The organism is Pseudarthrobacter oxydans (assembly GCF_030812335.1).
GTDB classification, from domain to species: domain Bacteria; phylum Actinomycetota; class Actinomycetes; order Actinomycetales; family Micrococcaceae; genus Arthrobacter; species Arthrobacter oxydans_B.
The window spans coordinates 1-114334 of record NZ_JAUSSN010000009.1 but is presented as its reverse complement, the minus strand read 5'-3'; the positions used below and the strand labels follow the sequence as shown (position 1 = coordinate 114334).

Annotated in this window: 103 protein-coding genes and 2 pseudogenes (1 of these 105 cut by a window edge); 60 read left to right on the top strand and 45 right to left on the bottom strand. The window is 68.2% G+C overall.

From position 1 onward, the window contains the following. From hrpB to J2W14_RS15535, 3 genes are all read left to right on the top strand, one after another. Positions 1–2371, top strand: partial view of an ATP-dependent helicase HrpB gene (gene hrpB / locus J2W14_RS15545; protein WP_307464149.1) — the 3' portion only. The gene continues 305 nt to the left of window position 1, outside the view; only the last 2371 of its 2676 coding nucleotides appear in the window; the start codon falls outside the window, past its left edge; the stop codon is at positions 2369–2371. 104 nt (positions 2372–2475) lie between these two features. Further along, entirely contained in the window at positions 2476–2748 is a 273-nt protein-coding gene (locus J2W14_RS15540) for a hypothetical protein (RefSeq protein WP_307464146.1), read from the top strand. Beyond that, positions 2745–3044, top strand: a complete 300-nt coding sequence (locus J2W14_RS15535) for a hypothetical protein (RefSeq protein WP_307464144.1) — start codon at positions 2745–2747, stop codon at positions 3042–3044. The genes J2W14_RS15540 and J2W14_RS15535 overlap by 4 nt, the downstream gene beginning before the upstream one ends. Positions 3045–3053: 9 nt before the next feature. Here J2W14_RS15535 and J2W14_RS15530 read toward each other — a convergent pair whose 3' ends face one another. After that, complete coding sequence (locus tag J2W14_RS15530) at positions 3054–4376, bottom strand: nicotinate phosphoribosyltransferase (protein WP_307464142.1); 1323 nt, start codon at positions 4374–4376, stop codon at positions 3054–3056. Positions 4377–4443: 67 nt separating this feature from the next. Continuing rightward, a complete protein-coding gene (trxB, locus tag J2W14_RS15525) occupies positions 4444–5436 on the bottom strand; it encodes a thioredoxin-disulfide reductase (RefSeq protein ID WP_307464141.1) in 993 nt (330 codons plus the stop codon). Between the two features lie 206 nt (positions 5437–5642). Between trxB and ligD the strand changes: the two genes are divergently transcribed. Continuing rightward, on the top strand, positions 5643–6665 hold the full coding sequence (gene ligD, locus J2W14_RS15520) for a non-homologous end-joining DNA ligase (RefSeq protein ID WP_307464139.1): 1023 nt from the start codon (positions 5643–5645) through the stop codon (positions 6663–6665). Between the two features lie 6 nt (positions 6666–6671). Here ligD and J2W14_RS15515 read toward each other — a convergent pair whose 3' ends face one another. Next, positions 6672–7592: an amidohydrolase family protein gene (locus tag J2W14_RS15515; RefSeq protein WP_307464136.1), complete on the bottom strand. Its 921-nt coding sequence runs from the start codon at positions 7590–7592 to the stop codon at positions 6672–6674. 82 nt (positions 7593–7674) lie between these two features. Continuing rightward, positions 7675–7947, bottom strand: coding sequence for a hypothetical protein (locus J2W14_RS15510; protein WP_307464134.1), 273 nt, complete (start codon positions 7945–7947; stop codon positions 7675–7677). 220 nt (positions 7948–8167) lie between these two features. On the opposite strand from J2W14_RS15510, the gene J2W14_RS15505 reads away from it, so the two are divergent. Further along, a complete protein-coding gene (locus tag J2W14_RS15505; RefSeq protein ID WP_307464132.1) occupies positions 8168–8884 on the top strand; it encodes a TetR/AcrR family transcriptional regulator C-terminal domain-containing protein in 717 nt (238 codons plus the stop codon). A gap of 157 nt (positions 8885–9041) precedes the next feature. On the opposite strand, the gene J2W14_RS15500 is transcribed toward J2W14_RS15505, so the two are convergent. After that, positions 9042–9407: a hypothetical protein gene (locus tag J2W14_RS15500; protein WP_307464130.1), complete on the bottom strand. Its 366-nt coding sequence runs from the start codon at positions 9405–9407 to the stop codon at positions 9042–9044. Positions 9408–9555: 148 nt separating this feature from the next. Here J2W14_RS15500 and J2W14_RS15495 point away from each other — a divergent pair, with 148 nt between their 5' ends. Further along, positions 9556–10839, top strand: coding sequence for a class I SAM-dependent methyltransferase (locus tag J2W14_RS15495; protein ID WP_307464128.1), 1284 nt, complete (start codon positions 9556–9558; stop codon positions 10837–10839). A gap of 19 nt (positions 10840–10858) precedes the next feature. Here J2W14_RS15495 and J2W14_RS15490 read toward each other — a convergent pair whose 3' ends face one another. Beyond that, positions 10859–11530, bottom strand: a complete 672-nt coding sequence (locus tag J2W14_RS15490) for an alpha/beta hydrolase family protein (protein ID WP_307464126.1) — start codon at positions 11528–11530, stop codon at positions 10859–10861. Between the two features lie 61 nt (positions 11531–11591). Here J2W14_RS15490 and J2W14_RS15485 point away from each other — a divergent pair, with 61 nt between their 5' ends. The 3 genes and pseudogenes from J2W14_RS15485 (at position 11592) to J2W14_RS15475 (ending at position 15013) form a co-directional block, all read left to right on the top strand. Further along, entirely contained in the window at positions 11592–12590 is a 999-nt protein-coding gene (locus J2W14_RS15485) for a pirin family protein (RefSeq protein ID WP_307464124.1), read from the top strand. A 64-nt stretch (positions 12591–12654) separates the two neighbouring features. Beyond that, positions 12655–13005 (top strand): annotated as a pseudogene (locus J2W14_RS15480) (GNAT family N-acetyltransferase); the annotation flags it as partial. 142 nt (positions 13006–13147) lie between these two features. After that, entirely contained in the window at positions 13148–15013 is a 1866-nt protein-coding gene (locus tag J2W14_RS15475; protein WP_307464123.1) for a glycoside hydrolase family 15 protein, read from the top strand. 9 nt (positions 15014–15022) lie between these two features. Here the strand turns inward: J2W14_RS15475 and J2W14_RS15470 are convergent, their stop codons facing one another. The 3 genes from J2W14_RS15470 to J2W14_RS15460 all read right to left on the bottom strand — a co-directional run bounded on the left by J2W14_RS15470 (position 15023) and on the right by J2W14_RS15460 (position 17686). Beyond that, on the bottom strand, positions 15023–15970 hold the full coding sequence (locus tag J2W14_RS15470; RefSeq protein ID WP_307464121.1) for a putative bifunctional diguanylate cyclase/phosphodiesterase: 948 nt from the start codon (positions 15968–15970) through the stop codon (positions 15023–15025). Between the two features lie 2 nt (positions 15971–15972). Beyond that, positions 15973–17079 (bottom strand): diguanylate cyclase domain-containing protein, encoded by a 1107-nt coding sequence (locus J2W14_RS15465; RefSeq protein WP_307464118.1) that lies wholly within the window; start codon positions 17077–17079, stop codon positions 15973–15975. Between the two features lie 304 nt (positions 17080–17383). Beyond that, positions 17384–17686, bottom strand: a complete 303-nt coding sequence (locus J2W14_RS15460; RefSeq protein WP_024367177.1) for a DUF4193 domain-containing protein — start codon at positions 17684–17686, stop codon at positions 17384–17386. Positions 17687–17946: 260 nt separating this feature from the next. On the opposite strand from J2W14_RS15460, the gene J2W14_RS15455 reads away from it, so the two are divergent. Further along, positions 17947–18213, top strand: coding sequence for a hypothetical protein (locus tag J2W14_RS15455; RefSeq protein ID WP_307464115.1), 267 nt, complete (start codon positions 17947–17949; stop codon positions 18211–18213). A gap of 26 nt (positions 18214–18239) precedes the next feature. Here the strand turns inward: J2W14_RS15455 and J2W14_RS15450 are convergent, their stop codons facing one another. After that, the gene (locus tag J2W14_RS15450; RefSeq protein WP_307464114.1) at positions 18240–18743 is read right to left on the bottom strand and encodes an HtaA domain-containing protein; all 504 of its coding nucleotides are present in this window, start codon (positions 18741–18743) and stop codon (positions 18240–18242) included. 181 nt (positions 18744–18924) lie between these two features. Here J2W14_RS15450 and J2W14_RS15445 point away from each other — a divergent pair, with 181 nt between their 5' ends. Both J2W14_RS15445 and J2W14_RS15440 read left to right on the top strand, forming a co-directional pair. Then, entirely contained in the window at positions 18925–19905 is a 981-nt protein-coding gene (locus tag J2W14_RS15445) for a S1C family serine protease (protein WP_307464112.1), read from the top strand. 350 nt (positions 19906–20255) lie between these two features. Continuing rightward, positions 20256–21200, top strand: coding sequence for an AfsR/SARP family transcriptional regulator (locus tag J2W14_RS15440; RefSeq protein ID WP_307464110.1), 945 nt, complete (start codon positions 20256–20258; stop codon positions 21198–21200). A 40-nt stretch (positions 21201–21240) separates the two neighbouring features. Here J2W14_RS15440 and J2W14_RS15435 read toward each other — a convergent pair whose 3' ends face one another. Together J2W14_RS15435 and J2W14_RS15430 are read right to left on the bottom strand one after the other, a co-directional pair. Then, positions 21241–22533, bottom strand: a complete 1293-nt coding sequence (locus tag J2W14_RS15435) for a Y-family DNA polymerase (RefSeq protein WP_307464108.1) — start codon at positions 22531–22533, stop codon at positions 21241–21243. Continuing rightward, positions 22526–22957: a LexA family protein gene (locus tag J2W14_RS15430; protein WP_307464106.1), complete on the bottom strand. Its 432-nt coding sequence runs from the start codon at positions 22955–22957 to the stop codon at positions 22526–22528. Before J2W14_RS15430 ends, J2W14_RS15435 begins: the two co-directional genes overlap by 8 nt. A gap of 224 nt (positions 22958–23181) precedes the next feature. On the opposite strand from J2W14_RS15430, the gene J2W14_RS15425 reads away from it, so the two are divergent. After that, positions 23182–23760: a suppressor of fused domain protein gene (locus J2W14_RS15425; protein ID WP_307464104.1), complete on the top strand. Its 579-nt coding sequence runs from the start codon at positions 23182–23184 to the stop codon at positions 23758–23760. Positions 23761–23885: 125 nt separating this feature from the next. After that, positions 23886–24386 carry a hypothetical protein gene (locus tag J2W14_RS15420; RefSeq protein WP_307464103.1) on the top strand — a complete coding sequence of 167 codons (501 nt, stop codon included), beginning with the start codon at positions 23886–23888 and terminating at the stop codon, positions 24384–24386. Here the strand turns inward: J2W14_RS15420 and J2W14_RS21250 are convergent. The 4 genes and pseudogenes from J2W14_RS21250 to J2W14_RS15405 form a co-directional block, all read right to left on the bottom strand. Beyond that, a pseudogene (locus J2W14_RS21250) lies at positions 24359–24442 on the bottom strand (hypothetical protein); the annotation flags it as partial. The gene J2W14_RS15420 and the pseudogene J2W14_RS21250 sit on opposite strands and share 28 nt — an antisense overlap. Before the next feature lie 331 nt (positions 24443–24773). Continuing rightward, positions 24774–25364: a dihydrofolate reductase family protein gene (locus tag J2W14_RS15415; RefSeq protein WP_307464101.1), complete on the bottom strand. Its 591-nt coding sequence runs from the start codon at positions 25362–25364 to the stop codon at positions 24774–24776. 68 nt (positions 25365–25432) lie between these two features. After that, positions 25433–26134, bottom strand: coding sequence for a class I SAM-dependent methyltransferase (locus tag J2W14_RS15410; RefSeq protein WP_307464099.1), 702 nt, complete (start codon positions 26132–26134; stop codon positions 25433–25435). Positions 26135–26139: 5 nt separating this feature from the next. Further along, the gene (locus J2W14_RS15405) at positions 26140–27204 is read right to left on the bottom strand and encodes an NAD(P)/FAD-dependent oxidoreductase (RefSeq protein ID WP_307464097.1); all 1065 of its coding nucleotides are present in this window, start codon (positions 27202–27204) and stop codon (positions 26140–26142) included. A 121-nt stretch (positions 27205–27325) separates the two neighbouring features. Between J2W14_RS15405 and J2W14_RS15400 the strand changes: the two genes are divergently transcribed. The 3 genes from J2W14_RS15400 to J2W14_RS15390 all read left to right on the top strand — a co-directional run bounded on the left by J2W14_RS15400 (position 27326) and on the right by J2W14_RS15390 (position 29608). Continuing rightward, complete coding sequence (locus J2W14_RS15400) at positions 27326–27910, top strand: helix-turn-helix domain-containing protein (protein ID WP_307464370.1); 585 nt, start codon at positions 27326–27328, stop codon at positions 27908–27910. 119 nt (positions 27911–28029) lie between these two features. After that, the gene (locus tag J2W14_RS15395) at positions 28030–28866 is read left to right on the top strand and encodes a hypothetical protein (RefSeq protein ID WP_307464095.1); all 837 of its coding nucleotides are present in this window, start codon (positions 28030–28032) and stop codon (positions 28864–28866) included. Between the two features lie 448 nt (positions 28867–29314). Beyond that, positions 29315–29608: a hypothetical protein gene (locus J2W14_RS15390; protein ID WP_307464093.1), complete on the top strand. Its 294-nt coding sequence runs from the start codon at positions 29315–29317 to the stop codon at positions 29606–29608. A gap of 14 nt (positions 29609–29622) precedes the next feature. Here J2W14_RS15390 and J2W14_RS15385 read toward each other — a convergent pair whose 3' ends face one another. The 11 genes from J2W14_RS15385 to J2W14_RS15335 all read right to left on the bottom strand — a co-directional run bounded on the left by J2W14_RS15385 (position 29623) and on the right by J2W14_RS15335 (position 40742). Next, complete coding sequence (locus J2W14_RS15385) at positions 29623–30243, bottom strand: L-threonylcarbamoyladenylate synthase (RefSeq protein ID WP_307464092.1); 621 nt, start codon at positions 30241–30243, stop codon at positions 29623–29625. Between the two features lie 88 nt (positions 30244–30331). Then, on the bottom strand, positions 30332–31039 hold the full coding sequence (locus J2W14_RS15380) for a DUF5134 domain-containing protein (protein ID WP_307464091.1): 708 nt from the start codon (positions 31037–31039) through the stop codon (positions 30332–30334). 9 nt (positions 31040–31048) lie between these two features. Beyond that, positions 31049–32176: an XdhC family protein gene (locus J2W14_RS15375; protein ID WP_307464088.1), complete on the bottom strand. Its 1128-nt coding sequence runs from the start codon at positions 32174–32176 to the stop codon at positions 31049–31051. Further along, the gene (locus J2W14_RS15370; protein WP_307464086.1) at positions 32169–33029 is read right to left on the bottom strand and encodes an SRPBCC family protein; all 861 of its coding nucleotides are present in this window, start codon (positions 33027–33029) and stop codon (positions 32169–32171) included. The genes J2W14_RS15375 and J2W14_RS15370 overlap by 8 nt, the downstream gene beginning before the upstream one ends. Next, positions 33029–34342: a vWA domain-containing protein gene (locus tag J2W14_RS15365; RefSeq protein ID WP_307464085.1), complete on the bottom strand. Its 1314-nt coding sequence runs from the start codon at positions 34340–34342 to the stop codon at positions 33029–33031. Before J2W14_RS15365 ends, J2W14_RS15370 begins: the two co-directional genes overlap by 1 nt. A gap of 5 nt (positions 34343–34347) precedes the next feature. Further along, on the bottom strand, positions 34348–35271 hold the full coding sequence (locus J2W14_RS15360) for an AAA family ATPase (RefSeq protein ID WP_307464083.1): 924 nt from the start codon (positions 35269–35271) through the stop codon (positions 34348–34350). After that, positions 35268–35918, bottom strand: coding sequence for a nucleotidyltransferase family protein (locus J2W14_RS15355; RefSeq protein WP_307464081.1), 651 nt, complete (start codon positions 35916–35918; stop codon positions 35268–35270). Before J2W14_RS15355 ends, J2W14_RS15360 begins: the two co-directional genes overlap by 4 nt. Next, positions 35902–36897 (bottom strand): XdhC family protein, encoded by a 996-nt coding sequence (locus J2W14_RS15350; protein ID WP_307464079.1) that lies wholly within the window; start codon positions 36895–36897, stop codon positions 35902–35904. Before J2W14_RS15350 ends, J2W14_RS15355 begins: the two co-directional genes overlap by 17 nt. 1 nt (position 36898) lies before the next feature. After that, positions 36899–39292: an aerobic carbon-monoxide dehydrogenase large subunit gene (locus J2W14_RS15345; RefSeq protein WP_307464077.1), complete on the bottom strand. Its 2394-nt coding sequence runs from the start codon at positions 39290–39292 to the stop codon at positions 36899–36901. Next, positions 39289–39858, bottom strand: coding sequence for a (2Fe-2S)-binding protein (locus J2W14_RS15340; RefSeq protein ID WP_307464075.1), 570 nt, complete (start codon positions 39856–39858; stop codon positions 39289–39291). The genes J2W14_RS15345 and J2W14_RS15340 overlap by 4 nt, the downstream gene beginning before the upstream one ends. A gap of 5 nt (positions 39859–39863) precedes the next feature. Continuing rightward, positions 39864–40742, bottom strand: coding sequence for an FAD binding domain-containing protein (locus tag J2W14_RS15335; protein WP_307464073.1), 879 nt, complete (start codon positions 40740–40742; stop codon positions 39864–39866). Between the two features lie 120 nt (positions 40743–40862). On the opposite strand from J2W14_RS15335, the gene J2W14_RS15330 reads away from it, so the two are divergent. Together J2W14_RS15330 and J2W14_RS15325 are read left to right on the top strand one after the other, a co-directional pair. Continuing rightward, positions 40863–41843 carry a LysR family transcriptional regulator gene (locus tag J2W14_RS15330; RefSeq protein ID WP_307464368.1) on the top strand — a complete coding sequence of 327 codons (981 nt, stop codon included), beginning with the start codon at positions 40863–40865 and terminating at the stop codon, positions 41841–41843. A gap of 140 nt (positions 41844–41983) precedes the next feature. Beyond that, positions 41984–42301, top strand: a complete 318-nt coding sequence (locus J2W14_RS15325; protein ID WP_307464072.1) for a DUF6457 domain-containing protein — start codon at positions 41984–41986, stop codon at positions 42299–42301. A gap of 323 nt (positions 42302–42624) precedes the next feature. Here the strand turns inward: J2W14_RS15325 and J2W14_RS15320 are convergent, their stop codons facing one another. After that, complete coding sequence (locus J2W14_RS15320; protein WP_307464071.1) at positions 42625–44976, bottom strand: FdhF/YdeP family oxidoreductase; 2352 nt, start codon at positions 44974–44976, stop codon at positions 42625–42627. Positions 44977–45188: 212 nt separating this feature from the next. Between J2W14_RS15320 and J2W14_RS15315 the strand changes: the two genes are divergently transcribed. After that, positions 45189–46034, top strand: a complete 846-nt coding sequence (locus J2W14_RS15315) for a dienelactone hydrolase family protein (protein ID WP_307464069.1) — start codon at positions 45189–45191, stop codon at positions 46032–46034. Further along, entirely contained in the window at positions 46031–46276 is a 246-nt protein-coding gene (locus tag J2W14_RS15310) for a tryptophan-rich sensory protein (RefSeq protein WP_307464067.1), read from the top strand. Before J2W14_RS15315 ends, J2W14_RS15310 begins: the two co-directional genes overlap by 4 nt. A 30-nt stretch (positions 46277–46306) precedes the next feature. Here J2W14_RS15310 and J2W14_RS15305 read toward each other — a convergent pair whose 3' ends face one another. After that, complete coding sequence (locus J2W14_RS15305) at positions 46307–48112, bottom strand: long-chain-fatty-acid--CoA ligase (RefSeq protein ID WP_307464066.1); 1806 nt, start codon at positions 48110–48112, stop codon at positions 46307–46309. Between the two features lie 290 nt (positions 48113–48402). Here J2W14_RS15305 and J2W14_RS15300 point away from each other — a divergent pair, with 290 nt between their 5' ends. Together J2W14_RS15300 and J2W14_RS15295 are read left to right on the top strand one after the other, a co-directional pair. Further along, positions 48403–49785: an MBL fold metallo-hydrolase RNA specificity domain-containing protein gene (locus J2W14_RS15300; protein ID WP_307464064.1), complete on the top strand. Its 1383-nt coding sequence runs from the start codon at positions 48403–48405 to the stop codon at positions 49783–49785. Further along, the gene (locus J2W14_RS15295) at positions 49782–51095 is read left to right on the top strand and encodes an erythromycin esterase family protein (protein ID WP_307464062.1); all 1314 of its coding nucleotides are present in this window, start codon (positions 49782–49784) and stop codon (positions 51093–51095) included. Before J2W14_RS15300 ends, J2W14_RS15295 begins: the two co-directional genes overlap by 4 nt. Here J2W14_RS15295 and J2W14_RS15290 read toward each other — a convergent pair. Then, positions 51092–52039: a hypothetical protein gene (locus J2W14_RS15290; protein ID WP_307464060.1), complete on the bottom strand. Its 948-nt coding sequence runs from the start codon at positions 52037–52039 to the stop codon at positions 51092–51094. The genes J2W14_RS15295 and J2W14_RS15290 overlap by 4 nt on opposite strands. A gap of 161 nt (positions 52040–52200) precedes the next feature. On the opposite strand from J2W14_RS15290, the gene J2W14_RS15285 reads away from it, so the two are divergent. The 5 genes from J2W14_RS15285 to J2W14_RS15265 all read left to right on the top strand — a co-directional run bounded on the left by J2W14_RS15285 (position 52201) and on the right by J2W14_RS15265 (position 56103). Next, positions 52201–53067 (top strand): universal stress protein, encoded by an 867-nt coding sequence (locus J2W14_RS15285; protein ID WP_307464058.1) that lies wholly within the window; start codon positions 52201–52203, stop codon positions 53065–53067. A 103-nt stretch (positions 53068–53170) separates the two neighbouring features. Next, on the top strand, positions 53171–53854 hold the full coding sequence (locus tag J2W14_RS15280) for a hypothetical protein (protein WP_307464056.1): 684 nt from the start codon (positions 53171–53173) through the stop codon (positions 53852–53854). A gap of 199 nt (positions 53855–54053) precedes the next feature. Beyond that, complete coding sequence (locus J2W14_RS15275) at positions 54054–55262, top strand: inorganic phosphate transporter (protein WP_307464055.1); 1209 nt, start codon at positions 54054–54056, stop codon at positions 55260–55262. Then, entirely contained in the window at positions 55262–55483 is a 222-nt protein-coding gene (locus J2W14_RS15270) for a hypothetical protein (RefSeq protein ID WP_307464053.1), read from the top strand. The genes J2W14_RS15275 and J2W14_RS15270 overlap by 1 nt, the downstream gene beginning before the upstream one ends. A 68-nt stretch (positions 55484–55551) precedes the next feature. Then, entirely contained in the window at positions 55552–56103 is a 552-nt protein-coding gene (locus tag J2W14_RS15265) for a dihydrofolate reductase family protein (RefSeq protein WP_307464051.1), read from the top strand. 34 nt (positions 56104–56137) lie between these two features. Here J2W14_RS15265 and J2W14_RS15260 read toward each other — a convergent pair whose 3' ends face one another. Then, positions 56138–56602 (bottom strand): hotdog fold thioesterase, encoded by a 465-nt coding sequence (locus J2W14_RS15260; protein WP_307464049.1) that lies wholly within the window; start codon positions 56600–56602, stop codon positions 56138–56140. Between the two features lie 223 nt (positions 56603–56825). On the opposite strand from J2W14_RS15260, the gene polA reads away from it, so the two are divergent. The 4 genes from polA to J2W14_RS15240 all read left to right on the top strand — a co-directional run bounded on the left by polA (position 56826) and on the right by J2W14_RS15240 (position 63534). Continuing rightward, positions 56826–59462, top strand: a complete 2637-nt coding sequence (gene polA / locus J2W14_RS15255) for a DNA polymerase I (RefSeq protein WP_370871326.1) — start codon at positions 56826–56828, stop codon at positions 59460–59462. Positions 59463–59536: 74 nt separating this feature from the next. Next, on the top strand, positions 59537–60826 hold the full coding sequence (locus J2W14_RS15250) for a GNAT family N-acetyltransferase (RefSeq protein ID WP_307464044.1): 1290 nt from the start codon (positions 59537–59539) through the stop codon (positions 60824–60826). A 199-nt stretch (positions 60827–61025) separates the two neighbouring features. Further along, positions 61026–62507, top strand: a complete 1482-nt coding sequence (gene rpsA / locus J2W14_RS15245; protein ID WP_282379167.1) for a 30S ribosomal protein S1 — start codon at positions 61026–61028, stop codon at positions 62505–62507. 277 nt (positions 62508–62784) lie between these two features. Beyond that, positions 62785–63534 carry a nucleotidyltransferase domain-containing protein gene (locus J2W14_RS15240; RefSeq protein WP_307464041.1) on the top strand — a complete coding sequence of 250 codons (750 nt, stop codon included), beginning with the start codon at positions 62785–62787 and terminating at the stop codon, positions 63532–63534. A 768-nt stretch (positions 63535–64302) separates the two neighbouring features. On the opposite strand, the gene J2W14_RS15235 is transcribed toward J2W14_RS15240, so the two are convergent. Together J2W14_RS15235 and J2W14_RS15230 are read right to left on the bottom strand one after the other, a co-directional pair. Continuing rightward, positions 64303–64827 carry a GNAT family N-acetyltransferase gene (locus tag J2W14_RS15235; RefSeq protein ID WP_307464040.1) on the bottom strand — a complete coding sequence of 175 codons (525 nt, stop codon included), beginning with the start codon at positions 64825–64827 and terminating at the stop codon, positions 64303–64305. Then, positions 64811–65512, bottom strand: coding sequence for an IMPACT family protein (locus tag J2W14_RS15230; protein WP_307464038.1), 702 nt, complete (start codon positions 65510–65512; stop codon positions 64811–64813). Before J2W14_RS15230 ends, J2W14_RS15235 begins: the two co-directional genes overlap by 17 nt. Positions 65513–65534: 22 nt before the next feature. Between J2W14_RS15230 and coaE the strand changes: the two genes are divergently transcribed. The 4 genes from coaE (at position 65535) to J2W14_RS15210 (ending at position 71546) form a co-directional block, all read left to right on the top strand. Continuing rightward, the gene (gene coaE, locus J2W14_RS15225) at positions 65535–66806 is read left to right on the top strand and encodes a dephospho-CoA kinase (RefSeq protein ID WP_307464036.1); all 1272 of its coding nucleotides are present in this window, start codon (positions 65535–65537) and stop codon (positions 66804–66806) included. A 40-nt stretch (positions 66807–66846) separates the two neighbouring features. After that, on the top strand, positions 66847–68928 hold the full coding sequence (uvrB, locus tag J2W14_RS15220; RefSeq protein ID WP_307464034.1) for an excinuclease ABC subunit UvrB: 2082 nt from the start codon (positions 66847–66849) through the stop codon (positions 68926–68928). Between the two features lie 173 nt (positions 68929–69101). After that, positions 69102–70130 (top strand): TerC family protein, encoded by a 1029-nt coding sequence (locus J2W14_RS15215; RefSeq protein WP_307464033.1) that lies wholly within the window; start codon positions 69102–69104, stop codon positions 70128–70130. 27 nt (positions 70131–70157) lie between these two features. Next, positions 70158–71546 carry an MFS transporter gene (locus tag J2W14_RS15210; RefSeq protein ID WP_307464031.1) on the top strand — a complete coding sequence of 463 codons (1389 nt, stop codon included), beginning with the start codon at positions 70158–70160 and terminating at the stop codon, positions 71544–71546. Positions 71547–71615: 69 nt separating this feature from the next. Here J2W14_RS15210 and J2W14_RS15205 read toward each other — a convergent pair whose 3' ends face one another. The 3 genes from J2W14_RS15205 to J2W14_RS15195 form a co-directional block, all read right to left on the bottom strand. Next, positions 71616–72890 (bottom strand): alpha/beta fold hydrolase, encoded by a 1275-nt coding sequence (locus J2W14_RS15205; protein WP_307464367.1) that lies wholly within the window; start codon positions 72888–72890, stop codon positions 71616–71618. A 139-nt stretch (positions 72891–73029) separates the two neighbouring features. Continuing rightward, on the bottom strand, positions 73030–73530 hold the full coding sequence (locus tag J2W14_RS15200) for a GNAT family N-acetyltransferase (protein ID WP_307464029.1): 501 nt from the start codon (positions 73528–73530) through the stop codon (positions 73030–73032). 52 nt (positions 73531–73582) lie between these two features. Beyond that, complete coding sequence (locus J2W14_RS15195) at positions 73583–76129, bottom strand: DEAD/DEAH box helicase (RefSeq protein WP_307464028.1); 2547 nt, start codon at positions 76127–76129, stop codon at positions 73583–73585. Positions 76130–76240: 111 nt separating this feature from the next. Between J2W14_RS15195 and J2W14_RS15190 the strand changes: the two genes are divergently transcribed. From J2W14_RS15190 to J2W14_RS15110, 17 genes are all read left to right on the top strand, one after another. Then, positions 76241–77020, top strand: coding sequence for a trans-aconitate 2-methyltransferase (locus tag J2W14_RS15190; RefSeq protein WP_307464026.1), 780 nt, complete (start codon positions 76241–76243; stop codon positions 77018–77020). Between the two features lie 147 nt (positions 77021–77167). Continuing rightward, complete coding sequence (locus tag J2W14_RS15185; protein ID WP_307464024.1) at positions 77168–78895, top strand: ABC transporter ATP-binding protein; 1728 nt, start codon at positions 77168–77170, stop codon at positions 78893–78895. Between the two features lie 230 nt (positions 78896–79125). Then, positions 79126–80913 (top strand): ABC transporter ATP-binding protein, encoded by a 1788-nt coding sequence (locus J2W14_RS15180; protein ID WP_307464365.1) that lies wholly within the window; start codon positions 79126–79128, stop codon positions 80911–80913. After that, a complete protein-coding gene (locus tag J2W14_RS15175; RefSeq protein WP_307464022.1) occupies positions 80910–81302 on the top strand; it encodes a GntR family transcriptional regulator in 393 nt (130 codons plus the stop codon). Before J2W14_RS15180 ends, J2W14_RS15175 begins: the two co-directional genes overlap by 4 nt. Positions 81303–81391: 89 nt before the next feature. Next, positions 81392–84379: an excinuclease ABC subunit UvrA gene (uvrA, locus tag J2W14_RS15170; protein WP_370871315.1), complete on the top strand. Its 2988-nt coding sequence runs from the start codon at positions 81392–81394 to the stop codon at positions 84377–84379. A 122-nt stretch (positions 84380–84501) separates the two neighbouring features. Beyond that, complete coding sequence (locus J2W14_RS15165; protein ID WP_307464020.1) at positions 84502–85278, top strand: HAD hydrolase-like protein; 777 nt, start codon at positions 84502–84504, stop codon at positions 85276–85278. Then, positions 85265–85933 (top strand): lysophospholipid acyltransferase family protein, encoded by a 669-nt coding sequence (locus J2W14_RS15160; RefSeq protein WP_307464018.1) that lies wholly within the window; start codon positions 85265–85267, stop codon positions 85931–85933. The genes J2W14_RS15165 and J2W14_RS15160 overlap by 14 nt, the downstream gene beginning before the upstream one ends. Positions 85934–86004: 71 nt before the next feature. Then, the gene (uvrC, locus tag J2W14_RS15155) at positions 86005–88035 is read left to right on the top strand and encodes an excinuclease ABC subunit UvrC (RefSeq protein WP_307464016.1); all 2031 of its coding nucleotides are present in this window, start codon (positions 86005–86007) and stop codon (positions 88033–88035) included. 121 nt (positions 88036–88156) lie between these two features. Then, on the top strand, positions 88157–89080 hold the full coding sequence (gene rapZ / locus J2W14_RS15150) for an RNase adapter RapZ (protein ID WP_307464015.1): 924 nt from the start codon (positions 88157–88159) through the stop codon (positions 89078–89080). After that, positions 89080–90099, top strand: a complete 1020-nt coding sequence (locus J2W14_RS15145) for a gluconeogenesis factor YvcK family protein (protein WP_307464013.1) — start codon at positions 89080–89082, stop codon at positions 90097–90099. Before rapZ ends, J2W14_RS15145 begins: the two co-directional genes overlap by 1 nt. Positions 90100–90109: 10 nt before the next feature. Beyond that, positions 90110–91090 (top strand): DNA-binding protein WhiA, encoded by a 981-nt coding sequence (gene whiA, locus J2W14_RS15140; RefSeq protein WP_066438143.1) that lies wholly within the window; start codon positions 90110–90112, stop codon positions 91088–91090. Between the two features lie 172 nt (positions 91091–91262). Then, on the top strand, positions 91263–91886 hold the full coding sequence (locus J2W14_RS15135; RefSeq protein ID WP_307464009.1) for a superoxide dismutase: 624 nt from the start codon (positions 91263–91265) through the stop codon (positions 91884–91886). A 282-nt stretch (positions 91887–92168) separates the two neighbouring features. Next, positions 92169–93179, top strand: coding sequence for a type I glyceraldehyde-3-phosphate dehydrogenase (gap, locus tag J2W14_RS15130; protein WP_307464007.1), 1011 nt, complete (start codon positions 92169–92171; stop codon positions 93177–93179). Between the two features lie 10 nt (positions 93180–93189). After that, positions 93190–94416, top strand: coding sequence for a phosphoglycerate kinase (locus J2W14_RS15125; RefSeq protein WP_307464006.1), 1227 nt, complete (start codon positions 93190–93192; stop codon positions 94414–94416). 81 nt (positions 94417–94497) lie between these two features. After that, entirely contained in the window at positions 94498–95313 is an 816-nt protein-coding gene (gene tpiA, locus J2W14_RS15120) for a triose-phosphate isomerase (protein ID WP_307464004.1), read from the top strand. 49 nt (positions 95314–95362) lie between these two features. Further along, a complete protein-coding gene (secG, locus tag J2W14_RS15115) occupies positions 95363–95617 on the top strand; it encodes a preprotein translocase subunit SecG (protein WP_307464003.1) in 255 nt (84 codons plus the stop codon). A gap of 117 nt (positions 95618–95734) precedes the next feature. Next, positions 95735–96115, top strand: coding sequence for an RNA polymerase-binding protein RbpA (locus tag J2W14_RS15110; protein WP_307464002.1), 381 nt, complete (start codon positions 95735–95737; stop codon positions 96113–96115). 62 nt (positions 96116–96177) lie between these two features. Here the strand turns inward: J2W14_RS15110 and pgl are convergent, their stop codons facing one another. The 6 genes from pgl to tkt all read right to left on the bottom strand — a co-directional run bounded on the left by pgl (position 96178) and on the right by tkt (position 104458). Continuing rightward, positions 96178–96984, bottom strand: coding sequence for a 6-phosphogluconolactonase (pgl, locus tag J2W14_RS15105; RefSeq protein WP_307464000.1), 807 nt, complete (start codon positions 96982–96984; stop codon positions 96178–96180). After that, positions 96974–97915, bottom strand: a complete 942-nt coding sequence (locus J2W14_RS15100) for a glucose-6-phosphate dehydrogenase assembly protein OpcA (protein ID WP_307463999.1) — start codon at positions 97913–97915, stop codon at positions 96974–96976. The genes pgl and J2W14_RS15100 overlap by 11 nt, the downstream gene beginning before the upstream one ends. Then, a complete protein-coding gene (gene zwf / locus J2W14_RS15095; protein WP_307463997.1) occupies positions 97912–99486 on the bottom strand; it encodes a glucose-6-phosphate dehydrogenase in 1575 nt (524 codons plus the stop codon). Before zwf ends, J2W14_RS15100 begins: the two co-directional genes overlap by 4 nt. Positions 99487–99501: 15 nt before the next feature. Further along, entirely contained in the window at positions 99502–101136 is a 1635-nt protein-coding gene (locus tag J2W14_RS15090) for a glucose-6-phosphate isomerase (RefSeq protein ID WP_307463995.1), read from the bottom strand. A 4-nt stretch (positions 101137–101140) separates the two neighbouring features. Beyond that, the gene (gene tal / locus J2W14_RS15085; protein WP_307463993.1) at positions 101141–102271 is read right to left on the bottom strand and encodes a transaldolase; all 1131 of its coding nucleotides are present in this window, start codon (positions 102269–102271) and stop codon (positions 101141–101143) included. Between the two features lie 69 nt (positions 102272–102340). Beyond that, positions 102341–104458: a transketolase gene (tkt, locus tag J2W14_RS15080; RefSeq protein WP_307464363.1), complete on the bottom strand. Its 2118-nt coding sequence runs from the start codon at positions 104456–104458 to the stop codon at positions 102341–102343. A gap of 516 nt (positions 104459–104974) precedes the next feature. Here tkt and J2W14_RS15075 point away from each other — a divergent pair. Further along, entirely contained in the window at positions 104975–105937 is a 963-nt protein-coding gene (locus J2W14_RS15075; RefSeq protein WP_307463991.1) for a heme o synthase, read from the top strand. Positions 105938–106046: 109 nt separating this feature from the next. Here the strand turns inward: J2W14_RS15075 and J2W14_RS15070 are convergent, their stop codons facing one another. Genes J2W14_RS15070 through J2W14_RS15060 form a run of 3 tightly spaced genes read right to left on the bottom strand, consistent with a single transcriptional unit; the run spans position 106047 to position 108788 of the window. Next, on the bottom strand, positions 106047–106991 hold the full coding sequence (locus J2W14_RS15070) for a COX15/CtaA family protein (RefSeq protein WP_307463990.1): 945 nt from the start codon (positions 106989–106991) through the stop codon (positions 106047–106049). A 7-nt stretch (positions 106992–106998) separates the two neighbouring features. Next, positions 106999–107823 carry an ABC transporter permease gene (locus J2W14_RS15065; protein ID WP_307463988.1) on the bottom strand — a complete coding sequence of 275 codons (825 nt, stop codon included), beginning with the start codon at positions 107821–107823 and terminating at the stop codon, positions 106999–107001. Further along, on the bottom strand, positions 107820–108788 hold the full coding sequence (locus J2W14_RS15060) for an ABC transporter ATP-binding protein (RefSeq protein ID WP_307463986.1): 969 nt from the start codon (positions 108786–108788) through the stop codon (positions 107820–107822). The genes J2W14_RS15065 and J2W14_RS15060 overlap by 4 nt, the downstream gene beginning before the upstream one ends. Positions 108789–108949: 161 nt before the next feature. Between J2W14_RS15060 and J2W14_RS15055 the strand changes: the two genes are divergently transcribed. The 6 genes from J2W14_RS15055 to J2W14_RS15030 all read left to right on the top strand — a co-directional run bounded on the left by J2W14_RS15055 (position 108950) and on the right by J2W14_RS15030 (position 114204). Then, a complete protein-coding gene (locus tag J2W14_RS15055) occupies positions 108950–109831 on the top strand; it encodes a helix-turn-helix transcriptional regulator (RefSeq protein ID WP_307463983.1) in 882 nt (293 codons plus the stop codon). Then, positions 109831–111294, top strand: a complete 1464-nt coding sequence (gene sufB / locus J2W14_RS15050; protein ID WP_282379218.1) for a Fe-S cluster assembly protein SufB — start codon at positions 109831–109833, stop codon at positions 111292–111294. The genes J2W14_RS15055 and sufB overlap by 1 nt, the downstream gene beginning before the upstream one ends. Further along, entirely contained in the window at positions 111294–112580 is a 1287-nt protein-coding gene (gene sufD / locus J2W14_RS15045; RefSeq protein ID WP_307463978.1) for a Fe-S cluster assembly protein SufD, read from the top strand. The genes sufB and sufD overlap by 1 nt, the downstream gene beginning before the upstream one ends. A 32-nt stretch (positions 112581–112612) precedes the next feature. Then, positions 112613–112972, top strand: a complete 360-nt coding sequence (locus J2W14_RS15040; protein ID WP_224046469.1) for a non-heme iron oxygenase ferredoxin subunit — start codon at positions 112613–112615, stop codon at positions 112970–112972. Between the two features lie 89 nt (positions 112973–113061). Then, positions 113062–113859 (top strand): Fe-S cluster assembly ATPase SufC, encoded by a 798-nt coding sequence (gene sufC / locus J2W14_RS15035; protein ID WP_307463976.1) that lies wholly within the window; start codon positions 113062–113064, stop codon positions 113857–113859. A 12-nt stretch (positions 113860–113871) separates the two neighbouring features. Beyond that, positions 113872–114204, top strand: coding sequence for a metal-sulfur cluster assembly factor (locus J2W14_RS15030; RefSeq protein WP_056434018.1), 333 nt, complete (start codon positions 113872–113874; stop codon positions 114202–114204). Positions 114205–114334 lie beyond the last annotated feature (130 nt).

Genomic DNA, 114334 nt, shown 5'->3' with positions numbered 1-114334 from the left:
CGGCAGCCGGCTGGGGGAGCGGGTCGGGTACACGGTCCGCGGCGAACGCCAGGCCGGACCGGGCATGCTGATCGAATTTGTCACCCCGGGCATCCTGCTGAACCGCCTGCTCGCGGATCCGGGACTGGAAACCGCCAGCGCCGTCATCCTCGATGAAGTCCACGAACGCGGCCTCGAAACGGACCTGCTGCTGGGCATGCTCACCGAGGTCCGCCAGCTCCGGGGCGACCTCGCACTCGTCGCCATGTCCGCGACCTTGGACGCGCCGCGCTTCGCCGCCCTCATCGGCGCGGGCGGCGACGCGGAGGACCACGAGGCGACGGACCACAGCGCCGGCCGCCCGGCGCCCGTCGTCGACTGCCCGTCTGCCCTGCACCCCTTGGCGGTGGACTGGGTACCGGCCGCGGTGCCGCGGCTGGATGAGCGCGGAGTGACCCGGGCCTTCCTGGACCATGTGGCAGACACGGCCGCCGCGTCGCATGCTGAAGCGCTCGCATCGGGCCTGGACATTGACGCCCTCGTGTTTGTCCCGGGGGCGTGGGAAGTGTCCTACGTCGCGGCCCGGCTGCGCAGCCGCACGAGCGCGGAGGTCCTGGAGCTGCACGGTCAGATCGGCCCGGCAGAGCAGGACCGCGCCGTGTCCGGACGGGAACCCGGCGGCAGCCCGCGGATCATCGTGTCGACGTCGCTCGCCGAGTCCTCTCTGACAGTTCCGGGCGTCCGGCTGGTCATCGACTCCGGGCTCTCCCGGGAGCCGCGGCGGGACGCGGGCCGCGGCATGTCCGGGCTGGTGAACGTGTCCTGCTCCCGTGCATCGGCCGAGCAGCGCGCGGGGCGGGCAGCCCGTCAGGGACCGGGACGGGTGGTCCGCTGCTACGACCAAAAAACTTACGGCGCCGCCCCGGCCCACCCGACGCCGGAGATCGCCGTCGCGGACCTCACCGGCGCCGCCCTGGTCCTGGCGTGCTGGGGCTCGCCCGGCGGCCGCGGACTGTCACTGCCGGACGCCCCGCCGCAGTCCGCGATGGATGACGCCGTGGAGGTGCTGCGGGAACTCGGCGCGGTGGCACCGGACGGCCTGGCCACGGATCTCGGCAAGACGCTGGCCAGGGTCCCCGCCGATCCCCGGCTGGCCCGGGCCCTGCTGGACGGGGCGGCCGCCGTGGGAAACCGCACCGCCGCGGAAGCCGTCGCGCTGGTAGCCGGGGATCAGCGTGCCCCCGGCGCCGATCTCCCGCGCCTCCTGGCGGGCCTGCGCACGGGCAAGGATCCGGCGTCCCGGCGCTGGGCGGACGACGTCCGGCGGATGGAATCCATCGCACGCCAGGAGCGCTCCGGCGTCGTGTCCCCACCCATCACGCCCGCGGTCACCCCCCGGGAGGCTGTCGGGTTCGTCGTCGCCCTCGCCTTCCCGGACCGCGTGGCGCGCCGGGTCCCCGGAGAAGGCCCGGAACGCTACCTGCTCAGCTCCGGGACCCGCGCCGGGCTCCCGGCCGGAAGCTCCCTGTCCGGGCACGATTGGCTTGCCGTCGCCGAAGTCTCCCGGGCCCAGGGGCGCGACGCGGCCGGCACGGGAGCTGTCATCCGTTCGGCAGCACCGCTGACGGCGGACACGGCCGAGGCCGCCGCCCGGCACCTCCTGAGCGACACAGTGGAGGCCGGGTTCAGCCAGGGCCGGGTCACGGCCCGGAAGGTGCGCCGGCTGGGCGCGATCGTCCTTTCCTCCACGCCGGTGCGTCCCTCCGCCGCGGAAGGCCGTGCGGCGGTCGCCCGGGCGCTGGAAAAGGAAGGGCTGGGAACGCTTGGATGGTCGACGGCGGCCGACGCCCTGCGCCGCCGGCTTGCCCTGCTGCACCGGGAACTCGGGGATCCGTGGCCGGATGTGTCCGAGCCGGCATTGCTGGCCCGCCTCGGTGAGTGGCTCGCACCGGAACTGGAGGCACTAGCCGGCGGCGCTGCCACAAGCGGGATTGACCTGACCGATCCCCTGCGGCGCCTGCTGCCCTGGCCCGACGCCGCCCGGCTCGGGGAACTGGTCCCGGAACGGCTGGAGGTGCCGAGCGGTTCCTGGGTCAAAATCGACTACCCCGACGTCGGCGACGACGGCGCCCGCCCGGTGGTCGCCGTCAAGCTCCAGGAGTGCTTCGGCTGGGACCAAACGCCGCGCCTTGTCAGCGGCAGGGTGCCGGTACTGTTCCATCTGCTGTCGCCGGCCCGTCGGCCCCTGGCCGTGACGGACGACCTGGCCTCGTTCTGGTCCGGGCCCTATGCCCAGGTCCGTGCCGAGATGCGGGGCCGGTACCCCAGACACCCCTGGCCGGAGGATCCGTGGTCGGCGCCGGCGACCGCCCGGACCAAGAAACGGAGCTGAAGCACGGTCGGCTGTTACGTGATTGTGACGCGGCTCACGGAGTGTCGGGTATCCTAGAGGTGGTCATGCAGTCGGCCGTACATGCTTCACAGGGGAATTTTTACATGACTAGCAAACTCGGCATCACTGTCGCTGTCGACCTCAGTTCGGAATCAGCACTCGTTTCACCGGTGGGCCAGCTCACCGTCAGGAACGTCGCAAGTCTTATCGCAGTGGCCCGCCGCGCAGATTCATTTGGCTCCGGTCTCCACACCGTCGTGGACCTGGGGAAGCTCACCGCCGCCGACCCGGACGCCATCGCGATGATCCGCGATTCGGGATGGCGGGGAAGCCGTCTGCTCGGAGCCGGAACCGCCGGCCGGAAGCACGCAGCATGAGGCCGGAACTGGCCGGCGGATACGGTCGGCTCGCCCACGCCCACGGCGCAGAACTGATGTTCGATTCTTTCCGCCGCTGGCCCCTGGTGCCCTCCGCGCAGCTGGTGCGTCTCCGCTCGGCGCTGCTTCAATGCATCGAGTTGGCCTCCCCGGACAAGGGCAGGGATCTCTCGGAGTCGGCCGGAAAGCTGTTGCGGCTCGTCACCGATGAGCTGGACCGCCGCAACGGCCACCCGGCCGGTCCCGCGGAACCGCCGGCAGGATACCGCCGCGCACGGCGCCGCGCTCACGCCTAGGCGCCGCCCTCACGCATAGATGGTCGGTATGGCCGGTTCGCCCCGCTGGAGCCGGTTCACGACGGCGGGCAGTTCGGCCATGGTGTCGGCGTGCCGGCCCCGGGCCCGCACCACGGCCTGCGGCCCGGTCCATCCGGGAAGGAGCTCTCCGGCCCGGATGAACTGCTGCAGCAATGGCCTGCCGTGGGGTTCCTCCGCCGGCGGGTGGCCGACCCCGAGGACCTCATGAGTGGCTGTGCCGGAACCGTCGAGCCGGCGGACCGCATGCTTGCGGCCGCCGACGTTGATTTTGTTCTTGGAGCTCTTGGCGACCGCGATGAACTCCCCGGCGTCGTTGGTGCGGCTGACCAGCTTGTAGACCATGCCGGCGGTGGGGGCGCCGGAACCCGTGACCAGCGCCGTGCCGATGCCGTACGAGTCAGCCGGCGCGGCCTGGAGCGCCGCGACGGAATATTCGTCGAGATCGGACGTGACGACGATTTTCGTGTGCACGTTGCCCAGGCTGTCCAGCAGCTCACGGACGCACCGGGCCTGCGCCAGCAGGTCCCCGGAATCGAGCCGCACCGCCCCCAGCTTGTCGCCGGCGAGGTCGACGGCGGTCCGGACGGCCGCTTCGACGTCATAGGTGTCCACCAGCAGTGTGGTCCCGGGGCCGAGCGAGTCCAGCTGCGCCCGGAACGCGTCGCGTTCGGTGTCGTGCAGGAGGGTGAAGGAATGCGCTGCCGTGCCCACCGTCCGGAGGCCGAAGCGCCGGCCGGCCTCCAGGTTCGACGTCGCGGCGAAGCCCGCGATGACGGCCGCCCGGGCAGCCGCGGCGGCGGCCTCCTCCTGGGCCCGGCGCGAACCCATTTCGATGCAGGGACGTCCGCCCGCCGCGCTGACCATCCGGGACGCCGCCGAGGCGATGGCACTGTCATGGTTGAGGACGGACAGCACGAACGTCTCCAGGATGCACGCTTCGGCGAAGGTGGATTCGACGATCAGGACGGGGGAGTAAGGGAAGTAGGCCTCGCCCTCGGGGTAGCCCCAGATGTCGCCGGAGAACCGGAAGTCCGCGAGCCTGGCCAGGGTGTCGGCATTGACGACACCGGTCCGGCCCAGGAACTCCAGCTCCGCCGGGCCGAAACGGAAACCGGCGAGTCCCTCCAGCAGCCGCCCGGTGCCGGCCACGATCCCGTACCGGCGCCCCTCCGGCAGTCCGCGTGCGAACGCCTCGAACACGGTCCGTCGCTCCGCGGCCCCGGAGTGGAGGGCCGCCTGCAGCATTGTCAGTTCGTAGTGGTCGGTATAGAGGGACGAAATGGGGCGGTTCCACGCCGGCGAGGTGTCCATGATTCACCCTAGTCCTCCCGGCGCTGAGGGTCAGCCCGGAGCGTCCGCCGCCGGCTTCCTGCCGTTCTCAGGCGTGGGTGGGTTCCTCGACGAGAGCAGTGGCGATGCTGTCCGCGTCGTCCAGGGCGGCGAGGTAGCGTTCGGCGTCCAGGGCGGCCGCGCAGCCGGTGCCGGCGGCCGTGATGGCCTGGCGGTAGCGATGGTCCACTGCGTCGCCGCACGCGAAGACGCCGGAGAGGTTGGTGACTGTGGTGGGGGAGCCCACCTTGATGTAGCCCTCGGCGTCGAGGTCCACCTGGCCGGTGAGCAACTCGGTGCGCGGGACATGGCCAATCGCGACGAAGATGCCGGTGGCGTGCAGTTCGCGGGTTTCGCCGGTGCGGGTGTCCGTCAGGGTGACGCCGGTGACCTTGGCGTCCCCGTGGATGGCGGTGACGGCCGAGTTCCAGGCGAAGCTGATCTTGGGGTTGTCCTTGGCGCGCTGCGCCATGATCCGGGAGGCGCGGAGCTCGCCCTTGCGGACCACGACGGTGACGGACTTCCCGAAGCGGGTCAGGAAAGTGGCTTCCTCCATGGCCGAATCTCCGCCGCCGACGACAATGATGTCCTGGTCGCGGAAGAAGAACCCGTCGCAGGTGGCGCACCAGGAGAGTCCGTGCCCGCTGAATTTCTTCTCCTCCGGCAGGCCGAGTTCCTTGTAGGCGGAGCCCGTGGCGAGGATGACGGCGGGGGCCTCGTGCGTCTCCCCGGCCGCCGTGACCACACGCTTGAGGTGGCCGGCGAGCCGGACCTCGGTAACGTCGTCGAACACGACCTGCGCGCCGAATTTCTCGGCCTGCTGCTGGAGGCCGTCCATCAGTTCGGGGCCCTGGATGCCGCCGGGGAAGCCGGGAAAGTTTTCTACCTCCGTGGTGTTCATCAGGGCTCCGCCCGCGGTGACCGCCCCGGCGATGACGAGGGGCTTCAGGCCGGCCCGGGCGGCGTAGATCGCCGCGGTGTAGCCGGCGGGGCCGGACCCGATGATGATCAGCTGTTCAGCGGTGGCAGTTTCGGCGGTCATTCGGGTCTCCTGGGTGTGAGGGGTGAAAGTTTAGCGCAAGGCGGGGGTGGAATCGCGTGGGCGGGCCACATAGACCAGTGCAACAAGAACGGGAACGGGGATCAAGGGGCCAACGCCGCCGGCCAGCGTCTGGCCGACGGTGACGCAAAACGCGGTCTCGCTCCCTGGCTCTTCAGTTGTCCCTGGTCTTCGAGTACCTTGTCCCCATGGCCAAGGACGAAGCCACCATCACGGTTGACAGCCCCAGCGGACAGCGGAACCTGCGGATCTCCAGCCCCGGCAGGGTCCTGTGGCCGCAGGTTGGTCTCACGAAACTGGACCTCGCCCGGTACATTGTCGACGTCGGGGACGCCTTCCTGGCGGCGAACGGCAACCGGCCCGTGACGCTCCAGCGGTTCGGCGGCACGATCGAGGGCGAGCAGTTCTTCTCGAAGAATCCGCCGCGGGGCGCCCCGGACTTTGTGCGCTCGGTGATGGTCGTCTATCCCAGCGGACGCTCGCATCCGCAGCTCGTGATCGACGAGATTGCCGCCGCGGTCTGGGCGGTGCAGATGAACACGGTGGTGTTCCATCCCTGGGCCTCGCGGGCCGGCAACCCGGACAATCCGGACCAGCTACGGATCGACCTCGACCCGCAGCCGGGCACCGGATTCGACGACGCCGTGCCTGCCGCGCTGGAACTGCGCTCCGTGCTGTCCGAGGCCGGGCTGGAGTCCTTCATCAAGACCTCCGGCAATCGGGGACTGCATGTGTTCGCCCCGATCGAACCCAGCCATGAGTTCCTCGAGGTGCGGCACGCCGTGATCGCCGCCGCCCGGGAACTGGAGCGGCGGATGCCGGACAAGGTCACCACGGCCTGGTGGAAGGAAGAGCGGGGCACCAGGATCTTCGTCGACTTCAACCAGGCGAACCGCGACCGCACCATGGCCGGGGCCTACAGCCCGCGCGCCCTGCCCGGTGCCACCGTTTCCTGCCCGATCGGCTGGGATGAGCTGGAGCACGTCACCACCAAGGACTTCACCATCACCACGGTGCCGCAGCGGCTCAAGGCCACCGGGGACCCGTGGGCGGAGATGCACGCGAAGCCGGGGACCATCGGGGTTCTGCTGAAGTGGTGGGAGCGCGATGTCTCGGACGGGCTGGGGGAACTTCCTTTCCCGCCGGATTTCCCGAAAATGCCGGGCGAGCCGATGCGGGTGCAGCCCAGCCGGGCCAGGAACAAGGAATAGGCAGGGTCAGACGCCCAGCAGGCGCTGGCCGTTGAACCAGCAGACCGTGCGCAGCCAGTCGTCGTCGAGCCCGGGCTCCTTGTCGCGGAGCCGTTCCAGCGCCTCCAGCTGATGGGCGTAGGCGTACGGGATGTTCGGGAAGTCGCTGCCGAGCACAATCCGCTCCGGCATCGCGGCCAGCCGCGGCAGGAGCTCGGGCGGAAAGGGTGCGGCGGCTTCGAAGAAGTCCGTGAAGACCATGGTGGTGTCCAGATGAATGCGGGGGTACGTCTCGGCCAGGTCCAGGAACTCGCCATACTCGGGGGCCCCCAGATGGGCGACGACGGCGGTCAGCTGGGGATGGCGGCGCATGACCCCCTCAAGCTTGTCCGGGCCGGTGAAGCCGGGACGGGGAACCGGGCCGCTGCCGACGTGCACAACGACCGGAACACCCGTCTCGGCGAGCAGCCCCCAGACCGGGTCGAGGACCGGCTCGCGCAGATCGAATCCGCCCACCTGGGCGTGGATCTTGAAGACCCGGGCGCCGCGTTCCAAGGCCGACCGCACCTGATCCAGGACACCGTCCTCGGGGAAGAAGGTGGCGCTCGGGACGCAGTCGGGCTCTGCAGCGGCCAGTTCGAGGGCAAAGTCGGTGAGTTCGGCCGCCATGCCCGGGCGGTGCGCGTAGGTCAGTGCGGTGAAATGGCGCAGCCCCAACTGCCGCAGCCGGGCCAGCCTGGTCGCCTCGTCCGTGCGGTAGGTAATGGGCCAGGGGCGGCCGATGAGCGGGCCCGCCTCGTCGAAGTGCGCCCACACCCGACGCAGCATCCGCTCCGGAAGGAAGTGCGTATGGATATCGATCAGGCCCGGAAGCCCGAGCCGCCCCCACCATTGCGGCACGTCAGCGTCCCGCATCGTCTCCACCGGCACGTCCATTGGGTTGTTCACGCCCACAGTCTTTCACGCCGGGCCGTGCGCAGGGCCCCTGGCCGGGCAGGCGCGCCGAGGGACAGGTGCGGCCCCGCCACGCTCAGTTCAGCGCCGGATACGACGCCAGGATGTAATCGGTGGCTGCCGGTCCCGCCATCCGGAGCCGGCTGCGGCCGGGCTTGACGCGGTGGGCCTTCAGGGCAGCCCAGAACTCCGCGACCGGGTGCGGTGCGGCGTTGTGCAACAGGCACCAGCTGATGTACAGACCATAGAGCTGGTCTTTCCTCAGCGAGTTGCCGTCGTCGGTTCCTTCGGTGGTTGCCTCGGCAAGGAAGCGGTCGATGTGGGCAGAAGCAGTCAGTGAAGCGGCCATGGTTGGCTCTCATCCGTGCTGTGCGGTGAATGCCGCCGTGTGGCTACAGCAGCGTGTCCTTCGGCGCCGTGCACAAGGCGCTGAAGGGTGGGCCCGAAGGCCGGGGCCAGGCGTCGTCCCGGCATGTCTACATTGTAGATTTTAGGCGTAGACTACGAGTTAGGCAAGTGGTGCCGCGGTCGCGGCGCCTGGCCCGGAGCTTGAGGAAGTGGCACGCACGATGACAATCCCGCAGCAAACCGCAGGCGACGAAGCCGGCAGTGGCGCCCGGAAAAACCGCCTCAGCCGCGAAGTCGTTCTGGCCGCCGCGCTGAAACTTGTCGACGACGAGGGACTTGAGGCGTTGACCATGCGCCGGTTGGGGCAGGCCCTGCACCGGGACCCGATGGGGCTGTACCGTTACGCAGCCAACCGCGCCGCGCTCCTGGACGGCGTCACCGAGCTCGTCCTGGACGAGCTGGCCATCTTCGGTGACGACCCGGACTGGCAGGGACAGCTGCGGCGCATCGCCCATGACCTCCGGCTGCTCGCGCTCCGCCATCCCAATGTGGTGCCGTTGCTGGTCACCCGACCGCTCTCCACCCCGCTGGGGCTCCGTCCGCTGGGCACGCTCCGGCCGCTGGAGCAAATTCTGGGTCTGCTGATCGACGCCGGGTTCACCGCCTCCAATGCCCTGCACGTTTACCGGGCCTACTACGGTTTTTTGTACGGCCACATCCTCAACGAACTTCAGGAGTTCATCGTGGACCCCGACGAGAACGAGGCCTTGCTGCGTCTTGGCCTGCACCGCCTTCCGCCGAAGGAGTTCCCGAGGCTGCGTGCCCTGGCTGCCGAGCTTGCCGACTATGACGGGGCCGCGGAGCTGGATGAGGGAATCACCATCCTTCTGTCCGGGCTCTCGGCCCACCTAGCCGCCCCGCTCATCAAGAAGGTCTGATGGCACGATGTTCATTCTCTTCGGACTCAAGACCGTGCAGTACCCCCTCCCCGGCCGTCCGTCCAGTTGCCAGCCCTGCGGGCGGAGGAACTCCCGGGCACGTTAGTGTGACCCCGGGCATGCCCGTGCACGGGGTTCCACGATGGTCGCGGCGGTGTCAGCGGCGGCGGAGGGTGCGCAGCACGCCGCGGACCGAGTAGCCGACGGCACACACGAGCGGGACCAGCCCGGCAAGGACGGCGATGGTGTTGGGCCGGAACGACACCTGCCCGTCCCCTCCCCGGCAGTACACGCCCAGCGGGAGCACAAAGCCTCCTCCGCCGCCTCCGGCAGCGGGCCCTTCGCCGGCCCCGGCAGCTGCGCCGGCGGGGCCCGGCCCGGAGTTCCCGCCGCCGCCGAAGCCGAAGGACACCAGGGCCACCGGGATCAGTTCTTCACCGTCCACGGTCACCGCCGGTCCGTACGCCCTGGACACACCCACGTTTTTGAACGTCTCCGCGAGAGACGACAGTGCTTCAGTCATCCCACGACAGTAGGCGCCCTGCGCGGCGGAGCACCAGAGGCGTTGGCCCCGGAAACACAACGCGGCAGGGCCATCCGGCCCCTGTTCGTCTGCGGACCGCCGAAATAGATTGGAAGCGGACTAAGGCGCCGGAAGAAAGGTCATGATCATGGGCAAAAAGACCGGGGTGGCACCACGGCTGGCGGAAGTGCTCTCCGTCGTTTTGGGCACGGCGGAGATTCCTGTGCGGCTGAAGGCCTGGGACGGTTCGGAGGCCGGCCCCGCCGGCGCTCCGGTCATCGAGTTCCGCTCGCGGCGGGCGCTCCGCCGGATGCTGTGGTCGCCCGGGCAGCTCGGCCTCAGCCGCGCCTACGTTGCCGGGGACATCGACGCGCCGGGCGACGTTTTCGCGAGCTTCGCGGCCCTGAGTTCTACCGGTAAGTTCACCGAGCCCGGGCCCTTCCGGCGTCCCACTGTCCGCGAACTGGCGACCATCCTGAAGAACGCCGCCCTACTCGGCGCGCTGGGCCCGAATCCGGCGCCACCCCCGGAGGAAGCCAGAATCGTCCGCGCCGGCCGGCGGCACACGCGGCAGCGTGACGCTGCGGCCATCTCGCACCACTACGACGTCGGCAACGACTTCTACGCCCTGGTCCTCGGCCGGTCGATGGTCTACTCCTGCGCGGTCTGGCAGGACGAAGGCACCGGACTGGAAGCCGCGCAGGACGCCAAACTCGATCTGGTCTGCCGCAAGCTGGGGCTGCAGCCCGGCATGAGGGTGCTGGATGTCGGCTGCGGCTGGGGGAGCTTCGCCCTCCACGCGGCGCAGAACTACGGAGTCGACGTAGTGGGCGTGACTCTTTCGGGGGAACAGGCGGCCATGGCGGGCAAGCGCGTGGCGGACGCCGGCCTGACCGACCGGGTGTCCATCCGCGTCCAGGACTACCGCGACGTTGCCGACGGGCCGTTCGACGCGATCAGCTCCATCGGCATGTCCGAACACGTGGGCCGCGAGCAGATGCCCGGGTACGTCGCCAGGCTGCACGGCCTGCTCCGGCCCGGCGGCCGGCTGCTCAACCACGCCATTTCCTGGAACGCGGGGCCCACCGCCCCGGATCCGGACTCCTTCATCCCGCGCTACGTGTTCCCGGACGGCGAGATGCTGGCCCTGGCGGAGATGGTGGGAGCGCTGGAATCCGGCGGACTGGAAGTCCTCGACGTCGAGGCCCTGCGCCGGCACTATGCCCTGACCCTGCGGGCCTGGGTGCGGAACCTCGAGGAGAACTGGAGCGAGGCGGTGCGGCTGGCCGGCGAGGGCCGGGCCCGGGTCTGGCGGCTCTACATGGCCGCCAGTGCCCTGGGTTTCGAGTCTGGAATGACCGGCGTCAACCAGATCTTGGTGCAGCGGCCCGGCGGCGACGAACCGCCGCTGCGCAGGACCGCCTGGATCTGACGCCGCGGATGCCGATGCCTCACCCGGGGCGGTGCGCGGCGATGAAGGCCGCGGCGGGTCCCGCCAGTGATGCGCCGACCTCCTCAGCGCTGCGCCTGGACCCTTTGACATCGAAGGTGTGGCCGCCGCCGTCGCGCCACTCCAGTGTTGCTGTCGGACCAATCCTTGCCGCCACGGCCTCCAGCAGTTCCGGCGTGGCAAACGGGTCGCGCGTGCCTTGCAGGAAGAGCATGGGTGGCCTCAGCCCGTAGAGGTGCTCGTCGCGGAGCTTCTCCGGCTTGCCCGGGGGATGGAGCGGGTAGCCGAGGTAGATGAGTCCGGCCGCGGGCATCCCCTCGGCAACCGCCATCGAGGCCATCCGTCCGCCAAAGGACTTGCCCCCGGCCCAGAGCGGTTCGCCCGCCGACCGGGCAGCGGCGTCGGCCATGGCCGCACGCCAGGCCGCAACCGCTGCCGGAGGCTTGTCGGGGAATTTCCGCCCGGCCTCCCGGTAGGGGAAGTTGAAGCGGAGCGTGGCGATTCCCAGCCCGTTCAGGGCGCGGGTGAACCCGGCCAGGAACGGGTGTTCCATGCCGGCCCCCGCCCCGTGGGCGACAACCAGGGTCGCCGACGTCGTCCCGGGACGGGCGTAAAGACCTGAAACGGCGGACTCGCCCACGCTGATCGTGACGGGTAACTCGGGGATGGTCATAACTCCATCATGACGGCTGCACGGGCTGCGGATACCGCGGTGCGATGGCTAGGCTGTCATTATGAGCAACACCGAGGTGGCACCCCAGGAGATCCTGTGCGAAACCGATGACAGCTGCGTGGGCGTGGAAGTTCTGGTGCCCCGGCAGGTCCCGCTGGGCGGGCCGCGGGCGATGGACGTCAGACGCACGCTGCCGCAGCGCCAGCGGAGCCTCATCGGCGCCTGGTGCTTTCTTGACCATTACGGCCCGGACCGTGTCGGCGAATCGGGGGGCATGCACGTGCCGCGCCATCCGCACACAGGGCTGCAGACGGTCAGCTGGCTGTTCACCGGCGAGATTGAGCACCGAGACTCGGCCGGTTTCCACGCCGCGGTACGGCCCGGCGAGGTCAACCTGATGACCGCCGGACGGGGCATCAGCCACTCGGAATTCTCCACCCCCGGGACCGACGTGCTGCACGGTGCGCAGCTCTGGGTGGCCCTGCCGGACAGTGCCCGCCAGATGGAGCCCACCTTTGAGCACTACCGCCCCGATCCGCTGTCCGGACCCGGCTGGGTCATGCGCGTTTTCCTGGGAACCCTGGCCGGGTCCACCTCGCCGGTCACCACCCACACACCGCTGCTCGGCGTTGAAATCCTGCTGGACGCGGGGGCGACGCTGAACCTGGACGCCGAGCCGACCTTTGAGCACGGGCTGCTGGTTGACGCCGGAGTCCTCATGGTGGATGGCCACCCGGTCGCCAAGGACCACTTAGCCTACCTGCCGGCCGGGCGGACCTCCCTGACCCTGGTAGCCGGCGTCGAACCGCTGCGCGTGCTGCTGATCGGAGGCGAACCCCTGGGCGAGCAGATCGTGATGTGGTGGAACTTCGTGGGACGAAGCCATGAAGAAATCGTCGAATACCGGGCACAGTGGCAGGCGGAAATCGGCGCCGAGGACGCACCCGCTGCCGCCCGGACGGAAACCGCGGGCCTGCGCTTCGGCACTTTCCCCGCGGGTGAACCCGCGCCGCTGCCGGCGCCTGCACTCCCCAACGCCCGGCTGCGACCCCGCGACTGAAGCAGGTCGCTGAGCCCGTCCACAGCCTGCTCGGCCCGAGCGCAAATCCCACTCTGAAACGAGACCCATGCAGACCGCCATCACCATCCGCAACAACCCGGACCGATCGCGCTATGAGGTGCTCGACGGCGACACTGTCATCGGCCAGGCAGCCTACGTCGACGACGGCGAGGGCCACCGGATTTTCTACCACACCGCCATCGACGAGGAGTACGGCGGCCAGGGGCTCGCCGGACGGCTCGCGGCCCATGCCCTCGACGAGACGGTCGCCGCCGGTTTGAAGATTGTCCCGGTGTGCCCGTTCATCAAGAAGTTCCTTCGAAAAAATACCCGGTACGCGTCCAGCGTGCAGCGTCGCACCCCGGAGCTGCTCGCGGTTCTCGATGCCGCGCTGGCGCAGCGCTCCCGGCGCTGACCCGCGGCCCGGATTCCCGGCACAGCACCGCGCAGCATGGCCTTAGGACGCGGGTCAACAGCCCGATCAACGTGCCGCCGTCGAATTTGTGGTCTACGCGCCCGGTCAGGAGGAGAATAAATACGGCAAGGCATTCAGGAGAGTGAAGGAGTCCGCAACCGTGTTCCCTGCGGCGCACATGCGCGCGGTGGTTCGCCGGGACGGGTACCTGCCCATCGAGGATCATGGTCTCATCGGCGACGGGTCCACCTGCGCCCTCGTCGGCCGCGACGGCGCCATCTCCTGGCTGTGCATCCCGGAGTTCGACAGCCCGCCGTTCCTCGCCGGCATCCTCGACCTGGAGAACGGCGGCTGTTTTGAGATCGCGCCGGTCTCCATCCATTCGGCGGCGCAACGGTACATGGAGGACTCCTGCGTCCTGGTCACCACGCTTGCCTCGGACCGCGGCACCCTGCAGATCACGGACTGCCTGAGCCTTCGCTCCGGCGCCGACCTGGTCGAACCCGTGCCCGCCGGCCGCAGCGAACTGCTCCGGCACGTCCAGGCCGTGGGAGGCGACGTGCGCCTCCGTATCCGGCTGGAGCCCAAGACCGGCGTCACCTTTGACGAGCTCGCCGGCGGCTGGCGCTTCGACTGGCACAGCGGCCGTGTGTCGGAAGTCTATCTGTGGACGTCGGTGGAGCTGGCACCGGACGGGCGGGGACTGTCCACCGAGCTGACGCTGCGGGCCGGGGAGACCATCACGGCAACCCTGCATTGGTCCGGGCGGTTCCGGCTCCGGCAGCATCCGGATCCGAGGAAACTCATCGATCAGACAGTGGCCGCCTGGCGGCGCTGGGCCTCCGCGCTGGACTGCCAGGGTTCCCAGGCGGAGCTGATGAAGCGCTCGGCGCTGACCCTTAAGCTGCTGGACCACGCAGAGACGGGCGCCATCATGGCAGCCGCGACGTCCTCCCTGCCCGAGTGGCCCGGAGCGCCGCGCAATTGGGATTACCGCTACACCTGGGTGCGCGACGCGTCCTTCTCGAATTACGTGTTCCGGCGCATCGGTGACCGCAGCGACGCGGAGGTCTTCCTCGCCTGGGTGCTGACGAATGTTGAGAGGGATGGCGTACCTCACGTGATGTACGCCCTGGACGGCTCGCAGCCGCCGGAGGAGGTCCAGGACCCGTTGTTGCGCGGCTACCGCGGCTCTGCGCCGGTCCGGTGGGGGAACGGCGCCATCCACCAGCAGCAGCACGACGTCTACGGGGAGATCATCGATATCGCCTACCAATGGTCGAGCAGCGGCGCGCGCGTGGACGCACGGCTCTGGGCCGCGCTGGTCCCCATCGTTGAACTGGCGATCAGCAGCTGGCGGACCCCGGACAGCGGACCCTGGGAGATCCGGTCCACGGGTCGCCCATTCACCTACTCTGCTGCGCTCTGCTACGTCGCCGTGGACCGGGCCATCCAGATTGCCCGCAAGCACGGGCTGCCGTACCCGAAAGGGAGGTGGGAAGCCGCGGCCAAGGAGATCCGCGAGGCCGCACTGACTCAGTCGTGGAACCCTGAACTGCAGACGTTTACCGAACACCTCGGCGGCACCGGCGGCCTCGATGCGGCACTTTTGACGCTGCCCGTCCGCAACGTCATAGCCTTCGACGACCCGCGGATGGTCGCCACCACCAAGGCCGTAGCCGAGGGCCTGGACGCCGGTAACGGACTGCTCTACCGCTACCTCCCCGAGGTGTCCCCGGACGGGCTGCCGGGAGGCGAGGGCGCATTCTTGCTGTGCAGCTTCTGGCTGGTGGACAACCTGGCCGGCCAGGGCCGGCTCGACGAGGCTTACGCGTTGTACGAGACGCTCTGCGGCCGCGCGAACCCGTTGGGATTGTTGCCGGAACAGATCCATCCGGAAACGGGCGAGTTCCTGGGGAACTTCCCGCAGGCCTTCAGCCACGTCGGTGTCCTGGCCAGCGGACTGCGCCTGCTCAAGGCCGGACGGCGAGCCGCCTCACGAGTCTGACGCCGGCCCTCAAGCCTGCCCTTCAGGCGGTGGCTGGAGCCGGGCATCCGCGGCGAGGAGGGCCTCGATCGCCCGCGCGGGTCCGGGGCGGGAGAGCAGGTATCCCTGCCCCAGGCGGCAACCCAGGCCGCGGAGCAGAGCCAGTTGCGCGGGGTCCTCGATGCCTTCGGCGATGGCATCCAGGTTGAGCTTCTGCGCCAGCCCCAGGATGCCCTCAAGCAGGGCGGCGGACAGTCCGTCGGTGTCATCTCCGGCAAGGAATGAGCGGTCGATCTTAAGGATGTCCGCGGGCAGATCGGCCAACGTGCTCAGCGACGAATAGCCGGTCCCGAAGTCGTCGATGGCGATGCGGACCCCAAAGCTCTTCAACCGGTTGAGCGCGGTAATGCCACCGTCGACGCTGCTGGCCAGCGCCGTTTCGGTGACCTCCAGGACGATCTTGTCCGCCTGCGAAGCGGGATCCCTCAGGATGCTCTCAATCGCGGCCAGGTTCCGCGGGCTGGGCAGCTGAAGGCTGGAGAGGTTGATGGAGACCCAAAGGTTTCCGCATTGGCTCATCGCGGTCCGCCACCGGGCGGCTTGCCGGCTGGCGGTGCTTAACACCCAGCGGCCGATCGCTTCGATGTCTCCGGTCTCTTCGGCCAGCGGGATGAATTCCCCGGGCTGCAGCAGCCCCAGCGTGGGGTGGTTCCAACGCACGAGCGCCTCCACGCCCACGATTTCGCCGGTGCGCAGCTCGGCCACTGGCTGGTATTCGAGCTGAAGTTGCCGTCTTGGTACCGCGGTGGCAAGATCCGCGCGGAGGGCTGCGCGCTGCGCCATCCTGTCGTATCCCTCGGCATCGAAGCGCTGGTAGCGTCCCTTGCCGCCCTGCTTGGCCATGTACATGGCGAAGTCCGCCTGCCGCGAGAGCTCGGCGGGCTCTCCGGTTTCGGGCTGACGAAGCGCGGCACCCATACTCACTGAAACCTTAAACGCACGTCACCGACGGAGAACGGTTGCCGCAGCGCGTCATGAATCCGTTCCGCGATAGCGGCTGTGACGGATCCGTCGGCGTCGTCCGCGACAACGATGGCAAATTCATCCCCGCCGAGGCGGGCGGCAAGGTCGTGGGCCCGCACGCAACCCTGCAGGCGGCCGGCAAGCTGAACCAGAAGCGCGTCTCCGCCGTCGTGCCCGAGTGAGTCGTTGACATCCTTGAAGTCGTCGACGTCAATGATCAGCAGGCCCTCGTGCCGGAACCTGGGTTCTGAACCGGGCTTGAAGGTGGCCGCGAGACGCCCCGTCAACGCGGCACGGTTGGCCAGTCCGGTCAGTGGATCATGGGTGGCGCGGTGCGTCAGCACCTGGTGGCTGTCGTGGACCGCGGCGGCCATGGCATTGAACGCCGTGGCCAGTTCGCCGAGTTCGTCGTGCCGGACGACGGCGATACGGTGGCTGTAGTCGCCGGTTTTCAGTTTGAGAACGCCGCTGTGCAGGCCCTCGATGGGCCGGATCAGGAACCTGACCATTCGGCTGCGGAAGTAGACGACGCCGGCAGCCGCCAGCCCGAACAAGGCGCTGCGGGCTGCGATCACCATCTGCTGGAGTTCGGCGCTGTAGGCCAGACCGGATTCCATCGATTCCAGGGCTGACCGCTGGATCCCATCCAGCAGGGAACGGACGCCGGCGCCGGACGCGGCGAGCCCTGGAGACTCCGCTACCCGGTTTCCCGTGAGGCCCTGCACCTGGTCATCCCACAGTCCGTGTTCCGTGAGGCTGTTCTGCCACTCCGCGCGGGCCTCGCCCGCGGCGGCGCCCATGTCCCGCTCCGCCGGCAGGGACAGGATGGCGTCATCGAAGCGGTGGGCAAGGTCCCGCTGCTGTTGCAGGAACGCCGGCCGGTCGACCGGGGCGCCGGACAGGAGCCGGTGGCCGGCCAGTTCGTGGGCGTCGAGGGCGGAGCGCAGCTCCGCGACGGTATCCGACACATTTTGGAGCTGGGCGGCCGTTTCCTGGACCTGGTCCGCAACGCCCCGGACGCCGACAATTGTTGCCAGAGCCCCCACGAGCAGCGCCACCAGCATCAGGGCGAAGGCCCTCGACCATTCTGTCTTCAGACTCCAGCCGCGCCCTGGGTGTGGGGTTCCGCCGCCAACCCCAACAGCTCCGGACCCGGACGTACCGGTCCCGGAGCTGTCAAAAGCAGACTGGCCATCCGCGGCGGCGTCAGCCACGCCCGGAGGGTCCTCCGGCCTGGTGGTCCAGTTCCGCATGATTCCCGCCTCCGGCTCCGTGCCGGCAGGCGCCGCATCGTCAAAGAGGAGCGTATCGGAACGTGTCCGGGCCAGGCATTCGCGGCGGCGTTGTGGCCGAAATGTGAAGCGGCGTTTAGCTCATGCAGTCAGCGCAGTACGAATGCCCTGCCTTCTCGCGGGCGAGTTGCGAGCGGTGCCGGACGAGGAAGCAGGAGTAGCACGTGAACTCGTCGTCCTTCTGCGGAATGACGGTGACCGTCAGTTCCTCGCCGGACAGGTCGGCGCCCGGCAGTTCCACGCCCTCGGAGGTGTCAGCCTCATCGAGCTCGCGGGTTACGCTCCGGGCGTCCGGAGCATTCGCGGAGCGAAGTGCCTCCAGCGAGGCGTTGCGTGATTCCGCAACGTCGGATCGGACTTCGTCATAGTCGGTTGCCACCTGGTTAATTCTCGATTCCGTTGTTCTGGGTTTCCCGGGATAGAACGGTACAGCATCTATCCGTTAATTGGCTGGGTGTACGGGGACTGCCTGCAGTGACACTCACAACACCGGCACTCACACCAGCGAAACCGCCACCGGTGCGCGGCTGCCGCCGGGGCCGTGCAGGTGTTCGACGATCTTCGTCCGGATTTCACGTGCCGTTCATGCCGCGGTCCTAGGCTGATTCTTCAAGCACCGTCCGCCAGAAGGGATCCGTGATGGCCGATATCGCCGCAGTACTCGGGAGGCTCACGCCAGAGGAATTTGACGGCCTCCGGGCCCTCGGCCCGGCAGGGCATCTGCCGAGGCAGCTCACCGATGCCCTCGACCGCGCAGCGGGCGGTCCGGGCGCGGGACGTGGGTACTACGTTCCCACCGGAAGCGTCAGCGCCACGGGCGGACCTCACTTTGTCCTGCGCAGCGACGTCTCCGGGTGGTTGTTCGGTTCCGCTGCCCCGGTGCCACAAGCACACGGCGACGTTTAGGAGCCCCAGGACTGACTACGCCAGGGCTAGCTGGTGACCCGGATGAAGAGCGGATCCATCGGCTGCCCGGCGGCATACTGGCCGTCGAAGAGGTCTGACCCTTCCGGGGAGATGACGACGTCGACGTGGTCCCAGACCAGCGAGCCGTCGGTGAGCCGGGGTTTCGACGGGCTGAGGAATGCGACGACGGTGCGGTCATGGCCGCCGCCGTCGCCGGTGCTGATGGAGAGCACGCCGCTGCCGCCCGTGAAAGTGATCCACGGGTCCAGCAGCCGGACCAGCAGCATGCCGTGGTGGCCGGCGAGCCGGACGTCACCCCGGAAGCGCAGCACGCCGGTGCCGCGGGCGACGTCGTAGTCGGACGATTCTGGGCTGAAGCAGAAGAGGGACGACCCGGCCACCGTCGCACCCTCGGTCGCTGAAACGGACCCGTCCGGCAGGCTGGTGATGTAGTCGATGAAGCTGCGCTTGATGCCCCAGCTTAGGCCCAGCGCAGGCAGCGGATCGGGTGAAGCGGACGCTGGGTTCACGTAGGTTCTCCTGTTGCTGAAAGGCTGATCCTCTGAGCCTAGCGGCGGATTGCCTGCAGCATGAACCGCCGCCCGGGTGGCATGACATCCGGGGTATTTCTCTGAGGGCGTAGGGAGCGCCGGACTACCCCGGACAGGCCGGTGGTTGACTTGAATAAGTACCAGATTCAGGAGGTGCGCTGTGGCCACTGCCACCAATCGGGTCCCCGCCGCCGAGGCGTCCGAGGACCCGCTCGATTCATACTCTGCAACGGTCATTCGCGTAGCCGCTGCTGTGACCCCCCACGTGGCAGCGCTCGAAGTGGGCGGCGCCGGCCGGCACGGCCAGTTCCGCATGGGCGCCGGCTCCGCCGTCCTGTTCACTTCGGACGGGTACCTCCTCACCAACGCTCACGTGGTGGGTGGTGCCCAGCGCGGCAGTGCGGTGTACTCCGACGGGACCCGCACTGCGGTGGAGGTGGTCGGCTCGGATCCCCTCTCGGACCTGGCTGTTGTTCACGGCAGGGCCCCGACCGCGGCCCCGGCGGAGCTTGGCGATGCGGAGTCGCTCAAGGTCGGGCAGCTGGTCATAGCCGTCGGAAACCCCCTGGGACTCTCGGGCTCGGTGACCGCCGGTGTGGTCAGCGGACTGGGCCGTTCCATCCCGGTCTGGTCCGGTCGTAACAGGCGCATGATTGAGGACGTCATCCAGACTGACGCTGCCCTCAACCCGGGAAGCTCCGGAGGGGCACTCGCCGACTCGCGGGGAAGAATCGTTGGCATTAACACCGCGGTGGCCGGCGCCGGGCTGGGTCTGGCTGTTCCGGTCAACGCCACGTCGCGCCGGATCATTGCGGCGCTGCTGAAGGACGGCCGCGTCCGCCGGGCCTATCTCGGCCTCGTCAACACCCCGGTCCAGTTGCAGCCCAGTGCAGTGGTCCGGACCGGGCACCGCGAAGGGTTGCTCGTCGTTGAGGTACTGCCCGGTTCACCCGCCGAGCGGTCGGGACTCCGGGCGGGCGATGTGCTTATCAACGTCGGCGAAAAGGCCGTTTCCAATGCGGAAAGTCTGCAAAAGCTGCTGTTTGCCGAAGCAATTGGCGTACCGCTCGAGCTGGCGGTGCTGCGTGACGGAACGGAAATGCGGGTACTCGCCGTCCCTGAGGAAATGACCGAGAAGTAGCAGCCGCCCGCCACCGCCGGAGCGTTCCGGCCGGCGGCAATGTTCCTGGCCTTTGTTTACAGGGAGTGATAAAGCCGCCTACCCGATGAGTTGGCGGCAGCTGTGACTGAAGATACTTGCCCGACAGCTCCTGTACTCGCATAACTTGTGCCGGATACTTGGCGGTCCTCCAGGGTGTACCCGACTTTCCGCGCGGTTAGGGAACGGGTAGCTGCATTCCTTGTTGCGCCCCATTTGGCGTGTCACGGTTTTCCTAGAAAGCCGAAGGAAGTGAGTCTCAGCACGGCGTTCCTATAATTCCTTCTGGCTCTCCGAATACGAATAAATGATGCCTGGGGAAATCGGAGATCATGGTGGATAAAGTGGGCGGTTCCACACCGGCAATTTCGGTGCGACTATTCGGAACATTCGAGGTCCGGCGAAATGGCGCAGTACTCAGGGCAGCGGACATGGGAGGCTGCAAGCCGCGGCACATTCTGGAGATCCTTTTACTAAGTCTGGGGACACCCGTGTCCAAGACCCGCCTCGTGGAGCTTCTCTGGGGACCGCAGGCCAGCGACGGCGCGGTCGCCACCCTGGAGAGCTACGTCAGCGGCATTCGCCGGGCGATCCAGCCAGGCAACACCAAGTCGGGTCCGCTCCGCACTGCGAACGGCGGCTACGTGCTCGATCCACAGCTGGTGGAGCTCGATCTGTCGGAGTTCCACGGTCTCGTCCGCGCGGCCCGGCGGTCCGCGCCGGCCGAGGCGCATGCCCTCTCGATGCAAGCCCTGGAACTGGCCGCAGAGCCGCTGCTGGGCTTCGAACTCGACGCCGACTGGGCAGAGGAGGCGCGGACCCGCCACGCAGCCGAGAAGGTCGCCGCCCTGATTCTCGCGGCAGAGACCGCAGCATTCCTCGACAAACCCGAGCTCGCCATTTCGCTGGCACAGACCGCCGTCCGGTCCGAGCCGCTCAATGAACGTGCGTGGACCATCCTTGTCGCGGGATATGAGCAGGCGGGGCTGCCCGTGGAGGGCCTGTCCGCCTATGAACGCTGCCGCCGGCTGTTCGACCGCGACCTGGGCTGCGCCCCGGGCCCGGCCCTGCAGGCGGCCCACTTGAGATTGTTGCGGCAGCGCGCTGAAGGAAACACCGAGCTCTCTGAGGTCCTGGCGGCCTTGCTTTACCTGGGCGAACGGCTGCACGGACCCAAGTGCACGCAGCTTGCCGCCGAGGAGACCCGGCGCATGCAGGAGAACGCCGGCCGGGTCCTCGACTCCTTTCTGCAGCAGGCGCTGGCTAGGACCGGCTGACCCCTGTCTGTACCCGGCTGCTGGCGGCCGTCCCGGGCAGTCACCCGGCTTTGACGACGGGAAGCTCGGCCCAGTGGGTCGTGTACCGGGGGGACAGCATGTCGCGTCTCATGGTCCAGTCCGGCCCGCCCCGGATTCCGGCGTGGCCGAGCCCGATGGAGCCGCGCCCGTACCTGCGGCTGACCTGCTCCAGCAGCGAGCCGATGCCGCGTTCCTCGTGCGGGTTCTCGAAGATCGCCAGGGGCGCCTGGTTTCCGGTGGGGCGCAGATCGGTGACCATGATCCCCGCGCGGACGTACCGGAGGCCGTCGTCGACCCTGGGGAGCAGCGCGTAGGCCGCCCTCGCCAGGAGGACCGGGTCAGCTGTGGGCATCGGCAGCGGGACGCACACCGAAGGGTAGGAGCTGGCGTGCTGGCTGTAGTGGGACGTGGCGGCAAACGCGGTCAGCACCTTTGCCTGCAGTCCGTGCCTGGCCAGCCGTGCACTGGCCTGCTGGGCGTAAACGCCGAGGACCTGGCGCAGCCCGGCGCCGGTGGTGATCGGGGTGGCGAAGGAACGGCTGAAGATCAGCTGGTCGCGGCCGACCCTTTCCTCCTCCAAGGGGATGCAGGCAGTTCCCCGGAGTTCCAGGACGGTCCGCATCAGCACCACAGAGAAACGGTCCCGGATCGTGACCGGGTCCGCTCGCGCGAGGTCCAGGATCGAGTGGATTCCCAGGGCGTTGAGCCGTTTGGTCAGCCGCGCCGCGACTCCCCAGAGTTCGACGACGGACAGGCCCGCCATCAGCTTCTCCTGCTGGGCCACGGGCACGGCCTCCCAGTGGCAGACGCCGTCGAACGCCGGATTGTGTTTGGCCCACTTGTTGGCCAGCTTGGCCAGTGTCTTGGTGCCGGCGAGGCCGACGCAGACGGGGACACCGACGTTCCGGCGGACCGCCGTTTTCATGGTGTGGCCCAGCCGGTGGAGCTCCTCCGGGGTGCCGCTGACGCCCAGGAACGCCTCGTCGATGCTGTAGATCTCCAGCCAGGCCGAGTAGCGCCCGAGGAGTTCCATCACCCGGGCACTGATGTCCCCGTAAAGCTCGTAGTTGCTGGACAGTGCGACGAGCCCCCATTCCTTGGCCCGGGGTGCGAGCTTGAACCAGGGCTCGCCGAGGGGGATCCCGAGTGCCTTGGCCTCGGGGGAGCGGGTCACCGCGCAGCCGTCGTTGTTGGAGAGCACCACGAGCGGGCGGCCCTCCAGGGAGGGGTCGAAGGCACGTTCGGCGCTGGCATAGAAGCAGTTCACGTCCACCAGGGCGATGCTGCCCCGGCCGGAGCCGGCCCTACACATGGTGCAGGCAGCGGGTCGCGACGCCCCAGATGACCAGATCGGACAGGCCCGGGACCCGGATATCCGGATAGCGGGGATTGTCCGCCTGCAGCACCACGCCCGACGCCGTCAGGCGCAGCCTTTTGACCGTGAGTTCGCCGTCGAGGACTGCGACGACGACGCAGCCGTCGCGGGGCTCGAGGGCACGGTTGACGATCAGCTCGTCGCCGTCGCTGATGCCCGCGCCCTCCATGGAGTCGCCGGACACCCGCACGACGTAGGTGCTGGTGATGTCCTTGATGAGGTGCTCGTTGAGGTCGATGCGGCCGTCGAAGTAGTCCTGGGCCGGTGACGGGTATCCGGCGGCGACGGGCACCGGCGAGATCAGGACCGAGAGAAGAGAAGTGCCCGCGTCTATCACGCGGGGCCCGATGATTACGCCCACAACACACCTTTATTCGAATATATGTTCGATGCATCCAGTGTAGCTCCGAGTGCTGACATTGAGCAGACTTTGCCTAACTGCATGCAATGAATGAGCCGCTGCGAACGACAGGATCCCAACGGATCCTGAACTCCGCCAGCATCCAGGACCTACCTGATTACCGCTTGGAGCGGTGCGTTGTGTGGAGACTTTATGCTGGGGCTGGTCAAGGACAACAGGGGGTAATGGATTTGGACAACATAGATGCCGTAGATGCTCACTACCGGGCGCACATCGGCGGCGAGCCGCAATACATGCGCTTCGTCGACGCGCCCGGCACGATCGGCGTACTCGAGTGGCCCAAAGGGTCATCTCGCCTGCCCGTGCATATCTACGCGACCCTGGGACTCCATGCGCTGATACACGGAATGTTGGCAAGGGAACACGGGTTTGAACTCTTCACCGGCGTCTCGTCTGGAACTGACGCGTTCAGATCGGCTTTCGCCGTGATGGCCAATGACTTGGTTTCCGACGGAACCTTCGTGGAGCCCGGTCACCTGGTGACAGCCGAGGATGGTTGCATCATCGATGGACTTCCGTTCAAGTCATGGCTGATGCTGGAAAGAACCGACGATTTCATTCCTCCGCTGCCACTGGAAAATGGCAATCACGTCGTCTTCCTCGACGCCACACCGGTCTTCGCCGAAGAGGCCGACTACTTGAAAGTTCACGGCTTGGCTGGGCTGTTTGGCCTGTGGGAGGAGGAAAGACCGAGACTTTCTGATCTTGGACGCACCCTCCCTCGCGCCCTTGAGCGGTCGTAGCCGTCGGCGTGTGGAATTCCGGCCGCGCCGAGCCGGAATTAGAGCCAGCTTCTTGCGACACTGGAAGCATTCCTTGCCGGCGCGCTCACTCACGCTCAACGGAGTCCCTCGCTATGAGCCACCTATTGAAGACCACCGCGTCGTATCCGAATGACCTGATGCTCTTGATAACGGAAGACGATCCAACTGTTCCGGAAGTTGACCGAGTAGCCGACATTTGGCAGAGCGAGAGCATGCTGGCTCTAGCCGTTCAACACGACGTCGAGGGTGACGTTGAACTCCAGATCACCAATGAAACCCCGTCCACGTCCAGCATGACGTTGCTCTTCCATGGCATCCTCCCGACGGGGCGCCGGCTTGTTGAAATCCAGACGGTGTATTTGGACCGCATCACCGGCATCAGAACCCTGACGGAGGAACTGCCGCTTCGCATTTGGGGTGACGAGCCGCGACAGCCAGAACTGCGGCCGAGGCGGCGGAGATTCGACGGAAAACTAGTTGGTCCCTACTGTTTCAAAGCGGCAGTGTTCTTTGATCTGCGCCCAATCAGAAACCACGTCAACGCTCCGATGACCGGCAACGCAAACACAATCAATGCCCAAACGACCTGGCTTCCGGTCGTGTGATTCCTAGTCCGCGCGATACTGATCAATGCGCCAATGAATAGGGCGACGTTCACCATTAAAAAGAATCCTAGGATCCCGAAGGACGGCATCAGAGGGCCTGGCAACTCGGCTGCGGTTCCTATCATGATCGTCGTCTCCCAAAGACCGAGTAGCTGCGGATACGAGAAACCCTACCGCCAGCGTTCGGATACACCAGCGGGATCAACTTTCCAGCAGGAGGGACCGAATTCGGTGAAAACCTATGCGGAGGTCGACCAAAAGACTTTGCGGAATGCTCTGTCTCGGCATCTGGCTGGTGATCCGTGCCAAGATTCCTACGATCACCCAGGGCCCGGCGGGGGCACCGTCACATCCGCTAAGTAACGCATGGGGATTGAGCGTCAGCCTTCAGCGGACTAGCTGATAGCGCACGTGGGTGACGAGCTTGGTACCGCTCACTTCCGTCGGCTCAAGCTTGAGGTTCGCGACGCCGTCCAGCAGACGCTCGCCCGCTCCCAGAACGATCGGCGCGATGTGGAGCCTCAGTTCGTCGATCAGCCCCGCCGAAAGGTACTGGCGGACGGTCTGCGCTCCTCCGGCAATGGCCACGTCCTTGCTCCCAGCGGCCTCCCGCGCCTGGGCCAGCGCAGATTCGATCCCCCCGGTGACGAAGTAGAACGTGGTGCCGCCCTGCATTTCCAAAGGCTCCCGCTGATGATGGGTGAGAACGAACACGGGCGCGTGATACGGCGGTTCCTCGCCCCACCATCCCCGCCAGTTCTCATCCCACGCCCCGGGCCCTGCGAACATGTTCCGTCCCATGATGAAGGCGCCGGCCGCGAGGATGCCTTCGCGCTCGGCTGCATTGGACTCGGGTTCTTCGAACTGCCACCGGTGCAGGAGCTCCCCGCCCTCGCCCAGGGGTTCCGCCTTGCTCTGGTTCGGACCGGCGGCGAACCCGTCGAGGGAGATGGTCAGATCGCACGTGACTCGGCTCATGCGCCCATCATGTCACCACTGGGCAGCTTGATAGAAGGGAGTTGAACTTGGCCGTGGCAGGCCCTCGATCAGAGGGCTGGGTCCGGAACCACGTTGGCGCTTGACGCCGACATTGGGGAGCGTACTTCCGTCACCTCGGACCGGGTGACGCGGAACCCGGCGGCCTCGATGACCGGAGTCCAGTCCGGGTGCTGGTTCCACCCCTCGGCCGCCGCAGCGGTGTGGCAGCGCTGTTCCAGCAGCGCTTCGCGCGGCAGGCTGAGGAAGCGGGGCAGAGCGGCGAGCTCGACGACGACCAGGACCCCGGCGGGCGCCAGTGCCCGGCGGACCCCGGACAGGAGCCGGGCGGGGTGGGCGACGTGGTGGAGCGACGACGATGCCCACACCAGATCAGCCGGCGCCTCGGCCACGGCCACGGCATCCGCCGTGATCAAGGAGCCGGACAGCGCCGGGAAGCCGTCGTCGAGGTCGGCCTCGACCACAGCGAAGCCCTGCCCGCGCAGCAACCCGAGCATCTCCGGGTCGTTGTCGATGCACGTCACCGCGGCGTCGGGGTAGCGCCCGCGCAGCAGTCGGCTCCCTGCGCCGGTGCCGGCGCCCAGGTCAACGACGCTGCGGGCAGCCGGCACCCCGGTCAGGTCCAGGACAGCTGCGAGGTGGTCGCCGAACACCTCGGCGTCGAGGTCGAGGACGCGGTGCTGGTCCTGACTGCCGGATTGCTGGTGGGGCTGGTGGCCGTTGTGCCGCGTCTGGTGGGGCTGGTGATCCATGCTGATCAACGTTCTGCTGGGGCCGCAGGGCCCATGCCGGCGGCGTTCGGCCCATCATCAAGGCCGTGGCGTCGGTGACCCAGCACGATGTTAGCGACGGCTGCTTCGGAGGCGGCCGAGAAGGGGCCGAAGCGCCCCTGGACGGCCCACCGGGTTTCCTCTTCGATGAGGTCGGCGTTGATCCGTGCGCCGGTCATGACACCTTCGGCCGCCGCGGTGATCACTTGAGCCATTAAGTTGGAGACATTGCCCGCCGCATACACGCCGTGGGCGGCGGTCGCACCACCCATAGCGTCGGTCTCGATAAACCGTCCTGCCCCCGACGGGTGCACCTGAGAACTGAGCCCGAGTGATTCCAGAAGCGCGGATCTGGCCTCCATCCGTGTTCCGACGGCCAGAGCCTGCACGTCGAACGAGGAGCCCTGGCTGAGCGTGAGCCCCGTGAGGACACCATCGACAGCGTCAATGGAAGCCACGGCGCCGTCGACGACCGTCACGGACCGGGCGGCGAGCTTGTCCCATTCCTCGTCGGTGGGTTCCACGGTGTCGTTGAGGAAAAGGGTGACATCGCGGGACCACTGCCGGAACAGCAGCGCCTGGTGGACGGACAGCGGGCCCGTGCCCAGCACTCCAATCCGTTGCCCGCGGATTTCCCAGCCATGGCAGTAGGGGCAGTGCACAACGCCCTGTCCCCATTGCTCCCGCAGCCCGTCGATGGCAGGCAGCTCGTCTGTCAAGCCGGTGGCGACGAGGAGGCGTCTGCCGTTGAACCGGCGGGCATCTCCGAGCATCACCTCGAATCCGTCGGGGGTCCGCCGCGCCGAAACGGCTTCGCCGTCGATGACCGTTCCTCCGTAGGAGAGCACTTCGCTGCGTCCGATGGACAGAAGTTCCCCGGGGTTCATACCGTCCCTCGAAAGATATCCGTGGACACCCGCCGCAGTTGCGTTGCGTGGGGTTCCGGAATCGATGACCAGCACCGAGCGCAGCGCCCGGGCCAGCGTCGTGGCCGCGCTGAGTCCCGCCGCGCCGCCGCCAACAATTACCACGTCATACCTTGTGCTCTCCATACAGGTTTGTCCTTCGTCGCGTCCTGAAAGTTCGCCGCCAGCGTCCCTGGGCGGTTAAACCAGCTTCGCTCGCATGAGCGAAGTTTGACAAACATGATTGCCGATATGGCAAAGTATGGGTATGGAAAATGAAGTTGACGATGTTCTCGGGGCGGTCGGCCCCCGGCTTCGGGCACTCCGTACGGAACGGAACCTCACTCTCGGAGATGTGTCCTCCGCATCCGGGGTATCTGTTAGCACCTTGTCCCGCCTGGAATCCGGCCAACGGAGGCCAAACCTCGAAATCCTGCTGCCCCTCGCGAGGTTGTACGGTGTTCCGCTCGATGATCTGGTCGGCGCCCCGCCCACCGGGGATCCGAGGATTCATCTCCGGCCCATCACCCATGCCGGCATGACGGCTGTTCCTCTCACGCGCCGCCCAGGCGGACTGCAGGCCTTCAAGATGGTGCTCAACGGTGATGCACGCGGGGCAGAGCCCGACCCGCGTGTTCACGAAGGCTACGAATGGCTCTACATCCTCAACGGACGACTGCGTCTGGTGCTGGGCGACAAGGACTTTGAACTTCGCGCCGGCGAAGCCGCGGAATTCGACACCCGCACACCTCACTGGTTTGCCAGCGCCGACGGCAGGCCCGTCGAATTCATCAGTCTGTTTGGACAGCAGGGCGAGCGGATGCACGTACGCGCGCGGCCCAAGCCCTCATAGCTGAAGAGGCCGATGGGTTCTGTTCCTGATGCCTGTCCCATTAAGTGACCGTATTTGCGATGTAATCCAGGGAAATGTCGCGATGGGGACCGGCCTGCGCGGTACGTTATTCATCTGCCATGACTAACTATCGCGACCTGACCAAAAGCGAGGCTGCCGCCTCCCTCCAGGAGTTTCTCGACGAACGCGGCCCTGCCCTGTCGCGGCTCCGGGAGCGGCTGGTGGCCGACGGCCAGGACCCGGCCGCGCTCCTCGACGGCACCCCCGAGAGCTTTGTTCCTCTATGGCGCTGGGTGTTGTCCCGCCTCACCGGCCCGGAAGCTCCCGGCGCGACGGACCCCGCCTCCGTGCCGCGGGAGGCGTGGCCGTCGTGGGAACGGTACACAGTCGAGGAGGAGGGGGTCCTGTCCCTGGAGTCCCTGACCCTGATGGACGGTCTCGTGTCGTACCTCGCGGCTGTGGTGCTGGACCGTGCGCCGCTGGCACGGTGGGAGATCGCGCGAGACCGCCACAAGCGCTACCAGTTCAACAACCACCCGGTCCTGGTTAGCGGTACGGGCGAGAGCCATAACTTCCTGCCCGGCTTTCCTATGGTCCACGCATGCGGTGTCCTTCTGGGGGTGCGGGAGTCGCCGGACGATACGATGGCCGTGTATGCGCGGGATCTCATCGAGCAGCTAAATGAAGGCGATGGCGGCATCGCGGAGGCGACGCCAGCAGAGCCGCCCTTCGAGATCGAAGACGTCCGTGACGAACCGGGCGGCTACGACTTCGAGATCGGCCTGGGCGATGAGATCGCCCACGAACGGTCGGCCGACGTCGACCGGCTTGTCCGCCAGCTGTCCGGCGAGGCCGGCATCAACGAGGTCCTCCGGGAGGACCGGGAACTGATCCTGGTGCGGGCACCGGAGTGGAGCCTCGGCGCGCTCCAGACGTGGATCGCACAGCGCCTTTGACGATCGGCGCCCGCTTCCGAAGTTCTTAGCCCCGGTCGGTTCTCTGCCGCCGCAATGGAGTCCCTCCAACCGGGGCCCGGAAGGGGGATCAGTAGCAGGGCGGAACCCTTTCCGCGTAATCAACGTAGGTCCGGTCGACGAGCTCGGGTGCGGCCCGGAAACACCCGTCGATCACCAAGCAGAACCATAACCCGGGGCCAGAAGGGCCGTCATTGAGCGGGCCTGGCCCCGGCTCCTGCCCCGGAGCGGCGTCGTGATTCCATCCCAGGACGCCGGCTTCCCGGCCAGAAGAGCCAGGACGATTCGGCGGCGCCTCCGAGCCCCCATCCAGCCGCCGAGTTAGCTTCGTCACGTGCCGGTCATTCGTCAAAAATCCGGGCTTGGCCGGCCCCATACTTGGAATGACCCCGGCGGACATTCCCCCACCGCCAGGTATGAGGAGGGTCCAATGAAAACCTTGAGAATTCTGCAGAGCACCGTAAAAAGCACCGTCACGAACGAGTACTTTCCCTCAGCCGCTGTGCTCGCCGGAGTGGTTCTGTTCTGGGCCATCGGGCTCTTCGGCGGACTCTCCCTGCTGAGCAATCACCAGACGCTGCTGACCACGCTGAGCTGGTTGCTGTTCGTCTACGCCGCGGCCGTGCTCACGCCCCTCGCGGGACTGGTGGCTGCGGTGGACCTGTCGCGCCGCTGGTTGCGAAACCGGGCGTCCGGCGCCCCCGCCTCAGCCGAGACCGCGTAGGGCCGCCAGAGCGCCTATTCGAACCTGGACGGGTCGCCCATGCCGCGCCGGACGATTTCGGCCACGCCGCTGGAGTAGTCGATCACGGTCGTCGGCTCCGCGCCGCAGTCGCCGGAGTCAATCACCGCGTCCACCACGTGCTCGAGCCGTTCCTTGATTTCCCAGCCCTGGGTCAGCGGCTCTTCCTCGTCCGGCAGCAACAGCGTGCTGGAGAGCAGCGGCTCGCCCAGTTCCGCCAGCAGTGCCTGGACCACCGGGTTGTCCGGGATGCGCACGCCGACCGTCTTCTTCTTCGGGTGCAGCAGCCGCTTGGGGACCTCCTTGGTGGCAGGCAGGATAAACGTGTAGCTCCCGGGAGTGACGGCCTTGATGCTGCGGAACACGTCGTTGTCGATCTGCACGAACTGGCCCAGCTGGGCGAAGTCCTTGCAGACCAGGGTGAAGTGGTGTTTGGCATCGAGCTGGCGGATGGACCTGATCCGGTCCAGCGCCTCCTTGTTGCCCAGCTGCGCGCCGAGCGCATAGCAGGAATCGGTGGGGTAGGCGATCAGCCCGCCGGAACGGACGATCTCCACGGCCTGGCTAATGGAGCGCGCCTGCGGGTTTTCGGGGTGAACATCGAAGTATCTCGCCATGGGACGAGCTTACGCCCGACGGCGGCCCGGCCGGCCAACGCCCGGCGCGTCCGGCAGCCTCGCGTCACGCAGCTGAGGTCCTCAACCCTCAGACCGCGAGCGCCGCGAACATAGCGGCCATCGACGTCGAACCCGCGAACTCCAGGAATGCGTCGCCGCTGCGCGGACGGCCGGGAGTGCGGAGCCGCCGGAACAGGAGCAGGCCCCACACAGCTCCGGCAACCCCGAAGGCTAGCGCCAGGGCGAGAGCGGGCTGGCTTCCCCAGCCTTGCTCCGCCCCGGGCAGGGAACCCGACAGGGACAGCCCGACGACGGGGCCGCCGTGGTGCGGCGTCTGGCCCGGAAGGCCCGCGGCTTCTGGAATCGCCAGCGTGCCGCCGGCCACGTGGAGGTCCATCGCCGCCAGCATGAATGCCATCGCCGTCATAGTCAGCGAGTTGTAGAGCAGGACGCCACGGCCGGCTCCCCCTGCCCGGCGGCAGTGCTCCGGCCCGGAGACTGACCCAGGTGGCCTAGTGACGGGAACGGGCAGTCCTCCGGCGGGCACACGGCGCCGGGAGACGGCACGGAGGGCGAACCACCAGGCGGCCAGGCCGAAGAACACGATCTGGGGGAGTGCGGGCCACCGGAGTCCGGGAAGGAGCATCGCCATCATGGCAACCAGCATCGCGGCGTGGAGAGCGAGACCGACGCGGGCGGCCGGTGGGGACTTACGGCCGGCGCGGACGGACGCGTACAGCGACGCTGCCAGCAGCAGTGCCGTCAGCGCCCAGCGCAGGACCTCGTTTCCGATCACAGTGCCCGGTCAGCGCTGCTCGTCGTGGTGGATCCGCTCGTCGAGCTGCCGGAGCGGTTCCCCGCTACCGCTCCACTGCTTGGCAATGAATTCCGCGGCGATCGACACCGCTGTCTCCTCGGGCGTCCGGGCGCCAAGGTCCAGGCCCACGGGGCTGTGCAGCCGCGCCAGCGCCTCCTCGCCCAGGCCCGCCTGACGCAGCCTGGCGATCCGGTCCGCGTGGGTCCGGCGCGAGCCCATGGCGCCGATGAAGGCGATCGGCGGGCCGCGCAGGGCAACCTCCAGCAACGGAATATCGAACTTCGGATCGTGCGTCAGGACGCACAACACGGTGCGCTCATCGACCAGGCCTTTGTCCAGCTGCTCGGCGAGGTAGCGGTGCGGCCAGGCGTTGACTACCTCCGCCGCATCGGGAAAGCGTGCCGGGGTGGCGAACACCGCCCGGGCATCGCACACCGTGACGCGGTAGCCCAGGAACGCGCCCAGCCGGGCCAGCGCCGCGGCGAAATCGATCGCGCCGAAGACCAGCATCCGCGGCGGCGGGGCGTAGCTCGCGAAGAACACCCGCATGCCGGTGTCCAGGCGTTCCCCGTCGGGGCCGTAGCTCAGGACGCCGGACCTGCCGGCGGCGAGCAGGCCCTGGGTGTCATCGCCCACCGCCTGGTTGGCCCGCTCGGAACCGAGGTTCCCCTCGAAGCCGTCCGGCCGCACGACCAGGTGCCGTCCCGGCCAGCTGCTGTCCGGATGTTCGATCACCGTGGCGACCCCGACGCGCCGCTGCCCGGCGATGTCCTGCCGGACGGCGTCGAGTTCCGGGAAGCTCTGCCGGGACACCGGCTCGACGAAGATGTCGATGATTCCCCCGCAGGTCAGGCCGACGGCGAACGCGTCGTCGTCGCTGATCCCGTAGCGCACCAGGACGGGAACGCCGTCCTCCTTGACCTGCGTGGCCAGCTCGTACACGGCACCCTCGACGCAGCCGCCCGAGACCGAGCCGACCGCTTCCCCGCCGGCGGTGACGAGCATCGAGGCGCCGGGCAGCCGGGGAGCTGACTTGAAGGTGCTCACCACGGTGGCCAGGCCGGCGGTTTCACCCTTCTGCCAGCCCGGCATCATGGCCGCCAGGACATCACGCACGGTCGGTCTTCAGCCTTCCGATCGCCCGGACCAGCCGGAAGGCGGAGCACCGGCCCGCCCAGTAGGAGACACAGGCCACCACCGCCACGAGTGCCAGGACCTTCCCCGGGCTGGACAGCTGATCCGCCGCGATGCCCTTCGCCAGACTGAGGGCGTCCAGGCTGCCGGCGCCGGCGGGCGCCGGGGCAGGCGCGGCTGCAGCCCGGCCCCCGGCGGGCGCTGACACCTGCGGGGCCGCTGCGGGCACGGCGCTCGCCGGCACGCCGGGAAGTTCCGCCGCCGGGGCCGGGGCCGTCGCCGCGGCGACCTTGGCTGCGGCGGCTGCCGCCTCCGTCTCCGCGTCGAGCCCGGCCGCGGGCACGGGCGCCGGCAGGTCGCCTGCTGCCGGCGTTCCGGCGGCGGCAGGCGCGGTGATCATGGCCTGCAGGTTGCTGGCGAACAGGGCCATCATCTGCTCGGTGACACTGCCAATGACGCCCTTGCCCATCGCGGCGGCCTTGCCGGACAGTGACAGTTCGGCGTTGACGGTGCCGCGGGTGGTGCCGCCGGCCTCCTCCGTCAGCTCCAGGGTCACCGTGGCCTCCGCGGTGCCCTGGCCGCGGGTTTCCTGGGCTTTGCCGCCGAGCACGGCGCGGTGGTCGGCGGCGTTGCGTTCGATCACGTTGAGCAGCCCTTTGTACTGCATGTTGACCGGGCCCAGCTTCACGGTCATGCCCACCTGGTAGGCGTCGTCGGAAAGCTTGTTCAGGATCCGGGCGCCGGGGACGCAGCCGGCCACACGTTCGAAGTCCATGAGGGTGTCCCAGACGGTGTCGATCGGTGCGACGACCGAGAAAGCACTGTTGATCTGCATTAGGTCCCACTTCCGTTGAATGATGACCGGCCGATAAGTGATGACCGGCCGTTGAGTGATGCCTGGCCGTCGCCGCGGATTGCGGCCGCGACCTCTGCCAAAGCGGTGTAGCTGTGTCCGCTGACGAAGGCGTCGCAGTAGGGCAGAGCCGCCGCCATGCCGCCCACCAGCGGCTGGTAGTGCGGGGCGGCCTTGCGCGGATTGACCCAGATGATCCGGTGCGCCAGGCGCCGCAGCCGCGCCATCTGGGCCGCCACCTGTCCGGGGTCCTCCTGAGCCCAGCCGTCCGAGAAGATCACCACCACCGCGCCCCGGGCCAGGCCGCGGCGGCCATGTTCGTCGACGAAGTGCCGGATGCTGTCGGCGATCCGGGTGCCGCCGGCCCAGTCCGGGGCGGCCACGGCGGCACGGGCCAGGGCCGCGTCCGGATCGCGCAGCGCGAGCTGCCGGGTCAGGCGCGTCAACCGGGTGGAAAACACGAAGGCCTCGGCGCCGGCGGTCGCCACGGCGCCCTGGAGCAGCGAGACGAAGATCCGCGCATACGGTTCCATGGAGCCGGAGACGTCGCAGAGCATCACCAGCTTCCGGCGCTGCTTCCGGCGCCGGGCATACAGCAGCCGCGTGGTGTCGGTGCCCGAGCGTCGGGCCGCGCGGACCGTGGCGCGGACATCCAGGCGGGCGCTGCTGTGGGCGGACTTGCGGGTGCGGCGGCTCAGGCGCGTGGGGGTGGCAAGCAGCAGCCGGGATGCCAGCCGCCTGATTTCCAGGACTTCCGCCTCGGTGAGCTGCGCGAAGGACATCCCGTGCAGCCGCTCCTCGGTGGAGGCCATGGCCAGCACCGCCTCCCGTTCCGGGGCGTTGCGGTCCCCGCTGCCGTCCGGTCCCGCGGAGGCAACCGCCGGCGCTGTTTCGTGCGGCGCCGTCGCCTGTCCGGGGGCACGGTCCCCGGCCGGGGAGGGCCGCGTGCGTGCCTGCTCGGGGCTGGCGGGCGGGGACGCCGCGGGCTGCGCGGCGCTGCTGCGGTGCGCGGACGGGTCGAAGCCGCCGCGGAAGACCTCGGCGAAGACGGCGTCGAACACCGGCAGCTGCCCGCGGGCGGACACCAGCACCACCCGGGCCGCCCAGTAGAGCCGCTCGACGTCGGTGGGCGGGATCAGGCGGAGGGCCTCCGCCAGCCTGACGGCCCGGTCGGGCGAGCACGTCAGCCCGGCCCGGCGCAGGGCGGTGACGAACGCCGCGGACAGGGCAGCTGCCTCCACCGCGGGGGGTGCGGCGGCAGTGTTCTTAGTGTTCCGGGTGGTTGGGGCGGTCACCGGGCTCACCCGCCCGTGCCGGCCACGAGCCAGTCGGCCCCGCGCGCGCCGACCAGCTCCAGGTCATCGCGGTTCTTGACGATCGAGCCGAGCGTCCGGTCCGCCGTCGTGGCGTCGATGTGCTCGATGCCCAGCACGGCCAGGGCGGACACCCAGTCGATGGCCTCGGAGATCCCCGGCGGTTTGGCGAGGTCCAGGGTGCGCAGCCTGGTGATCACCGCGGCGGCCTGGAGCGCCAGCGGTCCGCTGCTGGCGGGCACGCGCCGGCGCACGATTTCCGCGATCCGCTCCGGCCCGGGGTAGTCGATCCAGTGGTAGAGGCAGCGCCGGGTCAGGGCGTCGTGCAGGTCCCGCGTCCGGTTGGAGGTCAGGATGACAATCGGAGGGTGGGTTGCCCGGATGGTGCCCAGCTCCGGGATGGTGACCGCGGCCTCGGCGAGGAGTTCGAAGGTGAAGGCCTCGAACTCGGCATCGGCCCGGTCGATCTCGTCCAGCAGGAGGACCGCGGGGCGCGGGCCGGGATGTTCGATCGCCTGCAGCAGCGGCCGGCGCAGCAGGTACTCCGGGCCGAAGAGGTCCGTCTCGGTGACGGAGGCGTCCCGGACTTCCGCCAGCCGGATCCCGAGCAGCTGGCGCTGGTGGTTCCACTCGTAGAGGGCCTCGCCGGCGTCGATTCCCTCGTAGCACTGCAGGCGGTACAGCGGCGTGTCCAGCAGTTCGGCCAGGGCCTTCGCCGCCTCGGTCTTGCCGACGCCCGCCTCGCCCTCCAGCAGGATGGGCTGCGGCAGCCGGACGGCCAGGAACAGCGCCGTGGCCAGCCCGACGTCGGCCAGGTAGTCCCTGCTGTCCAGCGCCTCCATCAGCGAGGCGACGTCGGGAACCCTGCGCTGGACGTCCTCCTCCGCGCCGGTGCGGGCCGCGGTGTTCATCGCGCGCCCTGCAGACCCGCGAGGACCCGGCGGTAGTCCTCGTCCGTGTCAACATCCGGCGGGACGGGGCCCGGAACCCGGAGTTCGACGACGTCGCCCGACCGCTGCTCCAGCAGTTTCCAGACTCCCTTGTCGCCGTGCAGGGCGCCCAGTTCCGGGAGCATCCGCCGGGTGAACGCCAGGGGGTGGCCGACGCCGTCGTCGTAACGGCAGACGGCGATGCCGGGGGCGCCCTGGCCGGTGCCCGGCCCGCTGGTGAACAAGCGCTCCAGCAGGGCCCGGACGGTGTCGGCCCGGACGCCCGGCTGGTCCCCGAGCAGCAGGACGACGGCGTCCGTGTCCGGGCGGAGTGCGGCGATGCCGGCACCGATCGAGGAGGAACAGCCCGCGCCGAAGTCAGGGTTGAGGACGATCTCGCAGCCGGTCGTGTCGACCCTGCGCTGCACCTCCCCGGCGGCACCTCCCAGGGCCAGCACGGTCTGGTCGAAGCCGCAGTCGCGGGCGGCCGCGAGCGCGGCGTCGAGGAGGACACCGCGGCCGTAGGGGAGCAGTTGCTTGGGCCGGCCCAGCCGCCGCGACGCACCTGCCGCCAGGATCAGCCCCGCCGTCCGGTGCGCGGGAGCTGCGCGTTCAGGGGGTGAGGACATAGCGCTCCGGATCTTTGCGGAAGGCCGCACGGCAACCGGGCGAGCAGAAGTACATGGTGACGCCGTTGTGCTCGAGCTGCAGCGAGGAGTCTGCGGCGGCGACGGTCATGCCGCAGACGGGGTCGACCGCCGTCGCCGGGGTGTCCGCCGCAACCGCCGTCGCCGGGGTGTCCGCCGCAGCCGCCGGGGCCGGGGATGTTGTGGCCGACGCCGTCACCTGCGCCGCCGTCGGCGCGGTCACCGTGGCGGCGTGCCCTGACCTGGCCCGCTCCTGGATGAGCTGGGCCAGGATCGAGAGTGCGATCTCGCCGGGGGTGCGGGCACCCAGCTGCAGCCCGGCGGGGGTGAAGACGCGTGCGCGCAGCACCGGGTCGACGTCGAGGGATTCCAGCACCGCGGCTCCCCGCGTCCTGCTGGCCACGAGCGCGACATAGGGCACGTCGGCGCGCAGGGCCGCCTCGAGCGCGGCTTCCTCCGCTTTGCCGTGTGAGGCCACGATCAGCGCGGCGTCGTCGGCCCGCGGCGCCGCTGATTCGCCGTCGGTGAGTTCCACGGTCAGGCCCACGCCGGCGCCGAGGGTCTCCAGGGCCTGGGCCACGGGAGTGGTGCCGACCACGACGACCCGGGCCGGCGGGATGCGGGGCTGGAGGAAGATCTCGATCGCACCACCGCTCAGGCAGGGGTTGGAGACCTCCACGACGCCTTCCCCGGCGGTGCGGGACGGCTCGCCCGGGACCACGCGCAGCAGAAGGGGTTCCTGCGAGGCAAGGACCTGCCGGCTGTACTCCCGCACCGAGGACTCGACGCAGTTCCCGCCGACGAAACCCTGGATCTCCCCGTCGGGGAGCACCAGGGCGGTGTCCCCGGCGTGGGCGCTGGTGGGATGCTGGGCGCGGACCACCGTGGCATGCACGAACGGCTCACGCCGGGAGGCAAGGTCGTTCGCCCGGGCCGTGAGGGTGTCTGTTGTCGTGGTCATCCTAGATCGGCGGCCTTGCCCGGCCCTGCATGGCGGCCCAGACCCGGGCCGGGGTGCAGGGCATGTCCATGTGAACCACCCCGTAGGGGGCCAGCGCGTCAACGACGGCGTTTACGATCGCCGGGGGAGAGCCGACGGTGGCGGACTCGCCGATGCCTTTCGCGCCGATGGGGTGGTGCGGGGACGGGGTGATGGTGAAGCCGGTCTCCCAGTCCGGCACTTCCATTGCGGTGGGGATCAGGTAGTCCATGAAGGAACCGCCCAGGCAGTTGCCGTCGGCGTCGAACTCGATGATCTCCATCAGGGCCATCCCGACGCCGTCGGTCAGCCCGCCGTGCACCTGGCCCTCGATGATCATCGGGTTGATCCGGGTGCCGCAGTCATCCACGGCGATGAAGCGGCGCACCTTGACGTGTCCGGTGCCCGGATCGATGTCGACCACACAGATGTAGGCCCCGAAGGGGAACGTGAGGTTCGGCGGGTCGTAGGTGATCTCGGCGTCGAGGTTGCCATCGACGCCTTCGGGCAGGGTCATGGTGCCGTGGGCCGCCATGGCGATCTCGGAGATGGTCTTCCCGGCGCCGGGGTCGCCCTTGACGAACCAGCGGCCCTTCTCCCATTCGAGGTCCTCCGGCCGGGTCTCCAGCATTGCCGCGGCGATCAGCTTCGCCTTCTCCCGCACTTTCCGGGCGACGAGCGCGACGGCGCCGCCGCTGACCGGCGTCGAACGGCTCCCGTAGGTGCCGAGGCCGAACGGTGTCTGGTCGGTGTCGCCGTGGACGACGTCGATGTCCTCCGGCGGGATGCCGAGTTCCTCGGCGACGATCTGCGCGAAGGTGGTCTCGTGGCCCTGGCCCTGGCTTTGCACCGAGAGCCGGACCACGGCCCTGCCGGTGGGATGGACGCGCAGTTCGGCGCCGTCGGCCATGCCGAGGCCCACGATGTCGAAGTGTTTGCGCGGGCCGGCGCCCACCGTTTCGGTGAAGAAGGAGATGCCGATCCCCATCAGTTCGCCGCGCTCCCGCTTCTCCCGCTGCTCGCGGCGGAGCTCGTCGTAGCCGGCCAGCTGCATGGACAGCCGCATGGCCGGTTCGTAGTTGCCGGAGTCGTAGACCCAGCCGGTCTTGTTGGCGTAGGGGAACTGCTCGGGCTTGATGAAGTTCTTCAGCCGCAGTTCCGCCGGGTCCATCTCCAGCTTGCGGGCCAGGATGTCCACCATCCGCTCGACGAGGTAGACGGCTTCGGTGACGCGGAAGGAGCAGGCGTAGGCGACGCCGCCGGGGGCCTTGTTCGTGTAGACGCCTGTGACGGAGCAGTAGGCGGCCTTCAGGTCGTAGCTGCCGGTGAAGATGGAGAAGAAGCCGGCCGGGTTCTTGGTCGGCTGCGCGGTGGCGTTGAACGCGCCGTGGTCGGCCAGGACGTTGGTGCGCACCGCGAGGATCTTGCCGTCCCTGGTGGCCGCGATCTCGCCCTGCATGATGTAGTCGCGGGCGAAGGAGGTGGACATCAGGTTCTCCGAACGGTCCTCCACCCACTTCACCGGCTTGCCGGTGACGATCGAGCCGACGACGGCGAGGATGTAGCCGGGGTAGATGCCGACCTTGTTGCCGAAGCCGCCGCCGATGTCCGGGGACACCACCCGGATCTTGTGCTCGGGGATCCCGGCGACGATCGCGAAGAGGGTGCGGTGCGCGTGCGGGGCCTGGGTGGTTTCGTAGAGGGTCAATTTGCCGTCGACGGCGTCGAAGTCGGCGATCGCGCCGCAGGTTTCCATCGGCGCGGGGTGCACCCGCGGGTAGACCATCTCCTGGGAGACGACGACGTCGGCGCTCGCGAAGACAGCCTCGGTTTCGGCCTTGTCGCCGATTTCCCAGTCGAAGATGTGGTTGTCCGTCTTGCCCTCGATCTCGTCGCGGATCACGGGGGCGTCGGCGTCGAGGGCTTTGCGGGCGTCGATGACCGGGGGCAGGACGTCGTATTCGACGTCGATCAGCTCCAGCGCGTCGCGCGCGGCGTAGCGGTCCTCGGCCACAACGAACGCGACCTCCTGGCCCTGGAAGCGGACCTTGTCCGTCACGAGGACGGCCTGGACATCCGCGGAGAGCGTGGGGGCCCAGGCGAGCTTGAGGCCCAGCAGGTCCTTCCCGGTGATGACGGCGAGGACCTTGGGGTGGGCGAGGGCGTTGGTGGTGTCGATGGAGACCAGCCGGGCGTGCGCCACCGGGGCGCGCAGGATGGCCCCGTGCAGCATGCCGGGCAGGACGATGTCGTCCAGGTAGTTGCCTTTGCCGCGGACAAAGCGCGGATCTTCCTTCCGCTGGATCCGGCCGTAGCCGATCGGGCGGTCCTCGTCGCCGGCCGCCGGGTTGCTGGGCCGTTCGTGGATGATGGTCATGCCTTCACCTCGTTGTCTGCTGTTTCCGCTATTTCCGCGGGGAGGTCCTCGATGACGGTGTCCGTGCCGTCGATGACCTCGTCCACCGTGGCGTCGGTGTCGCCGCCGGCCGGGTGGGCGGCGGCCCACTGCACCGACCGGACGATGGTGGCGTAGCCGGTGCACCGGCAGATCTGGCCCGAAATGGCCTGGCGGATCTCGGTGGTGTCCGGGTGCGGGTTCTTGTCGAGCAGGGCGCGGGCGGTGAGCATCATGCCGGGGGTGCAGAAACCGCACTGCAGCCCGTGTTCCTCCATGAAGCCCTGCTGGACCGGGTCGAGGGTGGCGCCGCTGGCGAGGCCCTCGACCGTGCGGATGTCGTGTCCGGCAGCCATCGCCGCGAGGACGGTGCAGGACTTCACCGGCTGGCCGTCCATCAGGACCACGCAGGTCCCGCAGTTGCTCGTGTCGCATCCCCAGTGGGTCCCGGTCAGGCCCAGGACTTCCCGGATGTAGTGGACCAGGAGCACCCGGGGCTCAATGTCGGACGTGACTTCGTTGCCGTTGACGGTCATGCTGATCTGCATCCGCTTCAGCCTTCCTGTGTCTGGGCGGCGCGGGTACAGGCCTGCCGCAGTACCCGCCGGGTGAGTTCGTCGGCGAGATGCCGTTTGTAGTCAATCGGGCCGCGCTGGTCGGCCACGGGGTCGCAGGCCGCTGCGGCGAGCCGTCCGGCTTCCACGAACAGTTCCTCCCGGGGCTGCTGGCCGCGGAGCAGGTCGGCGGCCCCGGCGATGGTGTGGTCGAGTCCGAGGGCGGTGAGTCCGACGGCGGCGTCGGCGATGGTGCCGTCCGCGGCCAGCGTCACGGACGCGCCGGCGGCGCCGACCGCCCAGTCGCCCACGCGGCGTTCGACCTTTTCGTAGGCGCTGCCCGACCGGGGGCGGACCGGGATGCGGACCTCACAGAGCATTTCGTCCTGCCCCACCGCCGTCTCGTAAGGTCCGCGGTGGAAGTCCGCCATGGCCAGGATGCGCTCGCCGGCCGGTCCGCGGATCACGGCTTCGGCACCCAGCACGTCGCAGACCGTGGACAGGTCCTCGGCCGGGTCGGCCTGGCAGAGCGAGCCGCCGATGGTGCCCCGGTTCCGCACGACCGGGTCGGCGATCACGGCTTCGGCGTCCCGGACGATGGGGAAGAGCGCCGCGATTTCGTCGGACTCCAGGAGCGTCGTGTGGCGCGTCAGGGCGCCGATCCGCAGTTTGTCGCCGTCGCGCAGGATGAAGTCGAGTTCGTAGAGGTCGTTGATGTCGATCAGCCACTCGGGCCGGGAGAGCCGGAGCTTCATCATCGGCAGGAGGCTGTGGCCCCCGGCGATGACCCGCGACTCCGCACCGTGGCGGGAGAGGAGTTCAAGGGCGTTGTCCACCGATGTGGCCCGAACATAGTCGAAAGGAGCCGGAATCTGCATAGTCCCCACCTCACGCCAAGGCGCTGGCAACGTCGCGCAGCACCGATCTGAGGCCAGTCTTGCCCTGCCCGGGACGGAGTGTCAATATCGTCATAAGCGAAAGGTTATGACGCCGTGTCGATGACATTGAGCCAGCTCCGCACGTTCGCCCTCGTTGCCCGTCTCGGCTCGCTGCACGCTGCCGCGGAGACCCTCGGCGTCAGCGAACCGGCGGTTTCCTCCGCCCTGACGGCGCTCCGGCAGGACCTCGGCGATCCGCTCTTCGTGCGCGCCGGGGGTGGCATTGCCCTGACACCCGGCGGCCGGGCGCTGGCCGAATATGCCCAGGACATCGTCGGGCTGGCGGACCAGGCCCGCTGGGAGGTTTCCAACGCCAAGAACGACGCCGGGCGGCTGAAGATCGTGGCCACCGCGCCCTTCGCCGAACATGCGGCCGGACGGCTGCTGGACCTGTTCACCAAGCGTGTTCCCGGCGCTTCGGTGGACGTGGTGGTCGAGGCGGCCGAGGACCTTGCCTCGCTGCTGCACGAACGGGCGTACGACATCGCCCTGGGCGCCCGGCCGACGGCGCCGGCGGGGACCGCGGTGACCAGTCCGGGGCTGAAATGCGTGCCGTTCCTGCGCTACCAGCGCACCCTGGTCGCCGCGGCGGGGCATCCGCTGGCCCGGCTCCCCGGACCGGTGTCCGTGGCCCGGCTGCTGGACCGGCCGTGGTTTGCCGGACCGGCGGGGATCCAGGACAGCTCGGAGGAGGGCCGCTGGCTGGCGTCGATGGGGGTGGCGCCGGAGATCATCCGGCTCAGCAGCGAGACGGAAGCCCTGGCGGCGGTGCGGGCGGGGGAGGGCATCATGCTGGTGCTCGGCCACATCGTCCGTTCGGAGCTCCAGGGCGGGGTCCTCGTCCGGCTCCCCGTCGTCGGGACCCCCGTCACCGGGTTGTGGTGGGCGAGCACCCTGGACAACCACCGGACCACCACGATGGCGCGGACGCTGCAGCGCTTCGCCGGAACCGCCGACGCTACTGCGGCGATGGTTGCTCCCGGCGGCTCCCGGGGACTGGAACGCCGGGGATCGAAGTTCCACGTCGCGTTGTGGAGCTGAGGCAGTTCAGGCGACGGTCGGTTCCGGCGTCGGCTGGTTCCGGCGTCGGTTTTGCCTGTGTCGCGTTGCGGAACCCCGGCGTGGGTGCTAACCCTTGTGGGAACGCCAATCGGCTGACGCACCAATGAAGAGGAGCAACAATGACTTTGACCCGGGACGAAGACAGCGCACTGCGGCACTGGAGCGCCCGCCTGATTCAGGCACTGCAGATCCTTGATCTGGAAGTAGACCACGACAAAATCGTCCAGGTCGCGGATGAGTCGCTGAAAGCCGTCGGGCCGCACGCGGACGCCATCAGCGCGTTCATCGTCGGATACGCCGCGGGAACCGCGTCGACCGACGGCAGGAAGAGCACGCAGGAGGCCGTTCACGCGGCGTCCAACAAGGTCCTCGAGCTCTGTGAGGAAGGCGAGTCCGGCGGCCCCGACGAAAAGGGCTGGGCCAAGCGCGCCCAGTAGCCCCAGGATCCCGGCCCCCCGGGGGACATGCCCTCCCTGAGCGCAAGCGCATGGACATGTGGGCACGATGTCCGGTGGCCGCAGCCAAGGTGGGGCATGTCCTCCGGAGGACCTGGCACACCACGGGGGACATGCCCTCCCTGAGCGCAAGCGCATGGACATGTGGGCACGATGTCCGGTGGCCGCAGCCAAGGTGGGGCATGTCCCCCGGAGGACCTGGCACACCACGGGGGACATGTCCTCCCTGAGCGCAAGCGCATGGACATGTGGGCACGATGTCCAGTGGCCGCGGCCAAGGTGGGGCATGTCCCCCGGAGCGTGCCCTATTGCGTGCGGGCCGCGCCGGACGCCACGGTGGTCGAACCGTCCGGGGTCTGGTCCTCGCTCGGTTCGAGCCGCACGATCACGGCCTTGGATACCGGGGTGTTGCTGCCTTCCGCCGTGTGGTTCAGCGGCACCAGCACGTTCGCCTCCGGATAGTACGCCGCCGCGCAGCCGCGGGCCGTCGGGTAGGAGACCACCCGGAACTTGCGGACCATACGCTCCACACCGTCCTGGTACTCGCCCCTGATATCCACGAACATTCCGTCCGCCAGGCCCAGCTCGGTGATGTCGTCCGGGTTCACGAACACCACGTGGCGGCCCTTCTTGATGCCCCGGTAGCGGTCGTTGTGGCCGTAGATGGTGGTGTTGAACTGGTCGTGGGAGCGCATGCTCTGCAGGATCAGGGTGCCCGCCGGCTTCTCCACGTGCTCCAGGTCGTTGACGGTCAGCACCGCCTTGCCGGTGGGGGTGGGGAAGGTGCGGGAATCCCGCGGGCCGTTCGCCAGGATGAAGCCGCCCTCATGCCGGATCCGCTCGTTGTAGTTCTCGCAGCCGCCGACGACCCGCGAGATGTGGTCCCGGATCAGGTCGTAGTTCTTCTCGAAGCCGTCCCAGTCGGCTTTGATCTTGTCCCCGACCAGCGCCTTGCCGAGCCGGCTGACAATCGCCGGTTCGGAGAGCAGGTGGTGCGAGACCGGCTCGACCTTGCCCCAGGAGGGGTGCACGGCGCAGACCGTGTCCTCCACCGACACGAACTGCGGGCCGGACTCCTGGATGTCGATTTCGCTCCGGCCCATCGTGGGCAGGATCAGGGCTTCTGCGCCGGTCACCGTGTGGGACCGGTTTAGTTTCGTGGAAATCTGCACGGAGAGTTCGGTGTTCTGCATGGCCGCTTCGGTGGCGTTGGTGTCGGAAATGGCGCCGACGAAGTTCCCGCCGAGCGCTATGAACGCCTTGATGCCGCCGTCGCCCATCTTGTTGATGGTTTCCACGGCGTCCACGCCGTGGTCGCGGGGCGGCTCGAAGCCGAACTCCTCACCGAGGGAGTCCATGAAGGACTGGGGCATCTGCTCCCAGATCCCCATGGTGCGGTCGCCCTGGACGTTGCTGTGGCCGCGGATGGGCGAGGCTCCGGCGCCGGGCTTGCCGATGTTCCCGCGCAGCAGGAGCAGGTTGATGATCTCCTTGATCGTGGCCACGCCCTTCTTCTGCTGCGTGATGCCCATGGCCCAGGTGATGATGACTTTCTCGGCCTTCAGGTAACGGGCCGCGAGTTCATCGATTTCCTCGGTGCGCAGGCCGGTGGCCAGCAGGACCTCCTCCTCGTCCAGCAGGCTGAGGTGTTCCTTGAGTTCGTCCAGCCCCTCGCAGTGCTCGGCGAGGAACGCGTGGTCCAGGACGGTGCCCGGGTTCCGGGTCTCGGCGTCGAGCACACGCTTGGAGATGGCCTGCAGCAGCGCCATGTCGCCGCCGATGCGGATGTGCAGGAACTGGTCCGCGATCTCCGTCCCGCGGCCGATGATGCCCTTGACCTTCTGCGGGTTCTTGTAGCGGCGCAGGCCGGCCTCCGGCAGGGGGTTGATGGCGACGATCTCGCCGCCGTTTTCCTTGCACGCCTCCAGCTCGGTCAGCATCCGCGGGTGGTTGGTGCCGGGGTTCTGGCCCATGACGATGATCAGGTCAGCCTTGGCATAATCATCAAAGCTGACGGTGGCCTTGCCGATGCCGATGGTCTGGCCCATGGCCCAGCCCGAGGACTCGTGGCACATGTTGGAGCAGTCCGGCAGGTTGTTGGTGCCGTAGCCGCGGACCATCAGCTGGTAAAGGAAGGCAGCCTCGTTGGAGGTGCGCCCGCTGGTGTAGAAGGCGGCTTCGTCCGGTGAGTCCAGGGCCTTGAGCTTGTCCGCGATGATCCGGATCGCCTCCGGCCAGCTCACCGGCTTGTAGTGGTCCTCGCCGGCGGGCTTGTGGACCGGCTCGGTGAGCCGGCCCTGCATCCCCAGCCAGTACTCGGAATGCGTCCGCAGTTCACTGACGGAATGTTCCGCCCAGAACTCCCGGCCGATGACCACCGGCGTCGCCTCCCAGGTGACGGCCTTCGCGCCGTTTTCGCAGAACTCGAAGGCCTTGCGGTGGTTCGGGTCCGGCCACGCGCAGCTGGGGCAGTCGAAACCGTCCTTCTGGTTCATCGCCAGCACGGTCTTGCGCGTGCGGTTCAGGCCCATGTGTTCGATCGCGGGCTTCATGGAGTGCAGCACCCCGGGGATGCCGGCGGCCCAGTCCTTTGGACCGTCGCCGACCACGAGGTCCTTTTCGTCGTTTTCCTCGACCTGGGGATTCTTGCGGGTCACGTGAACTTCCCTTCTGCAACCACAGCCTGCTCAGGCCGTGGGTCTCTACTAATAAGCACCCTACCTTTTGGCCTGTCACAGGCCTATCAGCTGGGTCGGAGCGCCGCAAGGGATCTGCCGTCGACGGCGGCGCCACGGTTCCGTAGCATGTGCGGTACGCGGGGCGGCTGAAGTGACTCCAGCAGTGCCGCCCGGAACCGAGGGGGCCGTCCATGCCGGAACACCGGGAACCGTCGGAGCAACGGGAGACGTTGGAGGGCTTCACCGAATCGACCTTCAGCCACGGCGGCATCCGCCACCAGGTCTTCCGGGCCGGGGCGGGCCCGGCCGTGATCCTGATCCACGAGGTTCCCGGGATCCACCCGGGCGTCCTGGACCTCGGCCGCCGGCTGATCGACCGGGGCTTCACGGTCTACCTTCCCTCGATGTTCGGGCGGCCCGGCGGCAAGGCGGGCGAGGGGATCGTGAAGTCCATCGCGAAGGTGTGCATTTCCCGCGAATTCGCCGTGCTGGCGAACCGGAGCAGCCCGGCCACGGGGTGGCTGCGTGCCCTCGCCGCCCAGGCGCACCGGGAGTGCGGCGGTCCCGGCGTCGGGGCGATCGGCATGTGCATGACGGGGAGCTTCGCCCTGGCGATGGCGCTGGAACCGGCAGTCCTGGCGCCGGTCATGAGCCAGCCCGCGCTGCCGGCGGGCCTGACCGCGCGGAGGCGGGCCGCCGTCGGGCTGGACGACGGCGAACTGGCGCAGGTGAAGGAACGGACCAGCCAGGGACTCCGGCTGCTCGGTTTGCGGTTCAGCAACGACCGGGGATGTCCGGCGGAACGCTTCGCCACCCTGCGGCGTGAATTCGGTGGGAGCTTCGAGGGCATTGAGGTCGATTCCTCGCCCGGAAACGCGTACGGCATCTCCCCGGCCGCGCACTGCGTCCTGACTGTGGACCTGGTGGACACACCGGGGCACCCGACGAAGGCGGCGCTGGAACGGACCATCGAATTTATCGGCGAGCGGCTGCGGCCGGACACGGCGGCGGCGACGGAAACAGGGGAGCAGGAATGAAACTCATGACGGCGCTCTACGCGGACCTGGCCGTGAGCTCCGCCGTCGACTTGGACAGCGACGGCGCAGCCGCGGAGTGCGCCGTGCTGACGGCGAGCAGCGCCGACCGGGTGCGGCGGACGCACCGCCTGAACCGCGGCGCCGGCGTGTCCCTGGCCCCCTGCGCCCTGTGGTGCGGCTTCGCCACCGTCCTGTCGACGGCGATCGCGCGGCTTAATCCGGGACCGGGCCGCCAGCGGTAACCAGGCCCCGGGCACCAGCGGCCCCTCGGTTCAGTGCCCTGCGACGAGGGTGTCCCGGATTTCCCGGCGGAGGACCTTGCCGATGAGCGAGCGGGGCAGGGAATCGAGCACCACTACCCGGCGCGGCACCTTGTAGGCGGTCAGGTGTTTCCGGGCAAAAGCCAGGAGCGCGTCGGGATCGATGGTGGTACCCGGGATCGGCACCACGGCGGCGACCACGTCCTCGCCGCCTCCGGGGCGCGGCAACCCGACCACGGAGACTTCCGAAACACCGGGGAACGTGGCGAGGACGTCCTCCACCTCGCTGGGGGAGACGTTGAACCCTCCCGTGATGATCAGCTCCTTGATCCGGTCCCGGATCGTCACGAAGTAGTCGTCGTCCACGGAGACGATGTCGCCGGTGCGGAACCAGCCGCCGTCGAGCAGCGCCTCCTCGGTCTCCTCCGGGCGGTTCCAGTAGCCGGAGAACACCTGCGGGCCGCGGATCAGCAGTTCCCCTTCCTCGCCCGGGGCGCGGTCCAGCGCGACGTTCCTGGGATCCACCACCCGGATGTCGGTCAGCGGGAACGGCACCCCGACGGTGCCCGGCTTCCGGCTCGGGCCGAAGGGGTTGCCGATCGCGATCGGGGACGTCTCGGTCAGTCCGTAGCCCTCGATCAGGTAGCCGCCGGTCGCCTTCTCCCAGGTCTCCACCGTCGACGTCGGCAGGTTCATGGCCCCGGAAATGGAGAAGCGGATGCTTTCCAGCCCGATGCCGCGTTCCGCCGCCGCGGCCGCGATCCGGTCGTAAATCGGCGGCACGGCCGGGAGGAAGGTCGCCGGGGACTTCTTGAGCGCCTTCAGCACCAGGTCGACGTCGAACTTCGGGAACAGGACCAGCTTCGCGCCGATGCTCAGGGCAAACGTCATGCAGAGCGTCAGGCCGTAGGCATGGAACATCGGCAGCACCGCGTACACGGTCTCCCGGCCGTCCTTGAGCCCCGGCACCCACGCCCGGCCCTGCGCGGCGTTGGCCTGCAGATTGGCGTGGCTGAGCATGGCGGCCTTGGGCAGTCCGGTGGTGCCGGAGGTGTACTGGAGGACGGCGAGGTCCCGGGCCGCGGGGCGCGGATGTTTCCGCTTGAGTTCTCCGGCGTCGAGAAGCTTCCGCCAGGGCAGCACCGGGCGCGCGGCGGGAGCCGTCCGGCCCCTCGGCTCGTTCCTGCCGACGGAGAGGGCAGCGCGGGCCTTGCGGGCCGCCGGAACCGGAAGGCGCAGCGCCAGCCGCTGCAGGAGCGGCATCGCGGGGATGAGTTCCACCGAGACGATACTGCGGAGCCCGACGTCGGCCGGCAGCTGGCGGACCCGTTCCACCGCTTTGTCCCAGACGATCGCAACGGCGGCCCCGTGGTCCTCGAACTGGTGACGCAGTTCCCGGTCCGTGTAGAGGGGATTGTGCTCGACGACGACGGCGCCGAGGCGCAGCACGGCGTGGAAGGCAACGATGTGCTGCGGGCAGTTCGGCATCACCAGGGCAACCCGGTCGCCGGCCTTGACGCCGAGTTTCTCCAGCCCGGCGGCGGCCCGGCTGATCAGCGTGCCGAGCTCGCGGTAGCTGGTGCGGGCGCCGAAGAATTCCAGGGCGGTCTTGGACCCGTAGCGGCGCACGGAGCTGTCCATGAGGTCCACGAGTGAACCCTCGGGGAGCACCAGGTCCGCCGGAACCCCGGGCCCGTAGGCACCGGTCCACGGGCGGTCACGCCAGGGCTGCCCGTGCTGCTCGTGCTGCCCGGGCTCCCGGGCAGGGCCGTCCGGGCCCTTGCCGTGGGGCGCCGTCCGCGTCGATTTCTTCTTCATCATCAGTCCTTTGCCGCTGGAATCGCCCGGGTGTCCGCGAGCAAAAGGGCCCGCCGGAAAATCCTACCGGTGCCCGGAGCGGGGCTGCGCCGGGCCCAGTGCCGGGCTGCCCGCCGGTCCCAGTGCCGGGCGCTGCGGCGGCTCCGCGGCGGCGTTGCGGCTCGTGACTTATGGCCCTAGGGGCGGGCCGGGCCCGGGCGGAAGCTTGGTACATCGCCTGCGCGGATCAGCCGTGCCGTTTCGTGTCGATGAAGGTCAGTCCAGGCAGGACATCCGGGATCGGGAGCACCATGAAACACCAGCAGCCCACCCTCCGTTTCCTCGGAGCCGCCGACACTGTCACCGGTTCCCGGTACCTGCTCGAGGCCGGCGGAAAACGCGTGCTGGTGGACTGCGGACTCTTCCAGGGCTACAAACGCAGCCGCGAACGGAACCGGATGCCGTTCCCGGTCCGGCCGGCCTCGATCGACGCCGTGGTCCTGACCCATGCGCACCTGGACCATACCGGCTACGTCCCCGCGCTGGTGCGCGACGGGTTCAGCGGGCCGGTGATCGCCACCGACGGCACCACGGACCTGTGCAAGCTACTCCTCCCCGACAGCGGCTACCTGCAGGAGGAGGAAGCCCGGTACGCCACCCACCGCGGATCGTCCGCGCACAGTCCTGCCCTGCCGCTCTACACCGCGGCCGACGCGGTGAAATCCCTCAACAGCTTCGAGATCCAGGATTTCGACGATCCGCTGGACCTCGGCGGGGGGATGGAACTGACGTTCCTGCCGGCCGGGCACATCCTCGGCGCCGCGCAGGTCCACGTCCGGATCGGCTCACGTTCGGTCCACTTCACCGGGGACCTGGGCCGGGCGGACGACCCGCTGATGTACCCGCCCCGGCCGCTGGCCGCGAGCGACGTGCTGGTCACGGAGTCCACCTACGGGAACCGGAAACACCCTTCGGTTGACCCTGAACAGCAGCTCGGAGACATCATCAACCGGGTCGCGAAGCGCGGCGGCGTCGTGCTGTTCGCCGCGTTCGCCGTCGGCCGGGCGGAGACCCTGATGCTGCACCTGTCCCGGCTCCGCAGCAAGAACCTCATCCCCGACATCCCCGTGTACCTCAACAGTCCGATGGCCATCGATGCGTCCGGGATGTACCAGCGGCACCCCGAGGAGCACCGGCTCAAGGAGCAGGAATACATGAATATGTACAAGGTCGCCAAGCTCACCCGCTCGGTCGATGAATCCAAACTGCTGAATCTCCGCGGCGGCCCGATGATCATCATCTCCGCCAGCGGCATGCTCACCGGCGGAAGGGTCCTGCACCATCTCTCGGCCTACGGGCCGGATCCGAAGAACGCGGTGGTCCTCAGCGGCTACCAGGCCGGCGGCACGCGCGGCGCCACCCTGGCCGCCGGCGAGCGCGAGCTCCGGATCTACGGTGAGGACGTCAAGGTCCGGGCTGAAGTGATCCAGATGGAAAGCCTGTCCGCGCACGCCGACGCGGACGGCATCATCTCGTGGATGCAGGCCGCGGAAAGGGAACCCCGGATGACCTACATCACGCACGGCGAACCGGACGCCGCGGATGCCCTGCGCATCAGGATCAAACGTGAGCTCGGCTGGCGCGTGCGGGTCCCCGAACACCTGGAGCAGGTCTCAATCGAGGAGCCCCGATGACTTCCGGCGTCGCCAAATCCTCGGTCCTGTCCGAAATCCACTCACTGGCCCGGCCGCTGAAGACGGACCGGGACCTCAACGGGCTGGTCCGGCGGGCGGCGGACTGCCGGTTCGTCGCGATCGGGGAAGCCTCCCACGGCACCCACGAGTTCTATACCTGGCGTGACACCCTCAGCCGGCGCCTCATTGAAGAAGAGGGCTACACCTGGATCGGGGTGGAGGGGGACTGGCCCGACTGCTGGCGGATCAACCGCTGGGTGCGGGGCGAGACGGGACAGGGGCAGGGCGTCCATGCCCTGCTCGCCGGCTTCGAACGCTGGCCCACCTGGATGTGGGCGAACGAGGAGGTTGCCGCGTTCCTGGACTGGCTGCGCACCTGGAACCTCAGCCGTCCGATGAACCGGCGCGTCGGCTTCTACGGGCTCGATGTGTACTCGCTCTGGGATTCGCTCCGGGAGATCATCGGCTGGCTGGAGGACAACGTGCCCGACGCCGTCCCCGCCGCCCTGCGTGCCTGGCAGTGCTTCCTGCCCCACCGCGAGGACCCGCACAAGTACGCCTGGAGCACGCGGCTGGTGCCGCAGTCCTGTGAGGCCGACGTCATCGCGCTCCTCACCGAGGTCAGGAGCCGGGTGTCCACCCCGGGCGGGCACGACGAGGCCGCCTTCGGGGCGGTGCAGAATGCCGAAGTGGCCGCCAACGCCGAGCACTACTACCGGATCATGGTCCGCGGCGACCGCCAGTCCTGGAACGTCCGGGACCACCACATGGCCGACACGATCGACCGGCTCAGCCGGCACCTTGGGCCTGAGTCGAAGGGCCTCATCTGGGAGCACAACACCCATGTGGGGGATGCCCGGGCCACCGACATGGCCCAGGACGGACTCGTCAACGTGGGGCAGCTGCTGCGCGAACGGCACGCCGCAGACGGCGTCATGCTGGTGGGCCTTGCCTCCCACCGGGGCGAGGTGATCGCCGCAGACGCCTGGGGCAGCCCGGAGCGGATCCTGCCGGTTCCGCCGGCCCGGCGGGGCAGCCACGAAGATTTCCTGCATGAAGCGCTGGGGGTGCCGTCGGTGCTGGAGTTCGGTGAGGACAGGTCCGGCCCGTGGCTCTCGACCTGGCTCGGCCACCGGGCCATCGGTGTGGTCTACCACCCCGAGCGGGAACTCGGGAACTATGTTCCGACCCGGATCGGCGAGCGCTACGACGCGCTGATCTGGTTCGAGCACACCAACGCCCTCCGACCGGTGCACCATGAAGGACCGCCGCGGGAACCGGAATTCGAGACGGAACCGACCGGCTTCTAACCCGCCAGACCGGGGGCCAGGATCCGCACGGCGCTGAGAGTCACGAATTCGTTTGGCCCCGTTCGGCCCCAGTCGGCCACGGCGGTCTGGCCCTTCGACCCCGGCGGGTGCCACCACGCCCCCTCGACCGGCCACCGGCCATCCGGCAACATCTTGCTGCGCAGCACGTCGCGGGCCTCCAGGGCGCGCGGGTCTCCGGACAATCCCATCCGGGACAGCAGCAACAGGGCCGGGAGGATGCCGTAGTGCCAGAACTCCGGATAGCGGAGCTTGACCCAGCGCGGGTCGATCGGACGCCCGGTCGAAGAGGATTTGAACAGCCGGTGTGCCAGCAACAGCTCCGCCGTCCGTTCCGCAGCGGCCCAAGCGGCAGGATCTCCGCTGGCACTCCAGAACGCGTGAAGCCCCTTGGCGGCAGGCAGCGATTCGTGGAACGAGGAGCGGTCTCCGCCCGCGTCGACGTCGCAATTCCAGCCGCCGTCGGGCCACTGCCACCGGATGAGGTCGTCGGCCAGCTGGGCCACCCGGGGGTCCGTTGCCAGTCCCAGCCGGCTGCAGACGTACAGGGCGTTCCCTTCCTGCGATGCGCAGCGGCGGGTGAGTCCGTTGATGATGCGGATCTGGCTCCGGTGCTGATCGCTGTGCAGCCAGTCGAGTACTGTGCCGGCAGCATCCAGCAGCGACGGGGCATCCGCTCCCGACACCCCAAGGTCGACAAGGGAGACGAGGCGCCAGTGTGCGCCCGTCCATTTCCGGTACGGGTGGACGCCGAAGCTGCCGTCGGCCCGCTGGCCCGACAGTAGGGAGGCCACGATCCTCCCGTTGATCACCGAGCCACCCGCCCACGGCGTGCCAAGGAATTCCAGTTGCGCCGCGCGGCGGACGGCAGGTTCCTCGGATGCCGCCAACCACGCAATGGCGGCCGGCAACGCGCCCTGCTGCATGGCTCGACGCTACGCACGGGGCCTGTGGGGAGTGAAGGGCTTAAGGCCCTAACCGGGGGTCAGTGCCCGGCGCACACTGAAGTGTCGGCGGACTCCTGGGCTGCCGCCCGGATCATGGCCTCGCAGAACTGACCACGCCACGGAAAAGAGCAGGATTCAGAATGATTAAACCAATTGTCGTCGGTTTCAACGCATCAGCCGGCAGTGAGGCCGCGCTGACGTGGGCCCTCCAACGGGCAGGCAGCTACAAGCTTCCGGTCACCATCATCCACGCCGTGGACGACCGCTGGATGTCCCCGGATTTCCAGTACCACGAGTTGATCAGGCAATCGGGAATGGACATGCTCCAGAAGGCGCAAGCCAGCGCCGCCGAGCAGGCGCCCGACGTGAAGGTGGACATCCAGTTGCGTCATGGCAGCGGCGGATCGGTCCTGCGCGAAGTGTCGAAGGAAGCGTCGATCGTGGTCGTCGGCGAGCACGACAAGCACTGGATGGACGGCGGTCCGCTGACGGACCGCGCCCTGCAGATCGTCTCCGCCTCGGAAATCCCGGCGGCCGTGATCCCGTTGAAGCGCGGCTCCGACCACGGCGTCGTGGTTGGTGTGGACGGCTCCGAAGAATCCCTGCAGGCAGTGAACTTCGCCGCGGCGGAAGCAGACCGGGGCGGTGACGAGTTGACCGTGGTCCTCGCCTTCCGCAGGCCCGCCCGCTGGATCGAAAACCAGTTGCCGAAAAGCGGGCTCGCCGAGACCATCCTCGAAGAGGACCGGATCGTTCTGGCCGAATCCGTGGCCGGGCTGGCCGACAAGTATCCGGACCTCGTTGTCCACCAGAAGCTTGAGCCTGACACCGAACCCGCCAAGGCCTTGGTCGAAGCGGCCAAGGACGCCCGGCTCCTCGTGATCGGCAGCCGCGGACGCGGCGGTTTTTCCCGGATGGTCCTCGGGTCCACAGCCCACGCCGTCCTCCTCAACCTGCCGTGCCCGACCATCGTCACGCGGGTGCACAAGGTCAAGCACGAGGATTGAGCGGCGGAAGAGTCAGTCCTTCGCAGGACAGCCCCTTTGAGCGAGGGGGCTGTCGTGCGTCGCGACTCTTGAGCCTGTCCGGGACGGATGGGAGGATGATGCCGTGGAGGAGATTTTTGATTTTGTCGGTCACTTCTGGTGGCTCATCTTCCCCCTGAGCGGAGTGTTCGGCGGCTGGGCGCGCTCCTGGTCCAAAGCCAGCGAACGCCGGCACCGGCGCCGGGTGGAGCTCTACAAGCTCCGCAACCAGGCGGCAGCGCAGGAGAAAGCCAGCCGGACCCAGGTCCGGCAGCTCATTGACAGCCACGACGCCGTCAACCGGCGCTGGCTCGACTACGAGCTTGACGTGGGGAAACTCATCGACTTTCCCGTCATGACCGATGTGCGCGAACCCTTGACCGTGGCGTTCCTGCGGGCCAAGCGGACGGCCGACAGCCTGCGGCCGGAGGTGCCGGAGGACATCACGACGGCGGCGCAGCTGGGGGAGTACCGTGAGGCCGTCCACAGCTTCGAGCTGGCCTTCGACGTCGCCGAACGGGAAGCCCGGCGGATCAAGGACAGCAACTTCACCGGACCGGAGCGGGACCGCCTGGCGACGGCCCGGAAACTCCTGCGGATCGCTTCGGACGCTGCCGCGACACCGGCAGAGCGGCAAACCGCGTACAAGCGTGCACGGCGCGAACTGGACGGCCTGATTGTGCTGCCGGACGCGACGCTTGCCGCGCTTGAGGAGAAGATCGCCGGAATGATCGGCGCCGGCGGAAAACCAGACTTCCATCAGGGCTGACGGAAGCCGGCGCGGGAGCACACACCAGAGGGGGAAGCACCCTTGCCGGTCGTTTTTGCACTGCTCTCTTTCCCCCGTACGATTTAAGACGTCAAGCTACTTTGCTGAACGCTGCACTCCCTCCCGGTAAATCCTGGATGAATCTTGCGGCAACGGGGAATGAAACTGCTGACCGTCGACTCTGCAGATTGGGCAACAGGTGGAAATCACCATCATGGTGGCGCTGGTAATAACGCTGGCGCTTTTTTTTGACTTCACCAACGGATTTCACGACACGGCCAATGCGATGGCCACGCCTATCGCGACCGGTGCCATCAAACCCAAAACGGCAGTCGCCCTTGCGGCGGTGCTGAACCTGGTGGGTGCATTTTTGTCCACGGAAGTGGCGAAGACCGTGTCGGGCGGCATCATCAAGGAAGGCGACGGGATCCAGATCACGCCGGACATCATTTTTGCCGGCCTGATGGGCGCCATCCTCTGGAACATGCTCACGTGGCTGAAGGGTCTCCCGTCGAGTTCCTCGCACGCACTTTTCGGCGGCCTGATCGGCGCGGCCATCGCCGGCATCGGCATCCACTCGATCAACTTCGAAAGCCTCATGCAGAAGGTGATCCTCCCGGCAATCTTCGCGCCGATCATCGCCGGCGCAGTGGCCTACCTCTGCACCAAACTGGCCTACGCGCTGACCTCCCGCCACGACCCGGAGACCGGCACCAAGCTCACACAGAAGCGCGGCGGCTTCCGCAACGGCCAGATCTTCACGTCCAGCCTCGTGGCCCTGGCGCACGGCACCAACGACGCACAAAAGACCATGGGCATCATCACGCTGGTGCTGATCGCCGCCGGCACCCAGGAGCCGGGTTCCGGACCGCAGTTCTGGGTCATCGCCTCCTGCGCCTTCGCGATCGCAATCGGCACGTACTCCGGCGGCTGGCGGATCATCCGCACCATGGGATCCGGGCTCACCGACGTCAAGCCTGCCCAGGGCTTTGCCGCCGAAAGCAGCACGGCGTCGGCCATCCTGGCGTCCTCGCACCTGGGCTTTGCGCTGTCCACCACCCAGGTGGCCTCCGGCTCCGTGATCGGGTCGGGCATGGGCCGCCGCGGCACCACCGTCCGCTGGGGAACCGCGGGAAAGATTGCCATCGGCTGGCTCTTCACGCTCCCGGCCGCCGGGCTCGTGGGCGCGCTCACCGCCATGCTGGTGCAGACCGGCGTCGTAGGCGTTGTGATAGCTGCCGTCGCCGGGACCGGTGCGGTGCTCTACATGTTCCTGCACTCCAAGAAGTCCCACGTCGGGCACCACAACGCCGTCGAGGTTGAGGAAGCCGGCGCGGCCGTGCGTTTCCGCAAGAAGAAGGCCCTTGCCGTCAGCCGCGCGAACAACAAGCCGAAGGACGAACTGTAATGAAGTGGCTGGAACTCGTTCAAGTGGCCGGCGCAACGCTTGTCTCCGCGGTGACCGTGGTGGTCCTGTACTCCCTGGGCGTCCGTCTCACGGCCATCGCCGGTGACGTCAGCGAGCGAAAGCCTGCCTGGCTGCGGCCGCTCGCCTACGTGTGCTTCGCCCTGTGCGGCCTCGCTGTGCTGTTCGGGCTCTACCTGATCATTCCCTACTTCAGCAAGTAGCCTCCGGCTTCCCGGGGCGGAACGCGGGGAGGATGGGCACCCCGGCCGGGAGTGGCTAGGCTGGGGCCATGTCTGGATTCCAGTATTTTGTCGCGTCCTCGCTGGACGGGTTCATCGCCACCGCCGATGACGACCTGGACTGGCTGCTCCAGTTCGACGGGTTCGCCGGCGGCAAGGACAGCTACGACGCCTTTATGGCCGACGTCGGCTGCATTGTCATGGGGGGCGACACCTACGCCTGGCTGCGGAAGCACGAACCCGGCAACTGGCCGTATCCCGCCACGCCGTGCTGGGTGTTCACGCACCACGAACTCTCCGCCCCCCAGGGCGCGGACGTGACCTTTGTCCGCGGCCCCGTGACCGAATTCGTTGAGGACCTCAGGGCCGCTGCGGGCGGCCGGAACGTCTGGATCGTCGGCGGAGGGGTCCTCGCGGCCCAGTTCGCGGACGCCGGCGCGCTGGACGAGATCATCATCTCGATCATTCCCGTGGTCCTCGGCAGCGGCAAAGCGGTGCTGCCCATGACGGGCCCGACGGCGCCGCTGGAGTTGCTGTCCTCGCACACCATGGGGCGGGGCATCGTGGAGCTGCGGTACCGGTTCGGGCGCGCCCCGGCATAGCCCCTGCCCGGGGCGGTCCCTATTCAGGCGGTCCCTATTCGGCGGTGTCGCGGATCAGGTTGGTGATGCGGGCCGTGGACAGCCGTCTGCCCTGTTCGTCCGTCATGACGATCTCGTGCGTGGTCAGGGTGCGGCCCAGGTGGATCGCCGTGCACGTGCCGGTCACGGTGCCCGTGGTGATGGCCCGGTGATGGGTTGCGCCGACCTCAATCCCCAGTGCCTGCCGCTTCGGCCCGGCGTGCATTCCGGCGGCGAACGAACCCAGCGTCTCGGCCAGGACCACATGGGCGCCGCCGTGCAGGATTCCTGCCACCTGGGTGTTGCCTTCCACCGGCATGGTGGCGACCGTGCGCTCCGGACTCATCTCCAGAAAATGGATCCCCATCTTCACCACCAGGGCCCCCACGCCGTATTGCCCCAGCCAGTCGTGCATTTCCTCGGGAATCCCGGCAGCCGCCAGTTCGGCCGCGAACGGGCCCGGCGTGAAATTGTCCTTCATGGGAACTAGGCTGGCACCTGTGAGCGAAACTACCAAACCGGCCCTTGCCCCCCTTTCGGCAGACACCGCAACAGACATTCTCCCGGCGACTGAGACCGAATCCGTGATTGCGGCCAAGCCCGTCCGGAAATCGAGCCGGGCAGCGGAGTCGGTTTCCGCCACCGTGGCGCCCGTCATTCCGATCACGGACCAGCCGCGTCTCCTGGTCCTTGACGGACACTCCATGGCGTTCCGGGCGTTCTTCGCCCTGCCTGCGGACAAGTTTTCCACCGCGACGGGGCAACACACCAACGCGATCCACGGGTTCACGTCCATGCTCATTAACCTGATCAAGGAGCAGAAACCGACCCACGTGGCCGTGGCCTTTGACGTCTCGGACGACACCACCCACCGCAAAGCCGAGTACAGCGAGTACAAGGGCGGACGCAACGAGACGCCGCGGGAGATGAGCGGCCAGATTGACCTCATCGACAAGGTGATGGGCGCCTGGGGCATCAAGACCATCAAGATGCCCGGCTATGAAGCTGATGACATCCTGGCAACGCTCGCCGCAATGGGTGAAAAGGCAGGCTTCGAGGTGCTCCTCGTATCGGGCGACCGTGACGCCTTCCAGTTGATTACGGACAACGTTTTTGTGCTGTACCCCAGGAAGGGCGTCAGCGACATTCCCCGGATGGACGCAACGGCCATCCAGGAAAAATACTTTGTCAGCCCCGCCCAGTATTCTGACCTCGCCGCCCTGGTGGGGGAGTCCGCGGACAACCTTCCGGGCGTCCCCGGCGTCGGGCCCAAGACGGCGGCCAAATGGATCAACCTGTACGGCGGGCTGGAGGGGGTCCTGGAGAACCTCGACGCGATCGGCGGAAAGGTGGGGGAATCCCTGCGCGAAAACGTGGAGGAGGTCAAGCGGAACCGGCGGCTGAACAGGCTCCACACGGACCTCGAACTCCCGGTGACGCTGGAAGAGCTCGCGGATCCGCGGCCGGACCAGGCCGCCCTCGAGGAGTTGTTCGACGCCCTCGAATTCAAGACCATCCGGGCCCGGCTGTTTGCCCTCTACGGCAGTGAGGTTACCGAAGCGGAGCGGGAAAGCCTCGATACCCCCCACTACGTGATCCCCTCGGACGCTGCCGGGCTGACCGCTTTCCTCGAGTCCGGGGCGGGCCTGCGTTCGGCCGTCGCCGTCGACCTCGTACCCGGCCGGATCGTTGAGGATGTCGCCGCCCTGGCCATCGTCCATGACAACGGGGCCGCTTACATCGACCTCACCAGCCAGGACGCCGCCGCGGAGAACGTCCTGGCCGGCTGGCTGCGGGACGCCGGCGCGGCCAAAGTCATGCACGGCTACAAGGCGGCGCTCAAGGCCCTCTCCAGCCGGGGCCTGGGACTGGAAGGCGTGGTGGACGACACGTCAATATCCGGCTACCTCATCCAGCCGGACCGTCGCAGCTATGAACTCGCCGAACTGGCCCAGCACCACCTCAACCTCAGCGTCTCGACCGAGGCCGCCAAGGCCGGCCAGCTTGAGCTGGCGTTCGACGGCGATGACGCCGCCGCCGGCGAGCTGGTCCACGTGGCCGCCGTCGTCGGGGCGCTGAGCCGGTACTTCGAGACGGAACTGGCCGAGCGCAGGGCCCAGGACCTGCTGACCACCCTTGAGCTGCCCGTCAGCCGGGTGCTTGCCGACATGGAACTCGCGGGAATCGCCATCGACATGGCCCGCATGGACGAGCAGCTGGCGGATCTTGCCAAAGTGATCGACAACGCCCAGGAACTTGCCTTCGCAGCGATCGGGCACGAGGTGAACCTCGGGTCACCCAAGCAGCTGCAGACCGTGCTCTTCGAGGAGCTGGGCCTGCCGAAGACCAAGAAGATCAAGTCCGGCTACACCACCGACGCCGCGTCGCTCAAGAACCTGCTGGAAAAGACCGGGCACGAATTCCTGGTCCAGCTCATGGCGCACCGAGAGTCCTCAAAGTTGCGCCAGATGCTGGAGTCACTCAAGAAGTCCGTCACCGACGACGGCCGGATCCACACCACCTACGCGCAGAACGTCGCAGCCACGGGCCGGATCTCCTCCAATAACCCGAACCTGCAGAACATCCCCATCCGCAGCGAGGAGGGTCGGCGCGTCCGCGGCATCTTTGTGGTCAGCGAAGGCTACGACTGCCTGCTGTCCGCGGACTACTCGCAGATCGAAATGCGCATCATGGCCCACCTTTCCGGGGATCCCGGGCTGATCCAGGCCTACAAGGACGGCGAAGACCTGCACCGGTTCGTGGGCTCCAACATCTTCCATGTGCCCACCGACCAGGTCACCAGTGCGATGCGCTCGAAGGTCAAGGCCATGTCCTATGGCCTGGCCTACGGTCTGACGTCCTTCGGGCTCTCCAAGCAGCTCGAGATTTCCGTCGACGAGGCGCGGACCCTCATGAAGGAGTACTTCGACCGGTTCGGCGCCGTCCGGGACTACCTCCGCGGCGTGGTGGACCAGGCGAGGATCGACGGCTACACCTCCACGATTGAAGGGCGCCGCCGCTACCTCCCGGACCTCACGAGCACCGACCGCCAGCTGCGCGAGAACGCGGAGCGCATTGCGCTGAACTCTCCCATCCAGGGCTCGGCCGCGGACATCATCAAGCGGGCCATGCTGGGCGTCTCCGGAGCCCTGGCCGAACAGGGCCTGAAATCCCGGATGCTGCTGCAGGTCCATGATGAACTGGTCCTCGAAGTGGCCCACGGCGAGCGGGAGGCCGTGGAGAAGCTCGTGACCGAGCAGATGGGATCGGCCGCCAGGCTGACAGTTCCGCTCGACGTCCAGATCGGGGTCGGCTCCAGCTGGTACGAGGCCGGGCACTAGTCATCCAGCCAGCGCAGCGCTGGGGTCCCCTTCGGGGGTACCCGGTTCCGCAACATTCTCAGGGGGAGCAACACGTGGCAGAAAAGTACGAAATCCGGCGGTTCCGCGCGGCCGAAAAGGGTGAACCGGACTACGCGCTGGGAGTCGCCTGGCTGCGCGGGGTCGGCGTCGGATTCTACGACGAGCGGCACAAGGACGAGTTCGTCGACAAGGTCATGGCCATGTACCGGACGGACAACCGGGAGATGACCGGGGTGTACCAGACCGGCACCGTCGCCGCCCACTCCCTGGCGGCCGACATTCCGGTGGCAACCTTCGGGACGCTGCGCAAGCACCTGAACGTCGGCTACGGCCGGCAGCTCGAGGCGCAGCTGATCACCGCCGTGACCGTCCGCGGAACCCACCGCCGGCAGGGGCTCCTGCGGCGGATGATGACCGAAGACCTCGCCGCGTCGCGGGCCGACGGCCTCGCAATGGCCGCCCTGACGGCATCGGAGGCCTCCATCTACGGCCGCTTCGGCTTCGGCGTCGCAACATTTGAGCGCAGCATCAAGGTGAACACCGGCCCGCGGTTCCAGCTGCGGCACACCCCGACCGGCTCCGTGGAGATCGCCGACCGGAAGGTCCTGCTGGAACTGGCCCCGGTCGTTTTCGAACGGGTCCACCGGGCCACCCCGGGCTCCCTGGTGCGGCAGGACGCGTACCGGCAGCGGAGTTCGGGCACACTCGGCCAGGACGGCGCGGAGGACGAATCAATCCGGTGCGCGCTGCACTACGACGCCGACGGCGCCGTGGACGGCTATGTCGCCTACAAGTTCTCCGGATGGGACACCAAGCCTCCCGCCATGGAAGTCATCGACCTGGTGGCGGCCACCGAGTCCGGCTACCTGGAGCTGTGGCAGTTCCTCGGCAGCCTCGACCTCATCGACCGGGTCACCTGGGCCGAGGCGCCCGTGGACGATCCGCTGGCGTGGGCCCTGGAGGACCCCCGCTGCATCGAGTCCAGCGAAAACGGCGACATGCTCTGGCTCCGGATTCTGGACGCGGCCAAGGCCCTGGCCGCGCGGCGCTACTCCTCCGACGGCAGCCTGGTGCTGCGCGTCACCGACACCCTGGGGTTCGCCGCCGGTGTGTTCAACCTGACCGTGAATGCCGGCGAAGCCAGCGTCGCGCCGGCCCCGGACGGCGCCGACCCGGAGCTGTCCCTCGACGTCGCGGAACTCGGCTCCATCTATCTTGGCGCCGTCTGCCCGGTGACTCTGGCCGCCGCCGGACGGATCACCGAGCACGCGCCCGGGGCGGCGCTGACAGCGAGACTCATGTTCGCCGTCGAGCGCGCACCGCACTGCCTGACGCATTTCTAGGCGGATCCGGGCCGACCCGTTGCGCTTTGACCGGCGTTCCCGTATACGACTAGACTAAACGGGCGTGTACTACGTGCGCGCATCTACAATCCACAAATCAGGATGACCCGGCGCAATGCCGTGTTCTGTGCCCGTGTCGCCGACGCGGGCGCAGCGGTTTGCCTGACCGACTCACTATCCACAACGGAGCCCCTACTACATGACCATCACCTCCACCGAGAAGCCCGGTACACCCGTAGTCGCGATTAACGACATCGGTACCGCTGAGGACTTCCTCGCAGCAGTCGACGCCACCATCAAGTACTTCAACGACGGAGACCTCGTCGAAGGTACCGTCGTCAAGGTCGACCGCGACGAAGTTCTGCTCGACATCGGTTACAAGACCGAAGGTGTCATTCCCTCCCGCGAGCTGTCCATCAAGCACGATGTTGATCCCGGAGACGTCGTCTCCGTTGGCGATCTCGTCGAAGCCCTGGTGCTCACCAAGGAAGACAAAGAAGGCCGCCTGATCCTCTCCAAGAAGCGCGCTCAGTACGAGCGTGCCTGGGGCGACATCGAGAAGGTCAAGGAAGAAGACGGTGTCGTCACCGGTACCGTCATCGAGGTTGTCAAGGGTGGTCTTATCCTCGACATCGGTCTGCGCGGCTTCCTGCCCGCATCCCTCGTCGAGATGCGCCGTGTGCGCGACCTTGCTCCGTACATCGGTCAGAAGATCGAAGCCAAAATCATCGAGCTGGACAAGAACCGCAACAACGTTGTTCTGTCCCGCCGTGCCTGGCTCGAGCAGACCCAGTCCGAGGTCCGCTCCACGTTCCTCAATAAGCTGGAAAAGGGCCAGGTTCGTCCCGGCGTCGTTTCCTCCATCGTCAACTTCGGTGCCTTCGTGGACCTGGGCGGCGTGGACGGCCTGGTTCACGTTTCCGAGCTGTCCTGGAAGCACATCGACCACCCGTCCGAGGTTGTCGAAGTTGGCCAGGAAGTCACCGTCGAGGTTCTCGAGGTCGACCTGGACCGCGAGCGGGTTTCCCTGTCGCTCAAGGCTACGCAGGAAGATCCGTGGCAGACCTTCGCCCGCACCCACGCCCTCGGGCAGGTTGTTCCGGGTAAGGTCACCAAGCTGGTTCCGTTCGGCGCGTTCGTTCGCGTTGAAGACGGCATCGAAGGCCTGGTCCACATCTCCGAGCTCGCCGTGCGCCACGTTGAGCTGGCCGAGCAGGTTGTCTCCGTTGGCGACGAGCTGTTCGTCAAGGTCATCGACATCGACCTCGAACGCCGCCGCATCTCGCTGTCCCTCAAGCAGGCCAACGAGGGCGTCGACGCCGAGTCCACCGAATTCGATCCGGCTCTCTACGGCATGGCCGCAGAGTACGACGAAGAGGGCAACTACAAGTACCCGGAGGGCTTCGATCCGGAGTCCAACGAGTGGCTTGAAGGCTACGAGACGCAGCGCGCCGCCTGGGAGCAGCAGTACGCTGACGCCCAGACCCGCTGGGAAGCCCACAAGAAGCAGGTTGCCCAGCACGCTGCCGACGACGCTGCAGCTGCAACGTCCGGTGAGAGCGACTCCGGCACCACCAGCTACTCCTCGGAGCCTGCTGCAGCCGAGACCAACACCGGTGGCGGCACGCTCGCTTCCGACGAGGCTCTTGCCGCACTGCGCGAGAAGCTGACCGGCAACTAATTGCCTCTAGTCCCCAGGGAGTCCGCTCCCTGAGGCCTGGCAGTTGGTAGCTTGAAGTAGCATCGTGAAGGTGGCCGTCCCTGATGGGGCGGCCACCTTTCGTTAAGGACATGCCCACTTCGTTAAGGACATGCCCACTCCTCCGGCCGGAGCGTGGACACAGTGGCACTATGTCCGGCCGTGGGTCCGTGTGCGGGACATGCCCCGGACCCCCGAACCAGGATCGACGGGCGTGTGGTTGCTGGCCGCGCCGCGCCGGCTCCGGCAGGATGGACTGATGGATCCAGTCAGTGCAGCCCGCGCCTTCGTGGCGGAAAGACACCCCGACGCCGATGCGGCCATCCTCGGCGGCAGCACGGCCCAGGCCCGGAGCACTCCCACCTCGGATCTGGACATCGTGATCCTTTACCGTGACGGCGCGGAGAACTACGCCGAAACCACGCGCTATGCAGGGTGGATTGTTGAAGCGTTTGTCCACACCCCGTCCAGCCTGGCGGTCTGGTACGCACGCGAGCGTGCCGCCCGCTGCGCCGTCCTCGGCGACCTGTGTGCCCAGGGAGTCCTGCTTACCGACCTCGGGCCGGGGGAAGCATGGCAACGGGAGGCGCAGTTGTACATGGAGCGCGGCCCCGAGCCGCTGACAGACCAGGACCGCGGCCTGCGCCGGTACGAGCTGAGCAGTTCACTCGACGACCTGCGGGGATCGACCCTCGCGGCCGAATCCTTCGCCGTCGCCGCAGAGGTCTTCCGGCAGTCGGTTGAGCTTCTGCTCCTGCAGCACGGGAAGTGGCTGGGCAAGGGCAAATGGGCGATCCGCCGGCTGGACCAGCTCACGGGTGATGAGTGTGCAGCCGAGCTGAGGGACTGGGCTGCTTCCCCCGAGCACAGCCTGGAGCAGCTCATCCATGTCGCGGCCAAGATCCTTGAGGGGAGCGGTGGATACCTGATGGAAGGCTTCCTTCGTGGTTCGCGCCCTAACCGGTTGCAGTGCTCCGCGATTCAGGCGAGTGCGTGCCAGAATCCTTGACGCCGCCACGGCTTCGCGTTCAGACCAGCCGAGTTAAGAGCACGGAACACAGCGGAGGGCGTTTCTGGGCAGGAGGTCGGGGCGTCCTCGGCGACGGAACCAGCGCGACCTTATAACTGGCCACGGGATCGGCGCCATCACCTTGCATATCGGCCCCGCAAAGGTGGCTGCCCCGAGGCGCGCGATTCCGGATGCAGTTCCCCATCGAGGCGGACGACGTCGTTGCCCTGCGCGCCGAACTCGCGAGCCGCGGCGTCGTGCTCCTCAACGGACCGATGGACCGGCCTGGGGATCCGAACGGCCAGTTTCCGCGATCCAAGCGGCCACATCGGGGGATTTGCAGCCGTGCCCGCGGAGCCAGCGGGAGGACATGTCCAGTCTTGGGCCACGAGGATGGGCACAATGGGCGTATGTCCAGCGGTTGCGGCCAGCGGGGGCATGTCCAGCCGTGCCCGCGGAGCCAGCGGGAGGACATGTCCAGTCTTGGGCCAGGAGGATGGGCACAATGGGCGTATGTCCAGCGGTTGCGGCCGGGGCGGGGCATGTCCAGCCGTGCCCGCGGAGCCAGCGGGAGGACATGTCCAGTCTTGGGCCAGGAGGATGGGCACAATGGGCGTATGTCCGGCGGTTGCGGCCGGGGCGGGGCATGTCCAGCCGGGGCCGCGGAGCCAGCGGGAGGACATGTCCAGTCTTGGGCCACGAGGATGGGCACAATGGGCGTATGTCCAGCGGTTGCGGCCGGGGCGGGGCATGTCCAGCCGGGGGGCCTCAGCGCAGCGGGATCCTGGCCCTGACCGGGACCGCCGCGGCGTCGGAGGCTTCGCCCTGTTCAAACTCCGCGCCGGCCGAGCGCAGGAGGACCAGCGCCGCGGCATTGCCTGCTGTGGTGTCGGCCTCCAGCACGGCAGCCCCGGACGCGGCGGCCCGCTCAATCACCAGGCGCAGGGCCTCCCGTGCGATGCCGTGGCCACGGAAGCTGCGGCCCAGCCAGATTCCCGTTTCCAGCGAGTCCGCCCCGGTCCTTTTGAGCCGGATGGAGCCTGCCAGCTTCCCGTCCGAGCTGATCGCCCAGCTTTTCTGCTGCGCCGGCCCGTCGAGCCCTGCAGCAGCGTGATGGTACTCGCGGAACCAGCTGATCCGCTCGGAGTTCCAGCCGGAGGCGCTGCCCAGGGGAGGGGTCACCTCGTCCGGGTCGGCGTCCTGGATCGCGACGGTCAGGAGCTGCTCCAGGACCGGCTCGTCGACGTCCACGAGCCGGACAGCGGCAGGGGAAGGCTCAGCCGAGGGGGACATCGATCCATTCCGTTTCTCCAGGCAGCAATGCGGCGGTTCCGGCGGACAGGGCGGCGACACGTTCCCCCGCCCGGGCCAGGCCCGCCGGATCATCCGGCAGGGCCAGCCTCAGGACAGTAGTCTGCGCCTCGTAACTGGTTTCGGCCATCACATAGCCCGCGGCGCGCAGCTCGTTCTCCAGCCGGCCGGCCGCCGTGTGCGGGACGGTCACCGCGCAGATCCGCAGCCGGCGGCGCTGCGCGAGCGGCGCGCCGTCCAGGGCAGCGGACACGGATTCGGAGTAGGCCCGGACCAGCCCGCCGGCGCCGAGCAGGATCCCGCCGAAATAGCGGACGACGACGGCGGTCACATCGCTGAGGTCCGCCACACCCGGCGCGGTTTCGCGTTTCAGCAGCGCGTCCAGCATCGGGGTGCCCGCGGTGCCGGACGGCTCGCCGTCGTCGTTGGAGCGCTGCACGGCGCGGTCGGGACCGAGCACGAACGCGGAGCAGTGATGCCGCGCATCGTGGAATTCCTTGCGCAGACCGGCCAGGACGGCGCGGGCGCCTTCCTCATCCCCGGTGCGGTGCAGCACGGTGATGAAGCGGGAGCGTTTCACTTCGATCTCGTGGCGGAACTCCGGCCCCGCCGCCAGCGTCGTGTACACGGTGGCCCTGCTCTCCGGGAAATCCGCATCTTCAGCCACCGGATCAGTTTAGTCTGGAGGGGTGCTGAAAATCGGGTTGACGGGCGGCATCGCCTCAGGGAAGTCAGTGGCCGCCGCACGCCTGCGCGAACTCGGGGCCGTGGTGATCGACGCCGATGCCCTGGCCCGTGAGGTCGTGGAACCCGGAACGCCGGGACTCGCCCGGGTCGTGGCTGCCTTCAGCAAGGCCATCCTGGCGCCCGACGGCGGCCTGGACCGGCCGAAGCTCGGCGCCCTCGTCTTCGGCAACCCGGAACGCCTCGCCGTGCTCAACGGCATCATCCATCCCCTTGTCAGGGAGCGCGCCGCCGCGCTGGCCGCCGCCGCTCCGAAGGGCGCCGTCGTGGTCCAGGACATCCCGCTGCTCGTCGAGACCGGCCAGGGCGCCAACTTCCATCTGGTGGTGGTGGTGGACGCCCCGGACGACGTCCGGGTGCAGCGCATGGTGCAGCACCGGCACATGACCGCCGCGGACGCCCGGGCCCGGATGGCCGCCCAGGCCACCAGGGCCGACCGGCTGGCTGCAGCCGACGCCGTCCTGGATAACTCCGGCGCCAAGGAGGAGCTGCGGGATGCGGTGGACCGGCTGTGGAAGTTCCGGCTGGCCCCGTTCGCCGTGAACCTGAGCAGGCACCGCCTCGCAGCGCGGACCGGGGGGCCGGTGCTGGCGCCCGCCAACCCGGACTGGGCCGCGCAGGCCGCCCGGCTCATCGCACGCCTGCGGGCGGCGGCGGCCGGGGACATCCTCACCCTGGACCACGTCGGTTCCACCGCCATCCCCGGACTCCCCGCGAAGGACATCCTGGATCTCCAGCTCGGCGTCGAGGACATGGCCGCCGCGGAGCGGATCGCGCCGCTGCTGGCCGGCGCCGGCTTCCCCGCCTGGCCCGGCATTCTCGCGGACAACCCCAAGCCCTCCCACCCGGACCCGGCGGACTGGCCGAAACGGCTGCACGGCAACGCGGACCCCGGCCGCGCGGTCAACCTGCACGTCCGCGCCGTGGGCTCCCCGGGCTGGCGCTTTGCGCTGTGCTTCCGGGACTGGCTGCGCGACGACGAGACCGCCCGGGCCGACTACCTCGCCGAGAAGCGCCGGGTCGCCAAACTGCACGGTGTGGACAAATCCACTGCGCGGTACGCCGCCGACAAGGAAGCCTGGTTCGCCGGGCACGCGGCCCCGCGGATGGAGGCGTGGGTGCAGCGCACCGGCTGGCACCCGCCGTCGTACACCAGCCCCGGGCCGGCGACGGGACCGGGGGCCGGTCCGGAGCCGGACCGTACCGCCCAAAGCTGAATCGGGACACCGCGTCGGGGGCCGGCGGTAGATTAGATACATGAGTCTTGCGCAGCAGATCAATCGTGTCGTGGCGCCCTTCGAGGTCATCAGCGAATTCCAGCCGGCCGGTGACCAGCCGGCCGCGATCGCGGAATTGACCGAGCGCATCAAGAACGGCGAGAAGGACGTGGTGCTGCTCGGTGCCACCGGTACCGGCAAGAGCGCGACGACGGCGTGGCTGATCGAACAAGTCCAGCGGCCCACCCTGGTGATGGTGCAAAACAAGACCCTCGCCGCGCAGCTCGTCAACGAATTCCGCGAGCTGCTTCCCAACAACGCCGTCGAGTACTTCGTCTCCTACTACGACTACTACCAGCCGGAAGCCTACGTGGCGCAGACGGACACCTTCATCGAGAAGGACTCCTCCGTCAACGAGGAAGTCGAACGGCTCCGGCACTCCGCCACCAACGCGCTGCTGACCCGCCGTGACGTGATCGTGGTGGCCACGGTGTCCTGCATCTACGGCCTGGGCACCCCGGAGGAGTACATCGCCGGCATGGTGACGCTCCGCAAGGGTGCCGAGATGAACCGGGACGACCTGCTCCGCAAGTTCGTCTCCATGCAGTACGCCCGCAACGACATGGACTTCCACCGCGGCACGTTCCGGGTCCGCGGCGACACCGTGGAAATCATTCCGATGTATGAGGAGCTGGCGATCCGGGTCGAGTTCTTCGGCGACGAGATCGAGAACATCTACACGCTGCACCCGCTCACCGGGGAGATCATCCGGGACGAGACCGAGATGTACGTCTTCCCGGCCTCGCACTACGTGGCCGGACCGGAACGCATGGGCCGGGCGATCAAGCGGATCGAAGACGAGCTCGCCGAGCGGCTCCAGGTCCTGGAGAGCCAGAACAAGCTCGTGGAGGCGCAGCGGCTCCGGATGCGCACCACCTACGACCTGGAAATGATGCAGCAGATGGGGTTCTGCAACGGCATCGAGAACTACTCAAGCCACATCGACGGCCGCGCCCGCGGGACCGCGCCGCACTGCCTGATCGACTACTTCCCGGACGACTTCCTCCTGGTGATTGACGAATCACACGTCACCGTGCCGCAGATCGGCGCCATGTACGAGGGCGACATGTCCCGCAAACGCAACCTCGTGGACCACGGCTTCCGGCTGCCCTCCGCGATGGACAACCGGCCGCTGAAGTGGGACGAGTTCCAGGACCGCGTGGGCCAGACCGTCTACCTCTCCGCCACGCCGGGCAAGTACGAGCTCGGCAAGGCTGACGGCTTCGTGCAGCAGATCATCCGGCCCACCGGCCTGATCGACCCGGAGATCGTCGTCAAGCCCACGAAAGGCCAGATCGATGACCTGCTCGGTGAAATCAAGACCCGCACGGCCAAGAACGAGCGCGTCCTGGTCACCACCCTGACCAAGCGGATGGCCGAGGACCTCACCGACTACCTGCTGGGCCACGGCGTGAAGGTCGAATACCTGCACTCGGACGTGGACACCCTGCGCCGGGTGGAACTGCTCCGCGAGCTCCGGATGGGCGTCTTCGACGTCCTGGTGGGCATTAACCTGCTCCGCGAAGGCCTGGACCTGCCCGAGGTGTCGCTCGTCAGCATCCTCGACGCGGACAAGGAAGGCTTCCTGCGCTCAGCGACCTCGCTGATCCAGACGGTCGGCCGCGCCGCCCGCAACGTCTCCGGCCAGGTGCACATGTACGCGGACCGGATCACCGACTCGATGGCCAAGGCCATCGACGAGACCAACCGGCGCCGCGAGATCCAGGTGGCGTACAACACCAAGCACGGCATCGACCCGCAGCCGCTGCGGAAGAAGATCGCCGACATCACGGACCAGATCGCCAAGGAGGACGCCGACACCCGCGAACTGCTCGCCAGCGCCGGCAAGGCCCGCGGCAAGGGCAAGGGCTCGGACAAGATCCGGGCGGACGGCCTCGCGGCCGCACCGGCCGAGGACCTGGTGGGCCTGATCGAGCAGCTCACCGAACAGATGCACTCCGCCGCCGGGGAGCTCCAGTTCGAGCTCGCCGCACGGCTCCGCGACGAGGTGGGGGAGCTCAAGAAGGAACTGCGCCAGATGCAGTCCGCAGGGCACGCCTAGGGTATTGTTGGGCGGACGTAGGGGAGTATCCCAAGCGCTACGATCGTCAACACGCACGGCACAGATGCCCTGCCGGGCGTAGCGGGCAGCCAAGCAGAACCGGTTCGTACCGGACACTCAGGCCAGTCGGAGAGACTTACACCGCACAGTCACACCCTGCGAAAGGTAACTTCGTGCCCGAACTTCCCGTCTGGTTTGAGATCGGCTCCTTTGTCGTTCTCGGCATCATCCTTGCCATAGACCTGCTGCTGGTCCTCAAACGTCCGCACGAGCCCTCCATGAAGGAAGCCGGCCTGTGGGTGTCCTTCTACATCGCCCTCGCCCTGGTCTTCGCCGGTGCCATGTTCGCCTTCACCGGCCCGGAATACGGCGGGCAGTTCCTCGCCGGCTGGGTGACGGAATACAGCCTCAGCATCGACAACCTCTTTGTCTTCATCATCATCATGGCCCGCTTCTCGGTACCCCGTAAGTACCAGCAGGAAGTCCTCATGGTCGGCATCATCATCGCGCTGATCCTCCGCGGTATCTTCATCCTGCTCGGCGCCCTCGTGATCGAGCAGTTCAGCTGGGTCTTCTACATCTTCGGCGCCTTCCTGCTGTGGACCGCCTGGAAGCAGGCCCAGGACGACGGCGAGGACGAGGAGGACAAGGAAAACCCGCTCATCGCCCGGATCCGCAAGGTCCTGCCAATGTCGGAGAAGTTCGACGGCGGCAAGCTCCGCACGGTGGTCGACGGCAAGAAGGTCTTCACCCCGATGCTGATCGTGTTCGTCACGATCGGCCTCACGGACCTGCTCTTCGCGGTGGACTCCATCCCGGCCATCTTCGGCCTGACACAGAGCGCGTTCATCGTCTTCACCGCCAACATCTTCGCCCTCATGGGCCTGCGGCAGCTGTACTTCCTGCTTGGCGGCCTGATGACCCGCCTGATCTACCTCAAGCACGCACTCTCGGTGATCCTCGCGTTCATCGGTGTGAAGCTGGTCCTGCACGCCATGCACGTCAACGAGCTGCCCTTCATCAACGGCGGCCAGCACATCGAGTGGGCCCCCGAGATCCCGACCTTCGTCTCGCTCGGGGTGATCATCGGTACCATCATTGTCGCCGTGATCGCCAGCCTGGTCAGCTCCAAGGCCACGCAGTCGAAGCTGGACGCCCGGCTCGAAGAGGACTCCCGCCAGAGCCTGACCGACGCCGAGTAGCCCTCACGGTTCGGCTATGCTCGGACCGTGAAAATTTTCGACACTGCAGCAGTCAACGGTACGGCGCTGGACCCGCAACGGGTCCAGCGCCGTACCGTTTGGGTGCTGAGCAGCGCGCAGCTCCTCAGCGGCGTGGGCAGCGGCGCCAGCCTGTCCGTCGGGTCCCTGCTGGCCGTCCAGCTCTCCGGCTCGAATGCCTGGGCCGGCTCGGTCACCACCATCATGACCCTCGGAGCCGCGGCGGCCGCCCTGCCCCTCGCCGGTCTGGCCGGACGCCGCGGCCGCCGGGCCTCCCTCGTCACGGGACTGCTCGCCGCCATGGCCGGGGCCCTGCTGGTGATCGCCTCCACAGTGACGGGCAGCTTCCCGGTGCTGCTGCTGGCCGCGGCACTGCTGGGGCTCGGCACGGCCGCCAACCTGCAGGCCCGCTTTGCCGCCGTCGACCTCGCCGCCCCGGAACAGCGCGGCCGGTCCCTGGCGATCGTCGTGTGGGCCGTGACCATCGGCGCCGTCGCCGGGCCCAACCTGATCCGTCCCGGCGCCCTCGTGGGGGAGGCCCTCGGGCTTCCGGCGCTGGCAGGACCCTTTGTCTTCTCGACGGCGGGGCTGGCGCTGGCCGCGCTGCTGCTGCTCATCGGCCTGCGGCCGGATCCCCTCCTGCTCGCGGCCCGGCTCCGGTCCGGCGGACAGCCCGCCGCCGCTGGCGGAACGGCAAACACGGCAACGGGTGCAGCCGGCGGCACCACCGGTACCCGGCGGCGGCACGGCCTCCGTCACGGCATGAGCGCCATCCGGGCCTCCCCGCGGGCCGGACTGGCCCTCCTCGCCATCATTGCCGCGCACGGCTGCATGGCCGCCGTGATGTCAATGACGCCCCTGCACCTGCAGCTGCTGACCGAGGGCCCCCTGTCCGACATGCCGGCCGGCCACGCCCACGCGGCCAGCACCGACGTGCTGGTCCTGATCGGGTTCACCATCTCGCTGCACATCGCCGGGATGTACGCGCTCTCGCCGGTGATGGGCTGGCTGACCGACAAGACCGGCCGGCTTCCGGTCATCCTGCTGGGCCACGGACTGATCCTGCTCTCCGTGCTCGTGGCAGGCTTCGGCCAGGCCGCGCCAGTGCTGGTGACGATCGGCCTGGTGCTGCTGGGGCTGGGCTGGTCCGCGGCCACGATCGCAGGCTCCACCCTGCTCGCCGAGAGCGTCGCCGGCGACGAGCGCGTCCTCGTCCAGGGCGTCTCGGACACCATGATGGGCGTCGCCGGCGCCGTCGGCGCAGGGTTCTCCGGGCTGGTGATGAGCGGCGTCGGCTACCAGGGCCTCAACCTGGCGGCAGCCGCCGTCGCCGCGGTGGTGTTCGCCGTCGCCCTCCGCGCGACTGGCCGGAACCGCGCCGTGCGGCCACCGGCCTAGCCGCCGGGCTCGGCACCGGCCTAGGCCCCGGACGGACCGCCAGGTTCCGTCCCGCCTGTAGTCCTGTGTTCAGTCCCGGACGGACCGGGTCAGGCCAAGGAGCCGAGCGAAGATGCCCTCGCCGTCGTCCGCGATGCCGTCATGGTGGAAGTCAGCGGACTCCCAGACCTGCAGGCCCCGGACGGCCGCGGCCGTCTCAAGCGACAGTCCGCGGTCGACGTAGATGTCGTCGGTGTACACGGCAGCGGCCACCGGGACCGTGTTGAGCGCGAGCCGTTCCGGGTCGTAGAGCGGGGGCCAGTCGTCCTTTTCGGCGAGGCGCCGGGCGACGTCCTGCAGCGGGCGGAGGGCGGGATCCTGCTCGAAGTACCAGGGGTAGACCATTTCGCCGGTGAGCAGCGGCTCGGGGGCCGCGGGGGAGAACTCCGGGAAATCCTGCAGCACCCGCCAGGCGGCCCAGTCCGTGGACTCGCCCTGGCCGTAGATGGATTCGTGCATCAGCGCGTACAGGGGGTTGGCTGCGCGGGACACGAGCCCGCGGACCTGGTCGAGGAACGCGTCCGAGAGGCGGTCCCCGCCGGGCGTGCCGACGAAGGCATCCTCCAGCAGGTGGTGCAGGGCATCCACCCGGGTGTTGCCGCCCAGGAAGGACCCCACCATCTGGAAGCGTTCCACGGTGAGCCGTTCGCCGTCGGGCAGGTATTCCTCCGTGTCGCGAAGGTGCCGGGCGATCCGCGTGACCGCTGCGCGGTCCTCGGGGTACCGGCCGAAGTATTCGGCGTTGCGGGCCGCCACCCGCTGGAACGTGGCCCGGTAGACCCGGTCCGCGGGCCCGGCGAGCGGCGCGAGGCCGCCGGTGATGAGGGCTTCCCGCAGGCCCTCCGGGGCGAAGGAGAGATAGCTGAGGGCACAGAAGCCGCCGTAGCTCTGCCCGTAGATCGTCCACGGCCCGGAACCCAGCGCCAGCCGGATCGCCTCGGCGTCGGCGACGATCGAGTCCGCCCGGAAATGCGCCAGGTAGGCCGCCTGGTCGGCGTCGTTCCCGCGCAGCGGCAGGGTGTTGCGGTCGACTGCGGCGGACAGGCCGGTGCCGCGCTGGTCCAGCATCAGGATGCGGAAGTCCTTGGCGGCGGCCTTGCTCCACCCGCCGAGCGCCGGGAGACGGTTGCCGCGTCCGCCCGGGCCGCCCTGCAGGTACAGCAGCCACGGGAGCTGGGCGGCCTCGTCCTCGCTGTAGTCCGCGGAGACGTACTCGCGGGCAAAGATTGTGATGGTCTCACCCGCCGGCGCGGCAGCGCGGAAGTGGTCCAGGGGCACCTCGAAGTAGTGCTCCGCCGTGCGCATCCCGCGGTATTCGTGCCGCGCCTTGACGGTGTGCGGGACGGTCAGCGGTGCGGCCTCCAGCAGGCCGGCGGCAGCGGTCCCAGCCAGTGGACCGCCTGTCAGGGGACGGCCCGCCAGGGGCAGGCCCGTCAGGGGCAGGTCAGCCATGGGCTTGGACTTTGTGCGCGGTCCCGAAGGCTTCCAGCGCGTCACCGGTCAGCCGGAAGGTGGACCATTCCTCCATCGGGCTGGCTCCAAGCTTCTTATAGAAGTTGATGGAGGGCTCGTTCCAGTCCAGGACGCTCCACTCGACGCGGGCGTAGCCGCGGTCGACGGCGGTCGCGGCGAGATGCTGCAGGAGCGCCTTGCCGTGGCCCTCGCCCCTGGCCTCGGGGCGCACGTACAGGTCCTCGAGGTAGATGCCGTGGACACCTTCCCAGGTGGAGTAGTTCAGGAACCAGAGGGCGAAGCCCCGGACCTCGCCGGCCTCGTTCTCGGCCATTGCCGCGAACACGCGCGGGTGCTCACCGAACAGGGCCTCGGTAAGCATCTCGGGGGTGTTCCGGACGGCGTCCGGCTCCTTCTCGTAGATGGCCAGGTCATGGATCATCTGCAGGATATCGGGGACATCGTTCGCCGTCGCGGGCCGGATTACACTCATCACTCGAGTTTACTAGCGCCGACCCGGTGATGCCGATCCGGTTCGCGGACCGTCAGAGCCGGTTCACTTCCGTGACACGCACGACGGCGGTTCCGGTCTCGTCCGAGGCTGCGAGGTCGACCTCCGCGGAGATGCCCCAGTCATGGTTGCCGGCCGGGTCCTCGAAGATCTGCCGGACCTTCCACCGGCCCGGCTCCTCGGTGATGATCAGCAGGCCCGGGCCGCGGGCGTCCGGGCCGGTGCCGATGTCGTCGTGTTCGTCGAAGTAGTCATCCAGGACGTCCTCCCAACGTTCGGCATCCCAGCCGGAACCGGCGTCGAGTTCGCCGAGGGCGGTGGCGTCCTCGTCCGCGAAGAGCTCCACCCGGCGGAACATCTCATTGCGGACCATCACACGGAAGGCCCGGACGTTGGAGGTCAGCGACGGCGGCGGCGGCGGGGGAGCGTCGTGCGGCGTCGGCGCCTTGCCGGAGGTCAGCTCCTCCCACTCATCGAGCAGGCTGGAGTCGACCTGGCGGACCAGTTCGCCGAGCCACGCGATGAGGTCCTCCAGGTCTTCGCGGAGGGCGTCCTGCGGGACGGTCTGCCGCAGCGCCTTGAAGCCGTCGGCGAGGTAGCGCAGCACAATGCCCTCGGACCGGGCCAGTCCGTAGAACTGGACGAACTCGCCGAAGTTCATTGCCCGTTCGTACATGTCCCGGACGATGGACTTGGGCGCGAGCTCGAAGTCGCCGATCCACGGGGCGGCCCGGCGGTAGACATCAAACGCCTCGCCGAGGAGCTCCGCGAGCGGCTGCGGGTAGCTGACTTCCTCCAGCATGGCCATGCGCTGGTCGTAGTCGATGCCGTCGGCCTTCATCGCGCCGATCGCCTCGCCGCGCGCCTTCTTCAGCTGCGCGGACAGGATCTGCCGGGGCTTCTCCAGCGTGGACTCAATCACGGACACGACGTCGAGGGCATACGACGGCGACTCCGGGTCCAGCAGCTCCAGGGCCGCGAGGGCGAAGGGGGACAGCGGCTGGTTCAGGGCGAAGTTGGCCTGCAGATGGACCGTCAGGCGGACCGTGCGGCCGTCCGCGCCCTGCTCCTGCTCCGGGATCCGCTCCACGACCCCGGCGGCCAGGAGTTCCCGGTAGATGCCAAGGGCCTTCTTCATGAGCTGCAGCTGGGATGACCGCGGCTCATGGTTTTCGGTCAGCAGGCGGCGGGCGGCCTTGAACGGATCGCCCGGCCGTTCCATCAGGTTCATCAGCATCGCGTGGGTCACGCTGAAGCTGGACGTCAGCGGATCCGGGACCGACTCCACGAGGCGCTTGTAGGTCGGTTCGCCCCAGGAGACGAAGCCCTCGGGCGGTTTCTTCTTGACCACCTGGCGGAGCTTCTTCTGGTCGTCGCCGAACTTCGCCGTGGCCTTGGCCATTGCCTTGACGTTCTCCGTGACGTGTTCCGGGGCCTGCACGACGACGGTCCCGGCGGTGTCGTAGCCGGCCCGGCCGGCGCGGCCGGCGATCTGGTGGAACTCCCGGGAGTTCAGCAGCCGGGTGCGGACGCCGTCGTACTTGCTCAGCGCCGTGAGCAGCACGGTGCGGATGGGGACGTTGATGCCCACGCCGAGGGTGTCGGTGCCGCAGATGACCTTCAGCAGCCCGGCCTGGGCGAGCTGCTCCACGAGCCGGCGGTATTTGGGCAGCATACCGGCGTGGTGGACGCCGATGCCGTGCCGGACCAGCCGGTTGAGCGTCTTGCCGAAACCGGCCGCGAAGCGGAACCCGGCGATCAGCTCCGCGATTTTGTCCTTCTCCTCGCGGGTGCAGACGTTGATGCTCATCAGGTTCTGGGCCCGGTCGATCGCCTCCACCTGGCTGAAGTGCACCACGTAGACGGGGACCTGCTTCGTCGCGAGGAGTTCCTCGAGCGTCTCGTGCACGGGCGTCTGCTCGTAGTAGTAGTGCAGCGGGATGGGCCGCTCCATCGAACTGACGGTCGTCGTCGGCCGGCCGGTCAGCTCGGTGATGCCGGCCTCGAAGCGGCTCATGTCGCCGAGCGTGGCGGACATCAGCAGGAACTGCGCCTGGGGGAGTTCCAGCAGCGGGACCTGCCAGGCCCAGCCGCGCTGCGGGTCGGAGTAGAAGTGGAATTCGTCCATGATGACGGCGCCGAGCTCCGCGGCGGCGCCTTCGCGGAGGGCGATGTTGGCCAGGATTTCCGCCGTGCAGCAGATGATCGGGGCGTCCTGGTTGACGCCGGAGTCGCCGGTGATCATGCCCACGTTCTCGGCGCCGAAGATCTCGCACAGGGCGAAGAACTTCTCCGAGACGAGGGCCTTGATCGGTGCGGTGTAGTAACTGCGCTGCCCTCGGGCCATGGCCTGGAAGTGCACCGCGATCGCGACGAGGGACTTCCCCGATCCGGTGGGGGTCGCCAGGATGACATTGGCGCCGGCGGCAAGCTCCATGACGGCCTCGTCCTGGGCGGTGTACAGGGCCAGCCCGCGGGTTTCCGTCCACTCGACAAAGCGGGTGTAGAGCTCGTCCGGGTCCAGGCCGGTCCGGCCGGGGACTCGGGCGGCCGGGGCGGGGAGCTGATCAACAAGTTTCATTGCTCACCAGCTTAGTGGCCGGTGCGCTAGGGTCGCGCGCCTCCTAGGCGGCCGTTCCGGCCGGGGTTAGGCTTCGGAGGTCGCGTCGTTCGCCGGTGACTGGAGGAAGCAGTGAAATGGGATCCCGCCAAGTACGTGCAGTTCGGGGACTACCGGGACAGGCCGTACTTTGATCTGACCGCCCGGGTCCATGCGGACGCGCCACGTTCCGTCGTCGACCTCGGCTGCGGTCCCGGGAACCTGACAGCCACCCTCGCCGAGCGCTGGCCCCTGGCCCGGGTCTCCGGCCTGGACTCCTCGGCGGAAATGCTGGCCCAGGCTGCCGGCCTAGCGGAGCGGCTGCCCAATTTGTCCTTCGGCGAGGCGGACATCGCCGGCTGGATGCCCGCCGCGGACACGGACGTCGTCGTCACCAACGCCGCGCTGCAGTGGGTTCCGGGCCACCGGGACATGCTGCCCGGCTGGCTCGCGGCGCTCCGCCCCGGCGCCTGGTTCGCGCTGCAGGTCCCCGGGAACTTCAATTCGCCCTCGCACACGCTGATGCGCGGGCTGGCGGAGTCCGCGGCGTGGGCGGGACGGCTCGCCGGGGTGCTGCGCCACGATGACGTTGTGGGCGAGCCGGACGACTATCTGGCCATCATGCTCGACGCCGGGTGCGACGCGGACGCGTGGGAGACGACGTACTTCCAGCTCCTCCCGGGCGCGAACCCCGTCCTGGAGTGGGTCCGCGGCACGGGACTCCGGCCCGTGCTCGCGGCGCTGTCCGCCGCGGACGCCCGTGAGTTCGAAGCCGAATACTCGGCGTTGCTGGCGGAGGCCTACCCGGCCGGGCCGCACGGCACCGTGTTCCCGTTCCGGCGGATCTTCGCCGTGGCCCGGAAGCGGGCCTGATCCGCAGCCGGGTTCCGGACCGGCAGGCAGGCCGGACAGCGTATGACAACGGAGCACTGTGTGAGAGTGCTTACAATGTCGAGGCAGCGTGGGGGCGGCTGCCTTGGTCGATCCCGATCCGTGCCCTGACGTAGCGATGGAGGTTCGGTGCTTATTGGTCTGACGGGCCGGCTGCTGGCCGCCCACAAGGGGACCGTGCTGGCCATCGTGGTCCTGCAGCTTGTGCAGACCACCGCGAACCTTCTCCTACCCACCCTCAACGCGGCCATCATTGACGACGGGATCGTCGGCGGCGACATCCCGGAGATCCTGAACCTGGGTTCCTGGATGGCCGCGATCGCCTGTGTGCAGGTGGCGGCGGCGATCGCGGCCGGGTATCTCGGCGCTGTCGTGGCGATGGAGCTCGGCCGGAAACTGCGCGAAGAACTGTTTGCCAAGGTGCAGTCCATGTCCTCCCAGGAAGTCGGCGCGTTCGGCGCCGCCAGCCTGGTCACCAGGGCCACCAACGACGTCGCGCAGATCCAGAACCTCATGGTCCTCGTGTTCACGATGCTGGTCGCGGCGCCCGCCATCTTCATCGGCGGCATCGTGCTGGCCGTGCACCAGGACATCGCCCTGTCCGGCATCGTCGTCGCGGTCATTCCGGTGCTCGCGGTCATTATGGTCCTGATCGTGCGCCGCCTGGTCCCGCTCTACCGCCAGGGCCAGGAACTCATCGACCGGATCAGCCGGGTGCTGCGGGAGCAGATCATCGGCGCCAACGTCATCCGGGGCTTTGTCCGCCAGGGGCATGAGATGAGGCGCTTCGACGGGGCCAACCGGGACCTGACCCGGAACAACCTGCGTTCGGCGCTGCTCGTCGCGGGAATGATGCCGCTGATCATGTTCGTGGTCAATCTGTCCTCGGTCGGTGTGGTCTGGTTCGGCGGGCACCGGATCCAGTCCGGCGACATGCGGCTGGGCGCGCTGACGGCGTTCATCGCCTATATCCTGCAGATCCTGATCGCGATCATGATGGCGATGTACGTCTTTATGACGGCGCCCCGCGCGGCTGCCTGCGCCGAACGGATCCAGGCGGTGCTGGACACGGCGCCGGCGATCACGGACGGCCCGGGCGGGTCGGCGCCCGAGGGCAATGCCGTGGAGTTCAGCGACGTGTCCTTCGCGTACCCCGGAGCCGAGGCCCCGGTCCTGGACGGCATCAGCTTCACGGCTGCTCCCGGGGCCGTGACGGCGGTCATCGGCGCCACCGGGAGCGGCAAGACCACCCTGCTGAACCTGCTGCCCAGGTTCCTGGAGGCCACTGGCGGGCACATCAGCATCGGCGGTTGCGATGTCCGCGGCCTGCCCCTGGCGGCGCTGCGGAGCCTGGTCGCCGTCGTTCCCCAGCACTCGTATTTGTTCTCCGGAACGCTCGCCGGGAACCTGAGGATGGCGGCACCCGCTGCGACGGACAAGGATCTCTGGCAGGTGCTGGACGCCGCGCAGGCCGCGGAGTTCGTCCGGGAGCTGCCGCTGGGCCTGGAGTCACCGGTGAGCCAGGGCGGCACGAATTTTTCCGGCGGTCAGCGGCAGCGGCTGTGCATCGCGCGCGCGCTCCTGCGCCGGGCTCCCGTGTACGTGTTCGACGACAGCTTTTCGGCGCTGGACTACGGCACCGACTACCGGCTCCGCGAGGCGATGGCCCCGCTGCTGCACACGGCCACCGTGCTGATCGTGGCCGAACGGGTCGCCACGATCGTGGACGCCGGACTGATCCTGGTCCTCGAAGACGGCCGGGTCGTGGCGCAGGGAACACATCACCAGCTGATGGAGTCCTCGCCGAGCTACCGGGAGATCGCAGCGTCGCAACTGGTGCTGGAGGAAACCCTGTGACCCGTGAACCGGCGCTCGACGCCCGGACCGACGCACCCGCCGCCCGTGGCACCCGGGATCAGCCCCTGGAGGACGCGACGCTGGGGGACTCGACCCTGGTGGACCCGCCCTCCGGCGGCGGCAGCACATCCCTCCCGGTCGTGTCCCCTGAGGACGCCGGGACAGGCGGCCGGTTCCGCTGGCGCACGGCCGGACGGCTGCTCGGGCTGCTGCGGCCATCGAAGTGGCGGATGGTCGGCGTCATCGCCGCCACCTGCGCCTTTGTGGTGCTCAATGTGGCGGCGCCAAAAATCCTGGGCGACGCCACCGACGTCGTCGTCGAGGGTGTGGTCGGCGGATCCTTCGACCAGGGGAAACTGGGCGCCCTGCTGGCAACGGTGTCCGTCATGTATCTGGGGGCTTCCGTCTTCAGCTGGATCCAGGGAACTCTGACGGCCGTGGCCGTGCAGCGGCTGGGCTACGGGCTGAGAGCCTCGGTCGAGGAGAAACTCCACGTCCTGCCGTCCAGCCATTTCGACGAGCAACACCGCGGGGACGTGCTGAGCCGCGCCACGAACGACGTCGACAACATCGCCCAGGCCCTCAACCAGCTCCTCAACCAGCTGATCCTGTCGCTGCTGATGCTCTCCGGGGCCCTGGCCATGATGCTGTGGCTCTCCCCGGTCCTGGCCATGATCGCGCTGGTCTCCGTCCCGGTGTCCACCCTCCTCACCGTCCTGGTGGCCCGGAAATCCCAGGCGCACTTCACCGAGCAGTGGGGGAGCACGGGCGAGCTGAACGCACAGCTGGAGGAGTTCTTCACCGGCCACGAGGTCCTCAAGGCCTTCGGACGGCAGGAGGCGGCCGCGGCCAGCTTCAAGGACGGCAACGACAAGCTGTGCCGCGCCAGTGCCCGCGCCCAGTACGTGTCCGGCGCCGTGCAGCCCCTTATGGTCCTGGTGTCCAACCTCAACTACGTCGCGGTCGCCGTCGTCGGCGCGCTCCAGGTCCTGTCCGGCGCCCTGACCATCGGCGGCCTTCAGGCCTTCTTCCAGTTCAGCCGGCTCTTCAGCCAGCCGATGGGGCAGATCGGCGGAATGCTGACGCTCATGCAGTCCTGCCTCGTGTCGGCCGGGCGGGTCTTTGAGCTCCTCGACGCACCGGAGATCCCGCCGGAACCTGCTCCGCGTCCGGCGGCGGGGACCTCAGCGGCGGGAATGGCGGGGGCCTCCGCCGTCGGGCCGGCCGGCACCGGGGTGCCGGCGTCCGGGGCCGCCGGCCGGGTCACGTTTGAGCGTGTCACCTTCGGCTACCGCCCCGGCTCGCCCGTGGTCCGGGACCTGTCCTTCGCCGTGGAGCCGGGGCAGACCGTGGCGATCGTGGGGCACACCGGCGCCGGCAAGACGACTGTGGTGAACCTCCTCATGCGGTTCTACGAACTGGATTCCGGCCGGATCACGGTCGACGGGGCGGACATCGCCGCGCTCCCGCGGGATGAACTGCGGGCAAATTTCGGCACGGTGCTGCAGGACACGTGGCTGTTCACCGGCACCATCCGGGACAACATCGAGTACGGCCGCCCCGGCGCGGACGACGCCGACATCGTGGCCGCGGCGCGGGCCAGCCACGTGGACCAGTTCGTCCGGGCCCTGCCCGGCGGCTACGCCACGATGCTCGGCAACGACGGCGACTCGCTGAGCCGCGGCCAGCGGCAGCTGATCTCGATGGCCAGGGCACAATTGGCCGGGCGCAGCATCCTGGTCCTCGACGAGGCCACCAGCTCCGTGGACAGCCGCACCGAGGCGCAGATCCGGCAGGCCATGCGGCGGCTCCGGCAGGGACGCACCAGCTTCGTGATTGCCCACCGCTTGTCCACCGTCCGGGACGCTGATCTAATTCTCGTCATGGACCAAGGACAGATCGTTGAACAGGGCACCCACCGGCAACTCATGGCCAGGGGCGGGCTGTACCTGAATCTGTACGAGGCGCAGTTCGCCCGCCGCGAACACCGCACCCCCACCCAGGAGCCGGGACAGTGACCCCCACCGGGACGTCCATCACACCGTTCCCCGGTGCCTGGCGGCCCAACCCGGGCAGCTCCGTCCCGCTGTTCGAACAGCTCCGGCTCAACATTATTGAACGGGCGGACAACGGCACCCTGGCGCCCGGGACCAAGCTTCCTGCCGTCCGGAGCCTGGCCGGCGAACTGGGCGTCGCGCCGCATACCGTGGCCCGTGCCTACAAGGAACTGGAGGCGGCCGGGGTCGTGCTGACCAGGGGCCGGAACGGTACGGTGGTGTGCGCCCGGGACGAGGCCTGGAGCTCGCTCTCCGAGGCCGCCGCCGAGTTCGCCGCCGCAGCAAAAGCCCAGGGCGCCAGCTTCGCCGAGGCTGTGCAGCTGCTCGCCGCCGCCTATGACCGCGAGTAGCGCACCTTTAACACAGCAGGCGGCCTGACCCGCCCGGCGGCGCGGCCCGAAATGGAAATTCGAAGAAGTTTTCGATTAGCATTGGTAGCGTGCCTAAAGCCGTAGCTGAAGATCCAGCCGTTGATTCCCCGCCCTCCGCAGTTCAGGAGAGCCCAGTTCCGCTGGACGCCGCTCCGCTGAGTCCGGTCAAACCGGGCCGCGCGGAGGATTCCCGCCCCGCGGTGAAACGCCCGGACATGTCCCGGCTCATTGTCAAGGGAGCGCGTGAGCACAACCTGCGCAACGTCGACCTGGACCTGCCCCGCGACTCCATGATCGTCTTCACCGGGCTCTCCGGTTCGGGCAAGTCGTCCCTGGCCTTCGACACGATCTTCGCCGAGGGCCAGCGCCGGTACGTTGAATCCCTGTCCGCCTACGCCCGGCAGTTCCTGGGCCAGGTGGACAAGCCCGACGTCGACTTCATCGAGGGCCTCTCGCCCGCGGTGTCCATCGACCAGAAGTCCACCAGCAAGAACCCCCGCTCCACTGTGGGCACGATCACCGAGATTTACGACTACATGCGCCTGTTGTGGGCCCGTGTCGGCCGTCCGTACTGCCCCGTCTGCGGGGAGCTCGTCGCGAAGCAGACCCCGCAGCAGATCGTCGACCAGCTGCTGGAACTGCCGGAGGGCACCCGCTTCCAGGTCCTGGCACCGGTGGTCCGCGGCCGCAAGGGCGAATTCGTCGAACTGTTCAAGGAACTCACCGCGAAGGGCTACTCGCGGGCGCGGGTCGATGACAAGCTCATTCAGCTGAGCGATCCCCCCAAGCTGGGCAAGCAGTTCAAGCACACCATCGAAGTGGTCGTGGACCGCCTCGTCGTCAAGGAGGGCATCAGGCAGCGGCTCACCGACTCGGTGGAAACCGCGCTCGGCCTGGCCGAGGGGCGGATCCTGGCCGAATTCGTCGACCTTGAAGCTGACGACCCGGAGCGGATCAGGGCGTTCTCCGAACACCTCGCCTGCCCCAACGAACACCCCCTCGCGATCGACGAGATCGAGCCCCGCTCGTTCTCCTTCAACAACCCCTTCGGCGCCTGCCCGGCCTGCAGCGGCATCGGCACGAAGCTGGAAGTCGATGAGGAACTCATCATCCCGAACGGGGAACTGTCCCTCGCGGAAGGGGCCATCGCCCCATGGTCCCTCGGCACCGCCACGACCGAGTACTGGAACCGCCTCCTCGGCGGCCTCGCCAAGGAACTCGGTTTCTCGATGACTACCCCGTGGGACAAGCTCTCCGAGGACGCCCGCCAGACCGTCCTGCACGGCAAGGACCACAAAGTCGTTGTGCAGTACCGCAACCGCTTCGGCCGGGAACGCAAATACAGCACCGGCTTCGAGGGCGTCATCCAGTACGTCCACCGCAAGCACCTCGAAACGGACTCGGACTCGGCCCGCGACCGGTACGAGGAATACATGCGGCAGATCCCGTGCCCGGTCTGCAACGGCGCGCGCCTGAACCCGGCGTCGCTCTCGGTGCTGATCAACGGCAAGTCCATTGCCGCGGTCGCGGCAATGCCGATGCGCGAATGCGCCCACTTCCTGGACAACCTCGTCCTCACCGGCCGCGAAGCCCAGATCGCGAACCAGGTCCTCAAGGAGATCCAGGCCCGCCTGACGTTCCTGCTCGACGTCGGCCTGGAGTACCTGAACCTGGAGCGCCCGTCCGGCACCCTGTCCGGCGGCGAAGCCCAGCGCATCCGGCTGGCCACCCAGATCGGCTCCGGCCTAGTGGGCGTGCTCTACGTCCTGGACGAGCCGTCCATCGGCTTGCACCAGCGGGACAACCGCCGCCTGATCGAAACCCTTACCCGGCTGCGGGACCTCGGCAACACCCTGATCGTGGTGGAACACGACGAGGACACCATCCAGGAGGCCGACTGGGTGGTGGACATCGGACCGGGAGCCGGCGAACACGGCGGCATGGTGGTCCACTCCGGGTCCTACAAGGAGCTGCTCGAGAACACCGAATCACTCACCGGGGACTACCTCTCCGGCCGGAAACGGATTGAAATCCCCAAGAAGCGCCGCAAGTACGACAAGAAACGCGAACTCAAGGTCGTCGGCGCCAAGGAGAACAACCTCCTGAACGTGGACGCCACCTTCCCGCTGGGCCTGTTCACCGCGGTGACCGGCGTCAGCGGCTCCGGCAAGTCCACCCTGGTCAACGAGATCCTCTACAAGGTCCTGGCCAACAAGCTCAACGGCGCCAAACAGGTGGCAGGGCGGCACAAGTCCATCCAGGGCCTGGAGCACCTCGACAAGGTCGTCCATGTCGACCAGAGCCCGATCGGCCGGACCCCGCGGTCCAACCCGGCGACCTACACGGGTGTCTTTGACAACATCCGCAAGCTCTTCGCCGAGACCACCGAAGCCAAAGTCCGCGGCTACCTGCCGGGCCGGTTCTCCTTCAACGTCAAGGGCGGCCGCTGCGAGGCGTGCTCCGGCGACGGCACGCTGAAGATCGAAATGAACTTCCTGCCGGACGTCTACGTGCCCTGCGAGGTGTGCCACGGCGCCCGGTACAACCGCGAAACCCTGGAAGTCCACTACAAGGGCAAAACGATCGCCGATGTCCTGAACATGCCGATCGAGGAAGGCGCGGAGTTCTTCGCAGCCTTCTCGCCGATCGCCCGGCACCTCAGGACCCTCGTCGACGTCGGACTCGGCTACGTCCGGCTGGGCCAGCCCGCCACGACGCTCTCCGGCGGTGAGGCGCAGCGCGTCAAGCTCGCGGCGGAGCTGCAGAAACGCTCCAATGGGCGCAGCATCTACGTGCTGGACGAACCCACCACGGGCCTGCACTTCGAGGACATACGGAAGCTCCTCCTGGTCCTCCAGGGCCTCGTGGAAAAGGGCAACACGGTCATCACGATCGAGCACAACCTCGACGTCATCAAGAGCGCGGACTGGATCGTGGACCTGGGCCCCGACGGCGGGTCCGGCGGCGGCCGGATTGTCGCCTCCGGAACCCCGGAACAGGTGGCCAAGTCCACGGAAAGCCACACGGCGGCCTTCCTCGCCGAAATCCTGGCCTGACGACCGCACGGCGCCGGTGTCTCCGCGGATTTGCCGCGGAGGCACCGGCCCCCCGCCACAGATACATTCCCACCGGGGCATGTGAGTTTCTGGCATCCGTGCTCTCGTGAGAAACTAGGCCGGTGACGCAAACAACAGTGCCCGTAATCTTCGACCTGGACGGCACTCTTGTCGATCCGGCCGGAGGGATAACGGACGGAATCGCGGCGGCCCTCACCGAGCTCGGACTCGGGGTTCCCGACAAAGCCCTGATGGATGCCATGATCGGCCCGAAACTCAGCCATTCCCTCACGGACATCGCCGGGGTACCGGCCGAGCGGCTGGACGACGCCATCCGCATCTACCGCGCGCACTACCGCGCCACCGGCATCGGCCAAAGCCTGCTGTACCCGGGAATCCGGGCGCTGCTGGAATCCTTCGTCGAGGCGGGCCGGCCCATCGCCGTCGCCACCCAGAAACCCGAGGGCATCGCCCGGACCGTCCTGGAGCACCACGGCATCGCCGCGCTGTTCCACACCATCCGCGGCTCGGCCGCCGACGAGGCGGCAGCGGCCGGGGTGCCGTCCGGGAAGGCGGCGATCGTGGCCGCGGCACTGGCGGACCTGGCCAACGACCACGGCGTGGACACCCGGAATGCCGTGATGGTGGGGGACCGGGCGCAGGACGTGGCCGGGGCGGCTGCCAATGGAATCGACTGCATCGGCGTAGGCTGGGGCTTCGCTCCGGACGGCGAACTGGACGCGGCCGGCGCGGTGGAGATCGTGCACAGCAGCGCAGCCCTCCACAAGACCATTGCCCGGCGGGATCCGGGGCGGGCAGCCGCCGTGACCCCGGACGCAGTGACCGCTGACCCGATGACCGACGCCGCAGACGAGGTGCACACCGATGGCAATGTTTGATGCAATCCGCTGGACCACGCGGGGCCTGGTGACCTCGACGTGCCGGCCCACGGTCATCGGACTCGAAAACGTGCCCAAGGAGGGCCCGTTCATCGTGGCCCCCAACCACTTGTCCTTCCTGGACAGCGTCATCGTCCAGGCGCTCATGCCCCGCCCCGTGGCCTTCTTCGCCAAAGCGGAATATTTCACCACCGGCGGGGTCAAGGGCAAGGTGATGAAATCCTTCTTCGAGGCTGTCGGCTCCATCCCGGTCGAACGCGGCGAACAGGCCGCCAGTGTCCAGGCGCTTAAAACCCTGCTGGCCATCCTCGACTCCGGCAAGGGCGTCGGCATCTACCCGGAGGGAACACGCTCCCGCGACGGCATCCTCTACCGTGGCCGCACCGGCGTCGGCTGGCTTGCCCTGACCACGGGCGCCCCGGTGATCCCGGTCGGACTGATCGGCACCGAGCACCTCCAGCCGGCGGACAGCAAGTCGGTCAAGCCGCAGCACTTCACCATGAAAGTCGGTGCACCGCTGTACTTCGACAAGACCGGTCCGGACCACTCCCTGCCCGCCCGCCGGCAGGCCACCGACCGCATCATGGACGCGATCGCGGAACTCAGCGGCCAGGAACGCTCCACGAGCTACAACCAGAGCAAATCCGTTGATTAAAAAGAGGACCAGCACGCCCTGACGGCCAGGCCCCGTCCGGGGAACGGCCTCAGGCTCAGTAGACTTGAACTGTGGCAGATCCAGCGAGTTACCGACCCCAGACGGGTGAGATTCCGACCAATCCGGGCGTGTACCGCTTCCGCGACCCGCACGGCCGGGTCATCTATGTCGGCAAGGCCAAGAACCTCCGTGCTCGGCTGAACTCCTACTTCGCCAACCCGGCCGGGCTGCTCCCCAAAACCTACGCGATGGTCCATGCGGCCAGCAGCGTCGAGTGGACCGTCGTCGGCAGCGAGCTCGAGTCGCTGCAGCTCGAATACACCTGGATCAAGGAATTCAAGCCCCGGTTCAACGTGATGTTCCGGGACGACAAAAGCTACCCCTACCTGGCCGTCTCGATGGCGGAGAAGTACCCCCGCGTCCAGGTCCTGCGCGGCGAACGCCGCAAGGGCACCCGCTACTTCGGCCCCTATACCGCCGGTGCGATCCGCGACACGATGGACACCCTGCTGCGTGTCTTCCCCGTCCGCAGCTGCAGCCCCGGCGTCCTGAAACGGGCCGAGGCCAGCGGCAGGCCCTGCCTGCTCGGCTACATCGACAAGTGCGCGGCTCCCTGCGTCGGCCGCATCTCCGCCGAGGACCACCGCGCCCTGGCCGAGGACTTCTGCACCTTCATGGGCGGCGAGGCCAAGCCGTTCGTCACGCGGCTGGAAAAGGACATGGCCGCCGCCGTGGCGGAACTGGACTACGAGCGTGCCGCGCGGATCCGCGACGACATTGTCGCCCTCAAGAAGGTGTTCGAACGCAACGCCGTCGTCCTCGCCGAGGGCACCGACGCCGATGTCTTTGCACTGCACGAGGATGAACTCGAAGCCGCCGTGCAGGTCTTCCACGTCCGCGGCGGCCGGATCCGCGGCCAGCGCGGCTGGGTCGTCGAAAAGGTCGAGGACTCGACCACGCCCGATCTTGTTGAGCACCTGCTCCAGCAGGTGTACGGCGAGGAGGCCGGCCTGCAGGGCAGGCTGCCCCGCGAGGTCCTCGTCCCGACGGAGCCCAGCAACGCCGCGGAGCTGGCGCAGTGGCTCAGCGGGCTGCGCGGGGCGAGGGTCGATGTCCGTGTGCCGCAGCGCGGGGACAAGGCCGCCCTGCTGTCCACCGTCCGGGACAACGCCGAGCACGCCCTCAAGCTGCACAAATCCCGCCGCGCCGGCGATCTGACCCTGCGGTCCCAGGCGCTGCAGGAACTGCAGGAGGCCCTCGAACTGCCGGTCGCGCTGATGCGGATCGAATGCTTCGACATCTCGCACGTCCAGGGCACCAACGTGGTCGGGTCCATGGTGGTGGTCGAGGACGGGCTGCCGAAGAAGTCCGAATACCGGAAGTTCTCCGTCACCGGCGCCGCCGCCACGGACGACACCGCGGCCATGCATGACGTCCTGACCCGGCGGTTCCGGAACTACCTCCAGGAGAAGACCGTGCTGGCGGACGCCGCCCGGCAGCCGGGCCATCAGGCCCTGCTCAACGCCACGGCCGACGCCGCCGTTGCGGCTTCCTCCGCGGTGGCCGTCGCCGACACAACGACCCCCGCGCCGCGGACCAGGTTCGCCTACCCGCCCAACCTCGTGGTGGTCGACGGCGGCAAGCCGCAGGTCAACGCGGCCGCCCGCGCCCTGGCCGAACTGGGCATCGACGATGTCTACGTCGTCGGGCTCGCCAAACGGCTCGAGGAGGTCTGGCTGCCGGACAGCGACTTCCCGGTGATCCTGCCGCGCGCCTCGGCCGGGCTGTACCTGCTGCAGCGCGTCCGCGACGAGGCCCACCGCTTCGCGATTTCCTTCCACCGGCAGAAGCGCGGCAAGGCGATGACCGTGTCCGCGCTCGACGGTGTGCCCGGCCTCGGCGAGTCCAAGCGCAAGGCCCTGCTCGCCCAGTTTGGCTCGGTCAAGAGCATCAGGACGGCCAGCGTCGAGGAACTCACCGGCGCCAAGGGGATCGGCCCGTCGCTGGCTGCGGCGATCGTCCGGCACTTCACCGACGACGACGGCGGTTCCGCCACCGTCCCCGCCATCAACATGACCACCGGCGAAATCCTGGAAACTTAGCTAGCCCCGGCAAACTTAGCTAGGGTAGGGACTTGGGAAACGGCGCGGGGCGGTTCATCGCACCGCGGGCCGCGCCCGGCAGCAATCGCGAACAACAGCACAGCAGAACGGGGCTTCACTGATGGCAGAGTCGACGGCAGGATCCGGAACGGAGCCGGACGGCATGACGCCGGTCAAACCCGTCGAGGCCGAACTGCTCGTGGTGACGGGCATGTCGGGAGCCGGCCGGAGCACTGCCTCGGACGCGTTGGAGGACCACGGCTGGTACGTCGTGGAAAACCTCCCCCCGCAGATGCTCGGCACGCTAGCGGAAATCGTGTCCCACGCGCCGGGTTCCATTTCCAAGCTCGCGGTCGTGATGGACGTCCGCAGCAAGGAGCTGTTCGCTGACATCCGCACCGCCCTGCGCAACCTGGAAGCCAGCGGCGTCGGGTTCCGGGTGCTGTTCCTCGACGCGAACGACGACGTCCTCGTCCGCCGCTTCGAGCAGGGCCGGCGCCCCCACCCGCTGCAGGGCGGCGGCAGGATCCTGGACGGCATCGCCGCCGAACGTGAACTGCTGCACGAACTCCGCACGTCCGCCGACATCGTGCTGGACACGTCCACCCTGAACGTCCACGGCCTCGCCACCGCGATCACCGAACTGTTCAGCGAAACCGGGCCCGTGGCCCTCCGCCTGAACGTGATGAGCTTCGGCTTCAAATACGGGCTCCCGGTCGACGCCAACTTCGTCGCCGACGCCCGCTTCATCCCCAACCCGCACTGGGTGCCGGCGCTGCGCCCGCACACCGGGCTGGACCGGGACGTCAGCGACTACGTGCTGGAGGCGCAGGGCGTCAGCAACTTCGTGGAACGCTATGTGCTGGCCCTCGAACCGGTCCTCGACGGCTATCGCCGGGAGAACAAGCACTACGCCACGATCGCCGTCGGCTGCACCGGCGGCAAACACCGCTCGGTCGCCGTCGCCGTCGAGCTGTCCCGCCGGCTCGCGCAGTACCCGCGGGTCACCGTGACCACCACCCACCGGGACCTGGGCCGCGAATAATGGCGCTGCTCACCGGGCCACTGCCGCTCGTCCCTCCGGCCAGCGCCGCCTTTGCCAGCCAGCAGGACAAAGGTCCCTCCGTCGTGGCGCTCGGCGGCGGCCACGGCCTCGCCGCGTCGCTGTCGGCGCTGCGCCTGCTCACGTCCGAGCTGACCGCCGTCGTCACCGTCGCGGACGATGGCGGGTCCTCGGGCAGGCTGCGCGAGGAGTACGGCGTCCTGCCGCCCGGCGACCTCCGGATGGCGCTGTCGGCGCTCTGTGACGACACCGACTGGGGCCGCACGTGGCGCGACGTCATGCAGCACCGCTTCGCGCCCGGCAAGGGCCGCGGCGGTTCCCTCGACGAACACGCCATGGGCAATCTGCTGATCGTGACCCTGTGGGAGCTCCTCGGCGACACGGTGGCTGGCCTGAAGTGGGCCGGCGCGCTGCTGGGCGCCCGCGGGGAGGTCCTGCCGATGTCCAGTGTCCCGCTGACCATCGAGGGCCAGGTCCGGGTCACCGCGCCGGACGGCAGCCAGGCGCTGCAGACCCTGACCGGCCAGGCGAAGTGCGCCGTCGCCGGTTCGCTGGAACGCGTCCGGCTGCTGCCCGAGAACGCCCCCGCCTGCATCGAGGCGCTCACCGCGATCGAACTCGCCGACTGGGTCATCCTGGGCCCCGGCTCCTGGTACACCTCCGTACTGCCGCACCTGCTGCTGCCGGAAATGCGCGATGCGCTCTGCAACACGGCCGCCCGCCGGTGCCTCACCATGAACCTCGCCACGGACACCAAGGAAACCCTCGGCATGTCCGCCGCCGACCATTTGCGGGTGCTCCGGGACTACGCCCCGGACTTCACGATCGACGTCGTCCTGGCCGATCCGGCCTCCGTGACGGACCGCGCCGATTTCGAACGGGCGGCCGGGATGCTGGGTGCGGAGGTGGTGTTGGGTAAAGTGGGGGCGTCGAGCCGCCGGCCGATCCACGACCCGCTGCGTCTGGCAACGGCGTACCACGACATTTTCGGGAACAGGTAGGAAAAGTGCCATGGCACTGACAGCATCAGTCAAGGAAGAACTTTCCCGGCTGGACATCAAGAAGTCCTCGGTCCGCAAGGCTGAAGTGTCCGCCATGCTTCGCTTCGCCGGCGGACTCCACATCATCTCCGGCCGGATCGTGATCGAGGCCGAAGTGGACCTCGCCTCGACCGCGCGGCGGCTGCGCGCCGCCATCGCCGAGGTTTACGGGCACCAGAGCGAGATCATTGTCGTCTCCGGCGGCGGGCTGCGCCGCGGCAGCCGCTACGTCGTCCGGGTGGTGCGCGACGGCGAGGCCCTCGCGCGCCAGACCGGCCTGCTGGACGCCAGGGGCCGGCCGGTCCGCGGGCTGCCCTCGGTTGTGGTGAACGGATCCGCCGCCGACGCCGAGGCCGTCTGGCGCGGCGCCTTCCTGGCCCACGGCTCCCTCACCGAGCCCGGCCGGTCCTCCGCCATGGAGGTCACCTGCCCCGGCCCCGAATCGGCCCTGGCCCTCGTGGGCGCGGCCCGCCGGCTGGGCATCCAGGCCAAGGCCCGCGAGGTCAGGGGAGTGGACCGCGTCGTGATCCGCGACGGCGACACGATCGCCGCACTGCTGACCCGGATGGGCGCCCACGACGCGCTTATGGTGTGGGAGGAAAGGCGGATGCGCAAGGAAGTCCGGGCCACCGCCAACCGGCTCGCCAACTTCGACGACGCCAACCTGCGGCGGTCGGCGCAGGCTGCAGTCGCCGCGGGCGCCCGCGTGGACCGTGCCCTGGAGATCCTCGGCGACGACGTCCCGGACCACCTGAAGTACGCCGGTGAACTCCGCGTGGCGCACAAGCAGGCCAGCCTCGACGAACTCGGCCGCCTCGCGGACCCCGTCATGACCAAGGACGCCATCGCCGGACGGATCCGCCGCCTGCTGGCCATGGCGGACAAACGCGCCCAGGACCTCGGCATCCCCGGCACGGAAGCCAATGTGACGCCGGAAATGCTCGACGAGTAGCCTCACCGGAGAAACATCTGCAGAATCGGATCGGACCGGCGGGAATACCTCAGCGAGACCGGAGGCTATGCCCACTGGATTCCGATCCAGAGACTTCCGGGTGCCACAACATCCGGATGCACAATCCGAGAGTTACCCAACGGACAACCAGTCCACGACATTGGAGGATTTTGTGACCGAGTACGTACTGCCCGAACTCAGCTATGACTACGCAGCGCTGGAGCCCCACATTTCCGCGCGGATCATGGAGCTGCACCACAGCAAGCACCACGCCGCCTACGTGGCCGGCGCCAACAACGCCCTCGCCCAGCTGGCCGAGGCACGCGACAAGGGCGACTTCGCCAACATCAACCGCCTCTCCAAGGACCTCGCGTTCCACACCGGCGGGCACATCAACCACTCGGTGTTCTGGAACAACCTCTCCCCGGACGGCGGCGACAAGCCCGAGGGTGAGCTGGCAGCCGCGATCGACGACGCGTTCGGCTCCTTCGACGCGTTCCGCGCCCAGTTCAGCGCCGCGGCGCTGGGCCTGCAGGGATCCGGCTGGGGCTTCCTGGCCTACGAGCCCATCGGCGGCAACCTTGTCATCGAGCAGCTCTACGATCAGCAGGGCAACGTCGCACTCGGCACCACCCCGCTGCTGATGCTGGACATGTGGGAGCACGCCTTCTACCTGGACTACGTCAACGTCAAGGCCGATTACGTCAAGGCTTTCTGGAACATTGTGAACTGGGCCGACGTCTCCAAGCGCTTTGACGCCGCCCGCAAGAACGCCACCGGCCTGATCACGCTCTAACACACCGTGACCTCATCCGTGTGACGGAGTTCATGCTCCTGTAACAAACTTCACAATTTGGGCCGGTTGGCTCAAATCGTGGACGGCCTGCCCCCGCACTTGCGGGGGCAGGCCAAGTTAAACGTAAGATAGGTCACGGAAGGCGGTTAGCCTTCAGCAATGTGGCTGGTCGCCCTCCGATCTGTTAATCATCTCTGCCCAATGGCGTGCGGGATCTGTTAGTTGGCTTGAGCGCCTTCTCAACTAGTCGTGCTTTGCAAAAGCACCAAGGAGACTGAAAACGTGACCACCCGTATTGGTATTAACGGCTTCGGCCGTATTGGCCGCAACTACTTCCGCGCCGCACTTGCCCAGGGGGCAGACCTCGAGATCGTGGCCGTGAACGACCTCACCAGCCCGGAAGCGCTGGCCCACCTCTTCAAGTACGACTCCGTGGGCGGCCGCCTGCAGGAGACGATCGAGGTCAAGGACGGCAACATCGTCGTCGACGGCAAGACCGTCAAGGTTCTCGCCGAGCGCGATCCGGCCAAGCTGCCCTGGGGCGAGCTCGGCGTTGACGTTGTGATCGAATCCACCGGGTTCTTCACGAAGGCCGCCGATGCGCAGAAGCACATCGATGCCGGCGCCAAGAAGGTCCTGATCTCCGCCCCCGCCTCGGACGAGGACATCACGATCGTGATGGGCGTCAACGACGGGCTCTACGACCCCGCCGCGCACCACATCATCTCCAACGCCTCCTGCACCACCAACTGCCTCGGCCCGCTGGCCAAGGTTGTCAACGACGCCTTCGGCATCGAGCGCGGCCTGATGACCACCATCCACGCCTACACCGCCGACCAGAACCTGCAGGACGGCCCGCACAAGGACCTCCGCCGCGCCCGCGCCGCCGCCATCAACATGGTCCCCACCTCCACGGGTGCGGCCAAGGCAATCGGCCTGGTCCTCCCGGAACTCAAGGGCAAGCTCGACGGCTACGCCATCCGCGTTCCCGTTCCCACCGGCTCCGCCACTGACCTGACCGTCGTCGTGTCCCGCGAAACCACCGTCGAGGAAGTCAACGCAGTCCTCAAGGCCGCCTCCGAGACTCCGGAGCTCAAGGGCCTGCTGACCTACACCGACGAGCCGATCGTCTCCTCGGACATCGTCGGCGACCCGGCGTCCTCCATCTTCGACTCCGGCCTGACCAAGGTGATCGGCAACCAGGTCAAGGTTGTTTCCTGGTATGACAACGAATGGGGCTACTCCAACCGCCTCGTGGACCTCACGGAGCTCGTCGCAGCCAAGCTGGGCTAGGGTAAGACTCATGACATTCCACACCCTCAACGAACTGATCGCTGATGGTGTCCGCGGGCGGTACGTTCTGGTCAGAAGTGACCTGAACGTGCCGCTCGACGGCTCTACAGTGACTGACGACGGCCGCATCAAGGCCTCCCTGCCAGTGCTGGCGAAGCTCACGGACGCCGGTGCCCGCGTGCTGGTCACAGCACACCTTGGCCGCCCCAAGGGCGCTCCCGAGGACAAGTACTCGCTCAAGCCCGCCGCGGCGCGGCTGGCCGAGCTTGCCGGCTTCAAGGTTTCCCTGGCGGAGGACACCGTCGGGGAGTCCGCCAAGGCATCCGCCGCGGCGCTGCAGGACGGCGAAGCCCTGATCCTCGAAAATGTGCGCTTCGACGCCCGCGAGACGTCCAAGGACGACGCCGAACGCGGCGCGTTCGCGGACGAGCTGGTGGCCCTCACCGGTTCCAACGGCGCTTTCGTGGACGATGCCTTCGGCGCCGTGCACCGCAAGCATGCCAGCGTGTACGACGTCGCCACCCGGCTGCCGTCCTACCAGGGCGACCTGGTCCGCACCGAGGTCGAGGTGCTGCGCAAGCTCACCACGGACACGCAGCGCCCCTACGTCGTCGTGCTGGGCGGGTCCAAGGTCTCGGACAAGCTCGCCGTGATCGACAACCTGATCGGCAAGGCTGACACCATCCTGGTCGGTGGCGGCATGCTGTTCACCTTCCTCGCCGCCGCGGGCCACAAAGTAGCCGGCAGCCTGCTGGAAGAGGACCAGATCCCGGTCGTGAAGGACTACCTCAAGCGCGCCGCGGACGCCGGCACCGAGTTCGTGGTTCCCACCGACGTCGTCGTGGCCAGCAAGTTCGCCGCCGACGCCGAACACGAGACCGTGCGGGCCGACGCGATTGAAGGCAGCAGCTTCGGCGCCCAGGGCATCGGCCTGGACATCGGACCGGAATCAGCGGCAGCCTTCGCCGAACGGATCAAGGGCGCCAGGACGGTGTTCTGGAACGGCCCCATGGGCGTGTTCGAGTTCGCGGCCTTCTCCGCCGGCACCCGGGCCATCGCCCAGGCGCTGACCGAGACCGGGGCGTTCACCGTCGTCGGCGGCGGCGATTCCGCAGCCGCAGTCAGGACCCTCGGATTCGCCGACGACCAGTTCGGTCACATCTCCACCGGCGGCGGCGCCAGCCTCGAGTACCTTGAAGGCAAGGAACTCCCCGGCCTGAGCGTCCTGGACCGCTAGACCCTCCAGCCGGCAGGGCGCCCATCCCAGGACGGGGCGCCCTGCTGGCTGTTCCACTGCTACGACCTTTTGGGAGACCACGTGACTACTTCAACCAACGGCACCTTCGACCGCACGCCCTTCATCGCGGGCAACTGGAAGATGAACATGGACCACGTCCAGGCCATCACCCTCCTGCAGAAACTGGCCTGGACCCTGTCCGACGCCAAGCACGACTACAGCCGGGTGGAGGTCGCCGTCTTCCCGCCGTTCACCGACCTGCGCGGCGTCCAGACCCTGGTCCAGGGCGACGAGCTGAAGATTGTCTACGGCGGCCAGGATCTCTCCCCGGCCGACTCCGGCGCCTACACGGGCGACATCTCCGGGCAGTTCCTCGCCAAGCTCGGCTGCAGCTACGTCCTCGTCGGCCACAGCGAACGCCGGACCATCCACCACGAGACGGACGAGGTGCTGAACGCCAAGACCAAGGCCGCCTTCCGTCACGGCATCACCCCGGTGCTCTGCGTCGGTGAAGGACTGGAAATCCGGCAGGCCGGAACACACGTCGACCACACGCTCGCGCAGCTCCGCGCCGGCGTCGAGGGCCTCACCCCCGAGCAGGCCGCCGAGCTCGTCGTGGCCTACGAGCCGGTCTGGGCCATCGGCACCGGTGAAGTTGCCGGGCCGGACGACGCCCAGGAAATGTGCGCCGCCATCCGCGCCGAGCTCGCCACGCTCTTCGGCGCGGACGTCGCCGCCAAGACCCGCCTGCTCTACGGCGGCTCGGTCAAGGCCAACAACGCCGCCTCGATTCTCAAGGAACGCGACGTGGACGGACTGCTGGTCGGCGGTGCCAGCCTGGACGCTGCCGAGTTTGCTAATATTGTCAGGTTCGAGAGTCACCTGCTGACGGATTAGTCCGGACACCGTAGTGGCCCCCGCAATCCAAATCTTCTGAAAGGCCGTCGTGGACGTTCTTCATGTCATTCTGCAGGTCCTCCTGGGCATCACCAGCCTCCTGCTGACCCTGCTCATCCTGCTCCACAAGGGTCGTGGTGGCGGTCTGTCCGACATGTTCGGCGGCGGCATGAGCTCCGGCCTCAGTTCCTCCGGGGTGGCCGAGCGGAACCTGAACCGCTTCACGGTCATCCTTGGTATCACGTGGGGCCTCGTGATCGTCGGCCTCGGCCTGATCATGCGGTTCAGCGGCGGCGACTCCTAAGTCCCCACCGAAAAACTTCATAGGGGGTCCTTTTGGCCCTGCTCTACATCGGGAACTCCGAACTACACTGTGGCAGACTGCACGCGCATTCCGTCCCCAAGTAGCCAGGAGTTCCCGATGCTGCATTCCGCCTCCGGATTCCGGGGCATCCGCGTAGGAGCCACCGAAGGGGCCTCGCCCCGCCACGAACCGCTCGACGGCTCCGCCGTCCGCACACCCCGCATCCGCGTCAGCTACCGCTGCGCCAAAGGCCACGAAACGCCGCTCGTCTTCGCCCAGCTGCCGGACGACCAGATCCCCGGGGTCTGGGACTGCCGCCGCTGCGGCGGGACCGCCACCCGGGACGAGGCGCAGTTCGCGCTCGAGGAAGTTCCGGTGGAGGGCTTCAAGAGCCACCTGGAATACGTTAAAGAGCGGCGCTCCAGCCAGGACGCCGAAGACGTGCTGGCCGGAGCGCTCGAGAGACTGCGGGCCAGCCGCGCCCTCCCGGAGGGATAGCGCAGAGGGATAGCGCAGCGGGATAGCGCAGGGGGATAGCGCAGGGCAGTAGCCCTGCCGGGCTAACTCTTCCGGACCAGCTGCGCCGGAACCCGGGCGGCCGCGTTTTCGTCGATCAGCCAGAGAGTTTCGTTCCGGCCCCGCGGGCCGGCCGCCGGTACCTGCACCGGGTTGGCGCCCGCAAGGGCCAGCCCCACGGCGCCGGCCTTGTCCTCGCCGGCGACGACCATCCAGATTTCCGAGGCCGTGTTGATGGCTGGCAGCGTCAGGGAAACCCGCAGTGGCGGCGGCTTGGGGGAGTTGCGGACCCCCACCACGGACAGTTCCTTCTCCCGGATGCCGGCCTGTTCGGGGAAGAGCGACGCAACGTGTGCGTCCGGCCCCACCCCCAGCAGGACGATGTCGAAGCGGGGGAGCGCTGACGGGTGTTCCGGCCGGTCATCGGACATGTCCGCGGCGTGTTCGGCGGTCGCAGCCTCGCTGAGCCGGCGGGCGTAGTCCGCAGCCGCTTCCTCGGGCGTGTCGAAGTCGTTGGTGGACCCGGGCACGTGGATCCGTGCCGGGTCCGCGTTGATGCGTGAGAGCAGCGCCTCGTGGGCCTGGTAGGCGTTGCGTTCGGGGTCGTCGGCGGCGACGAAGCGCTCATCGCCCCACCAGAAATTGACCTTGGACCAGTCGACGGCGGGGGACGCCGGCGACTCGGCCACGGCCTTGAGCGAGCCGATGCCCATCGACCCGCCGGTAAGCACCACCGTCGCCTCGCCGTGTTTGTCCTGGATGTCCACCAGCTTGGTGATCAGGCGGGCCGCGATGGCTGCCATCAGGACGGACGAGTCGGGATGGATGCTTACTCTGGGGTCAGCGCTCACTGGGACGGACACTCCTTAGATTGGTACGTGGCAGTCCAATAGTAATCACTTCACCGAAGACTTCGTCCGGGTCGAGGCGGCGCAGTTCTTCGGCCAGGCAGTCCTTGAGGCTGCGGCGCGGCAGCGAGATGCGCTGCACGGGCTGCCCGGGCTGGCTCAGTTCCGCCACGGTGAGGCCGGGCCGGAACAGCTGCACGTCCCCTGCAGTGCGGGTGAGCCGCACCCGCCGGATCCCGGTGCCGGCCGGGTCCGCGACGATCGTGACCGGCGCGTCCAGGGCCAGGGTGAGCCAGGCGGCGAGCAGGATCGTGCTGGGGGAGTCCGAGGCGCCTTCGACGGCGACGGCCGTGACCGGAGAGCCGTTCACCTGGTCCAGGGCCGCGGCGAGCTGGATCCGCCAGTTGGTCAGGCGGGTCCAGGCCAGATCCGTGTCGCCGGCCTTGTAGGTGCGGCGGATGTTCTCCAGGGCGCGCTGCGGGTCGTTCTCGTTGGCCGAGTCCGTGATCCGGCGGTGCGCGATCCGGCCGATGGAGGTCTCGCACGCGGCCTTCGGCGCGCCGTGCGGCCACCAGGCCACGATCGGCGCGTCCGGCAGCAGCAGGGCCGCTACCAGCGATTCGCTTTCCTCCGCGAGCTCACCGTAGCCGCGGAGCAGGATGACCTCGGAGGCTCCGGCGTCACCGCCCACCCGGATCTGCGCATCCAGCCGGGTCGGGGCCTTGGCGCCGGCGTCGGCGAGAACGATGATCCGGCAGGGGTGTTCCCGGCTGGCCTCGTTGGCGGCCTCGATGGCCTCCTCTTCGAGCCCGGACTTGGTGACGACCACGAGGGTCAGCACCCGGCCCAGGGCGATCACGCCGCCCTGCTCGCGCAGCGCCATGATCTTCTTGGAAATCTTGGAGGTGGTGGTGTCGGGAAGATCTACGATCATGGCCTTCTCCAGGTTCGTCCGTCGCGGGCAAGGAGCTCGTCGGCGGAGGGCGGTCCCCAGCTTCCGGGGGCATAGGGTTCGGGCTGTTCGGCCAGGGACGCCCAGTAGTCCTCGAACGGGTCCAGGATCTTCCAGGACAGTTCGACTTCCGCGTGGCGCGGGAACAGCGGCGGCTCGCCGAGCAGCACATCAAGGATGAGCCGTTCGTAGGCCTCAGGGCTGGACTCCGTGAAGGAGTGGCCGTAGCCGAAGTCCATGGTCACGTCGCGGACCTCCATCTGCGTGCCGGGAACCTTGGACCCGAAGCGGATGGTGGCGCCCTCGTCGGGCTGGACCCGGATCACCACGGCGTTCTGGCCGAAGTCGTCCTCGCCGTGGTCGGTGAAGAGCAGGTTGGGGGCGCGTTTGAGCACGACGGCGATCTCGGTCACCCGCCGGCCCAGCCGCTTGCCGGCGCGCAGGTAGAACGGCACCCCGGACCAGCGGCGGGTGTTGATGTCGACGCGGATCGCGGCGAACGTCTCGGTGGTGGAGTCGGCGGGGATGCCGTCCTCCTCGAGGTAGCCGACCACTTTTTCGCCGCCCTGCCAGCCACCGGTGAACTGCCCGCGCGCCGAATGGGTGGAGAGGTCCTCGGGGAGCCGGACGGCGGCGAGGACCTTTTCCTTCTCCGCGCGCAGGTCATCGGCGTTGAAGGAAATCGGTTCCTCCATCGCGGTCAGCGCCAGGAGCTGGAGCAGGTGGTTCTGAATGACGTCGCGGGCCGCGCCGACGCCGTCGTAATAGCCCGCCCGGCCGCCGGTGCCGATGTCCTCGGCCATGGTGATCTGGACGTGGTCCACGTAGTTCGCGTTCCAGAGCGGCTCGAAGAGCTGGTTGGCGAAGCGCAGCGCCAGGATGTTCTGCACCGTCTCCTTGCCCAGGTAATGGTCGATCCGGAAGACCGCGTCCTGCGGGAAGACCGACTCGACGATGTCGTTGAGCTGCCGGGCCGACTCGAGGTCGTGGCCGAACGGCTTCTCGATCACCACGCGCCGCCACTTGTCCCCCTCGGCCTGGGCCAGGCCGTGCTTGGAGAGCTGCCGGCAGACCAGTTCGAAGGCGTTCGGCGGGATGGAGAGGTAGAACGCGTGGTTGCCGCGCGTCCCCCGCTGCTCATCGAGTTCGTCGATGGTTTCGGACAGCCGCTTGAAGGCGTCGTCGTCGTCGAACTCGCCCTGCACGAAGCGGATGCCCTCGGCGAGCTGCGTCCACACCGTTTCATCGAACGGGGTGCGGGCGTAGGCCTTGACCGCGGTCTTCACCTCGGCGGCGAAGTCCTCGTTCTCCCAGTTCCGCCGGGCGAAGCCCACCAGCGCGAAGCTGGGCGGGAGCAACCCGCGGTTGGCCAGGTCGTAGACGGCCGGCATGAGCTTCTTGCGTGCGAGGTCCCCCGTGACCCCGAACAGGACCAGCGACGACGGTCCGGCAATACGGTTCAGGCGGCGGTCGCGCGGGTCGCGGAGCGGGTTGCGGGCAGGCCGTCCCGAACGCGTCGCGGAACTGCGGCCGCCATTGTGTTTGTCTGGCATGGTTGCGTGGGTGCCTTAGCTTTTGGAGGAGGGGTCTGCCTGGCCGGCCAGCGCGGAGACGATCTCCTGGAGCTGGCGGACGCCGGCGGCGCGGTCCGTGAGGTGCAGGCGGAGGACCGGGCGGCCGTGTTCGGACAGTACCTGCGCATCGCCGGCGGCCTGCGCGGAGATCAGCTCGCCGAAGGTGAAGGGACGGTCCGGGATGGCCAGATCGGTGGCGGACGCGGCCGTCACCTGCAGGAAGACGCCGATCGCGGGTCCGCCCTTGTGGAACTGCCCGGTGGAGTGCAGGAACCGCGGACCCCAGCCGAAGGTCACGGGACGGCCGCTGAGCGCTGCCAGCTGGTCCCGGACCCCCTCGAGGGGCGCGTAGGCGAGCCGGTCGAAGTAGGCCTGGACGCTGAGGTAGCTATCTGGGGCCAGCTCGCCGAGCAGGGCGCTGACAGCCCCGGCCGCGGTGCTTGCGCCGCCGAGCCAGTCCCCGCCGCGGACCTCGATGGCGCCGTCGGTGAAGGTCGCCGGCGTCGGTTCCGGCTGCGCGTCCAGCAGGCCGCGGGCGGCCACCTTGGCGGCCTCGACGTCGGGCTGGTCATAGGGGTTGATCCCGAGGAGCCGCCCGGCGACCGCGGTGGCGAACTCCCACGTCATCATCTGGGTCGGCAGGCCGCCGGCGATCGCGACCTCGTTTTCGCCGAGTTCGACGTCGGCGTCCGCCGCGACGAGGCGGACCACCAGGACGTCGGGGGCGCCGAGGGTGGCCTCCGGGGAGGACGGCCCGGCGACGACCGGCAGCACACCGGTGCCGAGCTTTCCGGTGGACTCGGCGATGAGCTGTTCGGCCCAGTCCGCGAAGCCCTTGATCCCGGAGCCGTCCTCGGCGATGACGATCTTGTCGCGCAGCGGGCTGGTGCCGCCCAGCGCCGCGCCGAGGGCGAGGCCGATGTTTTCCTCGCCGTCCTCATTGAGGACCTCGGCGGCTTCCTCCGCCTCGTCCAGGAAGGCCTGGATGTCCACGCCGGCCAGTCCGCACGGCACCATACCGAACGCGGTGAGCGCCGAGTAGCGTCCGCCGACGGTGGGGTCAGCGTTGAAGACGGCGCGGTAGCCGGCCTCCCGGGAGGCCTTGTCCAGCGGCGAACCCGGGTCGGTGACGATGATGATGCGGCTCTTCGCGTCGAGCCCGGCCTCGGTGAAGGCATGCTCGAAGATCCGGCGCTGCGAATCCGTCTCCAGGGTCGAGCCAGACTTGGAGGACACCACAATCGCGGTTTCGGCCAGCCGGTCCGCGAGTGCGGCGGCGACCTGTTCCGGGTCCGTGCTGTCCAGCACGGTCAGCTCGACGCCAGCGGTTCCGGCGATGACCTCGGGGGCCAGCGAGGATCCGCCCATGCCGCACAGGACAATCCGGCTGACGCCGTCGGCGCGCAGGGCGTCACGGAGGGCCAGGATGTCCGCAACCAGCCGCTGGGAGACGGTGGCCGCCTCGACCCAGCCGAGCCGGACGGAGGCCTCGGCCTCCGCGTCGGGACCCCACAGCGTGGGGTCCTTGGCGAAGATCCGGGTCGCGACCTTGTCTGCCAGCAGGGCGGGCAGGTGCTGTTCGTGGGCGAGGCGTGCGGCGCCGGTGGCGTCGTAGCTGAGAGTGGTCATGGGACTATGCGTCCTTCCGTGCAGCGGCGAGGGCTGCCTCGACGTCTGCCAGCAGTTCCTTCCAGCTGGCCACGAACTTGTCCAGACCTTCGGATTCGAGCACCGCGACGACCTCGTTGTACGAGATGCCGAGGGCATCGAGGGCGTTCAAGGTGGCGTTGGCGTCGTTGTAGCCGCGGCTGATCGTGTTGCCGGTGACGGTGCCGTGGTCGAAGGTCGCGTCGAGGGTCTTTTCCGGCATGGTGTTCACGACGCCGGGGGCAACGAGTTCCGTGACGTACAGGGTGTCCGGGTAGGCCGGGTCCTTGACGCCGGTGGAGGCCCATAGCGGGCGCTGCGGGAGGGCTCCGGCGTCGGCCAGGACGGCCCAGCGCTCGGTGGAGAAGAGCTCCTCGTAGACCTGGTAGGCCAGGCGGGCGTTCGCGAGGCCGGCTTTGCCCTTGAGGGCGCGGGCCTCGTCGGTGCCGATGGCGTCGAGGCGCTTGTCGATTTCGGCGTCGACGCGGGAGACGAAGAACGACGCGACCGAGTGGATCTTGGAGAGGTCGTGGCCGTTGTCCTTGGCCTGCTCCAGGCCGGACTGGAACGCGTTGATGACGGCGCGGTAGCGCTCCAGGGAGAAGATCAGCGTGACGTTGACGCTGATGCCGGCGGCGAGGGTGGCGGTGATGGCCTCCAGGCCCTCAAGGGTCGCCGGGATCTTGATCAGGACGTTGTCCTTGTTGACCTGGGCGTGGAGTTCCTTCGCCTCGGTGATGGTGCCGGCGGTGTCCCAGGCCAGGCGCGGGTCAACCTCGATCGAGACACGGCCGTCGACGCCCCTTGTGGCCGCGGCCACCGGCGCGAAGAGGTCGCAGGCGTCGGCGACGTCGGACGTGGTGATCGCGAAGACGGTCTCCTCGACGCTGGCGCCGGAGGCGGCCTTGGCGGCGATGATGTCGTCGTAGTCGTGACCGGTGGTGATGGCCGCGTGGAAGATCGACGGGTTCGTGGTGACGCCCACGACGTTCTTCTCTTCGATCAGCTTGCGCAGCGTGCCGGTGGAGAGGCGGCCGCGGGAGAGGTCATCAAGCCAGATCGAGACGCCGGCGTCGGAGAGCTGCTGCGTGGGGGTCGTGCTGGGGGTGGTGCTCATGTGTAACTCCTGAAGTCTGGGGCCGCCGCCCTTTGTTGGGGCGGCGGCCCGGAAAGCGTGAAGTTGGGGTCAGGCCGGAAGGCCCGCGAGGGATTCCCTGGCTGCGGCGGCAACGGCCTCCGCGGTGATGCCGAATTCCTGGAACAGGCGCTTGTAGTCCGCCGAGGCGCCGAAGTGCTCGAGGCTGATGGAACGGCCGGCGTCGCCGACGAATTCCTTCCAGCCCAGGGCGAGCCCGGCTTCGACGGATACCCGTGCCTTGACTGCCGCCGGAAGCACCGCTTCGCGGTAGGCGGCGTCCTGCTTGTTGAACCACTCCACACAGGGCATCGACACCACGCGGGTGGGGATGCCCTCGGCCTGGAGCGCTTCGCGGGCGTGCACTGCCAGCTGGACTTCCGAGCCGGTGCCGATCAGGATGACCTGAGGCGTGGCGGTCCGGCCGTCGGCCGAGGCTTCCGCCAGGACGTAGCCGCCCCTCGCGACGCCGGCGGTGGAACCGAAGGTGTCGCCCTCGGCGTCAGAGGTTCCGCGCGCATAGGTGGGAATGTTCTGGCGGGTCAGCACGATGCCGGCAGGGTTCTCGTGGTTCTCGAGCATGACCTTCCAGGCCGCTGCGACCTCGTTCGCATCGCCCGGGCGGACGACATCCAGGCCAGGGATGGCCCGGAGGGTGGCGAGCTGCTCCACCGGCTGGTGGGTCGGTCCGTCTTCGCCGAGGCCGATCGAGTCGTGCGTCCAGACGTACAGCGACGGGACCCCCATGAGGGCACCGAGGCGGATGGCCGGGCGCTGGTAGTCGCTGAAGATCAGGAACGTGCCCGAGAACGCGCGGGTGCGGCCGTGCAGGCTGATGCCGTTCACGATCGACGCGGCGGCGTGCTCGCGGATGCCGAAGTGCAGCACCCGTCCGTAGGGGTTGCCCTTCCAGGCGGCCGTGGAGCGGGAGGCCGGGATGAACGACGGCGAGCCCTCGATCGTGGTGTTGTTCGATTCGGCGAGGTCGGCGGAGCCGCCCCACAGCTCCGGCATGACCGGGCCGATCGCGTTCAGGACCTTGCCGGACGCGGCGCGGGTGGAGACGTCCTTGCCGGCTTCGAATACCGGGAGCGCGGCGTCGAGCTCGGCCGGGAGCTTGCGGGCCTCGACGCGTTCGAGCAGCGCGGCGGCCTCGGCGTTGGACGACTGCCAGGCCTCGAAGGCCGCCTGCCATTCGGTGCGGGCGGCCGCGCCGCGGTCCACGGCTTCACGGGCGTGGGCCAGGACGTCGTCGTCGACCTGGAACGTGCGCTCCGGGTCGAAGCCGAGGATCTTCTTCAGTGCGGCGACTTCCTCGGCACCGAGGGCGGAGCCGTGGATCTTGCCGGTGTTCTGCTTCTTGGGGGCCGGGTAGCCGATGATGGTGCGCAGCGAGATGATCGACGGCTTGCCCGTCTCGGCCTTCGCGGCCAGGAGCGCGGCGTGCAGTTCCTGCACGTCCTCCTTGTATTCCCCGGTCCGGGTCCAGTCCACACGCTGGGTGTGCCAGCCGTAGGCCTCGTAGCGGGCCAGGACATCCTCGGTGAACGCGATGTCGGTGTCGTCCTCGATCGAGATGTGGTTCTCGTCGTAAATCACCACGAGGTTCCCGAGCTCCTGGTGTCCGGCGAGCGAGGAAGCCTCGGAGGTCACGCCTTCCTGGAGGTCGCCGTCGGAGGCGATGACCCAGATGGTGTGGTCGAAGGGGCTGGTGCCTTCGGCGGCGTCGGCGTCGAACAGCCCGCGCATGCGGCGCTGGGAGTAGGCGAAGCCGACCGCGGAGGCGAGGCCCTGGCCGAGCGGGCCGGTGGTGATCTCGACGCCGGCGGTGTGCTTGTATTCCGGGTGGCCGGGGGTCAGCGAACCCCAGGTGCGCAGCGCCTCAAGGTCCTTCAGTTCCAGGCCGTAGCCGGAAAGGAAGAGCTGGATGTACAGCGTGAGGGAGGTGTGGCCGGGGGAGAGGACGAAACGGTCCCGTCCCAGCCAGTCGGGGTTCTTCGGGTCGTGCCGCATCAACTTCTGGAAGAGAAGGTAGGCGGCCGGTGCCAGACTCATGGCGGTGCCGGGGTGGCCGTTGCCGACCTTCTCCACCGCGTCGGCGGCGAGGACACGGATGGTGTCCACGGCGCGCTGGTCCAGACTGGTCCAAGACAGTTCTTGCTCTTCCAAATGTGGCACGAAAACCGGGCCCCTCTCTGTGCTGATGGCGGGTGGTATGGTCAGTCCCGTCCGGGGCACAGTTCGGTGCCCGCTGCGGTACGTACCAGCCGTTCACCATCGAAACGTTGATCTATCATTCAGCGGCATTCGCCAGTGCACACCTGCAGACATCTGCAGGAAGGTACATCCAGCACTAGCTAAGGCCTTTTGGCCGTTCCTCTGCGCGCTGATCTGCAGACAGCTTAGCCCTATTCCACCGGGCGGGTGCTGTATATCTCACCAATTGGACCGGATTTCGGCTTATATGAATCACCGGCGTCCGCGGCGGCTGTGAGCCCGCGTTAATCTGTTTGAATCACGGGTCTCCGCCGGCAGCGTTCCCGGGACCGGTCGGGCTGTGCCTGCACGGTATGATGGTTCGTGGCTACCAACGGGGGCGGGGACACTCCTGCGCGCTGCGCGGACCCCTCCGATATGCACCCCGCGTTGCGGAACCAGCCGGACTGAACAGCCAGACAGAACAGAGTGACTGCCACCGTGAGCACAACAGATACGCCGCTGAACGCCTCTCCCATCCGCGGAAGAATCGGCTTCGCCCGCAAGGCCAAGGCCTATCTGGCGCTCACGAAACCCCGCGTCATCGAGCTCCTGCTGGTCAGCACCCTGCCGACCATGATCTACGCCGAGCGCGGCTTCCCGTCGATCGGCCTGATCGTGGCCACCCTGGTGGGCGGTGCCTTCGCCGCCGGCAGCGCGGGCGCCTTCAACTGCTACATAGACCGCGACATCGACAAACTCATGCACCGCACCGAGAACCGGCCGCTCGTCACCGGCGAGGTCACGCCCCGCGAGGCGATGGTGTTCTCCTGGCTCCTCGGCGCGGCCGCGATCGCGATCCTCTGGTTCGGCGCCAACCCGCTCGCCGCCTGGCTCGGGCTGGGGGCGATCGTCTTCTACGTGGTCATCTACACGATGATCCTCAAGCGCCGCACGGCCCAGAACATCGTCTGGGGCGGGGCGGCCGGCTGCTTCCCGGTGCTGATTGCCTGGGCCGCCGTGACCAACACGGTCGAGTGGCCCGCCGTCGTGCTCTTTATGGTCATCTTCCTGTGGACGCCGCCGCACTACTGGCCGCTGTCCATGCGCTACGGCGAGGACTACCGCAACGCCAACGTGCCGATGCTCGGTGCGATCGCCGGGGCCAAGGTCGTCTCCGTCCAGGTGGTCCTATACGCGTGGGCCATGGTCGCGTGCTCGCTGCTGCTCGTCCCGGCCGGCGGCGCCGGCTGGGTCTACACCGTCACCGCGGTCCTCGCCGGTGCCTGGTTCCTCTACGAATCGCACGCCCTGTACAACCGGGCACAGGCCGGCGACGTGTCCAACAAGGGCGCCATGAAGGTCTTCCACGGCTCGATCAGCTACCTGACCCTGCTCTTCATCGCCCTGGCCGTCGACCCGTTCGTCGGTTCCCCCATCATGGGCGGCTAGCCCCGCCCCTCCGCAACACCAACGCGGGGTCACTTACGGCCCATCCGGACTCCCGGAATGGGCCGTAAGTGACCCCGCGTTGTTTTGTGTGCGGCTGGGGGTGCGGCGGCTACTTGACCGGGCTGCTGCGGGCCAGGTCGGCGGCGTTGGTGGCCGCGCTCATCAGCAGGGCGGCGGCGAGCATGTGCGCCGCGACCAGGAGCGCCGGGATGCCGTTGTAGTACTGGGTGAAGCCGATGGCGGCCTGCAGCACGGTGACACCCAGGAGCATCACGACGGCGGTGCGGAACGGGCCGGGGATCCGGTCGCGGAGGACGAGGTAGAGCGCGAACAGCGCCCCGGCGGTCACCAGGTAGGCCGGCGCCGCGTGAATGTGCGAGAACAGGTCCCAGTCCAGGTTGTTGCGCGGCGCGTCGGCGTCGCCCGCGTGCGGGCCCGCGCCGGTGACGACAACGCCCAGGCAGACGGCCAGGGCGGAGAACAGCGCGACGGCGGTCATCAGCGGGCGCGCGACACCCGGCAGGGCCGGCAGTTCAGCGACCCGGAAGCGGCCCGTCCGCCCGTAGGCACGGTTGACCAGCAGGGTGGCCACGACCACGAGCGCCATGGAGACCAGGAAGTGCAGGCCGACGACCCAGGGGTTCAGCTGGGTCAGCACCGTGATGCCGCCGATGACGGCCTGCGCCGGGATGCTGGCGAGCAGGCCCAGGGCCAGCACGAAGAGGTCGCGGCGTTCCCTGCGGAGGTTCCAGAGATACACCAGCATGGCGACGGCGACGGCGGCCAGCGCGAACGTCAGGAGGCGGTTGCCGAATTCGATGATGCCGTGGATGCCCATTTCCGGGGTATTCACGAGCGACGAGTCCGTGCAGCGCGGCCACGTGGGGCAGCCCAGGCCCGACGAGGTGAGACGGACCGCGCCGCCGGTCACGATCAGGACGGTCTGGCCGATCAGGGACAGCACCGCCAGCCGCTGCACCGTCGTGTTGACGGTGACGGGCAGCCAGGCGATGTTCCGGGACGCGGTCCGGGGAGGGCGGGAGGCCGTGCTCACAGTTTTCTCAATTCCATTTGAACCAACGGGTGGCTGCGCCGCCGGCGATCGCCGTCCAGAGCAGCAGGACAAGTACCGGGACCGGGCTGACGGTCCCCGACAGGAAGGCTTCCCTCATGGCCTGTCCCAGGGCGCCGGAGGGGAGAAAGTGCACGATCGACTCCAGCAGGGCGGGCAGCCGCTCGGCCGGGATCACGATCCCGCCGAGGGCACCAAGCAGGATCCACAGCAGGTTGGTGATCGCGAGGGTCGCCTCCGGCCGGACGGTCCCGGCAACAAGCAGGCCCAGCGCCGTGAAGGCCGCCGCACCGAGCACCAGCAGCGCCAGCCCCGGGGCCCAGCCCAGCGGATCCGGCTGCCAGCCCAGCAGCAGGGCCACGGCCGTGACCACCAGCACCTGCAGCGCCAGGACCGCGAGGACCGCAAGGACTTTCCCGGCGATCAGACCGGTGCGCCCCAGGGGAGTGGTGGAGAGGAACCGCAGGACCCCGTAGCGGCGGTCAAAACCCGTGGAGATGCCCTGGCCGGTGAACGCGGTGGACATGGCACACAGCGCGAGGATCCCCGGCACGGCAACATTGATCCGGCTCGCGCCGAAGCCGTCCAGCAGGGGCGTGACCGTCAGTCCCACCATGGCCAGCAGCGGCAGCACGACCGCCAGGATCAGCTGTTCGCCGTTCCGGAGCATGGTGATCGTCTCGTACTTGCCCTGCAGCGCGATGCGCCGCAGCAGCGGGGCCGGGGCACTGCCAGGGGAACGGTCCGGCGCGGCGCTGACGGGCCGTGCGCTGCCGGGCGGTGCGCTGCCCAGGGCGGCACTATCGCTGGTCATCGGATCTCCCTTCCGGAGATGTCGAGAAAGACGTCCTCAAGGCTGCGGGCTTCAAGGCTCAGCGAGCGGGGCATAATGCCCCGCGCGGCCCACCACGCGGTGATGGCCGCGAGGTCCGCGGCGGTCAGCGCGCCGGTGGCGGCGTAGCTGCCGGCCCGCGCCTCGGTGACGTTGACGCCGTCGGGCAGCACTCCGGTGAAATCCAGTCCGGGGTCGGTCTCGAACAGCAGGGTGCGGATGTGCTGCTCCCCGGCCTCCGGGGGGAGGGGGTGCTGCAGGAGCTGCGCGACGGTCCCCTCGGCAACGTTGCGGCCGGCGTCGATGATGTAGACATAATCGGCGAGGCGCTGGGCGTCATCCATCAGGTGGGTGGTCAGGACGATCCCCATCCCGCGGTTCCGGAGTTCGGAGATGAGCTCGAATACGAGCTGGCGCGACTGCGGGTCCAGGCCGGCGCTCGGCTCGTCCAGGAAGAGCACCTCGGGGTTGCCCACCAGCGCGGCCGCGAGCGCGAGCCGCTGCTTCTGCCCGCCGGACAGCCGCCGCACGGACGTCCGGCTGAACGTGTCGATCCCCAGCCGCTCGATGAGCTCCCCGACCGGCCACGGGTCCTGGTACATCCCGGCAATATGCTTGAGCAGGGGAATGGGACGGGCCGACGGCGGCAGCCCGCCGTCCTGGAGCATTACCCCGACGCGGGCCCGGAGTGCGGCCCCCGCGGTGTCCGGGTCCTCCCCGAGGAGGCTGATGCTGCCGTGCGTGCGTTTCTGCAGGCCCTGCGCGCATTCGATGGTGGTGGTCTTGCCCGCGCCGTTGGCCCCCAGCAGGGCCGTGACCTGTCCGCGTTCGGCGACGAGGGAAAGGCCGCTGACCACGCGCAGCATTTTGCCGTCGAGGGTGGGCAGCGGCCCTACATCCTTGACTAGCCCGCTGATGGACAGGACGGGGGATTCGGGGGATCGCACCACAGCATTCTACGGGATGTAGTACGCCCGGGTCCGGCCGGCGGCCGGACCCGGGCCGGGGAACGGCGCACGGCGGCGGTTCAAGGCGGCTGCTCCCGCCGGGGGCCGAGGATAGCCATGCCTTACTGGCCCGGGGGACTAAATTACGACATGATTGTGTTGTGTATTCCATGAGCTCCTCAACTTCTGTTGCGCCCGCCGGGCGCGGCCGCCTGCGCGTGGCCCCTGGCGCGTCGGCGCCAGCGGGATCCGTCGCGGCGGGATCCGCGGCGGCCCAGGCGGCCACCGCCTTCCCGGCGGTCGACGCCGAAGAGCGCACCCGCGACCGCGTGCTGAACGCAGTACTGGAACACGGCCCCATCAGCGCCGCCGAACTCGGCGACCTGCTCGGGTTCACCCCCGCCGCGGTCCGGCGGCACCTGGACCACCTCTCACGCAGCGGCGTGATCGAGGTCAAGCGCGCGGCCCGGGCCGGCGCCGGGGCAGGGCGCCCCGCCCGCCGCTATGTCCTCAGTTCCCAGGGCCAGTCCACGCTCGGCAACGACTACCTGGACATCGCCACCCTGGCCCTGCAGCGCCTCGGCGAAATGGCCGGGCCCGACGCCGTGCGGCAGTTCGCCGTCGAACGCTTCGGCGAGATGGAACGCCGCTACGCGCCGGAAATCGACGCCGCCGGCCCGGACATCACCGCCCGCGCCCAGGCCCTGTCCGAGGCGCTGAGCCGCGACGGGTTCGTAGCCTCCACCACCTCGATCGAGGCCAAGGCCCCCCTCCCGGCGGCGCTCTCCAGCGTCCAGCTCTGCCAGGGACACTGCCCCATCCAGCAACTGGCCGCGCAGTTCCCGGTGTTCTGCGACGTCGAGACCGACGTGTTCTCCCGGCTGGTCGGCGTCGACGTCCGCCGGCTCTCCACGCTGGCTCGCGGCGGGCACGTCTGCACCACCCACATACCTACAGGCCGTCCGGCCAGGGGGCCTCACAGTCCCGCAACCACCCCGGGCAGCCTGGACGAAGTATCCAACCATCTGCAAGAAAGGCCGTGATGACGGACCAACTATCAGAGAAGAAGGTTGCTGAATCCACTGTGATCTCGGAGATTCTGGAAAAGAATCCCGAGCTCCACGGAATCGGAACCTATGAGTACGGCTGGTCCGACAAGAACGACGTCGGAGCCAACGCCCGCCGCGGCATCAACGAGGACGTCGTCCGCGACATTTCGGCCAAGAAGAGTGAGCCGAAGTGGATGCTGGACCTGCGCCTCAAGGGTCTGAAGTACTTCGACCGCAAGCCTATGCCGACCTGGGGCGCAGACCTCTCCGGCATCGACTTCGACAACATCAAGTACTTCGTGCGGTCTACGGAAAAGCAGGCCAACACCTGGGAAGACCTTCCCGAGGACATCCGGAACACCTATGAGAAGCTGGGCATCCCGGAAGCCGAGCGCAGCCGCCTCGTCTCCGGTGTCGCCGCCCAGTACGAGTCCGAGGTCGTCTACCACCAGATCCGCGAGGACCTGGAACAGCAGGGCGTCATCTTCCTGGACACGGACACCGCGCTGCGCGAGCACCCGGAGATCTTCCAGGAGTACTTCGGCACCATCATCCCGGTCGGCGACAACAAGTTCGCCTCGCTGAACACGGCTGTCTGGTCCGGCGGTTCCTTCGTGTACGTCCCCAAGGGCGTCCACGTGGACATCCCGCTGCAGGCCTACTTCCGCATCAACACGGAAAACATGGGCCAGTTCGAGCGCACGCTGATCATCGCGGACGAGGACTCCTACGTCCACTACATCGAGGGCTGCACCGCGCCGATCTACACCTCGGATTCGCTGCACTCCGCCGTGGTGGAAATCATCGTGAAGAAGGGCGCCCGCGTCCGCTACACGACCATCCAGAACTGGTCCACCAACGTGTACAACCTGGTCACCAAGCGCGCCATCTGCGAAGAGGGCGCCACGATGGAGTGGATCGATGGCAACATCGGCTCCAAGGTCACCATGAAGTACCCGGCCGTCTACCTCGTCGGCGAGGGCGCAAAGGGCGAGACGCTGTCCATCGCGTTTGCGGGCGAAGGCCAGCACCAGGACACCGGCTCGAAGATGGTCCACATCGCGCCGAACACCAAAAGCTCGATCGTCTCCAAGTCCGTGGCCCGCGGCGGCGGCCGCGCCGCCTACCGCGGCCTGGTCCAGGTCCGCGAAGGCGCCAAGCACTCGGCCAACACGGTCCGCTGTGACGCGCTCCTGGTGGACACCATCAGCCGTTCGGACACGTACCCGTACATCGACATCCGCGAGGATGACGTCACGATGGGGCACGAGGCCACGGTCTCGCGGGTCAGCGAAGAGCAGCTGTTCTACCTGATGTCCCGCGGCATGCGTGAAGACGAGGCCATGGCGATGATCGTCCGCGGCTTCATCGAGCCGATTGCCCGTGAGCTGCCGATGGAATACGCCCTCGAGCTGAACCGCCTGATTGAACTGCAGATGGAAGGATCGGTCGGTTAATGACTGACATCACTACTGAAAAGGCCCGCATCGGCGCGCCCTCAGCCAAGCCGTTCATCAACGGCTTCACGGAGGAAGGCGAAAGCCTTTCACCGCTGAACGCCAAGGAGTCCAAGGCCCCGCTCGCCGGCGAAGCCGTCAAGCGGCACTCGCACGGCGGCGGCGTCGGCGTTCCGGACAGCTCACGCGCCGGACGCCTGACCTCCTACAAGCTGGCGGACTTCAAGCCGCTGACCGGCATGGAGGAGGACTGGCGCTTCACCCCGCTCAAGCGCCTCCGCGGCCTGCACACCGAGGTCCTCAACGGCACCGCACCGTCCGTGAGCGTCACCGCCCCGGACAGCGTCACCGTGGAGACCGTCGGCCGCGACGACCGCCGGATCGGCTCGGCAGCGATCCCCGAGGACCGAGTCTCCGCGAACGCCTGGGAGAACTTCACCGAAGCCACCGTCATCACGGTCCCGGCCGAGGCCCAGGTCGACGGCGAGGTCAGCGTCCTGCTGACCGGCCAGGGCACCGAGGCCTCCGCCCAGCACGTGGTGATTGTCGCGGAGAAGTTCTCCAAGTCGGTCGTGGTCCTGGACCACCAGGGCACCGCGGTCGTGGCGGAGAACGTCGAAATCCTCGTGGAGGACGGCGCGCAGCTCACCGTCATCTCGCTCCAGGAATGGAACGACGACGCCGTGCACGCCTCCTCGCAGCAGGTCAAGCTCGGCCGCGACGCCAAGTTCAAGCACATCGTCGTCAGCCTCGGCGGCGACCTCGTGCGCGTCACCCCGTCGGCGCGCTTCACCGCCCCGGGCGCTGAGGTGGAACTGTTCGGCCTGTACTTCGCCGACGCCGGCCAGCACCTGGAGCAGCGCCTCTTCGTCGACCACGCGGTTGCGAACTGCAAGTCCAACGTCCTGTACAAGGGCGCCCTGCAGGGCCGGAACGCGCACACCGTCTGGGTGGGTGACGTCCTGATCCGCAAGGAAGCAGAAGGCACCGACACCTACGAGGCCAACCGCAACCTGGTCCTCACCGACGGCGCCCGCGCCGACTCGGTGCCGAACCTGGAAATCGAGACCGGCCTGATCGCCGGCGCCGGCCACGCCAGCGCCACCGGACGGTTCGATGACCAGCACCTGTTCTACCTGATGGCCCGCGGCATTCCGGAAAAGGTGGCCCGCCGCCTGGTGGTCCGCGGCTTCCTGAACGAGATCATCCAGCAGATCAAGGTTCCGGCCATCGAGGAGCGCCTCACGGCCGCCGTCGAGCGCGAGCTCGCGGCAACGGACAACTAGTTCGCAGCACTAGAGAACACGGAAACTTTTCAATGACTGAACAGCCAAGAGGCGAGCTCGTCTGCAACGCCAGTGAGATCCAACTCAAGCAGGCGCTGCGGATCCTGGTCGACGACTACCCTGTCGCGATCGTGAAGGACTCGATGGGCGAGATCCACGCCATCGGCGACACCTGCTCGCATGCGGACATCTCCCTCTCCGAAGGTGAGGTGGAGGGCTGCATGATCGAGTGTTGGGGCCACGGCTCCCAGTTCGATCTGCGCAGCGGCGAGCCGCTCCAGCTGCCGGCCTATGATCCTGTCCCCGTGTTCGCCGTGACCGTCCTGGATGACGAGGTCTACGTGGACTTCACCAACGTCCTGAACGGTGCCGCGGCCCCGAACTTCAGCTAGCTGCCCGCAGCCGGCAACCCGCACAACAGAACTTATCGACAAGAAACCGCACGGTGCCGGAGGGCACGGTGCAGAGGAGAACAAGGCACATGTCTACTCTTGAGATCAAGGACCTGCACGTCAGCATTGACACCGAGCAGGGCACGAAGGAAATCCTGAAGGGCGTCAGCCTGACCATCCGGACCGGCGAAACCCACGCCATCATGGGTCCGAATGGTTCCGGCAAGTCCACCCTGGCATCCACCATCGCCGGGCACCCGCGCTACAACGTCACCACCGGCACCATCACCCTGGACGGCGAAGATGTCCTCGCGATGAGCGTCGACGAGCGCGCCCGCGCCGGCCTGTTCCTGGCCATGCAGTACCCCGTCGAGGTTCCCGGCGTGAGCATGACGAACTTCCTGCGGACCGCCAAGACCGCCATCGACGGCGAAGCGCCCAAGCTGCGGACCTGGACCAAGGACGTCAAGGCGGCCATGGCGCAGCTGCGCATCGACGCCGACTTCACCCAGCGCAACGTCAACGAGGGCTTCTCCGGCGGCGAGAAGAAGCGCGTCGAGATCCTTCAGCTGGAGCTGTTCAAGCCCAAGTTCGCCATCCTGGACGAGACCGATTCCGGCCTGGACGTCGACGCGCTCAAGGTCGTCTCCGAGGGCGTCAACCGCGCCCACTCCGAGGGCAAGATGGGCACGCTGCTCATCACGCACTACACCCGGATCCTGCGCTACATCAAGCCGGACTTCGTGCACGTGTTCGTTGACGGCCAGGTAGTGGAAGAGGGCGGCCCGGAGCTCGCCGACCGCCTCGAAGAAGAAGGCTACGACCGCTACGCCACCGGCGCCGGAGCAGCCACCATCGCTGCCGCTTCCGCTGCAGCACAGGCCTAGTTAGGACTGGCAATGACCGAACTCAATGTGGCCCGCACGGGCCTCGAGGATGTCGAAGAAGCACTCAAGGATGTCATCGACCCCGAACTGGGCGTGAACATCGTTGATCTGGGCCTGCTGTACGGCCTGAAGTACTCGGACGACGACGGCGCCCTGCTGATCGACATGACGCTCACCACGGCCGCCTGCCCGCTCACCGATGTGATCGAGGAGCAGGTCGGCAAGGCCCTGGACGGGGTCGTCGACGAATGGCGCCTCAACTGGGTATGGATGCCGCCGTGGGGTCCGGAGCGGATCACCGAAGACGGCCGCGACCAGATGCGCGCGCTGGGCTTCAACATCTAGATCCCCACCGTTACGACGACGGCGGGGGGGGGGGGGGGGGGGGGGGGGGGGGGGGGCGCGCGGGGGGGGGCCGGGGGATCGCGCCCCCCCCCGCCCAACAGCCACCCGCGGCAGGCGGAGGCCCCGGAGC

Bases quoted from the DNA above. Each gene is read 5' to 3' on its own strand.
- J2W14_RS15490 (WP_307464126.1), bottom strand. From the start codon at position 11,530: ATGACCATCCCCGAGTTACCCGTCACGATCAGCGTGGGCGAGTCCGCC.
- J2W14_RS15285 (WP_307464058.1), top strand. From the start codon at position 52,201: ATGATTAAACCAATTGTCGTCGGTTTCAACGCATCAGCCGGCAGTGAG.
- J2W14_RS15270 (WP_307464053.1), top strand. From the start codon at position 55,262: ATGAAGTGGCTGGAACTCGTTCAAGTGGCCGGCGCAACGCTTGTCTCC.
- J2W14_RS15195 (WP_307464028.1), bottom strand. From the start codon at position 76,129: ATGAAACTTGTTGATCAGCTCCCCGCCCCGGCCGCCCGAGTCCCCGGC.
- J2W14_RS15030 (WP_056434018.1), top strand. From the start codon at position 113,872: ATGACCGAACTCAATGTGGCCCGCACGGGCCTCGAGGATGTCGAAGAA.
- J2W14_RS15160 (WP_307464018.1), top strand. From the start codon at position 85,265: ATGGCAATGTTTGATGCAATCCGCTGGACCACGCGGGGCCTGGTGACC.
- J2W14_RS15465 (WP_307464118.1), bottom strand. From the start codon at position 17,079: ATGCTGGTGGCGCTGCTCGTGGGGGCTCTGGCAACAATTGTCGGCGTC.
- J2W14_RS15495 (WP_307464128.1), top strand. From the start codon at position 9,556: ATGGGCAAAAAGACCGGGGTGGCACCACGGCTGGCGGAAGTGCTCTCC.
- J2W14_RS15405 (WP_307464097.1), bottom strand. From the start codon at position 27,204: ATGGAGAGCACAAGGTATGACGTGGTAATTGTTGGCGGCGGCGCGGCG.
- J2W14_RS15470 (WP_307464121.1), bottom strand. From the start codon at position 15,970: ATGGGTGCCGCGCTTCGTCAGCCCGAAACCGGAGAGCCCGCCGAGCTC.
- J2W14_RS15330 (WP_307464368.1), top strand. From the start codon at position 40,863: ATGACATTGAGCCAGCTCCGCACGTTCGCCCTCGTTGCCCGTCTCGGC.
- J2W14_RS15530 (WP_307464142.1), bottom strand. From the start codon at position 4,376: ATGGACACCTCGCCGGCGTGGAACCGCCCCATTTCGTCCCTCTATACC.
- J2W14_RS15355 (WP_307464081.1), bottom strand. From the start codon at position 35,918: ATGTCCTCACCCCCTGAACGCGCAGCTCCCGCGCACCGGACGGCGGGG.
- J2W14_RS15400 (WP_307464370.1), top strand. From the start codon at position 27,326: ATGGAAAATGAAGTTGACGATGTTCTCGGGGCGGTCGGCCCCCGGCTT.
- J2W14_RS15065 (WP_307463988.1), bottom strand. From the start codon at position 107,823: ATGACCAGCGATAGTGCCGCCCTGGGCAGCGCACCGCCCGGCAGCGCA.
- J2W14_RS15435 (WP_307464108.1), bottom strand. From the start codon at position 22,533: ATGTGTAGGGCCGGCTCCGGCCGGGGCAGCATCGCCCTGGTGGACGTG.
- J2W14_RS15125 (WP_307464006.1), top strand. From the start codon at position 93,190: ATGACATTCCACACCCTCAACGAACTGATCGCTGATGGTGTCCGCGGG.
- J2W14_RS15485 (WP_307464124.1), top strand. From the start codon at position 11,592: ATGAGCAACACCGAGGTGGCACCCCAGGAGATCCTGTGCGAAACCGAT.
- J2W14_RS15370 (WP_307464086.1), bottom strand. From the start codon at position 33,029: ATGCAGATCAACAGTGCTTTCTCGGTCGTCGCACCGATCGACACCGTC.
- J2W14_RS15395 (WP_307464095.1), top strand. From the start codon at position 28,030: ATGACTAACTATCGCGACCTGACCAAAAGCGAGGCTGCCGCCTCCCTC.
- J2W14_RS15145 (WP_307464013.1), top strand. From the start codon at position 89,080: ATGGCGCTGCTCACCGGGCCACTGCCGCTCGTCCCTCCGGCCAGCGCC.
- J2W14_RS15110 (WP_307464002.1), top strand. From the start codon at position 95,735: ATGCTGCATTCCGCCTCCGGATTCCGGGGCATCCGCGTAGGAGCCACC.
- J2W14_RS15345 (WP_307464077.1), bottom strand. From the start codon at position 39,292: ATGACCATCATCCACGAACGGCCCAGCAACCCGGCGGCCGGCGACGAG.
- polA (WP_370871326.1), top strand. From the start codon at position 56,826: ATGGCGTTCCGGGCGTTCTTCGCCCTGCCTGCGGACAAGTTTTCCACC.
- rpsA (WP_282379167.1), top strand. From the start codon at position 61,026: ATGACCATCACCTCCACCGAGAAGCCCGGTACACCCGTAGTCGCGATT.
- J2W14_RS15180 (WP_307464365.1), top strand. From the start codon at position 79,126: ATGGTCGGCGTCATCGCCGCCACCTGCGCCTTTGTGGTGCTCAATGTG.
- J2W14_RS15415 (WP_307464101.1), bottom strand. From the start codon at position 25,364: ATGAGCCGAGTCACGTGCGATCTGACCATCTCCCTCGACGGGTTCGCC.
- J2W14_RS15340 (WP_307464075.1), bottom strand. From the start codon at position 39,858: ATGCAGATCAGCATGACCGTCAACGGCAACGAAGTCACGTCCGACATT.
- zwf (WP_307463997.1), bottom strand. From the start codon at position 99,486: ATGCCAGACAAACACAATGGCGGCCGCAGTTCCGCGACGCGTTCGGGA.
- sufD (WP_307463978.1), top strand. From the start codon at position 111,294: ATGACTGACATCACTACTGAAAAGGCCCGCATCGGCGCGCCCTCAGCC.
- J2W14_RS15295 (WP_307464062.1), top strand. From the start codon at position 49,782: ATGACTTCCGGCGTCGCCAAATCCTCGGTCCTGTCCGAAATCCACTCA.
- whiA (WP_066438143.1), top strand. From the start codon at position 90,110: ATGGCACTGACAGCATCAGTCAAGGAAGAACTTTCCCGGCTGGACATC.
- tal (WP_307463993.1), bottom strand. From the start codon at position 102,271: ATGAGCACCACCCCCAGCACGACCCCCACGCAGCAGCTCTCCGACGCC.
- J2W14_RS15425 (WP_307464104.1), top strand. From the start codon at position 23,182: ATGGATTTGGACAACATAGATGCCGTAGATGCTCACTACCGGGCGCAC.
- trxB (WP_307464141.1), bottom strand. From the start codon at position 5,436: ATGACCGCCGAAACTGCCACCGCTGAACAGCTGATCATCATCGGGTCC.
- rapZ (WP_307464015.1), top strand. From the start codon at position 88,157: ATGGCAGAGTCGACGGCAGGATCCGGAACGGAGCCGGACGGCATGACG.
- J2W14_RS15325 (WP_307464072.1), top strand. From the start codon at position 41,984: ATGACTTTGACCCGGGACGAAGACAGCGCACTGCGGCACTGGAGCGCC.
- J2W14_RS15290 (WP_307464060.1), bottom strand. From the start codon at position 52,039: ATGCAGCAGGGCGCGTTGCCGGCCGCCATTGCGTGGTTGGCGGCATCC.
- J2W14_RS15540 (WP_307464146.1), top strand. From the start codon at position 2,476: ATGACTAGCAAACTCGGCATCACTGTCGCTGTCGACCTCAGTTCGGAA.
- J2W14_RS15260 (WP_307464049.1), bottom strand. From the start codon at position 56,602: ATGAAGGACAATTTCACGCCGGGCCCGTTCGCGGCCGAACTGGCGGCT.
- J2W14_RS15300 (WP_307464064.1), top strand. From the start codon at position 48,403: ATGAAACACCAGCAGCCCACCCTCCGTTTCCTCGGAGCCGCCGACACT.
- J2W14_RS15090 (WP_307463995.1), bottom strand. From the start codon at position 101,136: ATGACCACTCTCAGCTACGACGCCACCGGCGCCGCACGCCTCGCCCAC.
- J2W14_RS15510 (WP_307464134.1), bottom strand. From the start codon at position 7,947: ATGGCCGCTTCACTGACTGCTTCTGCCCACATCGACCGCTTCCTTGCC.
- J2W14_RS15310 (WP_307464067.1), top strand. From the start codon at position 46,031: ATGAAACTCATGACGGCGCTCTACGCGGACCTGGCCGTGAGCTCCGCC.
- J2W14_RS15440 (WP_307464110.1), top strand. From the start codon at position 20,256: ATGGTGGATAAAGTGGGCGGTTCCACACCGGCAATTTCGGTGCGACTA.
- J2W14_RS15265 (WP_307464051.1), top strand. From the start codon at position 55,552: ATGTCTGGATTCCAGTATTTTGTCGCGTCCTCGCTGGACGGGTTCATC.
- J2W14_RS15315 (WP_307464069.1), top strand. From the start codon at position 45,189: ATGCCGGAACACCGGGAACCGTCGGAGCAACGGGAGACGTTGGAGGGC.
- J2W14_RS15385 (WP_307464092.1), bottom strand. From the start codon at position 30,243: ATGGCGAGATACTTCGATGTTCACCCCGAAAACCCGCAGGCGCGCTCC.
- sufB (WP_282379218.1), top strand. From the start codon at position 109,831: ATGACGGACCAACTATCAGAGAAGAAGGTTGCTGAATCCACTGTGATC.
- J2W14_RS15535 (WP_307464144.1), top strand. From the start codon at position 2,745: ATGAGGCCGGAACTGGCCGGCGGATACGGTCGGCTCGCCCACGCCCAC.
- J2W14_RS15500 (WP_307464130.1), bottom strand. From the start codon at position 9,407: ATGACTGAAGCACTGTCGTCTCTCGCGGAGACGTTCAAAAACGTGGGT.
- J2W14_RS15200 (WP_307464029.1), bottom strand. From the start codon at position 73,530: ATGAGTGTAATCCGGCCCGCGACGGCGAACGATGTCCCCGATATCCTG.
- J2W14_RS15305 (WP_307464066.1), bottom strand. From the start codon at position 48,112: ATGAAGAAGAAATCGACGCGGACGGCGCCCCACGGCAAGGGCCCGGAC.
- J2W14_RS15390 (WP_307464093.1), top strand. From the start codon at position 29,315: ATGAAAACCTTGAGAATTCTGCAGAGCACCGTAAAAAGCACCGTCACG.
- J2W14_RS15205 (WP_307464367.1), bottom strand. From the start codon at position 72,890: ATGCGCACGGCGGAGCACTACTTCGAGGTGCCCCTGGACCACTTCCGC.
- J2W14_RS15240 (WP_307464041.1), top strand. From the start codon at position 62,785: ATGGATCCAGTCAGTGCAGCCCGCGCCTTCGTGGCGGAAAGACACCCC.
- J2W14_RS15100 (WP_307463999.1), bottom strand. From the start codon at position 97,915: ATGATCGTAGATCTTCCCGACACCACCACCTCCAAGATTTCCAAGAAG.
- J2W14_RS15335 (WP_307464073.1), bottom strand. From the start codon at position 40,742: ATGCAGATTCCGGCTCCTTTCGACTATGTTCGGGCCACATCGGTGGAC.
- J2W14_RS15505 (WP_307464132.1), top strand. From the start codon at position 8,168: ATGACAATCCCGCAGCAAACCGCAGGCGACGAAGCCGGCAGTGGCGCC.
- sufC (WP_307463976.1), top strand. From the start codon at position 113,062: ATGTCTACTCTTGAGATCAAGGACCTGCACGTCAGCATTGACACCGAG.
- J2W14_RS15360 (WP_307464083.1), bottom strand. From the start codon at position 35,271: ATGAACACCGCGGCCCGCACCGGCGCGGAGGAGGACGTCCAGCGCAGG.
- J2W14_RS15040 (WP_224046469.1), top strand. From the start codon at position 112,613: ATGACTGAACAGCCAAGAGGCGAGCTCGTCTGCAACGCCAGTGAGATC.
- J2W14_RS15410 (WP_307464099.1), bottom strand. From the start codon at position 26,134: ATGGATCACCAGCCCCACCAGACGCGGCACAACGGCCACCAGCCCCAC.
- ligD (WP_307464139.1), top strand. From the start codon at position 5,643: ATGGCCAAGGACGAAGCCACCATCACGGTTGACAGCCCCAGCGGACAG.
- uvrB (WP_307464034.1), top strand. From the start codon at position 66,847: ATGAGTCTTGCGCAGCAGATCAATCGTGTCGTGGCGCCCTTCGAGGTC.
- J2W14_RS15235 (WP_307464040.1), bottom strand. From the start codon at position 64,827: ATGTCCCCCTCGGCTGAGCCTTCCCCTGCCGCTGTCCGGCTCGTGGAC.
- J2W14_RS15455 (WP_307464115.1), top strand. From the start codon at position 17,947: ATGGCCGATATCGCCGCAGTACTCGGGAGGCTCACGCCAGAGGAATTT.
- J2W14_RS15350 (WP_307464079.1), bottom strand. From the start codon at position 36,897: ATGACCACGACAACAGACACCCTCACGGCCCGGGCGAACGACCTTGCC.